The following is a 114,611-nucleotide window of genomic DNA, read 5'->3' as shown; positions in this document are numbered from 1 at the left end:
CCACCCTCCCCGAACAAGAAGCCATCGGCAGCTTCTTCTCCGACCTAGATCAGCTTATTACTCTTCATCAGCGTCAGTTGGATCATCTGAAACTGTTGAAAAAAGCCTTGTTACAGCAGATGTTTATATAGAAAGAGGTCAGTATGACATATTCGCAGGATTATTTAGATGACCTTCTGGTACGAATGGCCTATCATTCCAGCGGGATTGAGGGGAATACCATTTCTCTGCCTGAGACGGTTTCGATTATTTTGGAAAGTACGCTACCTGGCAAGCACAAGAGTATCCGTGAATTTTACGAGATTGAAAATCACAAACAAGCCTTCCAAGCTCTGCTATTTGCCTTAGATAATGGGGAAGAGCTGAGTTTGGGACTGGTTAAGGATATTCATGCCTTGTTGATGGACCGCCTACAGCATGATCGGGGGCAGTTTAAGTCGGTGCAAAACGCTATTATTGGTGCGACCTTCAAGACTGCATCGCCAGAGGAAACGCCTTTTCTCATGCAACAGTGGGTGGACAATGCCAACTATCGCTTGGGGTTGCCTTTGGAAAAAGCTGAGCTGTTAGAGGTGTTGGCAGATGTGCATATTCAGTTCGAGCGTATTCACCCATTTAGTGATGGGAACGGCCGGACAGGACGGCTGATTTTGATGTTTCAAAGTATGCTCAAATTGGGAGCACCCGTACTGATTAGTAAGGAAGATCGAGCTCTTTATATGGAGTTGCTAGCGGAACAAGATGTGACTGGATTATCCCAATTACTCAAACGCTCCTTGGAGTTTGAACAAGAACGAAAAGACCAGTTTTAAGTCGAGTTTTCAGAAAGCGACTTTCAATCGGAACTATTATTTTTGCCTGAAAATACAATGAAAGCTCTGCTTTCACAACTACTTGGAAACAGCGTAAGTTGGGGGAAGTGGCGGAAAAAATTAGTCAAAAAAATCTAGATAGACAGTATGTAGAAACTTTTACAAATTCTGCTGAATTCGGTATCATTTCTCAGAGGGATTTCTTTGAAAAAAATATCTCTAGTTTGGATAATATAAGTGGATACTATATTGTGAGTCCTGATGATTTTGTATATAATCCAAGGATTTCAAATTTAGCTCCAGTTGGTCCAATAAAGCGGAATAAATTGGGAAGAGTGGGGGTTATGTCGCCTCTTTATACTATATTTAGATTTTCAGATATACATTTGGATTTTGTAGAGAAGTATTTTGACACAACAATTTGGCATAGATATATGGAGCTGAATGGGAATAGTGGAGCTCGCTCAGATAGATTTGCCATTAAAGATTCAGTTTTCAAAGGTCTACCTATTCCCCTCCCCACCCACCCCGAACAAGAAGCCATCGGCAGCTTCTTCTCCGACCTAGATCAGCTTATTACTCTTCATCAGCGAAAATGAGATTTTGAGTAAAAAATGAAACAACATGAAAGGATTACAAAAACATGTCAAAAACTATTCAAGCCATTACCAATCAGATTTGGTCCATGGCCAATGAATTGCGAGGGAACATGGATGCTTCGGAATATAAGAACTATATCCTAGCCTTCATGTTCTATCGCTACCTATCTGAGCATCAAGAGCGTTTCTTGGTGGAAGATGAAATTATCAGTCCTGCTCCAGGAGAAACTGTTCAGGATGCCTATGCACGAGAAGCAGTTGGGAATGACTTGGTGGAGTATTTGGAAAATACAGCTTCTCACCTTGGATACGCGATTGCACCAGAAGATACCTGGGCAAGACTGGTAGCCAAAATTGATAACAGTGAGATTGTAGCGAGTGACTACCAGACGATTTTCGATCATTTTAACGCCAATGTAGAACTCAATCAGGATGCTATGGAAGATTTCAGAGGCGTCTTTAATGACATCAATCTAGGTGACTCTCGTTTGGGCAATTCAACGGTTGCGCGTGCAAAATCCTTGAACAGTATTGTGAAGCTGATTGACAGCATTGAGTATAAAAATGATGAAGGAAAGGATATTCTGGGGGAAATCTATGAGTATCTTATTGGACAGTTTGCCGCTTCGGCAGGTAAAAAAGGTGGAGAATTTTATACCCCGCATCAAGTAAGTAAGATTTTAGCCAAGATTGTTACTTTAGGTTTGGAAAAATCAGATACTAGCTTCTCTGTTTACGATCCAACCATGGGTTCAGGGTCTTTGCTACTAACAGTGCGTAATGAACTACCTCAGGGCCAACATATCAAATTCTATGGCCAAGAAATGAACACAACTACTTATAACTTGGCGCGGATGAACCTGATGATGCATCAGGTCGGCTACAGCAATATGATTTTGAATAATGCTGATACCTTAGAAAGTGACTGGCCGGACGGGGTGGATGAACTTGGAATCGATCAGCCACGTAGTTTTGATGCGGTCGTCGCAAACCCACCCTACTCTGCTAAATGGGACAATCGTGAGTCCAAACTGAAGGATCCACGGTTTATGGAATACGGTAAGTTAGCACCAGCTTCTAAAGCGGACTTTGCCTTTATCTTACACAGTCTTTATCATCTGAATAATACAGGAACCATGGCCATTGTTTTACCACACGGAGTGCTCTTTAGGGGAGCAGCAGAAGGTCATATTCGCAAACTGATTATTGAGAAAAATTACCTGGATGCAGTTATTGGCTTGCCAGCTAACCTGTTTTATGGCACAGGCATTCCAACCACTATTCTAGTCTTCAAAAAAAATCGTCAGACCAAGGATGTCTTCTTTATCGATGCGAGCAAGGAGTTTGAAAAAGGGAAGAACCAGAATCACCTTTCCAATGACATGGTAGAAAAAATTGTAGAGACCTATCACAATCGTCAGTCTGTTGACAAATATGCTCATTTGGCATCAATAGAAGAAATTGTAGAAAACGACTACAATCTAAATATTCCTCGTTATGTCGATACTTTTGAGGAAGAGGAAGAGATCGATCTCGGGCAAGTAACGCAGCAACTAGAACAAGATAGACTAGAGATTCGGGCTCTAGAAGATAAGATTCGTCAACAATTAAAGACTTTGGGAGTAGATTTTTAGATAAATGAAAAGAGCGAGTAGAATTTTCCTCGCTCTTTCTTTGTATATCTTAAGGCTTAATCACATCAACCCCACCCATGTATGGACGGAGAACTTCTGGAATGGTGACAGAACCGTCTTCATTTTGATAGTTTTCAAGGATTGCCGCAACCGTACGGCCAACTGCCAGGCCAGATCCGTTGAGGGTGTGGAGCAATTTGACCTTGCCGTCAGCAGCATCGCGGTAACGGATTTGGGAACGGCGGGCTTGGAAATCTTCTGTGTTGGAACAGCTGGAGATTTCACGGTAGGCATTTTGGGCAGGGATCCAGACTTCCAAGTCATAGGTCTTAGCAGCTGAGAAGCCCATATCGCCTGTACAGAGGGCTAACACGCGGTATGGCAAGCCTAATTTTTGAAGGATATTTTCTGCGTTTGCGGTCATTTTTTCCAATTCATCGTAAGACTGTTCTGGTGTGGCAAATTTGACCATTTCAACCTTGTGGAATTGGTGGAGGCGGATCAGACCACGGGTATCACGACCAGCAGAACCAGCTTCAGAACGGAAAGATGGACTCATGGCTGTGAAGTAGATTGGTAGGTCTTTTTCTTCCAAAATCTCGTTGCGGTAGTAGTTGGTCAATGGCACTTCCGCAGTTGGGATGAGGACGAAGTTGGTATCCGCCAACTCAAAGGTATCTTCCTTGAATTTTGGATATTGTCCAGTACCAAACATAGAGTCATGGTTGACCATGTAAGGTGTGATGATTTCCTGGTAGCCTTCTGCGATATGCTCGTCCAACATGAAGTTGTAGAGGGCACGCTCCAAGCGGGCACCCAAGTTTTTGTAGAAGAGGAAGCGGGCACCGGTTACTTTTGCCCCACGTTCCCAGTCCAGAATATCCAGGTCTTCGCCCAAGTCCCAGTGTGCTTTTGGCTCGAAGCTAAATTCACGAGGAGTGCCCCAACGGCGAATTTCCACGTTTTCTTCTTCATCCGCACCAACAGGAACAGAATCATGTGGCGTATTTGGAAGAACAGTGAGAATAGCGTTCAATTTTTCATCGATTTCCAAAAGCTGAGCGTCTAAGTTTTTCACTTCCGCAGACAATTTCTGCATGGCAGCAATCTTGTCATCCGCATTTTCCTTGTTGCGTTTTGCTTGGGCAATCTCTGCTGAAACTGTGTTGCGCTCTGCTTTTAATTCTTCTACAGTGACCAAGATTTCACGGCGTTTTGCATCCAATTCCTTGATGTCTGCCAAGGTTTCGGCAGCCACACCACGAGTAGCTAATTTGGCAGCCACTCCGTCAAAATCTGTACGAATACGTTTGATATCTAGCATAGATGTCTCCTTTAGAATAAAAAACACAGAATGAGAGATGCTGGAGCGATAGTTACCGCGGTTCCATCCAGCTTCACATTCTGTGCACTTTAAGTATGTCATTTTTAGCCAACGGTAGAATTTCATATCCCTTGTTTATCTGCTCACAGCGACCGCAGACTTTCTGAAAAACGCCTGATATTACTTATCCGTTTGTTTTATTATACTTGATTTTTTATTTTTTTGCAAATAGATTTGAGATTTTCTGTCCTAGAATTTGCAGGAGAGTTGGCAGTTTGACAACTTTCTCATTGCCAATATGTTCACGAGCAATTTTTAGAATTTTACCAGAATCTTTAGAAGCAAAAAGGAATTTGCCGCTATCAGTATAGACTTCGAAGTGGCGACTGATTTTTCGGGAGTTTGACAGTTTGAAACCACCAAAAGTGTCACAAACGTTGATGTGACGCTATTTTTTTGTCAAATTCTCGCACATTTTTATTGCGTACTTTCTCGTACTGTGGTATAATAGAGTGAGGTGCGAATCTATGAGAGTTAAAAAATCAGTATCTAAAAATACAATCAATTATGCCATTATCAAAGATATTAAGGTTGGAAATAAAAGAACTTCTACCATTGTCGAAAATCTCGGCAATCATGAAACTCTTCAACAGCTACATCCCGAAATGGAACCTATGGAATGGGCAAAATTGCGGGCTAAAGAGTTAACCGAACTTGATAAAGAAGATAAACAAGAAATCTTAATCAAACTTCATGAGAATAGGCAGTTGAAACAGGACCAACGAAATGAGTATCATGGGGGATATTTGTTTCTACAGAATATCTATTATCAGTTGGGCTTGGATAAAATCTGTCGCGATATTCAGAAAAGGTATCACTTTAGTTTTCAATTAGATACCATTCTTTCTCGTCTCCTCTACGGCAGAATCCTATTCCCATCCTCTAAACGATCTACCGCTCATTTTTCACAAACTCTCCTAGAACCTAAAACTCTGGAACTCCAGCACCTCTACCGAGGATTAGAAATTATTGCCAAAGAGACGGATTTCATTCAGGAACAACTCTATAAAAACTCAGCTGCTCTTTCCTCTCGTAAGACAGATGTTCTCTATTACGACTGTACAAATTTCTATTTCGAAATTGAGGAAGAAGATGAGGAGGGGCAACTGAGACAATATGGCTATTCTAAGGAACATCGACCGAATCCAATCGTTCAAATGGGGCTGTTTATGGATTCTCAAGGAATTCCATTAGCTTTCTCCGTCACACCTGGTAATACGAATGAACAAACGACTATGAAACCTTTGGAGAAGAAGATTATCAAGGATTTTGAAAAAGCTCAATTTGTGGTCTGTACAGATGCTGGACTATCTTCTATTGGAAACAAACGCTACAATAATATCAGCGGGAGAGCCTTTGTCACAACTCAATCTATCAAAAAGTTAAAGAAAGAAGACAAAGACTGGGCTACAGCTTCTACAGGTTGGCGGTTGATGGGAGATAAGTCCGAGACATTCTATGATATTTCTGCACTAGATGAAAGTAATCAAGACTTTCTCTATAGACAAGTCTTTTACAAAGAATGCCCCTTACCACAAGATGGGCTAGAAGACCAACGATTGATTGTAACCTTCTCAGCTAAATACAGAGATTACCAAAGAAAGATACGCGAACGCCAGATTCAACGTGCCTCAAAATGGATTGGAAAACCAGCTGACTACAAGAAGAAACAATCTACAGATCCTAAGCGTTTCCTAAAAGTAACAGAGACAACAAGGGATGGAGAAATAGCTGAGAAAACGTTTATTGAGTTGGATGAAGAACGAATTGTTTCTGAAGCTAGATTTGATGGAATTTATGCGGTAACAACAAACTTAGACGATACGATTGAGACCATTGTTTCCATTAATCAGAGAAGATGGGAAATTGAAGAATGTTTCCGTATTATGAAGCATGAATTGAAAGCTAGACCAGTTTATTTAAGTCGAGAAGATCGCATTTCTGCTCACTTTACAACTTGCTTTCTTGCTCTTATACTCTATCGTTACTTAGAGCTGGCGGTTCAGAAGCAATTCACATGTACTGAACTCATTGAAACCTTACGTTCATACACCTTTAAGTATCTGCCTGGTTTTGGTTATCTACCTAACTACACTCGGACGGCTATTACTGACCAGCTGCATCAGACATTTGGATTCAGAAGTGATTATCAAATTCTAAGCGAAAAAAAGATGAAAAAAATTTTACAATCGTCAAAATCGAGAAAAAGTACGCATTTTTGATATAAAAAGAAAACCTCGCTAAACCCTTGATATGCATAGGGTTAGGGAGGTTTTTGTCTTGTAAAACTGTCAAAGACGGGATTATACTTGATTTTTTATTTTTTTGCAAATAGATTTGAGATTTTCTGTCCTAGAATTTGCAGGAGAGTTGGCAGTTTGACAACTTTCTCATTGCCAATATGTTCACGAGCAATTTTTAGAATTTTACCAGAATCTTTAGAAGCAAAAAGGAATTTGCCGCTATCAGTATAGACTTCGAAGTGGCGACTGATTTTTCTATTGGAAACATTGGCACCAATCTGAATGATAGATGTCCAAGGGATTTGAACATAATTTTCAACGTTGTTATCAGCGTAAAATTCTAAAGCGTGATCTCCTAGCAGGAACTTACCAACCGTTCCACCTGCAAGACTGAGATAGGAAACGCCTGTTGTGGATAGTTCGACGTGTTTATTTAATGATTGTGCCATAGTTACCTCATTTCTTGTTTTATTATACCATAAAACCCCGCATGAGCGGGGTTTCTTAATGGATTACATAATTCCAAATAGGCGAGCTACGATACCGAATGCGAACAAACCAACGATGATAGTGATTGGAGAAACTTTTTTCTTCAACAACCACATGCATAGGAAGGTAAGAAGCAAGTGCATGAATCCTGGGATAAGACCGTTCAAGTTTTGTTGGAAAGTAGTAACTTTAGTTGGAGTTTGTGACAAACCTTGACCAACCAATTCAAAGGCTTTTTGGATACCTTCGTAGCCTTCTGGCAATTTATCCCACTCGATGTAAGCACCTTCTGAGAGTGGAACTTCAGAAACCGTGAAGTTGAAGCCGATAGATACCCAACGTTGAGCAAGTACGGCAAGGATGAACATACCGAGGATAGAAGCACCTTTAGTGATGTCTTGGAGGATACCACCTGACATATCTTTAGTGATTTCTTTACCTGATTTGTAACCAAACTCTTGAGTGTACCATAGGAAGCCCATACGGATAGCGTTCCAAAGACCGAAGAAGAGGATTGGGCCAAGGATGTTACCTGACACAGCAAGTGAAGCACCTAGGGCACCGAGGATAGGACGTACTGTAAACCAGAATACTGGGTCACCGATACCAGCGAGAGGTCCCATCATACCGATTTTCACACCTTGGATAGCAGCGTCATCGATGTCAGCACCGTTTGCACGCTCTTCTTCAAGGGCAAGTGTTACACCGACGATAGGTGCAGCAACGTATGGGTGGGTGTTAAAGAATTCCATGTGGCGTTTAAGAGCCGCAATTTGATCTTCTTTCTTAGTGTAAAGTTTTTTGATGGCTGGAACCATTGTGTAAGCCCAACCCAAGTTTTGCATACGCTCAAAGTTCCATGATGCTTGAAGGAAGGTTGAACGCCAGCAAATCGCTTTACGATCTTTTACTGAAAGTTGAATTTTTTCTGTCATGATTGTGTTCTTCCTTTCTTCTTAGTAGTCTTCTAGGATGTCGCCGATTGGGTCGTTAGAACCAGCTCCGCCACCGTTTCCACCTTTTTTAGAAAGGTTAAGGTAGATGAAGGCAAGAGATACACCGATAGCACCAAGAGCGATAAGTGTCAATTGGCTAACAGCAGCAAGAGCGAAACCGATAGCGAAGAAAGGCCATACTTCACGAGTAGCCATCATGTTGATAACCATAGCGAAACCTACGGCAACAACCATACCACCACCGACGTTCATACCACCTGACAACCAAGCTGGCATAGATTCAAGAGCAGCTTGAACAGCCTCAGTTGGGATAGCAAGAAGAAGGGCAGCAGGAACAGCAATACGAAGACCTTGAAGTGAAAGAGCGATCAAGTGGTAGCGCTCAAGTGCACCGAAATCACCACGTTCTGCAGCAGCGTCAGCACCGTGTACAAGGGCAACAGATGCAGTACGCACAAGCATTGTAAGGAAAAGACCTGCAACAGCAAGAGGGATAGCAAGACCTTGAGCAACTGAGATAGCAGTTGGTGAGAAGTCACCACCCTTGATCAAGATGATAGCGGCAGCAACAGAAGCAAGGGCAGCGTCTGGTGCAATCGCAGCACCGATGTTTGACCAGCCAAGGGCAACAAGTTGGAGAGTTCCTCCAAGCATAACACCTGCTGTGAGGTTACCGGTAACAAGACCGATTAGGGTACATGCAACGATTGGTTGATGGAATTGGAATTGGTCAAGGACACCTTCCATACCTGCAAGAAAGGCCACGACAACGACCAAAATTGCAGAAATAATTGAAATATCTGACATAGTTATAATCCTTTCATATTTCTGATAATCACACAGTGTTAATCAGTTATTATTTAACATCTGCCTTGTTAATCAAGTCAAACAAATCTTTTGGTGAATCGTTTGGAACTTTACGAACATCGAATTTGACACCGAGTTCACGCAAGCGTTCAAAGGTTGCAACATCGTCCTTATCCATAGAAAGAACAGTGTTCACCATTGTTTTACCTGTTGAGTGAGCCATCGAACCAACGTTCAATTCCTTGATTTCTACACCACCTTCGATTGCTTCAAGAGCTTCTTGAGGTGTTTCAAAGAGAATCAAAGCGTGTGTGTTACCGAAGCGAGGATCTTTAGAAACCTCAATCAGTTTCTTGATAGGAACGACGTTTGCTTTAACGTTTCCTGGAGCCGCTTGCTTGATCAATTGTTTACGAAGGTCATCTTGTGCCACTGTATCTGAAGCGACGATGATACGGTCAGCTTTAGAAGCAGGAGTCCAAGCAGTAGCGACCTGACCATGCAAGAGACGAGTATCGATACGAGCTAAGTTGATTTTCAACTTACCATCACCGATAACAGTTCCTGGAGGGATTGCACCTTGTGGAGTAGTTGTTGCTACATCTGCTACAGGAGCGGCTTCAGTTGGTTGTAGTTCTTCTGGAAGAACCTTCACACCATCCTTGGCTTCCTTAATAATGTTTGCCGCAACTTCCTCCACGCCAGCAGCAGCGTTAATCATACGCTCTGTGTAAGCTTGGATAAGCATTGGCAAGTTTAGACCGGTGATGATAGCAAACTTACGATCTGGATTTTCACCAGCAACACGGCTTGCTTGGTTGAATGGAGAACCACTCCAAAGGTCAGCCAAAACCAAGATTTCATCATCGGCATCGAATGCGTCCACGGCAGCATTGAGCTTAGCATATAAATCATCTGGTCCTTCACTTGGCATGAAAGTAACAACCTGTACTTTATCCTGTTCGCCAAAGATCATTGAACCTGACTGATGAATACCAGCAGCAAATTCGCCATGACTTGCAATAATGATTCCAATACTCATTATTGATCCTCCTAAATTTTTCTTGTTCATGTAAAAACCATTGAATGGGCTTTCATGTTCGAACTATAACAGTATAAAACGTTTTCAGTGCATTTGTCAAGAGAAATTATGTTAAAAGTGCAAAATGTTTCCAAAACTTTTCATAATCATGTTTCAGAAAAGTGATAAAAATATGCAATGAATATGATAAAAACCTGACAGTTTATCAGGTTTTTTGATGTCTATAAAAATAGGTTTTCTAGTTCACGTGCGACACCATCTTCAAAATTAGCAAATGCTGTCAATCTGTCGGCATGTGGACGAAGTGTATCGCTACAATTTTTCATGGCATAGGCTGTGCCTGCTAGGTCTAGCATCTCAACATCGTTGTGCTCATCGCCGAAGGCAATTAAGTCGCTAGGAGTGGCTTGGTAGAGGTTAAGAACATAGCTCAGAGCGGTTGCCTTATTGACACCTTTTGCACAAGTTTCGAGGATATTTAATGGTCCGCCCCACGTATTGATTTCTAACTCATCCTTGAAATAGGCATTCATTTCTTTTGCAAGTTCATACTTATCAGTTGCACGAGTCTGCATAAGGATGGAATGAGGATCACTAGTGATTAATTCAGGTTTGATGAGTGTATCTGGAGTAATCTGTTCAACCCCCATCAGAGCAGGATCGATCTTGTCTAAGTTCTTTTGAGTGATGTAGAATTTATTCTTGTATTCACCAGCAATAAAATCTGCCTCGAATGTTTCTTCTTCTTTTAGAAATTCGAGTAGGTATTTTTTGTCGATTAAAATATTTTGTTCCCATTGCCATTTCTTTCCAGGGATGTGAACTAAAGAACCGTTGAAATTAATCATGGGAGTATCCAGTTCTAGTTGTTGGTAAAATTTTTCAGCCATTCGATAGGGGCGACCTGTGGCGATAAGAACGGTGTGTCCTGCTTGGCGGACCTTCTTTATAGTTGAGATGGTATAATCAGATAATTGGCTATCATTATTGAGCAATGTGCCGTCCAAATCGATAGCTATGATTTTTTTCTTCATATTTAGTAGCATTCCTTTCTAGAGTTGTTATACTAGTTTTTAATAGTGAATAATGTTTAGGTAGTAGCTAGATTGCTGAGAAATTATTTTATGTTTCAAAGAATACGACTCGTAGGTAGCCACATCTTGAACTAATAATTTCCAGTATAACAAAAGGAGATAATAAAAGCAAAGAAGCGATAAATTTTGTATAGATTTTTGCAAGTCCGTAACGTTCGGTATTTACGAATATTTCAAGTCAAAAATCAATAAAATAACGTTTTCGAGATTAAAAAACTTGAAATTAGAATGTTTTTTGATTATAATGTTTTTATCGTTCGTAAATTAAAAGGAGAAATGAAAAATGGATCAATTTTTTAAATTGAAAGAACAAGGAACGACTGTTTCTACGGAAATTATGGCAGGACTTACGACTTTCTTTGCCATGTCATATATCTTGTTTGTTAACCCGAGCGTATTGAGTGTGGCAGGTATGCCAACTCAAGCAGTCTTTTTAGCGACTATTATTGCGAGTGCTGTATCAACGCTTGTTATGGGATTATTTGCTAACGTACCTTACGCCTTGGCACCAGGTATGGGGTTGAATGCCTTCTTTACCTATACAGTGGTTATTGGTCTTGGTTTTACTTGGCAAGAAGCTTTGGCAATGGTTTTCCTCTGCGGTTTGTTTAACGTTTTTATCACCGTTACAAAGGTTCGTAAGAGCATTATCAAGGCGATTCCGATTAGCTTGCAACATGCCATCGGTGGAGGTATCGGGGTTTTCGTTGCCTATCTTGGTTTTAAAAATTCAAACCTGATTACTTTCCTGACTTCTGGCTCAGACATTATCACTGTCAATGGTGTTGCACCTGCTGAAGCGACAGCAGAAACTTTTTCAAATGGTGTCTTCTCTGTTTTGGCGGGAGGTGGTGTAGTCCCATCTATCTCAACATTTACAGATCCAAGTGTTCTCTTGACAGTGTTCGGTCTTCTTTTGACAGCTGTTCTGGTTATTAAGAACGTGCGTGGTGCAATTTTGATTGGTATTATTGCAACGACTTTAGCTGGTATTCCAGCAGGTGTTGTAGACCTTTCTACCATCGACTTTGCAAACAATAACATCGGTACAGCCTTTGCGGAGCTTGGTACAACTTTCCTAGCGGCTTTTGATGGTCTATCTTCGCTCTTTGCTGACTCAAGCCGTCTACCACTTGTTTTGATGACTATCTTTGCATTCAGCTTGTCAGATACCTTTGATACACTTGGTACCTTTATCGGTACAGGTCGTAAGACTGGTATTTTCTCAGAAGAAGATGAGAAAGCTCTTGAAAATGGTACAGGCTTTAACTCTAAGATGGACAAGGCGCTCTTTGCAGATGCGATTGGTACCTCTATCGGTGCACTATTTGGTACTTCAAATACAACAACGTATGTTGAATCGGCTGCAGGTATCTCTGCAGGTGGTCGTACTGGTCTGACAGCTGTTACAACTGCCATTCTCTTCTTACTATCAATTTTGATTTTACCATTCATTGGAATTGTGCCAAATGCTGCAACAGCTCCAGCCTTGATTATCGTCGGTGTTATGATGGTTTCATCCTTCCTTGATGTTGATTGGAGCCAGTTTGAAGACGCTCTTCCAGCCTTCTTTGCAGCCTTCTTCATGGCGCTTTGCTTCTCTATCTCTTACGGTATTGCAGCAGCCTTTATCTTCTATTGCTTGGTAAAAGTTTCGACAGGTAAGGCTAAAGAAATTCATCCAATCCTTTGGGGTGCCACAGCTCTATTTATTCTGAATTTCATCATTCTAGCCATCTTGTAATCTGTTTATTATCCTTGAACTGATCTTCATTTGAAGGTCAGTTTTTTTATTTACGATTAAAATATATGGGAATCAATGTGATTTATTCAGCAGAATGCTGTATTGAATATTGTAAATTGTAAACGGATGGAGTTTATAGTCGAATGAATTAGCTTTCAGACAAGGAACTGAGGTGCAGGTTGCTAGAACAGCCTAGAGGCTGTTCTAGGTTGGAAATAAGACTTGCGATGTAAGTCACTTTCGTTGAGTACGGCAAGCCGAAAGTGACGATGTATCAAAGTTAATTCAAATGACTGATATGTAAAGCCCTTTGTCAAGTAAAAACAATCGAACTGATTAAAAAATGAAAAGTATCTAGAAAGAGCCTAGTTCTTAGCTTCGGGCATTGGCCACTCTGATATTCGTGGATTGGTTACCTACAGGTCAATGGTTCTGCCGCGAGTCCTACTCTCTATAAGCGTGGATCACAATTGTGCCACTTAGTCGTTTCGTAGATGACTCAAACCTTGAAGTCCTAAACTCCTTCAAGATACTTTCCATTCAAACATGATTTCAATCCTTATTTCTGTCCAAATTCACCCAGTGATTTTGGATAGAAATAGGGATTCCTCATCGCTCTGCGATGATAAAACTTAATGGTCAAAAGTGTACATGAAAACAAGCGCTAACTTCAAGCTATTCTTCCTGTCATCATCCCCCAAATAAAACCAGACAATTCTCGTGCAATAGCTGTTTTAGCAACATTTTGTTTCTTATTTTTTCCTAGAACAAGTGTGCGATAACGTCTTCTTAAGCGTTCATTAGCCTTATCCGCATAAGCAATCACCTCCACTCGGTTTCCACTTTGTCTCCTTTTCAATTCTTTGGATTTATACCCAATCGTCCCCTTAGCCAATGATTGTGCAGCTTCTATCAGAAGTCGTCTCACATGGCTATTCCCAGCTTTGGTGATAGCACCTCTTCTCTCCTTGTCGCCGCTAGAATTTTCGCTAGGAGTTAGCCCAAGATAAGAAGCAAAATGTTGAGCTGTCGCAAAGCGATTAAAATCACCGATTTCTGTCACAATGGAAAGAGCAGTTAGTGTTTTAATGCCAATAAAGCAAGAAAGCCGTGAGACCTTCTCTTGATAACTGTCGCTTTGACCCAGTTGCTCAATTCGTGCATCATACCGTTCTATTTGATCTACTAATTTCTCATAGGTCAATAGATATTCTGTCAAAATCTCTGCGTAAAGTCCATCAGGATTTAGGGAACGGAGCCAGCGAACATGTTTCTGTGTCCAATTACTGCTTCCCTCGGTATAGCGAAAATCATGTCGGAGACAGAAGGCAAGAATTTGTTGTTTGATTTTCTTCAGAGCCACTTTGTGGTCTGTTCTCATGCGGATATATTCTTTGACTTGTTCATCCTCAACAGTAGGAATATGAACAGGCCGATAGCTACGAAAGGCCAGAGCTTTTGCGAGCTGAGCTGCATCTTTTTTATCAGTCTTAACACGCTTAGATCCTTCCTTCATCACCGTTGTAGGCGCCATCACGATACAGGGAATCCCGTGAGCTTGTAGCTGGTGATATAGGGTAAATCCAAGACATCCGGCTTCGTAGCCACATAACACTTCTGCATCTTGACCATATAAACGACGAAGCTCATTCACATAGTTCACAATATAGCTAACATTTGGACCAACTTTAGTGCTATGTTTGAATTGATTCGCCATCATATCATAATAGCAGAGTGAAAAACTTTCTTTGTGAACATCCATTCCGATGAAAAGTGTGGTAAAATGAAACATATAAGACCTCCAATTGAGTGTGGTAATTCCTGTTAGAAGTTGATTGTTTTTTTATTCTAGTGTACAGGTAAATCCACGAATTCTCAACTGGGGGTCTTTACATATTGTCTATATTTTTCCATTTCATCGCTTCTCTGTCTCCTCTTAGTGCCATTTTTACTCCTTGTGACTGTATTTTAAATGGCTGTTCGTTATTGTAAGCAAGATGTCACATACCTAGACATCTGCTGGATTAATGTCATGATGGGGTGAAAAAATTATCATGTAGTCTTTGGGAGTCACAGGGCATAGAATAACCCCTGAGCTTGGGCTCAGGGGAGTTTTCTAACTATAATGTTTGAATAGCGAATGAGTTGCTTGATGGATGGTGCGGGCCGTTTCGGCATTGTTCATGGTATAAAGATGAACACCTGCGACATCATTGGTCACTAAGTCAACAATCTGATCTACAGCATAGGCCAGACCTGCTGCGCGTAGGGATTCAGGATTGTGCTCGTATTTTTCCAAGATGGCCTTGAATTTACGAGGGAGGCGGATATTCTCACAGGTTTTCAAGAGTCGAAGTGCCTGATTCCTGTTGATGATAGGCATAATACCTGCGATAATAGGCACTTCGATGTCTGCTAGAGAACATTTCTCCTGAAAGTTATAAAATGCTTCGTTATCGAAGAAGAGTTGAGTTACCAAGGTTGAGCAACCGGCATCAACTTTCTTTTTCAAATTTTTGATGTCTGAAACAGAATTTGGTGATTCTGGATGTACTTCTGGATAACAGGCTCCAATAATGTCAAAATGTGGGGCTTCTTCCTTGATAAAGGAAATCAAGTCAGTTGCATACTGGAAGTCCTCTTTAGGGGGAAGACCTTCAATAATATCGCCACGAAGTGCTAAAATCTGATGCACACTAATTTCATCGAGAGAATGAAGAACGGATCGGACCTTTTCTTTTGTCAAGTAAGCAGCTGGCAAATGTGCGATAGTTGGAATATGCAATTCATTGCGAACATGGTTAGCCAACTTGACAGTCGTCTCTTCTACGTTCAAATTGTTATTGCTGCATGTAACACTGATAAAATGAGGGGCCAAACCTTGCATCTCATCGAGAGTTTGGATAATCTTTTCATTGCCTACTGCTGGTTTTGGAGGAAAAATTTCAAATGAGAGACTTGGGGTTTGACCAATCATAAATTAGAGTTCCTTTCTTGCTGCCTTAGCTGCTTGGGTCAAGTGGATAAGACTAGCTTTTGTTTCTGATTCGCCACGAGTCTTGAGTCCGCAGTCTGGGTTAATCCAAACTTTTTCTTTCGGTACTTTTGCAAGGATGGCTTGGATGGTGTGTGCAATTTCATCAACGGCAGGGACACGTGGAGAGTGGATGTCATAGACACCAGGACCTACCTGAGTTTGGAAATTTTTAGCCTTGAGTTCATCTAGAATAACAAGATTTGAACGGCTGGCTTCAAAGGAGATAACATCCGCATCCATATTGTCGATGGCAGGAATGATGTCAGTAAATTCGCTATAGCACATGTGAGTGTGAATTTGTGTATCTGGTGCAACAGTTGAGTGTACTAAACGGAAGGCAGGGATTGCCCAATCAAGATACTCGCTGTACCAGTCGCTACGACGGAGTGGTAGTTTTTCACGAAGGGCTGCTTCGTCGATTTGGATGATCTTGATACCCGCTGCTTCAAGGTCGAGAACTTCTTCCTTGATAGCAAGGGCAATTTGAAGAGTTGATTCTTTGATAGAAATATCTTCACGTGGGAATGACCAGTTGAGGATGGTTACTGGCCCTGTCAACATACCTTTAACTGGTTTGTTGGTACGGCTTTGTGCATAGCTTGACCATTTGACAGTAATTGGGTTCAAGCGTGTTACATCACCCCAGATGATTGGTGGTTTGACCCCACGCATACCGTAGGATTGTACCCAACCGTTTTTACTGAAGAGGTAGCCAGACAGGTTTTCACCGAAGTATTCTACCATGTCGTTGCGTTCAAATTCACCGTGAACCAGTACATCGAAGTCAACTTCTTCCTGCCATGCAATCCACTCATCTGTTTGAGTTTTGACAAATGCATCGTATTCTTCTTCTGAGATATTTCCTTTACGGAAAGCCAAGCGTGTGCTGCGAATTTCTTTGGTTTGAGGGAAAGAGCCAATCGTTGTTGTTGGAAGAAGTGGTAAGTTTAGCTTCTCGCGTTGAATAGCTTCGCGTTCTGCAAAGACAGGCAAGCGAGTGTAGTCTGCATCTGTCAAACCTGCTAAGCGGTCTGCAAGCGCTGTGTCACGCCCCACACGTTCAAGGGCAAAGAGTTCCTTGTTGGCAGCAAGCACAGTATCTCCTTGACCATTTCGGATAGCATCTAAGTCGCGCAATTCGCTCAGTTTTTCAACTGCAAAGGCAAAGTGGTTGAGAATTGCGGGTTCAAACTCTTCATTGGCTGTTGTAAATGGTACATGAAGTAGTGAGCAAGAAGTTGTCAAGACAAGATTTTCAGCAGGGATAGCCTCCAAAACAGCCAGGCTCTTCTCGTAGTTGTTGCGCCAGATATTTTTACCGTTGACGATACCAGCGTAGAGGGTCTTGTCAGCTGGGAAACCTGTCGCAACAAGTGCAGCAGTTTCCTTACCCTCTACAAAGTCAAGACCGATGGCATCAACTGGTAGGCTGGTCAATTCTGTGTAAATATCACGAACATCACCGAAGTAGGTTTGGATAAGGACTTGCAAGTCTTTCTTGTCTGCCAAGAGTGTTTGGTAGATGTTTAGGAAGAGGGCTTTTTCTTCTGCAGTCAAGTCCTTGACCAAGCTAGGCTCGTCTAACTGGATTTTTTCAGCACCGAGCTCTGCCAATTTTTCAAAAACTTGTCCATAGGCTGCAACTAAGCTGTCAGCGAAATCAGTAGCTGTCGCACCTTCTTCAAAATCAGTTAATTGTAAGAGTGTGAATGGACCAATCAAAACTGGACGAGTTGTGATACCCAAGTTCTTTGCTTCTTGGAATTCATCGAAAATCTTATGACCGGCTAGTTTGATTTCTGTATCTTTTTCAATAGCTGGAACGATATAGTGGTAGTTGGTGTTGAACCATTTTTTCATCGGTCTAGCACGAACGTCCCCTTTTTCTCCTTGATAGCCACGTGCAAGGGCGAAGTATTTTTCAAGGTCGGTCAAGTCAAGATTCTGTACTGCTTTAGGTACGATGTTGAAGAGAACAGCTGCATCCAAAACATTGTCATAGTGTGAGAAATCGTTGCTTGGGATTTCAGTAATGCCTGCTTCTTTAACAATATTCCAGTGCTTAGCGCGTAGGTCCTTAGCTGCTTCCAAAAGCTCTTCTTGTGGAATTTCATTTCTAAAGTATTTTTCAGTGATAAATTTTAATTCACGGTGTTCTCCGATACGTGGGAAGCCGATAATAGTTGTTGTCATGTTTGATCCTCCAAAATTATTTCTATGCTCTTATCCTAACAGAAAAGCAAACACTTGTATAATTGTAAAAAATTAGAGAACGTTATAAGTTTTGACTATAACAGATGGAATGTGGGTTACATTTTATGATATTTCTTCTATATAAAAGCTTGAAAAACGCCTGTTTATCTAGCCTGACTTTCTCAGGCTAGAACCAATATCGTTTTGTTTTAAGCTAGGTATAGATTTTATCTATGAAACCGCAACAGGCAAACTCTTGCGTCTAGAAAATTGTTTTTATGTAGTTTTGATAGGTATTTTTTATCAGGTCATAAAACTTCTATATTAGACAGGCTTGGCTGGTCGTGTTACAATGTAAAAAATCACAGAAAGGAGTTTCTCATGGGAAAAGTCATTATTGGAATTTCAGGAAATGAACAAGAATTTCCAACAAAATCTGGTCGAGTTTACGTGACAGTTGCGCGTGAATTGGCAGACAGTGTTCGTCAGGCAGGTGGTGTCCCAATGGTTATCCCGATGGGAACTCCTGACTTAGCCAAGGATTATATCGATATGATTGACAAGTTGATTTTATCCGGTGGTCAGCATGTGGATCCAAGTTTGTATGGTCAAAAACGTTTGATAGATAGTGAGGATTACCTCTTGGAGCGGGATGAGTTTGAATTGGCCTTGATTAAGGAAGCAATTCGGCAAGGAAAACCAATTTTTGCAGTCTGCCGAGGGATGCAGTTGCTCAATGTTGCTTTAGGTGGAAGTTTGGAACAGGAAGTGGCTGACCATTGGCAAGAGGATATAGAAGGAACTTCGCATCGTTTGCAGGTTAAACCTAAAAGTCGTGTTAGTCAATTATTTGCTCAGGGAAGTTCGATTAATTCCTTCCATCATCAGCGGATCAAAGATTTGGCACCTGGTTTGGTGGCAACTGGTCTGGATCCGAGAGACGGTACGATTGAGGCCTATGAAAGCAAGGGCAAGCAGGCCCTGTTTGGTCTTCAATGGCACCCAGAATTTCTATACAATGACTGCAAACAGCATAGGGACTTGTTTCAGTATTTGGTGGATGTGTTTTAGTCATATTCTTTGCACTCAAGTAATTGAGTGTTTTTTGTAATAATTTGCAAGTAAATACTTTATAAATCAGATAAAATTGTATATAATAACACTAATTAAAGGAGGATTATATGTTAAAGAAATGTCAAGAATCCAAAGGTTATGGAAGTATTAGAAAAGGTATTCATGGGGCAGTCGGAGTGCTGGCTCTAGGTTTGCTGTTTTCTACTACGGCTGTTGTCTATGCTGATGAAGTGAGTGAGAATACTCCCACAACAGCAAGTTCTGAACAAGTAATAAATGCTTCAGAAACTGTTGAATTAACTGCAGATAATGATGTCGCAACATCAACTTCAACTGGAACTGTAGGAAACGAGGGGACTTCGGAGGTTGAAACCACGACAGCTACAAATTCTTTGGTAGCAGAAGCGGTTTCTTCAACTGCTGTAGAAGCAAGTAATGCAAATGGGGAGTCAATTTCAACTACACCAGAATCAAATACGAATTTAGAGGCCAACATTTCATCGACCAGCTCTCCAGCAACAGATAGAGCAGCAGAGGTGATGGAAGACCGTACAGCACCAAAATTGATTTCTTATACATTAGATAAAACAGAGTATCAGGCCGGTGAGACCGTAACTCTTACAGTTGAATCAGAGGATGATAGCAATCTTTCCTATGTATCGGCAGATTTTGACTCCTCGGATGGAAGACAGAGTCTTTATTTTTCTTCCAGCGAAGTCGAAAAATTAGCTAATGGCTTATATCGTTCAGTTTTAACTAGCTCCATTCCAGAAAATCGCCCGAGTGATATTTATAATTTAACACATCTATCTCTAAGAGACGAGATTGGTAATATTATTTATTATTATGATTCTTCCAAATATTCATTGGAAGAGCATACATTTGCACCACTTTCGATGACGGTTACTGGTACAGTGACCGACCGCACTGCACCAAAACTTGTCTCCTATACATTAGATAAAACAGAGTACCAGGCCGGTGAGACCGTAACCCTTACAGTTGAATCAGAGGATGATAGCAATCTTTCCTATGTATCGGCAGATTTTGACTCCTCGGATGGAAGACAGAGTCTTTATTTTTCTTCCAGCGAAGTCGAAAAATTAGCTAATGGCTTATATCGTTCAGTTTTAACTAGCTCCATTCCAGAAAATCGCCCGAGTGATATTTATAATTTAACACATCTATCTCTAAGAGACGAGATTGGTAATATTATTTATTATTATGATTCTTCCAAATATTCATTGGAAGAGCATACATTTGCACCACTTTCGATGACGGTTACTGGTACAGTGACCGACCGCACTGCACCAAAACTTGTCTCCTATACATTAGATAAAACAGAGTACCAGGCCGGTGAGACCGTAACCCTTATAGTTGAATCAGAGGATGATAGCAATCTTTCCTATGTATCGGCAGATTTTGACTCCTCGGATGGAAGACAGAGTCTTTATTTTTCTTCCAGCGAAGTCGAAAAATTAGCTAATGGCTTATATCGTTCAGTTTTAACTAGCTCCATTCCAGAAAATCGTCCGAGTGATATTTATAATTTAACACATCTATCTCTAAGAGACGAGATTGGTAATATTATTTATTATTATGATTCTTCCAAATATTCATTGGAAGAGCATACATTTGCACCACTTTCGATGACGGTTAATAGTGTTACTTCAGGTTCAGTCTTGATTCATTATCAACTTGAAGATGGGACTACCATAGCTGAAGACAAGAGAATTTCAGGAGTGGTGTCAGAATTAGCATTCGGTTCGGAGGAACCAGCTGCGACAGGGATTACATACGATACTAGTGGCGAAGCTCCATTACTTCTGAACGGCTTGGATGGTAGGCAATATTATAAGGTTAAAGTAGATGGTGTTGAGCAGGGGCTTTTGAAAGCTGGTTTGACGGAAGTGACCTATACTTATACACCTTATTTGGTAACTACAGAGCAGGTTGAAAAGAAAACAGGTAAAGTGATTGTTCAGTATCAAACAAGGACAGGGCAAACGCTTAAAGAATCAGTTGAAGCTGTTCCAGAGACATTGATTAGTTATCGTGAAAAGACAATTTATGCAGATGGATCAGAGATCTTATCAGAACCGATTCAAAGCTATCCAACTTTCTATGTCTATGATTATCAAGTACAGAAAATTGAGCAAGATGGAAAAATTTATAGATTATCATATGAGAACCAGCCTTCTCTTTACGGTGAACTTGTAGAAGGTGATACGGTCTTGACTCTACAGTATATTCCTGTTCCTACATTGGAATCCTTGACGTTTGATAAGGAGTCTTACCAGCCTGGCGAAAAACTAACAGCTAGTTTTGTAGTTTCGTCAGAAGAGGAAATGGAGCGTATTTTCTTTGGTCTATCTGATAAAAAATTAACTAGTCAGTATGTGCTTAGAGGAGAGAGTAATAACCCAATTAAGCTAGTTGATGGACTATATCGCTTTGATGTAACTGTACCAATAGCAAGTGATTATCCTAGGTCAGACTTATCTTTAGATTTTGTTTCTTTGAATGCTAAAAACGGAAGTTCCTCAAATAGCCTTTCAGAACCTGAAATTATTCAAAATATTGCTAGCCAGGCTATCATTAACTCACCTAATATCGTTACTGATTTTTCAGCACCTAAGTTTATTGAGTTAGACACTAGTCGAAATGAAGCTAAACAAGGTGAAACAGTTGAAGTGGTACTTTTAGTGGAAGATGATTCAAATATCGCATCTGTTAATCTCGGATTTGAAAGTGAGTCAGGAACACTTCGATTTGGCGAAAATATTACCAATATTGAGCAATTGGAGGGTAATAAAAAAAGGATAACCTTATCGGAAACAATTCACTATTCTTATTCGCCAGGTCAGTATGAGCTGAAGTATTTATATCTGACAGATATTAATGGCAATACGAGTTATTTATCTACTATTGATAGTTTGCCTGCGAAATCCATAGTTGTCAATCAGTCTACTGATGTAGAGAATTTAAATCCTGTTGTAGAAACGACAGTGGTAACCAATATTGAGGTTGTTGAAAAATCGAGTGGGCAAGTACTCATTCGTACGAATTTCCAAGGTGAAGACCATGAAGCAATGAAACAATTGATTCGTGAGCTAATTTCAGCATATGAAAAAGAACATGGTGTAACATTTGACTTAGCCGGTGCGGGGGGGACTCAAATCTCTTCAAGGTCAGTTACTGTTGGAAATCGAACTCAAACTGAGGTAATTCGTTCATACCAACAACTAGTTGTAAACACATCGGATACTCCTCTGCCTGCAATTGAGAAAAGACTTCTACCAGTAGGTGTGATTTATGATAATTCAACTATCAGACAAGCCTTATATACTATTCAATTTAAAGATGGGGAATCAACTGTTAAAGAGAGTCGCCGAGTTGCAAACTCCACAATTGATAGCATTATTCGTGATGAAAGCAATGGTATTGATGAGAAGGCATATTATTTTGAATCTGTTGAGGTAAGTCAAGGTTTCACTTCAATTTTTAGTAGCGACTTGAATTATAATGGTCCCTTTTATGAAATTATTGTCAATTTGAAATCAAACTCGAAAGTAGAAAATATAGAAGTAGACTCACCAGTCGAAGCAACGCCGCCAACTTCAACAGAAGTCGAACCGCCAGTCGAAGCAACGCCGCCAACTTCAACAGAAGTGGAACCGCCAGTCGAAGCAACGCCGCCAACTTCAACAGAAGTCGATCCCTCAGTCGAAGCAACGCCGCCATCTCCAACAGAAGTCGAACCGCCAGTCGAAGCAACGCCGCCAACTTCAACAGAAGTCGAACCGCCAGTCGAAGCAACGCCGCCATCTCCAACAGAAGTCGAACCGCCAGTCGAAGCAATGCCGCCAACTTCAACAGAAGTCGAACCGCCAGTTGAAGAGACGCCGCCATCTCCAACAGAAGTTGATCCGCCAGTCATAGAAACACCTGTTGCACTAATCAAGGGAGTACCAGCAGTTACTGAATCTTCAAGTATCCTAACTAATCTAGTGTATCCAGTTATCGAAGTATCGACCCAATTGACAATGGGAAATACCAAGAAAGAGGCTTTATATTCAGCAACTACTAATTCGAGACAGAAAGTAGAATCTGAAAAATCATCGGCCTCAATCTTACCTAGAACAAATGGACATCAGTCCAAGCTACCAATTTTGGCGGGACTCGCACTTCTTAGCTTAACTGTAGCTAAAAGGAAAAAAGATTTCTTAGGCTAGCAAGCTGGGAAATTATTACGAAAGAGGGAAATAATTTCCCTCTTTTTATTATCAATTCTTATAATTGCAAGGGTATTTGTTATAATTAAAACTTATAACACTCTATAAAAAAAGCCAATTAGTCAGATTGACTTTTCTGTGTTAAGATAGTCTCAGTTCAATAAATTAAGGAGATATTTTTATGAAATTAAAAAAATTATTTAGTTTAGCAGCAGCTGCCTTGTCAGTAGGTGTGCTGGCTGCATGTGGTAGCTCGTCTTCTAGCTCTTCATCTGATTCATCAGCAACAACTGTTCGTGTTGGTGTGATGAGCTTGAGCGACTCTGAGCAAGCTCGTTGGGACAAAATCCAAGAAATTCTTGGTGATGATGTGACTTTGGAGTTCACTCAATTTACAGACTACTCACAACCAAACAAGGCTGTTGCAGAAAACGAAGTTGACATCAACGCTTTCCAACACCATAACTTCTTGAACAACTGGAATGAAGAAAATGGTGAAGACTTGGTTGCTATTGCGGATACCTATATCTCACCAATCCGTCTTTACTCAGGTACAGCTGACGGAAAAAACAAATACGCTAAAGTAGAAGAAATTCCAGATGGTGCAGAAATTGCTGTTCCAAACGACCCAACAAACGAAAGTCGTGCTCTTTACCTTCTTCAAGCAGCTGGTTTTATCAAGGTTGGAGTATCTGGTACAGAATTAGCAACGATTGCCGATATTACTGAAAACAAGAAAAACTTGAAAATTACTGAGTTGGATGCAAGCCAAACAGCAAGCTCTCTTAGCTCTGTTGATGCAGCAGTCGTAAACAATACCTTCGTATTGGAAGCTGGCTTGGATTACAAAAATGCCCTTTACAAAGAGCAAAAAGATGAAAATTCATCGCAATGGTACAACTTGATTGCAGCTCGTAGCGACTGGGAAAAATCAGACCAAGCAGCAGCGATTAAGAAAATTATTGAAGCATACCACACGGATGAAGTGAAAAAAGTTATTGAAGAGACTTCAGACGGTATGGATGAGCCAGTTTGGTAAAATGTAAATAGGTTGAGGACTGGGCAGAATTGTTCAGCCCTCTATCTGTTTTTATAGAGATAAGAAAAAATCTCTTAACCAAAGTCAGAAATGCGGGAGAATATTTGATTTTGGTTAGTAGATTTAATTGATTTTCATTGAGTATGAGGAGAAAGTATGGCAGATAGTAAAGTTCAATTATTTGAAAATGATGCGATTATTCAAACCTATTTTGAAAAGTTGAAGGTCTTGATTTCAAAGAAATCTATTTTTGCTCAGCAGATTGGTTTGTTGGATGTGGCGACTTATTTGAAAGAAATGTTTGAAGAAGCTGGTGCAGAGGTTGTTTTGGATGATAGTTATGCAGCACCCTTTGTCATGGCTACGTTTAAGGCTTCGGTGCCAGATGCGAAAACATTGATTTTCTACAATCACTATGACACGGTTCCTGCTGATGCCGATCAGGTCTGGGAGAAGGGCAATCCCTTCGAATTGACCATTTCCGATGGCTATATCTATGGTCGCGGGGTGGACGATGACAAGGGCCATATCACAGCTCGTCTGTCGGCCTTGAAAAAATATCAGGCTAGACAGAATGGCCATTTACCAGTCAATGTGATTTTTATTATGGAAGGGGCAGAAGAGTCAGCTTCTGTCGACTTGGACAAATACCTTTCAAAATATAAAGAACATTTGATTGGTGCTGATTTGCTTGTCTGGGAGCAGGGGCATCGCAATAGCCTACATCAGCTAGAAATTGCTGGGGGGAATAAGGGAATTGTGACCTTCGATCTTCAGGTCAAATCAGCGGACTTGGATATTCATTCTTCCTATGGTGGTGTCATTGATTCGGCAAGCTGGTATTTGTTGTCAGCTCTTCAATCCATGAGAGCGGCTGATGGGCAAATTTTGGTTGATGGTATTTACGAACAAGTGCAAGAACCAAATGAACGTGAATTAGCCTTAGTTGAGGAATTTGCACTTGCGACCAGTCAGTCTGTGACGGATATTTATGGATTAACCTTTCCAACCTTGGTAGAAGATCGTCGTGAGTTTCTGAAGCGTTTGTATTTTGAGCCATCGATTACCATTGAAGGCTTGTCAACTGGCTATCTTGGTCAAGGTGTCAAGACCATCATACCAGCTCAGGCTTCTGCTAAGATGGAAGTCCGTCTGGTACCTGGGTTGGAGCCGCATGATGTTTTGGACAAAATTCGCCAGCATTTGGACAAGCATGGTTTTGATAAAGTTGAGGTTGTCTTCACTCTAGGAGAGATGAGCTACCGAAGTGATATGTCCCACCCTGCCATTGTCAATGTGATTGAATTGGCCAAAAAATTGACACCAGAAGGAGTTGCTGTCTTGCCGACGTCACCGGGGACGGGCCCCATGCACACCGTCTTTCATGCTTTAGGAGTGCCGATTGCAGGATTTGGTCTAGGAAATGCCAACAGTCGTGACCATGCCGGTGATGAAAATGTCAGCATCGCTGACTACTATAGCCATGTTGAATTAGTAGAGGAGTTAATTGCAAGTTATGAGTAAGGAAATGATTAAGCTAGATAATATTGATGTAACCTTCCAGCAGAAAAAACGGACCATTGAAGCGGTAAAGGATGTGACCATCCATATCAATCAAGGGGATATTTACGGTATCGTAGGTTATTCTGGAGCCGGGAAATCTACCCTTGTCCGTGTCATCAATTTGTTGCAGGTTCCTACAGCAGGTAAGATTACCATTGATGAGGATGTGATTTATGAGGGAGAAAAGGTCACACTTACCCCTGCTCAACTGCGAAGCAAACGTCGTGAGATTGGAATGATTTTCCAGCATTTCAATCTGATGGCTCAGATGACGGCAGAAGAAAACGTAGCCTTTGCCCTTAAGCATTCGGGTTTGAGCAAGGAAGAGAAGAAAGAAAAAGTTGCTAAGTTGTTGGACTTGGTTGGGCTTTCTGACCGTGCTGAAAACTATCCAGCTCAGTTGTCTGGTGGTCAAAAACAACGTGTTGCCATTGCCCGTGCCTTAGCAAATGACCCTAAAATCTTGATTTCTGATGAGTCTACTTCAGCCTTGGATCCGAAAACAACTAAGCAGATTTTGGCACTTTTGCAGGAATTGAATGAAAAATTGGGCTTGACTATTGTTATGATTACCCACGAGATGCAGATTGTAAAAGACATTTGTAACCGTGTGGCTGTTATGCAGGATGGTCGCTTGATCGAAGAAGGTTCAGTGTTAGAAATCTTCTCTCATCCAAAAGAAGAATTGACACAGGATTTCATCAAAACAGCAACAGGAATTGATGAGGCCTTGGTGAAAATTTACCAGCAGGATATTGTTAAGAATTTGCCTGAGAACAGTATTTTGGTGCAACTCAAGTACGCTGGTTCAAATACGGATACGGCAATTGTCAATGATTTGTATAAATTCTATCAAGTATCTGCCAATATTCTTTATGGCAATATTGAAATTTTGGACCATACGCCAGTCGGTGAGATGGTAGTGATCTTATCAGGAGAACCTGGTCAATTGCACCGTGCGATTGAGGCAGTGACGGAGGCGCGTGTGGAAGTGACGATTTTGAAAGGAGCGAACTAGATGTTAGAATGGATTCAAACGAATTTTCCAGATATTTATAAATTGGGCTGGGATGGTCAGACAGGTTGGTTAACACATTTTAATTTGACCCTCTATATGACCTTTGTTTCCTTTGCTTTTGGTGGATTTATGGGCTTGGTGTCTGGTTTGTTCTTGGTCTTGACAGGTCCACGTGGGGTTATTGCCAATAAGACTGTATATTGGATTTTGGACAAGGTGGCTTCTATCTTCCGTGCCATTCCTTTTATTATCTTGTTGGCAGCTATTGCTCCTTTGACGAAAATTATTGTTGGAAAAACCATTGGTACAGAGGCGGCTTTGGTGTCCCTTGCTCTTTCAGTATTTCCATTCTTTGCACGTCAGGTTGAAGTGGTCTTGTCAGAATTGGACCGTGGTGTCATTGAGGCCGCTCAGGCTTCAGGAGCGACCTTCTGGGATATTGTCCTTGTCTATCTGCGTGAGGGACTGCCTGACTTGATTCGTGTGACAACTTTTGCTTTGGTTTCCTTGGTCGGCTATACAGCCATGGCAGGAGCTATCGGAGCAGGTGGTTTGGGACAGGTTGCGCTATCATACGGCTACCTACGGTATAATAATGATGTGACCTTTTTAGCAACTCTTTTGATTTTAGTTATCATCTTCGTAATCCAGTTTATTGGAGATTTCTTGACGAGGAAGATTAGTCATAGATAGAAATATTGCCGTGTTTTTTCAAATTTTGGATAGTCCTTGACTTATTTAAAGCATTTTTATACAATAATGTTAATTAAATAAACACTGCCACCGGGTAGTCATGCAACAGCATTTTATGAACGTCGTTAGGTCTTAGAAGATGTTCATAGGGTGCTGATTTTTCTATAAAAGGAGTGAGAATATGTCACAATTTGTTGTTGATTCATCTTTTTGGAGTCTATTTCCAGATGCAAAAATTGGAGTTCTATTATTGAAAGATTATAAAACGCCGGCGCAATCGCCTGATGAATTAGTGAAATTACTGGAGGAAAGCAACGGAATTGCCCAGAAATTTCTTACGGAAGATACCTTTAGTGAGAACGAGGTCATTCGTACATATCGTCAAGCCTATCAAAAATTTAAAACAAAAAAAGGCGCGCGTTCTAGTATCGAAGCCCTTTTGAAACGTTCAACTAGTGACCGTCCAGTCACAACAATTTCTCCATTAGTGGACATTTATAATGCGGCAAGCTTGCGTTTCGGTCTTCCATGTGGTGCTGAAGATTTAGATACATTTGTAGGCAATCTTCAACTAACGGTCACTGAGGGTGGGGATGAATTCTATCTCATTGGTGATGAAACCAATAATCCAACTCTACCAGGTGAAGTTTGCTATAAGGATGATAAAGGCGCCGTTTGTCGCTGTTTCAATTGGCGCGATGGTGAGCGAACCATGATTACGGATGAGACAAAGAATGCTTTCTTGGTCATGGAGTTGGTCAATTCTGATAGAGTAGAAGATTTGGAAAATGCCCTAGATTTTATCAGTCAACACGCAGAAAAATTCTTGGGAGTAGTACCAGAAAAATATCTACTAGATTGCGATAGGCCTGCAATAGCCTTGTAGGATTTGTCAGTGGGATTGTGTTCGGATAAATAGTGGTCTTTCTAGACAAATGCTGATTTTTCTGCTACAATACTAAGCATGAAAGAAGGTTGTTTCAAAAGCCTGTCTAGCGAGCTTGGGAGAGTGAAAGCCAAGCCAGTCTTGAAATAATTGGCGCTTTCCCAGTCGTGACCATGTCCGACTCAATTAGAATCATACAAATGAAGTAATAAATTAGGGTGGAACCGCGTTCTCAACGCCCCTATGTCTGTTGACAGGGGAAGAGAATGTGGTTCTTTTTGTATAGAAAGGAGATAGATGTTTACCTTAGAAGCTATCAATCAAGGTCATGTACAGTTTACTGGGCCTGATTTTCCCAAACTGATTGCCTATTTTAAGGACTTGAGTATGGTAGAAAATACGGTGGATATTCAGTCTGGGCAGGTTACCTATCGCTCACAGACAGGGCAGACTCTGGAAAAACAGGGCTATCAAGCGACGGTACCTGTTTCGGACCAAGCCAATCTGGACCAGTTTGTGACTATCTTACGCAATCACCAGGCTGGACAAACAGATTTTCTCACCTTCTGTCAAGAAACAGCAGAAGCAGGTATTTACAAGTGGGTCACTGACCTAGAAGCTATGACCTGCTCCTATGTGGACAAGGTAGAGCAGCCTGTCTTTGTGGAAGCTGTACCGAGTGTGAAGAACTAGCAATTTTACAATATAAATAGAAAGAAGGAAGAATATGTCAAAGAAGTTGACTTTTCAAGAAATCATTTTAACCTTACAACAATTTTGGAATGAGCAGGGGTGCTTGCTCATGCAGGCTTATGATACGGAAAAAGGTGCGGGGACTATGAGTCCCTACACTTTCTTGCGTGCTATCGGTCCTGAGCCTTGGAATGCGGCTTATGTGGAGCCTTCTCGTCGTCCTGCGGACGGTCGTTACGGGGAAAATCCAAACCGCCTTTATCAGCACCACCAATTCCAAGTGGTGATGAAACCATCTCCATCTAATATCCAAGAACTCTACTTGGAATCTTTGGAGCGTTTGGGCATCAATCCTTTGGAGCATGATATTCGTTTTGTTGAGGACAACTGGGAAAACCCGTCAACAGGATCAGCTGGTCTAGGCTGGGAAGTTTGGTTGGACGGTATGGAAATCACGCAGTTTACCTATTTCCAACAGGTTGGTGGTTTGGCAACAGGCCCTGTCACAGCCGAAGTAACCTACGGTTTGGAGCGTTTGGCATCCTATATCCAAGAAGTTGACTCCGTTTACGACATCGAGTGGGCAGACGGTGTCAAATACGGCGAAATCTTCATCCAGCCAGAGTATGAGCATTCAAAATATTCCTTTGAAGTATCCGACCAAGACATGCTCCTTGAAAACTTTACCAAGTTTGAGAAAGAAGCAGAGCGGGCTTTGGAAGAGGGCTTGGTTCACCCAGCCTTTGACTATGTGCTCAAATGCTCTCACACCTTTAACCTGTTGGATGCCCGTGGAGCTGTGTCTGTAACCGAGCGTGCAGGCTACATTGCCCGTATCCGTAACCTTGCCCGTGTCGTTGCCAAGACCTTTGTAGCAGAGCGGAAGAAACTCGGTTTCCCACTTTTGGATGAAGCAACACGAGCAGAATTGTTGGCCGAAGAGGTTGAATAATGCCTTTGAGATATGAAGAACCAGATATTTTAATTTCTTTAAGTTTAAAGGTAGATGAAGAAATTAAAATTGATTATCCTGTTAAACCTGAAGAATATCATAATAAGAGGATGAAACGTGCAATTCTGAGTCATTTGCTCAGCGGCTTGTTACCGGAAGATAAATTCAATAATATTATACTATCGGTGGTGACTTCGTCCGATGACATGAAATTAGTAATCCTATCAATTTCATTTAACTCTTCACTAGTTGAGTTCCTTGATTCATCAGAGCAACTTTTAAACTCTTTTAGAGATTCTGAAGGGAAGATTATCCCATTGTGGAGTGCTGAAAAACATATTACATCTAAGTGTGTAGGAGTAAAAATTACAGAAAGTTAGAATAAGAAGGTATGAAAAAACTATTAATTGAACTTGGTTTGGAAGAAATTCCTGCCTATATCGTAACCCCAGCCATGCACCAGTTGCGTGATCGCATGGCAACCTTTTTGACAGACAACCGTTTGGCTTTTGACAGCATCGACGTCTTTTCAACACCACGCCGCTTGGCTGTTCGTGTGCGTGGTTTGGCAGACCAGCAGACTGATCTTACAGAAGATTTCAAGGGTCCTGCTAAGAAGATTGCCTTGGACGCAGACGGGAACTTCACCAAGGCGGCTGAAGGTTTTGTCCGTGGTAAAGGCTTGACGACTGCTGACATCGAATTCCGCGAGATCAAGGGCGAAGAGTATGTCTACGTGACCAAGCACGAAGCTGGTCAGCCAGCTAAGGCAGTCTTGGCAGGCATTCCAGAGGTCTTGAAGGCTATGACCTTCCCAGTCAGCATGAACTGGGCGTCCAACAAATTCGCCTACATCCGTCCTGTCCACACCTTGACCGTTCTCTTGGACGACGAGGCATTGGATATGGATTTCTTGGACATTACATCTGGTCGCATCAGCCGTGGTCATCGTTTCCTTGGAAATGAAACTGAGATTGCAAGTGCAGATTCTTACGAGGCAGACTTGCGTGCACAGTTTGTCATTACAGATCCCGCAGAGCGTCAAAATATGATTGTCGAGCAAATCAAGGCTATCGAGGACAAACACAGTGTGATAGTCGAAATTGATGAAGATTTGCTCAATGAAGTTCTCAACCTGGTCGAGTACCCAACTGCTTTCATGGGTTCTTTTGACACTAAATATTTGGAAGTACCAGAGGAAGTTTTAGTTACTTCTATGAAAAATCACCAACGTTACTTCGTGGTGCGGGATAAGTCTGGCAAACTCTTGCCAAACTTCATCTCCGTCCGTAACGGGAATGACCAGTACCTTGACAATGTCATCAAAGGAAATGAAAAAGTCTTGGTTGCACGTTTGGAAGACGGCGAGTTCTTCTGGCGTGAAGACCAAAAACTCAAGATTGCTGACTTGGTGGAACGCCTCAAAGTCGTGACCTTCCATGAAAAAATTGGCTCACTTTACGAGCACATGGAACGTACAAAGGTTATCGCAGAAAAACTGGCAGACTTGGCAGGCTTGTCTGCGGATGAGAAAGCAGATGTGGCACGTGCGGCGGACATCTACAAGTTTGACCTCTTGACAGGCATGGTCGGCGAGTTTGATGAACTGCAAGGGATTATGGGTGAGAAGTATGCCCTTCTTGCAGGGGAAAAACCTGCGGTGGCAGCAGCAATCCGTGAGCACTACTTGCCAAACTCAGCAGAAGGCGAATTGCCTGAGAGCAAGGTCGGTGCGGTCTTGGCACTGGCTGATAAATTCGACACCCTCCTATCCTTCTTCTCAGTTGGCTTGATTCCGTCTGGTTCAAACGATCCTTACGCTCTTCGTCGTGCGACACAGGGTATCGTTCGAATCTTGGAAGCGTTTGGTTGGGAAATTCCATTGGATCAGTTGATTGCGGAGTTGTACAACTTGAATTTTGCTAGCTTGACCTATGACAACCAGCCAGCTGTGATGGACTTTATTCGTGCCCGTGTAGAGAAGATGATGGATAAGGCCATTCCGAAAGACATCCGCGAGGCTGTACTGGCTAGCTCAACCTTTGTGGTCAGACTGCAACTGGCAGCCAGCTCTGCTATTTTCCAAAAATCAAAAGAGGCTGACTACAAGGAAGCCGTGGAAAACTTGTCACGGGTCTTCAACTTGGCTGAAAAGGCGGAGGCGATTGCGATTGACGAGGCCCTCTTCGAAAACGACCAGGAAAAAGCCCTTGCTGCTGCAGTGGCAGGCTTGGAGTTGACAGAAGACATGGCGGGCAACTTGGACAAGCTCTTTGCTCTCAGCCCAGTCATCGCGGCCTTTTTCGACAATACCATGGTCATGGCAGATGACGCAGCAGTCAAAGCCAACCGCTTGACCCTCTTGAAAGCCTTGGCGGATAAGGCTTCAGCAGTAGCTGTCTTCAATCTCTTGAATAGTAAGTAGGAGGCAAATATGGAACAAGCAAAAATTGATCGCATCAATGAATTGGCTAAAAAGAAAAAAGCTGGTACCTTGACACCAGAGGAAAAAGTTGAACAGGCTCAGCTCAGGGAAGAATACATCGAGGGGTATCGTCGAGCAATCCGTCATCATATTGAGGGGATTAAGCTGGTTGATGAGGACGGCAATGATGTGACGCCAGAGAAACTCCGTCAAGTCCAACGTGAAAAAGGCTTGCATGGCCGTAGTTTGGATGATCCAAATTCCTAAGAGTAAAAATAAGCAAAGACTAGGTTTCCTAGTCTCAAAACGTAGACAAAATCCTAAAATATAAAAAAATGAAGAAGTTTGCGAAAAATAGCAAGTCATTAAACTCTTAGAAACATTGATATTTCGGCGTTTCTGAGAGTTTTTTTATTTTCAACCTAAAGAAAAAAGATTGAAGAAAATTGTCCAAAATGAACTTTTTCTTCAATCTGAGACTAGGTTTCCTAGTCTTTTTTTGTGCTTTTGAGAACATATATTTACTTGTTCATTCGATTCATAAATGATAAAATGTATATAGATAAATAGGCTCAGGAGGGCTTTGTCATGAAAAAACTACTCTATTTTCTCTTGTTTCTTACCTACATCGCATGTGCATACAGCACGATTTTCTTTCTGCCTTTTATGTACTTTTCTGGAATTGTTGGGGCAACAGGAGTTGGTCTGGGCCTAAGCTATTCCCTACATCAAGAAGTCAAAAAGTATCCTGAAAAACAATTGTCAGAGTATTTACCGTGGGGATCTAAGAGGGACAAGATTATGGTAGTAACCATTCTACTTTTCTCCATTTTGGTCAGTTTCATTTCAGATGTGAATTGGCATAGAGGCCTGGCAATCCTCTTAGGTATCAGCTATGTACTCCTTTGGCAAGCTATGCTTATTCAATTCCTACGAAAATATTATTTTAAAAACGCATGAGAGTTTCATGCGTTTTCTTTTCTAAATACTTTGTCCAGCTTTTAATTTTTTCATAAAGATGATGGAACTTGGAATCAGGACGATGATGCTTCCGATCCAGGCGGCGGGGTTAGCGGCGGCGGTCCCATAAAAACCGAAATACTGCATGCCGATGATGGCGACTGCTGCTCGGAAAATCAATTCTCCAAAGCCTGCTAGTGTTGGGATAAAGCCCTTGCCAAGTCCCTGAATAAAGCTACGAAGAATAAAGAGGGAAGCAACAATCCAGTAACAAGAGCCGTTAATGATGTAGTAAACAAGAGCCAAGTCCAGCACTGTTTGACTGGCATTTGGCAGAAAGAGACCAGAGAAGAAGCGATTGCTCAAGATGAGAATGACCGCAAATACAATGGCCCAAGCAATGCTGAGGAGTAAAGAGTGGCGCACTCCTTCTCGAATACGGTCATAGAGCTTGGCACCGTAGTTCTGAGCAGTAAAGGTTGCGATAGCCAAGCCCAGATTGACCATGGGCAGCATAGCCAACTGGTCAGTACGAAGGGCAATGGCCTGGGCGGCGATGGCGTCTGTTCCTAGTTGGTTAACCATAAACTGCAAGGTCATAGCTCCGATGGCGATAATACTGGCTTGAAATCCCATTGGAAAAGCAAGCTGGGCATGTTTCTTGAGATTACCTCTATCCAATTTTAAATCAGCTAGTCCGATATGATAGTGAGGTACCTTGTGGATAATGTAAAAAATAAGAAAGAGGACCGAACAGGCTTGAGCAAGGATAGTTGCAAAGCCAGCTCCGAAAACGCCCCAGTTCATAACTAAGATAAAGAAAAAATCCAGACCGATATTGATTAAACAAGCGATAACTAGAGCAAGTAGAGGTGTTTTAGAGTTTCCGAGACTGCGTAGGGCTGAGGACAGGAAATTATAAAAAATAGTAAAGGTCAATCCTCCAAACATGGCCGTTAGAAAGGCATGGGAGTGGTCGATGATACTCACAGGCGTTTGCATTAAGACCAAGATAGGTTTCAAAAATGCTAAGGCTGAGACTGTTAGTAAAAGGCTGATGAGGGAAGCGTAGAAGAGTCCGTGGACAAAAGATTTTTTAAGCCCCTCTAAGTCGCCAGCTCCAAAGCGTTGGGCAGAAATAATGGTTAATCCATTGGTAACACCTTGGGCAAAACCGATGATTAAAAAAATCAGGCTGGCAGTTGAGCCGACACTGGCAAAGGCATCCTTTCCCAAAGTATGCCCCACAATCATGGAATCAGCAAAATTATAGGCCAGTTGAAAAAAAGATCCAATCAATAAGGGAATAGCGAATTGTAAGATGACCGCAATCGGCTTTCCTTTGGTTAAATCATTCATAATCTCTCCTTTTGACAGATGATAAGCCCACTAGATAAATGATAGTCTAGTAGGCTTTCTAGGGATAAAATATTTCTCCTGAAAACGGAGTATAGGGCGTAAATTTGTTATTTATACTTCTTCGAAAATCAAAATCAGACGTTGTTGACTTGATTTGATGAGTGAAAGGCTCCAGTGGAGCCTTTCAGCCTGTTACCTTGAAACAAAATAGTAACAGGGTTCTATCTGCGTAAGTAGTAACGAACTACGTTCGCCCTATCTCCAACCTCCAAAGGTTCCCCAAACCTTTGGAGCTAGTCTGTTTTTGATTTTCATTGAGTATTAATTTGTCAGTTCTTCAAAATGATCGACAGTGTTATGGTCTGTTACTGCTAAGATGAGTTCGTCAGATTTGAAGACATAGTCAGGAGTTAGTTGGATGTTTAATTCCTGATTTTTGCCACTTCGGTAACCGATAATATTGAGTTTATAGTGTTGGCGGAGTTTTAATTCACCGAGTGTTTTGCCAATCCATTTTACTGGCGGGTGAAACTCAACAATGGAAACATTACCGTCAAGCTCAAAAAGGCTGGTTGTATCGCGGTGGAGTAATTGTTTTGCTAGGGAAATACCTGTTTCGCGTTCGGGAGAAATAACCTTGTCAGCACCAACACGGAGAAGGACTTCTTTCGCAGTTGTTCCTTTGACTTTAGCAATGACCATAGGAACGCCTAGGACCTTGCTATGCATAACAGCAAGGACACTGGATTCCAAGTTTTCGCCAGTAGCTACAACAACAGCATCGCAGTTACCGATTCCTGCTGCACGTAGGAGCGAGCGATCGGTGATGTCTCCGACAATACCGCGCGTGAGAATAGGCTCTAGATGATTGATACGTTGCTCATGATTATCAATAGCAATGATATTGCAATCGTAATTGTGTAATGTTTTTGCAATGGTAGTACCAAAAACTCCCAGACCGAGAATTCCGATAGTATAGTTTGGCATGATTTCTCCTTTTAAACAAGCATAGATGATTTTGCGTATTGAAGACTTTCGGTTTTAGATAATTTTCGAACAGAAAGGCTTGCGAGAATAGAAAGTGGACCGATACGGCCGAAGAACATGAGCGCCATAATGACTGCTTGACCGGCCATGGTTAGACTTGGTGTCTGATTGGCAGTAACACCTACAGTGGCTAGTGCTGACATGACCTCGAACATTAAAAATAGAAGTGGTTGTCGGTCATCTGTTAAGGCAAGTGCGAAGAGTCCTATGATAAACATAAGCAGGAAGACTGAGAATGTCGCAAAAGCTTTGCGGATGCTGAGGTTATCAATGGTTCGTCCCATAAAGTTGGTATGAGGGAGACCGAGAATCTCGCTACGAGCATAGAGCACTAAGGTTAGGAAGGCGGTTATTTTAATACCGCCGGCTGTTCCACCTGGGGCTCCGCCAAGCATCATCTGAAAGATATAGAGCAAGAGGGTGATTGGTTCAGCCTTCGTGTAGTCGATACTGGCAAAACCAGCGGTTCGCATGGTGACCGTCTGGAAAAAGCTGGCTAATAATTTATGACCAAATGATAGTTGCCCGATAGTAGAAGGGTTATTCCATTCAGTGAGTAAGGTTGTCAGAGTTCCGAGGGTTAGTATAGTAGCTGTTAGACCTAGAACAATCTTTGTATGGAACCCTAGTTTTCGTAGGCTACGTTTTTGCCCGATTTGTGTCTGAAGGTCAAACCAAACCGAGAATCCAAGACCTCCCATAATAATGAGACTGGCTAATGTTATGTTGATTAGAGGATTATCCACATAGCGCATGATGCTAGTTGCGCCAAAATTATCAAAACCAGCATTACAAAAGGCTGATATAGCTACGAAAATCGAGGTAAATAAACCTCTCGCCCATCCAAATTCAGGTACAAAATGAAAGGACAGTAAGAGGGCTCCAAAGGCTTCGACCGCCAAAGTAAAACCAAAAGCTGATTTGAGGAAGTTACGAAAATATTTTGTGTCAGATCGGTTTAGAGCCTCTTGTAAGGTCGCCATATTGATGAAATTCATTTTACGACCACCGCGTAAAGCGAAGAGACCGATGAATCCTATCAAGCTCAAACCACCAATTTGGATTAGCATCATACAGATAATCTGTCCAAAAGTAGAATAGGTTTCAGCAACGGCTTTGGTAAATAGCCCTGTCACACAAACCATGGAGACAGATGTGAAGAGATGATCCCAATAACTTGCTGTAGAGGTGCTAATTTGTGAGATGGGAAGACTTAGTAAAATTGATCCAGTCAGAATCACGAATAAGAAACTGATAATGATTCGCTGACTGGGAGAAAGTTTGATCCTAAATGGTGACATAATTCTACCTTTTCTCAAAAAAAATAAAAGATGAAGATATTGTAGCACAAAAGAAAGAAAATGTACGACTAAAACACGCAAAGAACCTGATTTTTTCTCTTCTTGAAAGCTTCATTGTTTTTTATTACCATGGATTTTATAAGTGGTGTTTACATGGGGTGGCTCATTTTATTTGTGACACCAGGATTATGGGGAAATTATTATGGGCAATGAAAAAGTAGTGCGGACTATAAAAAGAATCTCCTTAGTTGACCTAGGGAGATTTATTTCCATTCTGCTAAGACTTGTTGATGATAGTGACGTAAAGGTCCGACCTTTTGGAGGAGGTAGGTAGCAGCCAGTCCGACCAATAAGCCTGATAAAATTCCTGTAAAAGCGAGGATTGGTAGGTAGTTCAGTACATAGAAAGAACGGGCAATGGTAGCAAAAACAAGAAGCTGACCAAGATTGTGCAACATCCCACCCAGAATAGAAATTCCAATAGGACTGACACGGTTTGGACCGAGCTGCTTGGCAGAGAGCATTCCTACATAACTCAAAGTAGTTCCGGCAAAGCCATAGAGGAATGTGGAAAAGGTGCCTCCCAGAAAGGTTGAGATGAGCAAGCGTAGTGTGACAACCTTTAGGCTATCCTTTGTAGGGAGGGTAAAAATAGCAATTAAGCTAATCAAATTTCCCAGCCCTAGCTTGGCACCTGGAGCAAAAGCAAATGGGGGGGTGATGAGTCGTTCAATCAAAGAAATGACAACTGCCTGAGCTGCCAGCATTGTAATAAAGTTAAGTGTTTGACGTTTAGAATTCATGTGTGTAGAGAAAAACTCTTTCTAGTCGATTATCTATTTTACTATCATACTTGTTTTTGTTCTCTATGGCAAGTTTTGTTTGTTGTATATTACTAATTATTGAAATTTGCTTGTCAACTATCTTGGAATACGGTATAATGGAAACATGTCATTTGTTGTGAATTTCACAAGGAGGTAAAATTGTGACGAAAAATATTGTGATTGTCGGCGCAGGCTATGCAGGGATTGCTGCGGCACGACTATTAGGAAAAACTTTTAAGAAAAACGAAGATGTAACTGTTACCTTAATTGATAAAAATTCCTTCCACACCTATATGACAGAGTTACACGAAGTAGCAGCGGGACGTGTGGAAGCAAATGCGATTAAGTATGACCTTCAACGCATCTTTAAAAAATATCCTAAGGTCCAATTGGTAACGGATAAGGTCGTAGAGATTGATTATGATAAGAAACAAGTCGTAGCAGAGCACCAAACCCTGGATTTTGATTACCTGCTCCTTGCAATGGGAGGTGAAGCCAACGACTTTGGTGTCAAAGGTGTGAAGGAACATGGTTTTACCCTTTGGTCTATCGAGGCAGCCGAACGTTTGCATGATCACATGATTGATGCATGCTATCGTGCCATGCGTGAGCATGATGAAGCCAAACGTCGTGCCCTTCTGACCTTTACTGTTATCGGTGCTGGTTTCACAGGTATTGAAATGATCGGTGAGTTGATTGATTGGGTACCAATTTTGGCACGTGAGTTCAAGTTGGATCCAAAAGAATTCTCCCTCAAGGTCGTGGAAGCAACTCCAAACATCTTGGCGATGGTTACTGAAAAAGAGCAAGTCAAGGCGCGCAAATACCTTGAGAAAAAAGGCGTTGAATTAGTACTTGGCGATGGAGTTGCGAGTGTTCAAGAAGATAGCTTGACACTTTCATCAGGCCGTCAAATTCCAACCTACACGTCAATTTGGACGGTAGGTGTTCAAGCAAATTCTGATGCAAGTGAATTTGGTATTGAAAAAGCGCGTGCTGGACGTCTGGTAGCCAATGAGTTCATGGAAGCGAGAGGCAAGGAAAATGTCTATGTAGCAGGTGACTTGGTCTACTTTGAAGAATCAGAAGGAAAACCAACTCCACAAATTGTTCAAGCAGCTGAGCAAACAGGCCATACGGCAGCAAGCAATATTATTGCAGCCATCAAGGGTGGCGAAAAACACCGCTACAAAGGGAAATACGATGGCTTCATGGTCTCTATCGGTTCGCGTTATGGTGTTGCCTTCTTGATGGATAAATACCATATGTCAGGTTTCTTGGCCATGGCTGTCAAACACATGGTCAACTTACTTTATTTCTTTACCATTCGCAGTTTCTTCTATATGGGCTCCTATGTTCGCCATGAATTCTTCGATATTCAGAATAAGCGAAACATTTTTGGCGGTCATACTTCAGGAAAAGGAAATCTTCTCTGGTCTGTGCCAATGCGTGTTCTCTATGGTTCCGTATGGCTTTACGAAGGGATTAAGAAAGCCTTTGGTTTATTTGGAACAACATCATGGTTTGGGGATCAAGTTGTCTTCCCATTCCCTTGGTTAGCTGATCCAGTATCTGGTGCATCTGCTGCTGAGGCGGTTTCAAGTGCCTCACAAGCGGCAACTGCTACGGCAGAAGCAGCCGAACCAATCTTTGGTTTGAGTTATGCTTATGGTGAAGCTCCGATGGCAGTCCTTGATCAAATGCCTGACTGGTTCGCATCAATCATGGAATTTATGATGCCAAACCAAGAAGTGGCTCTCTTTATGCAGAAATTCATGACTCTTGCTGAAATTGGTATTGGTCTTGCCTTGATTGCTGGCGCATTTGTGTGGATTGTATCTGCAGCAACTGTTGCATTGGTCGTTATGTTTAGCTTGTCAGGTATGTTCTATTGGGTCAATATTTGGTTTATCCCAGCGGCAATTTCATTGATGAATGGTGCGGGTAGAGCCTTCGGTCTAGACTACTGGATCATGCCTTGGTTGGGTCGATTCCTGGATCAAAAGATTTATGGGAAGCCCAAGCATATTTACAGTTTAAAGGATAAAAAATAAAGGAAATTTAAAACATTAGTGGTACATCAAATTTGGAATGCTCATCCTGAAGTGAAACAGGGGCTTGAGGAGGTTAAGTCCATTATTCTATCTGAAATGATGGTCTTACATCCTGCCATTAAGTCCAAGGTTGTTGAATATGTAGAGGCGCCAGGGAAATACCTGCGTGCTGGCCTCTGTCTACTCTTTGCACAACTTACGGAAGGAGAGATAAGCCGTTCAAAGCTCTACTTTGCCGCTCATCTGGAGGTTTTGCATCTTGCTACTCTGATTCATGACGATGTGATTGATGGAGCAGATAAAAGACGAGGAGTTGTGGCGGCTCATCAACAATTTTCTAATCGAATTGCTATCTATACAGGGGACTATCTCCTGGCCTACTCTGGTCGCTTACTTGGAAAAGGTCTTCGTTTTCTAGATATTTCTCAAGATGATTTGAATTTGGGCAATGATAAGCTCATGGAAACCATTCTTCGAGGGGAATTATCACAGCTAATCAACCAATTTGATACCAATATGACGATGAAGTCTTATCTCAAGCAAATTCAGGGTAAAACAGCCTTTCTATTTGGACTTGCCTGCCAACTTGGGAGTTTTGTACCAGGCCAATCTAGGAAAGACAGTAGCATGGCTTTTCGGTCTGGGCAAGCACTTGGCATGGCCTTTCAGCTACGAGATGACTTAATTGACTATCAGCTGGATGTGGCAGAATCAGGAAAACCTAGATTGCAAGATATTCAAAACGGTATCTATACTGCACCGCTGCTTTTTGCCATGCGAGAAGACAAGTCTATCCAGCAGCAATTGCGGGCTTATATTCAATCTCCTACGGCAGAAGGGTTGGAAATCCTTACAGATAGGATTTTTGCAACGCATGCTATTGCCAAAACAGAGAAACTGATTGTTAGCTATTTGGAAAAAATGATGAATTTTGTAGATAGAATACCACAGTTATCGACTGCGTCTATGCAAAATTTGGTGGCAATAGTTTTTAGTCATTATTTTTAAAAAATAACTAGACATTTTCTCTAATTAGGTATATCATTATAAATATAAAACTATTTACTTTACAAAAGGAGTATTGTTATGAAAACAACTAAAGTTGTGTTGAAAAGTTTGGTAGTTCTTGGTGCGGTATTTGCACTTGCTGCTTGCGGTTCTAAACAAGAATCTACTTCAACTTCATCTTCAACTACAGAAACAGTAGTATTGAAAGATGGTACTTACAAAGCTGAGTCAGGCAAAGACGATTATGGCTACAAAATTGTTCACACATTGACTGTTAAAGACGGAAAAATCAGTGAGTCAAAATTTGATTACGAAGCTGAAGATGGAAGTCTTAAATCAGCAAATGAAGAGTACAACAAAAACATGAAAGATAAAGCTGGAGTTTCTGCTGGTGAAGCAATCGAACAACTTAATGCAGCTTTAGTGAAAGAACAAGACCTTTCAGCTGTTGAAGTTGTCTCAGGTGCAACACAGACTTCAGAAGACTTCAAGAAGAGTACAGAAGCCCTTCTTGCAGCAGCTGCTGAAGGAAAAACAGAAACTGTAAAACTTGACTAATTTAGTCGGTTCAGAAAGACACAGTCGCACTTGTTTGGCTACTGTGTCTTCTTATTTTTGGGGAAGGTAAAATCAGTGAAAAAAATTGCAAGTCTATTGTTCGTGGGCCTACTGATGGTTTTGCTTGTTGCCTGTGGTGCTAAACAAAACGAAAGTTTATCTGTTGTGAAAACTCCGTTGACTCGTAGTGAAAGCTTACTTCACACAGTAGTGCAATTGAGCATTTATCATGAAAATCAGGAAGAAGTGATGGATGAAGCTGTCTCCTATATCAAGGAGATGGAAAGTCTGTTGTCCACAAACTTGGAAGGGGCAGATGTCTACCGTATCAATCAGGCAGCAGGAAAAGAAGCTGTCAAGGTTGATGAACGTACCTTTGAAGTGATTAAAACAGCTATTGACATGAGTAAAGAAAGTCAGGGGCTATTTGACATTTCCATTGGAGCTGTGAGCAATCTGTGGAAAATTGGTGATGAGGATGCACGTAAGCCGAGTGATGAAGAAATCAAAGCTGCTCTGCCATTTATCAATTATAAAGACATTACTTTAGATAAGGAGAAGAAGACTGTCTTTATCAAAGAAGGAATGACGCTAGAATTAGGAGCCATTTCCAAAGGTTACATTGCAGATAAGGTTAGAGAATTGTTTGCCAGCAAAGGGATTACGACAGCCATCATCAATCTAGGTGGGAATGTAGTGGTTATGGGGGATTCGCCAACGACACAAAATGGTTGGAATGTTGGAGTTCAAGACCCAGACCAAGTGCGTGGATCAACGGTCGGTTCTGTGCCAGGGACACATGATTCGGTTGTTACCTCAGGTATTTATGAGCGCTACTTAGAGGTGGATGGTGTCAAATACCACCACATACTTGATCCCAAAACTGGCTATCCTGTGGAAAACGATATCTCAGGTGTGACAGTCTTTTCCAAAACATCTATCCAAGGAGATGCCTTCTCCACAACTCTCTTCTTACTAGGTGTGGAAAAAGGTCTTGACTTTATCAATCAGATTGACGGTGTAGAAGCTGTTTTCATCGATAAGGAGCAGGGCGTTCATCTGAGTGATGGTTTGAAAGAAAGCTTTGAATTAACGAATGAGGAGTATCATCTTGTCAATGAATACATCAACTAAAGGGCTCAGTCTGCCGGTATTTCTAGAATTTGTTGAACTAAAAACTAAAGTTGCCAGTGTATTTCCCATGACCCTGGGGATTTTATGGAGTCTGTATCGCTATCAAGCTTTCAATTGGCTCAATACTCTCCTCTTCATTATTGCCGTCCTTAGCTTTGATATGTGTACAACTGCCATCAACAATAGCATGGACTACCACAAGGCCAAGGATGAAACCTATCGTCAGGAAAGCAATGTGATTGGAAAATTCTCTCTAGATTTTCGGCAGATGCTTCGAATCGTCTTTGCTTTACTTATTTTTTCTCTACTGGTTTCATTACTCCTTGTATGGCGGACCAGTTGGCTCCTCCTACCGATGGGAGCTCTCTGTTTCCTCATTGGTATCTTCTATACCTTTGGACCTATTCCGCTTTCGAGAATGCCATTGGGTGAAGTTTTCTCTGGAGTAACCATGGGATTTGGCATCTTCTTTCTTGCTGTATTTATTCAGCAACCAGATTTGCTACTGACCAGCCAAGTGAGCGGTCAGTGGATGACTTTGCAATTCTCTTGGACAAGGATATTGGAAATCATTTTAATGTCTATTCCGTTAGTTACTTTGATTGCTAATATCATGTTGGCCAACAATACCTGTGATTTAGAGGAAGATATTCGCAACCATCGTTATACTCTGGTTTACTATATTGGCAAGAAAAATGCTCTTAAATTGTATTTTGTCTTGGCAAGTTTACCATGGTTGCTGTGGATAATCTACTGTCTGACTGGATTCTTACCAATCTGGGCACTGGCCGGTTTAATCGGTGTTTGGCCTGCTTATAAGAGTCTAGAAACATTTTTGAAAAAGCAAGTCAAACGGGAAACCTTTATCGAGGCAGTAAAGAGTTTTGTACTCTTTGCGCTGCTATATGTGGTGATACTTGCTTTAGCCCTTATTTTCTAAAAAGGAAAGACACAGTCGTTCATCAGGCTGTGTCTTCTTTCTTATAGTGGTAAAATGAGTTCTTCTTCATCAGTGCTTTCGCCACCGACGGATTTGATTTCAATCAAGAGATTATGGGGCAGGCAGACGGAGAGTTGACCCGGCTGGCTAATCCAGCTGGTCATAACGGCAATTTGGTCTGGGCTATTGTCTTCCTTGACACGAATGCGTTCGCCATCAACTTCAATGATATTGTATTGCCCTTTATTGGGATAGTAGGTCTTTTCTTGATGGGGTGTGTCCTTTGATAATTCAAATTGGTCGACCACCTCACCATTGATGCGGACATAGGCAATTGTTTTTGCCTCATTTGTATTTGTTGTCAGATGTGTATAGGTAAAAATTGCTGGAAGAAAGGATAAAACTAGGGTGAATCCGATTAAGATATAATCAAATAGTTTGAGTTGTTTGAGAATGGATTTGAATGTCATATACAATCTATTTTATAGAAAAAATCCTACTTTGTAAAATGTTGGATGCAGACTACTTTTTCAATTGTCTAAAGAAGAGTAGGATGGCTAATATTCCCCAAAATCCAGCATGGAGTGGCTGAATTTTCCCAGCGAAAAATACAATGGAGAAAGTTAGGGCAAAACCTGCAAAGAGAAACCAGAGCAGTGGTTTATGATAAAGATAGATAGCTTTTTGGAAAGCATTTGCTTCTGGGCTGCTAGTCTGCCAGTCACTATTCAAGATTGGAAGCATAGTGAACAGTAAGATAAAGATTGGTGGATTGTCCCCAGTAAGGTAGCTATGTATATACAGGCTACAAATTGCTGTATAGGAGAGAACAATCAAAGTGAATATAAGTTTCGGTTTGTTAACGTTCATCTGTTTTCTCCTTTTTGAAATACAATCGATAAAGAATAGCCAGAGCAAATCCAGCAGGAAGGATGAGGATATGTGGTTTGACATGTCCTAACCAAATGCCTATGCCGTAGGTCAGGGTTAAGGTAAACAGGGCAAAGACGGCTTGGATGATAAAGTAGTGTTTTTCTTCGGCTGTTTTATAGGATTTGATGATTTGAATGGTCGGTAGCATGAGCAAGAAGGAATCGCTAATCGGCTCATTGACCATGTAAGAGTAGATGAAGAAGGCAGAAAATAATCCATAAAATAGAACAAAAAATCGACAGGTTTGTTTGGGTGTAAAAGGTTTATTCATGATGGTAGCTCCTTATTTTTTCTTAGTAGTTTCTGCTTCCAGTTTATGCAGATAGGCAAAGGCAGACAGGGCAATGCTAGCAAAGAGGCCCATCAGACCACCGAAGAGGAGGGATTTTGTATGCAAGATTGAGGCCAGTAGGGGCAAGTTTAGGTTGAAGAGGTCAGCCAGTCCAGCAAAAACTGTCGAAAGCAAGGTGACTCCTAGTCCCCAAATTAGTGGATTGAGGGTCCGCCCCTGTCTTTCCTCAGGGCTAAGTTCATCCAAGTCATATTGGGGCAAGTCAGCATGGAGGGTCTGCATATTGACGATACCTAGCAAGATAAAGCTAAAGAGAGCAATGATCATTGGAAAATAGGTGGCAACCTCCACAGGATAGCGGATAGCTAGGAAGTAGGCGACAGCATTTCCAAGAGCAAGGAAGTAGAAGTGATAGATGAAAGCATGACCACCAATAGCGTCTGCCCTGGTCCGTCGGTACTCGTCTAAAGGACCACGGATACCATAGAAGTGCCGTATCATATTTTGGATCCACTTGGGTTCTTCTTTGGAAATAGCAGAGCTGACAGGTAGTTTTTCTGCCTTTTTCATGCGCTTGCGAAGCGTGATTTCGATAGCAATGCCCGTGAAAATACCTCCTAGACAGGCTGCAAGGAATTTTCGGAGGTCAAATAGGTGGTCGAAAGGATTGAGTCCCTCCATCCAGGCACCGAAAACAACCACCCAAATGTACATAACGGTTGTGAAATAGAGGGCGAATTTGAAACTTGCTCCCTTGAGTTGTTTCTGTTCCTTGGTAGTCAGTTCCTCTACATCTAAACTGTCCAGTTGACTGTGACGGAGTTTGAAAATCATGTAGCTACTGGTTGCTAGGTAGGATAGGAGCAGAGCAACGGGGTAGCCATAGGCAACGACTTCTGGGTAGCGTTTGGATAGAGCGAGTGCCAGTAGGGGAAGAGCCATGGTGCCCCAAAAGAGTAGGATAAAGCAAGTATTGCCCAGTCGGAAGGCTTCTTGTTTGCGATATTCATCCAAGGGACCTGCGATACCGTAAAATCGTTTGATTAATTTATCTTGAAAGGTTTCTTTTTTCATACGATACTCCTTTTACTTGCGACGAAAAATGAGTGGTAGGTAGGCTAGTCCTAAGAAGTAGATGGTCCCAGCAATCAGCAATTGTAGCCAAAATTTTGCTTGGCTGATGGTGTGCAAGATTTCTGCTCCGCTATTGCCCCAAAGCTGAAAGAGGACAAAGAGCGGGATAAAAATAAGGGTAGAGATAAGAGCTTGACGTATATTCTTTTTCATGGTTTTTCTTCCTTTTATTTGTTTGCGAGAATTTTCTTTTGTAACTGCTTCTTACAATAGTAGTAATGGATGAAGGTGATAGCTCCTGCAACAATTAACCGACCTAGTAGGAGGGTCGGGTCTGTTAGTTCTTCAAGAAATACAGACCATTCTTTATAGAAAGCAGGGGCAGTCGTGGAAGCCAGGAAGGCCCCGAAAAATATAGCACGACTATTCTTTAAAAGGGATTTATTGAGTTTGGCGACATCAATCTCATCCTCATAGCTTTGACTAATGCCATTTTTCAAGGCAAGGTGGGAAGCTAAGGCTTGCGTGAAACCAATGATCAGTATATTGGTTAGGGGGAGCAGAAAGCCAACTTTTTCAGGTTGTCGTAAGGCGATAAGAAGTGCAATTGTATTTCCTATTACCAGGATAGGAAAAACAATCATGACAATGGTGTTACTGAGGCGATAGCTTTCTTGCTGCCGCATTTCATCCATGGGTCCGCTGATAGAATAAAAATCCTTGGTTGCTTGATTGAGAATTTTTGTAAATATATCTTTCATGATAAACTCCTTATTCATTCCAAAAGAGACTATTAAGATCGGTCTGTAAAGCTTTGGCTAGGTTGATACAGAGGTCTAGTGAGGGGTTGTACTTGTTATTTTCAATCATATTGATGGTCTGCCTGGATACGCCGATGGCCTTGGCCAGATCCAGCTGGGAAATCCCTAGCAGTAGGCGGTAATCTTTGACACGGTTCATGGGTTCTCCTTTCGTGTAAAATATATGCGACACTCTATTGTAAAGAGAGAGGATAGACTAGCTATCCTTAGGCACGATGTCAATTATATGCGACAGTTGGTTGTAAAAAAATGTGGGAGACCTCCCTGTTGATGTCAACTATACTTGACATTTATCTATAATGTTATTATAGACCTATCCAAAGATGTTGTCAACTATATTTGACATATTTTTTGTAAAAAGTTTGCAACAACTTTTTGTATTGTTTTGTGGTACAATAGAAAAGATATGAGCAAGGAATTTAATCACACAACTGTTCTCTTGCATGAGACAGTCGATATGTTAGGCATCAAACCAAATGGAATTTATGTAGATGCAACGCTGGGGGGAGCAGGGCATAGTGAGTATCTGCTCAGTCAGTTGACGGATGGTGGGCATCTTTATGCCTTTGACCAGGATCAGACGGCCATTGACCATGCCCAAATCCGCTTGGCAGACTACATTGAAAAAGGACAAGTGACCTTTATCAAGGACAATTTTCGCAATCTCAAGACTCGCTTGGCGGAGCTAGGTGTAACAGAGATTGATGGGATTTGTTATGATTTAGGAGTATCTAGTCCACAGTTAGACGAACGAGAGCGAGGTTTTTCCTATAAGCAGGACGCACCATTGGACATGCGGATGAATCGAGATGGTCAGTTGACGGCATATGATGTGGTCAATAACTATGACTATCACGACTTGGTACGGATTTTCTTTAAATACGGTGAGGATAAATTTTCCAAGCAGATTGCTCGTAAGATTGAACAGGCGCGTGCGGTCAAGCCGATTGAAACAACGACTGAGTTGGCAGAGCTGATCAAATCTGCCAAGCCAGCCAAGGAACTTAAGAAGAAGGGGCATCCTGCTAAGCAGATTTTCCAAGCGATTCGGATTGAGGTCAACGATGAGTTGGGAGCAGCAGACGAATCTATCCAGCAGGCCATTGACTTATTGGCTTTGGATGGACGAATTTCTGTTATTACTTTCCATTCCTTAGAAGATCGTCTGACCAAACAACTCTTTAAGGAAGCAAGTACGATTGATGTTCCAAAAGGTTTGCCATTTATTCCAGACGACTTGAAGGCGCCACTTGAATTGGTCAATCGTAAGCCGATTTTGCCAAGTCAAGAGGAGCTAGAAGATAATAATCGTGCGCATTCAGCCAAACTGCGTGTAGCTAAGAAAGTACATAAATAGGAGAGAGTCTATGTTGCAAGAAAAACGTAGAGAAGCCACTATGCGGGTTATCGGTGATAAAATTAGAACCTTCACACGTGTAGAAAAAGCCTTCTATTCAAGCATCGTATTATCTGGATTAGCCCTTGCGATAGGAATTATCTTTATGCAAACGCGGCTTTTGCAACTTCAATCTGGCATGGCCAAAGTCAATCAAGATATTAGTCAAAAACAGATTGAAATTAACGATGCAAAGCAAGCTGTCAATGAATTGACACGTTCAGCTCGCTTGATGGAAATTGCTGAAAAAGCTGGATTAACTTTTAATAATGACAATATTGGAGTAGCCGAATAATGCCCAGAAGAAATAATAAACTCTTGCGGTATGTCTTGAAAAAACGATATGTTCCGTCAAAAAATCGTCGGAGAGTAGGTCAGCATTTACTTCTCTTGACGGTTTTCGTCTTTTTTATCTTTTTAATCAATTTTGCTTACATTATTGGAACGGATAGTCGTTCAGGTGTGTCTTTGTCAGAGCGAGCTGCTGCAGTACATCAGCAAGAAGTTACCATTCAGGCAAAACGCGGAACAATCTATGATCGCACTGGCGTACCAATCGCAGAAGATTCAACCACCTACACTATTTATGCGATTATTGATAAGGAATACGTGTCTGAATTTCAGGAAGTACTATATGTTGAATCGTCTCAGTTTCAAAAGGTTGCCGATATTTTTAATAAGTACCTTGGGATGGAGACGGATTATGTTAACAAGCAATTAAATCAGCCTGATTTAAAACAGGTCTATTTTGGTACGCTTGGTAAAAATATTTCCTATAGTACAATGTCGTCAATTCAAGAAGAGATGAAAGCAGCTGGTATTAAAGGGATTGCCTTTAATGCCAGTCCAGGACGAATGTATCCAAATGGAAATTTTGCTTCAATTTTCGTGGGGTTGGCTAACCCGGTTGAAAACAAGGATGGTAGTCATAGTTTACAGGGTGTGAGCGGTATGGAATACTACCTTAATGATATTTTGGCAGGTCAAGATGGTAAAGTACTTTATGAGAAAGATAGCCAGGGGCGGATTTTACCAGGTACTGAAAATGTAGAACAAGAAACTGTAAATGGTCAAGATGTTTATACGACTCTATCTGCTGATTTGCAACGTTCGCTAGAAACCAACATGGATATTTTCTTTGATAAGACAAAGGGGAAATACGCCAGTGCGACCTTGGTATCAGCCAAAACTGGGGAAATTTTAGCAACAACTCAACGACCAAGCTATGATGCGGATACAAAAGAAGGGTTAGCTGATAAAGATTTGCTCCAGTACTCCCTTCTGTATCAGGCCACTATGGAGCCAGGTTCGACCATTAAGGTCATGACCTTGGCATCAGCAATCGATAGCAATGTCTTTGATCCTAATCAGATGCTTGTCAATAATGGCTATACCATTGCGGATGCAACGGTTAACGACTGGACGGTCAATGGGGGAGAGTCTGCTGTTTCCCTCAATATGGCCCAGGCATTTGCCCTATCCAGTAACGTCGGGACGATCATGTTGGAACAAAAAATGGGCAATGAGAAATGGTTGGATTACCTAGCCAAGTTCCGTTTTGGCTATCCGACACGTTTTGGAATGGGGTCTGAAAGTGCAGGCCTCCTGCCGGGCGACAACATCGTAACCATTACCATGTCTTCATTCGGTCAGGGTATTTCAGCGACTCAGGTCCAGATGTTGCGGGCCTTCTCGGCTATTGGTAATGACGGAACCATGTTGCAACCCAAGTTCATCTCAGGCTTGTATGATCCAAATTCCGATTCGGTGCGTATTGCCAAACCTGAAGTGGTTGGCCATCCTGTATCTGAAAAAGCAGCTTCAGATACACGGGATTACATGATCACAGTTGGGACTGATCCAGTTTTTGGTACGCTCTATAACAAGTGGACTATGTCTCCTGTTATTCAGGTTAATGGTTATGATGTGGCAGTAAAATCAGGTACTGCCCAGATTGCCAAGGAAGATGGAACGGGTTACATTGATGGTCAATACTTTCAGTCAGTCGTAGCCATGGTTCCAGCTGAGGATCCAGAATTTATTATGTATGCAACCGTGAGAGAGCCAGAATCCTATACTGGAATGGAGTGGGAGGATATATTTAATCCAATACTGAAAGAGGCTATGTTATTGAAAGATAATTTAAACTTGGATAATGTTGCTCCTTCATTGCAGTTTGTGGAAAATGAAACAGAATTTAAGTTACCAGATGTTATTGGTCAAGGCCCAGGCACAACTGCTGAGGAATTGCGTCGTTATTTAATTCAGCCAGTTATTGTAGGGAATGGTTCCGAAATAAAGAAAGTATCTGTAGATGTCGGAACAAATCTTTCTTCAAACCAGCAAATTCTCTTGCTGACAGATTCAGTAGAAGATATGCCTGATTTATATGGTTTGACAAAAGAAAATATGGATATTCTTGCAGAATGGCTAGGTCTTGAAGTCACTTATGAAGGAGCAGGTTCGATGGTTGTTGAACAGAGTATTGAGTTTGGTACAAAAATCAGTAAACACAAAAAAATAACGATTACACTAGGAGAGTAAAATTAAAATGCAATTTTCACTATTATCGGGATTGGTTGCTTTTTTAGCAACGGTGATTCTGATACCACGCTTTATTACTTTTTATCAAGCCAAACGCATCGAAGGGCAACAGATGCACGAAGATGTAAAACAACATCAATTTAAGGCAGGTACCCCAACCATGGGAGGGACGGTTTTTCTAGTTGTTGCTATCTTGGTTACATTTATTTTTGCTGCTAGCCTTAACATGTTAACTGGTGGTGTTTTAGCTATTCTCTTCATCCTTGCACTCTATGGATTGGTCGGTTTTTTGGATGATTTCTTGAAAATATTCAAAAAAATCAATGAAGGTCTTAACCCTAAACAAAAATTAGCATTACAGATTTTAGGTGGACTTGTTTTCTACTTTGTCCATGTAAGAGCTGCTGGTGGTGGTGAACTCAATGTATTTGGTCAAATCATCAATCTCGGTATGCTTTATTTACCCTTTGTTCTTTTCTGGTTGGTTGGTTTCTCAAATGCAGTCAACTTGACGGATGGTATTGATGGCTTGGCTTCTATCTCAGTTGTTATCAGCCTTCTAGCTTACTCTGTCATCGCCTTCAATGAGCAAAAATTTGATATTCTTCTAGTTTGTGTGACCATGATTGGTGGATTGCTCGGTTTCTTTGTTTATAACCGTAAACCAGCGAAGATTTTCATGGGGGATGTGGGAAGCTTGGCTCTCGGTGGTATGTTGGCAACTATTTCAATTGCCCTCCGTCAGGAATGGACCCTCCTCCTTATCGGCCTGGTCTATGTCATTGAAACGTCCTCTGTTATGTTGCAAGTTTCATATTTTAAATACACCAAAAAACGCTTTGGAGAAGGTCGTCGTATCTTCCGTATGACTCCTTTTCATCACCATTTGGAGCTTGGAGGTTTGACCGGAAAAGCTGAAAAATGGAGCGAGTGGAAAGTTGACTTTTTCCTCTGGTCAGTCGGTCTCATCATGAGCTTGATTACCCTAGCTATTCTTTATCTATAAAATGTCAGAAACAGCAGAAATGCTGTTTTTTTACCTTGACAAATATGGTCGGGGGGGGGGTAAAATAGAGAGAGTATTAGTGGAGGATAAAAATGGAACAATTCAATCAAGAACAGTTATATGGAGTGGTTATTCAAACCATGACAGCTGCTAGTCAACTTCCTATGGTTAAAGTCAATCGGGAAGAATTTTTGAAGACTCGTTTTAAAGATAGTCCCTATCTAGATAAAATTATTGCGGATGGACCAACAGCGGTCTTCACTACAAAAGCTTTGCGTAAGGAAGCTGAAAAAATCATTAATGATATGACTACGAAAACATCTTTGATTTCTTTCGCAGCTGGTTTACCGGGGAATCCATTTACAGCGGTGGCGGCAGGTACTGCTGATATAGCTCAGTATTTTGGTTTTGCCTTGAATTTGTCGCAACAAATCGCTTATCTTTTTGGTGAAGATGAATTATTTGTTGGTGAAGCGAAGGAAATTTCAGAAGAGGTTCAAATCCGCATTATTGCCTACATTGGTGTCATGTTTGGAGCAGGTGGTTCAGCAGTTCTTCTCAATAAAGTATCCAAGACAGTCGGAGCTAATATCGGTAAAAAAGTAGCTATGCAGGCTTTGTAGGCTGGGCAAAAAGACCAATCTCGCTTCGCAGGGTTCGTGTCAACATCTCAGCGCAGTGGTTGATTGGCAGATTTGTTCGTGTTTTACACTCCAAATCTGTTCTAATCAACTGTGCGGGGGCGGGAAGACGAACTCTTTTTTTGACCAGTCGAGTTCTTTCCCGCTCCCATCCCTTGGTGAAAAAGGTAGCCGCAGTGATTGGTGTGAAAATTACCAAAAAGACTGTTGAAAAGACCATTGCCAATGCAGTTCCTATTTTGGGTGGTCTGATTTCAGGAGGTTTGACCTATTTTACCTTCCAGCCCATGGGAGGGATGTTGGCAGACACATTTGTGAAAAAAATAAATGGTGATTTTGATGGCGAATTAGAACTCACTGAGGCCTTTAAAGCAAGTTTGGAAGAAGAGAAGGAACTTGGAATTATTGAGGCAGAATTTACTGAAGCAAGCGAGAGTTGATTGAGGCTGGGCAAAAAGCCCAGGACCACTACTCAGAGTTCGTGTCAACATCTCAGCGCAGTGGTTGATTGGCAGATTTGTTCGTGTTTTGCACTCCAAATCTGGCCTAATCAACTGTGCGGGGGTGGGAAGACGAACTCTTTTTATCTTGGTCGAGTTCTTTCCCACTCCCTTTTGCTTGTCCACCTAAATCGTGCTATAATAGAGGGCAGTACAACTAAAGAGGGAACTATGAAATTTACAGATATGAAACTCAAGCCTTATATTCAGGAGGCTTTGAAAGAAATTAACTTTGTCCAGCCGACAGAAGTTCAGGAGAAATTGATTCCAGTTGTTTTGTCAGGGCGAGACTTGATAGGGGAATCAAAAACAGGCTCAGGGAAGACCCATACCTTCTTGATCCCTATTTTCCAAAAATTAAGTGAGGAATTGGACCAAGTTCAGGCTGTTATTACAGCCCCATCTCGTGAACTGGCTACTCAGATTTATCAAGCGGCACGCCAGTTGGCAAGTCATTCGGACATCGAAGTTCGTGTGACCAATTATGTTGGCGGTACGGATAAGAACCGTCAAATTGACAAGCTTCAAGCTAGTCAGCCTCACATTGTTGTTGGGACACCAGGGCGTATCTATGATTTGGTCAAATCAGGTGACCTTGCTATCCATAAAGCCAAAACCTTTGTGGTTGATGAGGCAGATATGACCTTGGACATGGGCTTTTTGGAAACAGTTGATAAGATTGCTGGCAGCCTGCCAAAAGACTTACAATTTATGGTCTTTTCAGCGACCATTCCGCAGAAACTCCAACCGTTTTTGAAAAAATACTTGTCCAATCCAGTCATGGAACAAATCAAGACCCATACGGTCATTTCAGATACCATTGAAAACTGGCTGATTTCAACCAAGGGGCGTGACCGTAATGCTCAAATCTTGGAAGTAACCAAGCTCATGCAACCTTACTTGGCCATGATTTTTGTCAATACAAAGACACGTGCAGATGAATTGCATAGCTATTTGACTGCGAATGGTCTTCGTGTCGCAAAGATTCATGGGGATATTCCTCCACGTGAGCGCAAGCGGATGATGAACCAAGTGAAGAACTTGGACTATCAGTACATTGTTGCAACGGATTTAGCAGCACGTGGGATTGATATTGAGGGCGTCAGTCATGTCATCAATGATGCAATTCCTCAAGACCTTTCCTTCTTTGTTCACCGTGTAGGGCGTACAGGTCGTAATGGTTTGTCGGGTATTGCCATTACCCTCTATCAGCCAAGTGATGATGCAGATATTCGAGAGTTAGAAAAGCTCAATATCAAATTCTTGCCAAAAGAAATGAAAAACGGGGAGTTTGTTGATACCTACGACCGTGATCGCCGTGCCAACCGTGAAAAATCGCGCGAAAAACTGGATTTGGAAATGATTGGCTTGGTCAAGAAGAAAAAGAAAAAAGTCAAACCAGGCTACAAGAAGAAAATTCAATGGGCTGTTGATGAAAAACGTCGCAAGACCAAGCGAGTTGAAGCGCGTGCAAAAGGTCGTGCAGAACGTAAAGCCAAGCGTCAAACCTTTTAAAGTAATCGAGGAAAAAGATGTTACAAAACATTCTAAGTTTTTATTTACAAGGATTGCTAATAGCTTCCTTGTTGATTATCACTTCTAGTCTGGTCTGGTTTATCTGGCGTGCGACAAAGGGTGTGGATAAAACCTTGCAAGAACGACAAGATTTCTTGTTTGATTTGTTGATGATTAATGTGATGACAATTCCCATTGCAGCCTTTGGAGTAGTGGGAATCTTATTAATGTTTAAAGCGTAGAAGGAAAAAGTATATGTACGATACAGTTGTAATTGGTGCGGGTCCTGCGGGGATGACTGCAGCTCTTTATGCAGGGCGTAGCAATTTAAAGGTAGCTCTTTTGGAACGTGGTATTTATGGTGGTCAGATGAACAATACCGCGGAAATTGAAAACTATCCAGGCTATGACCATATTTCAGGTCCAGCCTTGGCTGAAAAAATGTTTGAACCCTTGGAAAAATTCGGTGTGGACCATATTTTTGGCACCCTAGTCCGTATTGAAGAAGAAGGACAAATTAAGAAAGTGATTACTGAGGATGGTGTTTTGGAGACAAAGACAGTCGTTCTAGCCATGGGGGCAAAACATCGCTTGTTAGGTATTCCAGGTGAGGATACTTACAATAGTCGCGGCGTTTCCTATTGTGCGGTCTGTGACGGTGCCTTCTTCCGTGGTCAAAAACTCTTGGTAGTTGGCGGAGGTGATTCTGCGGTCGAAGAAGCCCTCTTCTTGACACAATTTGCGGAATCTGTGACCATTGTTCACCGCCGTGACCAACTTCGTGCTCAAAAAGTCATTCAAGACCGCGCTTTTGCCAATGAAAAAATCAACTTTATCTGGGATAGCGTAGTGGAAGAAATCAAGGGCGACGACTTACGTGTACAAAGCGTGGTTATCAAAAATGTGAAAACTGAAGAAGTCAGTGAACTTGATTTCGGTGGTGTCTTTATCTATGTTGGTTTGGATCCGATGACGGATTCGGTTGCCGATTTGGGTATTACGGATGAGTCTGGCTGGATTATTACAGATGAAAAGATGGCAACCAGCAAATCAGGTATTTACGCTATCGGTGATATTCGCCAAAATCAACTGCGCCAGATTGCGACTGCTGTGGGAAATGGTGCAGTTGCTGGTCAGGAAGTCTATAACTACATCACAGAACTAGCTGAATAGGGGAATACAATGTTTCATATTTACGACATTCAGAAAAATCCAGATGGAATTTCCTTTGAGAAAACCTTGGACTTGCAGGAAGAATTGCAGGCTCGAAATGGTGAAGTTCTAGGCTTGTCGCCTGTACAAGTAAGTGGAAATGTTCGCTTTGAGTCAGGTTTCTTTTTCTTGGATTATCAGATGACTTACGATATTACCTTGGCATCCAGTCGTTCTCTGCAACCTGTCCTGTTACATGAAGTTCAAGAGGTCAATGAACTCTTTGTTGCCAATGAAGCAGCTCTTAAAGAACAAGATTTGATTGATGAGGATATGGTACTGGTAGTAGAAGATGACCACATTGTCCTTGATGAGAGTGTAGCAGATAATATTTTACTGGCTATACCAATCAAAGTCTTGACACCTGAAGAAGAAGCTGGACAGGAACTGCCATCTGGTCAAGCTTGGGCTTTAATGACTGAGGAAGATTTTCAACAAAAAGCTCAAGAGAAAAAAGAGGCCAATAGTCCTTTTGCTCAATTGCAGGGCTTGTTTGATAGTGAAGAATAGTTTGGATAGTTAAATTATCTGAAAATTCTTGTCAACTTTCCCCATTCGGTGTATAATGAAAGGGATACAAATTAGAGGAGTAAACAAATGACTAAAGCAAATTTTGGTGTTGTAGGGATGGCCGTTATGGGCCGCAACCTTGCACTTAACGTTGAATCACGTGGCTACTCAGTAGCTATTTACAACCGCTCTGCTGATAAAACAGAAGATGTTGTTGCAAGCAATCCAGGCAAAAACTTGGTACCAAGTTACGATGTGGAAAGCTTTGTGGCATCTATCGAAAAACCACGTCGCATCATGCTTATGGTTCAAGCTGGTCCTGGTACAGATGCAACCATTCAAGCGCTCTTGCCACACTTGGATGAAGGTGACATCTTGATCGATGGTGGTAATACTTTCTACGAAGACACTATCCGTCGTTCAAAAGAATTGGCAAACTCAGGTATTAACTTCATCGGTACAGGTGTATCTGGTGGTGAAAAAGGAGCCCTTGAAGGTCCATCTATCATGCCTGGTGGTCAAAAAGAAGCTTACGAATTGGTGGCAGATGTCTTGGAAGAAATTTCAGCAAAAGCACCAGAAGATGGAGCACCATGTGTGACTTATATCGGTCCAGATGGAGCTGGTCACTACGTAAAAATGGTACACAACGGTATCGAGTATGGCGACATGCAATTGATTGCGGAGTCTTATGACCTCATGCAACACTTGCTCGGTTTGTCTGTTGATGAAATGGCTGACATCTTTACTGAGTGGAACAAAGGCGAATTGGATAGCTACTTGATTGAAATCACAGCAGATATTTTGAAACGTAAAGACGATCAAGGTCAAGATGGACCAATCGTTGATTACATTTTGGATGCGGCTGGTAACAAGGGAACTGGTAAGTGGACAAGTCAATCATCACTTGACTTGGGTGTGCCACTGTCATTGATTACAGAATCTGTATTTGCTCGTTATATCTCAACCTACAAAGATGAGCGTGTGGCAGCAAGCAAGGTCCTTCCAAAACCAGCTCCGTTTGCATACGAAGGCGACAAGGCTGAATTGGTAGAAAAAATCCGTCAAGCATTGTACTTCTCAAAAATCATGTCTTATGCACAAGGTTTTGCACAGTTGCGCGTAGCATCAAAAGAAAACAACTGGAACTTGCCATTTGGTGAAATCGCAAAAATCTGGCGTGCAGGTTGTATCATCCGTGCTCGCTTCTTGCAAAAAATCACAGATGCCTACGGACGTGATGAAGACTTGGCAAACTTGCTCTTGGATGAGTATTTCCTTGATGTAACAGCTAAGTATCAACAGGCAGTTCGTGATGTTGTTGCCTTGGCAGTTCAAGCAGGAGTTCCTGTACCAACTTTCTCAGCAGCTATTACCTACTTCGATAGCTACCGTGCTGAAAACTTGCCAGCGAACTTGATTCAAGCACAACGTGACTACTTTGGTGCTCACACTTATAACCGTAAAGATAAAGAAGGAATCTTCCATTACGACTGGTATAGCGAATCAAAATAGAAAAGATGGGCGTGGAAGCGCCCTTCTTTCTAGTCATAATACGATTCCTACACCATTTGAAAGAATAGAAAAGGATGGATAATGGCTAAGAAAATTTTGATTGCTGGTAAAGAACGCAATCTCTCGCATTTTGTTTCCATGGAATTGCAGAAAAAAGACTATCTTGTTGATTATGCATCGACAGGGAAAGAGGCTATGTCCTTGGCACATGAAACGGATTTTGACTTGATTCTGATGAGTTTTCAGCTTTCAGACATGTCCAGCAAGGAATTGGCTACAGAACTATTAGCGATAAAACCAGCCACGGTCATGATTGTGGTAGTTGAGCCGACAGAAGTTAGTCAATATGGGGAAGAAGTCCTCTCTTATGCTGTTTCCTACGTAGTGAAGCCCTTTGTCATCAGTGATTTAGTGGAGCAAATCTCTGCGATTTTTCGTGGTCGTGACTTTATTGATAATAATTGTAAACAGGTTCACATGCATGCGGCCTATCGTGATTTGAAGGTTGATTTTCAAAATCGAACAGTGACTCGAGGTGATGAATTGATTAATTTGACCCGCCGAGAGTATGATCTGTTGGCGACCTTAATGAATAGCCCAGAGCCTGTTAGTCGAGAACAACTTCTTGAGCGTGTTTGGAAATATGAAGCGGCTTCTGAGACCAATGTCGTCGATGTATATATTCGCTATCTACGTGGTAAACTGGATTTGCCACATCAAGATTCATATATAAAAACAGTTCGTGGTGTCGGATATGCCATGCGCGATTGATTTAGAGTAGAGAGGAGGGAGTGAGAAAGAACTCTATTTTTCAAAAATGAGTTCGTCAACAAGTCTTTATTTCTAGTTGTCGAGCTGAAACAGTCTATTCCCAGACTGTTTCACTCCCACCCCCGCACAGCTCAAACTGTCTGGGGGACAGTTGGAAGTTGGAAATAGAGCGAACAAAGTTCGCTACAAAACTGTCTGGGAGATAGTTTGAGGTTGGAGATGAAGCGAACTCTGTTCGCATCAGTCGTAGAGGTCAGATTTTGAGTGTGAAACGCGAATTTCTGAGATTTGCTTCGCAAATCTTATCTCCAACCTTTAACAGTCCACTGGACTGTTAAACCCAATCAACCACTGCGCTGAGATGTTGACACGAACTTTGAAAAGAGAGGTTGGTCTTTTTGTCCAGCCCCTCTTTCTTTTTCTATAAGCGTGTGATAAAATAGTAGCCAATAAGTAAGAATGGAAAAGTTATGAATACATCATTTAAAGAAAAAGTCATATTAATACTCTTATCTGGAGCGACATTGTTAGCTGTTCTCAACTGGTCTAGTATTTATGGGGCTATTCAACAATTATTAGGCAGTATGAATTCGCTTTTTATTGGAGCTATTTTTGCCTTTATTCTCAATGTTCCCATGAAAAAATTAGAAGATCAGTTTGAAAAAATTTCTTTTTTAAAGAAATCCAAGCGGTCTTTGGCAATTGTTGGAGTATTAATTGGATTTGCTTTAATTGTGACGGGACTGGTGGTGATTGTTCTTCCTACATTGGTGACGACTGTTTCAGAACTGGTTTCGGTTAGTAGCACAGCCATTCCAAAATCGGTAAATGCCCTAACTAATTTTCTTGAATCAAATGGTCTTTTGTCGGGACAAATCGGAGACCAGATTGCCAGCTTTTTGGATCAGTTGAAGAATTTAACACTTATTTCAAGTTTGGTTACACCGATTTTATCTGGCTTGGTGTCCAATGTGACGGGGATTTTTTCGAACACTATGACGTTGATAATGGCTTTCTTCTTCACTCTAGCGATTTTAGGGAGCAAGGAACACTTGCAGGCGATGACGAGAAAGTTCTTGCAGGCTACCTTGCCAGAGAAGGCTGTCAGAGTAGTGAACTATATTGGAGAAGTTATTGTTGATACCTATGACCGATTCTTGATGAGTCAGATTGTTGAGGCGTGTATCATTGGGACACTTGTCTTTGTTAGTTATTCGCTCTCAGGAATTCCTTATGCCAGCATGGCTGGTATTTTGGCTGGGGTCCTATCATTTGTACCTTATATCGGTCCCTTTTCAGCGTGTTTGATTAGTGCTCTCTTTGTGGCGGTACAAAATCCGCTCTTGGCACTCTGGTCTATCGTACTCTTCCAGATTCTTCAGTTGATTGAAGGGAATGTGATTTACCCGCGCGTGGTTGGTCAATCAGTTGGTCTTCCGACTCTCTTTACCCTGGCTGCAGCCTTGATTGGTGGTAATTTGTTTGGCTTGCTTGGAATGGTCTTCTTTACCCCAATTTTTGCGGTTGTCTACCGCTTGGTTCGTGAATGGGTTGCCAGTCGATTGAAGAAGCAAGATGAATTATTGGTAGAAAGTGAGTAATTCTCGCTTTCTTTTATTTTTGTCATTTTTATGCTATACTGAAGTGATAAAGTTTATGTAGGAGAAAGAGTATGCGTTGTCCAAAATGTCAGAGTTTGAAATCAAGTGTCATTGATAGTCGTCAGGCTGAAGATGGCAATACCATCCGTCGTCGTCGTTCCTGCGACCAATGTGGTCAACGTTTTACCACCTATGAACGGATTGAAGAGAAAACTCTAGTCGTTGTAAAAAAAGACGGAACTAGAGAGCAGTTTTCACGTGAAAAGATTTTCAATGGGATTATTCGTTCTGCTCAAAAGCGCCCTGTGTCAACCGATGATATTGATGAAGTGGTGAATCGGATTGAACAGAAGGTTCGAGCACAAGGTGATAGTGAAATAGAATCCGATGTCATTGGGAATTTGGTAATGGAAGAATTGGTCGAATTGGATGAAATCACCTATGTGCGTTTTGCATCGGTTTATCGTTCTTTCAAAGATGTTGGAGAGCTAGAAAATTTGCTTAAGCAGATGATTTCCAAAGGAAGTAAGGTAAAACCGGGAAAAAAAGATGAAACCAAATGATTTATTTGCCTATATAAAAATCAGCCCGTTTACACCTGATATTGTCAGTCTTAGCCAATGCTACCAGCCGATTATCGGTTTTGATGCATTAGCGCTTTATTATTACTTTTATAGTTTTGCCGATCAAGGGCAAGGACGTTACAAATGGACTGTCATTCTCAATCACATGGATTTTGGGATGAATCGTTTGGAGAAGGCTCTGGATGTTCTGACTGCCATGGGGCTCCTAGAACTCTATCGTGCAGATGAATTAACAGGTTTGGCGCTACAAGCCCCTCTGACCGTAAAAAGTTTTCTAGCGAAACCCTTGTATAAGAACTTGTTAGCAAGGAAGATTGGGGAGTCAAGCATGGAGAATCTACTTGTTCATCAACCCAATCAAGAACAAAATATCTCAAAAACATTTTCTCAGGTCTTTACTATGGATGGGCAGGCTCCAGTTGTTTTTGAACCGAAACATGATTTTGACTGGTCTGCCTTCAAGGCATTAATGGCTAAAGATAAGCTTCTTTTTCAGGATGAAGCTGAGGATGTTATTGCGCTTAGTTACATAGCAGAGCAGGCAGGGTGGACCTGGTTGGAAACCTATCGGCAGGCTAAAGCAACAGCTATTGGACAGACCATCTCGACCAAACGCTTGCAGCAGTCACGTCAGTCATTGCCAACAGAAAGCGCCAACCTCACTGCCCAAGAACAAGCAATTGTTCGTGAAGCGAAATCAAAATCCAGCCTAACCTTCCTGTCCTTTATCAAGGAGCAACGCAAGGCAGCGGTGACCGCAACAGAACGAAAATGCTTGACGGATTTGGCCAATTTGGGTATGCTTGACGAAGTCATCAATGTCTTGGTCCTCTATACCTTTAACAAGGTGGACTCAGCCAATCTCAATGAAAAATATGCCATGAAATTGGGCAATGATTTTTCCTACAAGGGAATTGGCAGTGCAGAGGCAGCTGTTCTTTACCTAAGAGAGTTGAAGACAGGTCAGCCACAAAGTAAACCCAAGCAAGAAACCAAAACCAATGTGCCTGAGTGGAGTAAGGAAGAGGTTCAGCAAGGACAAACGCAGGAAGGTCAAGCCAAGCTGGCGGCTCTTTATCGTGAATTAGAAGAAATGGAAAACAAAGGAGGTAGCTGATGAAATCAGTTCAAGACAGGTTGTCGCAAACAACCAATCCAAGTCCAAAATCTTATCAGCAACTCTATCAGGAGATAGTGAGTGATCCTGAAGTCGCTGCTTTTATCAAAAAAGAAGGTTTGACCCAGCAGGAAATCACCCTCTCCATTTCTAAGTTTTTGGAATATATCAGTCAGCGTGACCTCTTTGTCAAACAGGATGAATCCTATATTGCCAAGGGGTATCAACCTGTTTTGGTTATGAATGAGGGCTATGCGGATGTGTCCTATCTTGAGACAGAGGAATTGGTCGAATACCGTCGTTTGGAAGCTATCAAGAACCGTATCCAGCTTATCAATATGCCGGCAAGTTTGAAAAATGTAACCGTGGCGGATATTGATAAGAGCGATGAAAATCGTGTGGAAGTCATGTTAGCCATTGCGGATTTTGTCAAACGTTTTGAAGAAAAGCCAAAAGGTCTTTACATCTATGGCAATTTCGGTATTGGTAAAAGTTATTTGATGGCTTATTTAGCCAATTTGTTATCCAAAACTCATCTTCAATCAACTACCATGCTCCACTATCCGACCTTTGTTGTCGATATAAAAAATGCTATCAAAGATGGTTCTGTCAAGGAGCGGATTGATGAAATTAAGATGGCTCAAGTCTTGGTGCTAGATGACATCGGAGCGGAGCAACATAGTCCGTGGGTACGTGACGATGTTCTACAGGTCATTCTGCAATACCGTATGCAGGAAAATCTGCCGACCTTCTTTACGTCCAATTTCTCCTTTGATGATTTGGAGCGTCATTTCGCCTCTGGCAAGTCTGGTGATGAGACCTGGCAGGCCAAACGGGTTATGGAGCGGATTCGCTATCTGGCTCGCGATTTGCATTTGAAAGGAAAGAATCGCCGATGAATGAAACCATTGATTTGATGCTGAACCATACTTCCGTCCGTCGTTTTACGGAAGAGCCCATTGAGGCGGAACATTTACAAGCTATTATCACAGCGGGGCGGGCAGCGTCTAGCTGGAAGAATTTCCAGTCTTATTCCATCATTGTGGTGCAGTCGGAGGAGAAAAAACAGGCTCTCTATGATTTGGTGCCCCAGCCAGCTATCTTGCAGGCTCAGGCTATTTTACTCTTTGTGGGCGACCATAATCGTGCCAGCAAGGCGGCTCAACTCCATGGTTCAGACTTTGATGCCAAAGGAACAGAGAATCTCCTGATTTCTTCTGTTGATGCGAGCCTAGCAGGGCAAAACGCCCTCTTGGCAGAGGAAAGCTTAGGTTACGGTGGCGTATTTATCGGTATGATTCGCCATAAGGCCTTGGCAATAGCAGAGCTGTTCAACTTACCAGACTATACCTATCCAATTTTCTGCATTGCCCTGGGTCGACCAGCCCAAAACCATCCTGTTAAACCACGTTTGGAAAGCGAAGCCATTGTCTTTCAGGAAGAATATGTGGAGCAAGGCGTGGAAGTAATCCAAGCCTACGACCAAGTTCAGACAGACTATGCAGGTGCCCGTCAGACAGAAACCTGGTCTGAGCGTATGGTTGCCCAGTTTGGTCAGCCAGAGCAGCCTGAAACGAGGGCTGTATTAGAAAAAAATAAACTATTGTAAGTTATAGTCTTTTTATTTGCTTTTAGTACTCGCTCAAACTGTCTGGGAGACAGTTTGAGATTGGAGATAAAGTGAACCAAGTTCACATCAAAAGCTGCAGATAGTACTGGAGTACGGCAAAGCGAGTTCAAATAATGATGACATTATTTGAAGTTGGAAATAGGGAAACGAAGTTTCCTCATGCGTCGACGTAATAAAAGATAAACGAAAACGACTATATTAGAAGAGGAGGAGCTATGGCTCTACCAACTATCGCCATCGTTGGCCGTCCCAACGTTGGTAAATCAACACTATTTAACCGTATTGCGGGGGAACGCATTTCTATCGTAGAAGATGTGGAAGGTGTGACCCGCGACCGTATTTATGCTACTGGTGAGTGGCTCAATCGCAAGTTTTCCCTAATTGATACAGGTGGTATCGATGATGTGGATGCTCCTTTCATGGAGCAAATCAAGCATCAGGCTGAGATTGCCATGGATGAAGCGGATGTTATCGTCTTTGTCGTATCAGGCAAGGAAGGTGTGACCGATGCGGATGAGTACGTATCGCGTATCTTATACAAGACCAACAAACCAGTTATTTTGGTTGTCAATAAAGTCGATAACCCAGAAATGCGTAATGACATCTACGATTTCTATTCACTCGGTCTTGGTGATCCTTATCCAGTATCTTCTGTACATGGTATCGGAACAGGGGATGTCCTGGATGCTATCATTGAAAATCTTCCGGTCCAAGAAGCAGAAGAAAATCCAGACATTATCAAGTTCAGCTTGATTGGTCGTCCCAACGTTGGGAAATCCAGTCTTATCAATGCTATTTTGGGTGAAGAGCGCGTGATTGCGTCGCCTGTTGCTGGAACGACTCGTGATGCGATTGATACACACTTTACAGACCCAGAAGGTCAAGAATTTACCATGATTGATACTGCAGGGATGCGCAAGTCTGGTAAGGTCTATGAAAATACCGAGAAATACTCTGTTATGCGTGCCATGCGTGCCATTGAACGTTCGGACGTCATATTGATGGTTATCAATGCAGAAGAAGGCATTCGTGAGTATGACAAACGCATCGCAGGTTTTGCCCATGAAGCTGGTAAGGGAATGATTATCGTGGTCAACAAGTGGGATACGCTTGAAAAAGACAACCATACCATGAAGCAGTGGGAAGACGATATTCGTGACCAGTTCCAATACTTGTCTTACGCACCGATTATCTTTGTGTCAGCCTTGACCAAACAACGCTTGCATAAGTTGCCTGAGATGATTAAGGCCATCAGTGAAAGTCAGAATACCCGTATTCCATCGGCTGTTCTCAACGATGTTATCATGGACGCCATTGCCATTAACCCGACACCGACTGACAAGGGGAAACGTCTCAAGATTTTCTACGCGACACAAGTTGCGACCAAGCCACCGACCTTTGTGGTCTTTGTCAACGAAGAAGAGCTCATGCACTTCTCCTATATGCGTTTCTTGGAAAATCAAATCCGCAAGGCCTTTGTATTTGAAGGGACACCGATTCATCTGATTGCACGGAAACGGAAATAAAGAGGGTAACCTCTTTTTTCTTTGCAATTATTCGTAAATATGCTAGAATGGACTTGGAGGTGTTGGTATGGTAGCGGTTCCGATTTGGCGTTCTTTTTTGATATTGCTGTCTTTTTCATCATTTTTTCTTGTATTTTATGAAGACAGTCAGTATAAACCTTTCGGCTTTCGTTATTGGCTGGGACTAGTAGCTTGCATCTGGCTCAATTTTGTGACTTTGGCATCCTATTTTATCGCCTTTACTGGTGGTTCAATTATGGTCTATCATCAGTATAAACAGCCATTGGTTGTGATATTCCTTTTTTGTCTATTCGTGGCTAGTATGCTAACCTTACTTTCCTTTAAGGCTATCAAGATGATGATTCGACGAACCAAGTATTATCGACGGGTAAGAAAGGTAGGCTAGTATGGAATTTTTTGGTGAGTTACTAGTTGAGTTTTTGACTGGTCTAGCAGACTTCGATGAAAAGAAACACCCTCCCTTTGGAATTCGCTATTGGCTGGGCTGGTTGGGAGTTCTGATTCATGTCTTACTCCTTGCCTTGCTTACCTGTGTGACTGTCTTCTTTTTCAAGTTTTTCTTGGATGGAAAAGGCTTGATTAACGTAGTAGTGGCAGTTGTTTTCCTGCCATTTGCCCTATTTTGGCTTTGGAAAAGCGGAAAAACAATCTTGAAAATGTGGCAAGCAACGATATATTATTTAGTTATTCATTAGAGACACCAGTTTACCAGCTGGTGTTTTTTGATACCTATTTAAACAATTCAAATTGAAAATATGCTATAATGAAAAGATAATATTTTAGATATATTTTACAGAAGAGCTGATGATTGGTTGAAGGATAAAGGAGTTAGAATGGGTCGCATGATGCCAGGGCGGATTCGCCAAGAAGGAATTGATTTGTACGAGGCTGGAAAACTAACTGTTCTTCATAGTGAGAATGGAAAGATGGTGCTGGATATTGCTGGTGAGCGCTTTACTTACGGCGATGCAGATAGCGATTTACAGTGTAGTTGCCAGTTATTTCAAAGTAAGGGCTACTGTCAACACCTAGCTGCCACGGAGTATTTTTTAAAAAATGATGCCTCAGGCAAGGATATGAAGCAGTCTTTGAAAGAAGATGGTGAACAACATAAGGAAACCGTCCGTCGGACATATTTTGGCGGTCTCTTTTTAGATGAAATTTTGCGGCCAGAACCTGAATTGGGGATTAAGTATCAGTTATCAGTTGAAGGGAGCTTATTGCCCTATGATCGTCAGATAGATTGGACCTTGAAAATGACCCGCTTGCCAGATACACGTTCGTATATTGTGCGGGACATCGGAGCTTTTTTGCGCATTGTGAAAGCCAACGGTCACTATCAGATAGGTAAAAATTATTATGAGCAAGTTACTTATGAAAATTTTGATGAACCAAGTCAGGCTCTCCTGGATTTTCTCTGGGCCTTGGTACCAGAGAAAGTTGGTATAGATTCGGATATTCTTACTCATTTTGGACGATATTTTCGTCTGCCACAAGCCTATTTTGAGGAGGGGTTAGAGCTGTTAAATCAGCTAGAACATTTTAACTTTTCCTATCAACAGCAGTCCTATTCCTCCTTGATGGTTCTTCCATTGACAGGGGAGGAAGGGCTCTATCATTTTGAGGTGACCGTTCACACGCAGATGATTGAAATGGTTATTCACGAAAAAACAGTCCGACCTCTTTTTCATGGGCGCTATCTCTTAGTAAATGGCACGGTTTATAGTGTCAATCGCCATCAAGAACATCTGATTTACCAAATTTCCGAACTTGTTCCAACCGAATCAGGTTTGAGAAAAGTGCAGGTGGATTTCCCTGACCAAAATCGTCTGGCTTTAAGCTTGCTAGATTTGCAGACAATTGGGACTGTTAAGGCACCTAAACGCTTCATCATTCATGATTTCAAGCCAGAATTTCATGTTCAGATGGAGGCAAATGACAGTTTATCACTCCAATTGGTTTTGGATTTTGATGGACGTCAGGTAAGGAGTGAAGAGGATTTGGCTCTCCTGCCTTTTGCCAGCCATTTCCAACATTTGGAGAGGGTCTATCAGGCTATTCGTTTAGCTGGCTTTAGGGGGACATATCATGCCCAGAGAGCGGCTCTTAGTCAGCAGGAGCTCTATCCATTTTTCCAACAACAATTGCCTATATTACAAAAAATGGGGCAGGTTCATCTAGCAGAAAGGCTCCAGGCTTTATATATTGAAGCCAAACCTCAATTAGAAATTGTGCGTAACGGCTCACTTTTGGATATTTCGTTTGACTTATCAGGTATTGAACAATCTGAAATCGATCAGGCGATTACAGCCTTGCTGAATCAAGAGGATCACTATACTAGCCCGAGCGGTAAGGTATTTGTTTTTGATGAGGAAACTAAGAAAATCAGTCAAACCCTAATCTATCTGCGGGCTCGTCATGGTAAGGAGGGGCAGGTACAAGTCCATGCTCTTGCCGGTTACCAATTGGCTCAATCCTTGTCACAATTCAACCAAGTCAGTTTCTCCAAGGAATTTGAGGAAATGGCAAGCTATCTAGCTCAGCCAGATTTGTTCCCGCTTCCTGATGCGGAAGTAACAACGTCGCTTAGGGATTATCAGCAGACAGGGCTTAAGTGGTTGACTATGCTGGATACGTATGGTTTTGGTGGAATTTTAGCTGACGACATGGGGCTTGGAAAGACCTTGCAAACTATCGCCTTTCTGTCCAGTCGGATGACAAAAGATTCCAAAGTTTTAATATTGGCACCGTCTAGCTTGATTTATAACTGGTTAGATGAGTGCAAGCGGTTTGCTCCAAGTTTAGATGTGGCGGTTGTCCATGGAAACAAGGACCAGCGTGAAGAGATCATTGCCAATGGTTACCAAGTCTTAGTTACCTCCTATCCATCCTTCAGACAGGATGTTGCACTCTATAGACAGGAACGCTTTGACTACCTCATTTTAGATGAGGCGCAGGTCATGAAGAATGCCCAATCTAAGATTGCACAGCTACTGCGTGAGTTTGAGGTTGGTAATTGCTTTGCCCTCTCAGGTACGCCGATTGAAAACCATTTGACGGAACTCTGGTCCATTTTCCAAATTGTCTTACCAGGTTTATTGCCAGGCAAACAAGACTTCGGTAAATTAGCAGCCAAGGACATTGCGCGGACCATTCAACCCTTCGTTCTCAGACGTCATAAGGAAGACGTTCTTCAGGAATTGCCTGATTTGATAGAAGTCAATGTACTTAATGAACTAACAGATGAACAAAAAGCCATCTACCTAGCCCAGCTTCAACAAATGCGGACTCAAATAGCTGGCGCAGATGATGCTCAAATCAATCGTAGTAAGATAGAAATCCTATCAGGAATTACTCGCTTACGTCAAATCTGTGATACCCCCAGCCTTTTCATGGAAGAGTTTAGTGGTGAGAGTGGCAAACTTAATAGTTTGAAAGAATTACTCTTGCAGCTAAAAGAAGGTGAACACAGGGTCTTGATATTCTCCCAATTCAGAAATATGCTGGAAAAAATAGAAGAACAGCTGGTAGAAATTGGGATGACATCCTATACTTTGACTGGTTCAACCCCTGCTAACCAACGCCAAGAAATGACACAGGCCTTCAATGCAGGAAGTCGAGATGCCTTTCTCATTTCCTTGAAAGCAGGTGGCGTTGGCTTGAATTTGACAGGTGCAGACACAGTCATCCTAGTCGACCTTTGGTGGAATCCTGCCGTGGAAGCACAGGCTATCAGCCGGGCTCATCGCATGGGGCAGACTGAGAAGGTTGAATGCTATCGCCTGATTACTAGAGGGACAATCGAAGAGAAGATTCAAGAATTACAAGAAAATAAAAAGAACCTTGTCAAAACAGTCCTTGATGGCAATGAAAGCCGAGCGAATTTGACGGTTGAGGATATTCGTGAGATTTTAGGGATTGAGTGATATGGAATCAGTTGACTCAGCGTAGAATTAGGAAATAAGGCCTAAGTATGGTATAATAAGGGTTCGAAAGGATGACTTATGATTAGACATGAAAAAAGATTTCCACTAGTCGCAGATGATGAGGTACTAGTTGGAGAAAATCCAATTATGAGTTTATATGATGAGAGCGACCTGATTAGCAATATCAGGGGACCTTATCAAGAAAAGGAATTTAGCGGGTCTACCGATTCACAGCGAGTTGCGTCGGCAAAACCAGTAGTACAAACGGAAGATGAGCTCCTGCCTCCTCTGTTTGAAGCTAAGCCAAGCCATTATTCTCGCAAGGAACGCCTTCAGCAACTGACTAAAACGAAGCCTTCTCCAGTGAAAACACAGGGGCAGTTGGCTCGTGAACAGGCTAGAGAAGACTTGAAGAAAAAACGATCAGCAACCTACTTAAGAGATGAAAAACCAGCACCAGCTAAAGTTGTGGTGAAACCTCCTGTCGTTTCAACAACTGAATCTAAGGCAGGTCGGTTGACACGTTTGGCGGACAACCTACGTCAGACAGACTATATTCTCGCTGATATGCCAGCTGTCTATTCTTTGAAGAAAGAAGATAGAGAACAGGAGCAGGTTATAAAGAAAAATTCGTATGACTTTTTAAGAAAGAGTCAGGTTTACAATTATCCTGAGCGCAGACAACAACGAGATCGCCAAGTGGCACAAGAATTGAATTTGACACATATAGAAGAGGGATAACATGACAAAAACCTATCATTTTATCGGAATTAAGGGATCAGGTATGAGCGCACTTGCTCTTATGTTGCATCAAATGGGGCACAAGGTTCAAGGTAGTGATGTAGAGAAATACTACTTTACACAACGTGGGCTTGAACAAGCTGGGATTCAGATTTTACCGTTTGATGAGAAAAATATTACAGCAGATGTTGAATTGATTGCTGGTAATGCTTTTCGTCCAGATAACAATGTGGAAATCGCTTATGCTGATGCCCAGGGCTATACCTACAAACGTTACCATGAATTTCTAGGTGAATTTATGAAAGGTTTTACGAGCCTCGGTGTTGCTGGTGCCCATGGTAAGACCTCTACAACGGGATTATTGGCACATGTTATGCGCAATATCACAGATACTTCCTTCTTGATTGGTGATGGTACTGGTCGCGGTTCGGCAAATGCTCAGTATTTTGTGTTCGAATCCGATGAATACGAACGTCACTTTGCCCCATACCATCCTGAATACAGCATCATTACCAATATTGATTTTGACCATCCAGATTATTTCACTAGTCTAGAGGATGTTTTCAATGCTTTCAATGACTATGCGAAGCAAGTAAAAAAAGCTCTCTTCGTTTTTGGTGAAGATGAGCAACTTCGTCGTATCACGGCAAATGCTCCAATCTACTATTATGGCTTGGAAGACAATAATGATTTTGTTGCCTATGACTTGAAGCCTTCTACAAGTGGTTCACAATTCAAAGTTCGCCATGGTGAAGAAGAGTTGGGAGAATTCCAAATTCCAACCTTTGGCAAGCATAATGTGATGAATGCAACAGCTGTTATTGCCAATCTCTATATTGCTGGATTTGATTTGCAACTGGTTGCAGAACACCTGAAGACATTTGGAGGTGTCAAACGTCGCTTTACGGAGAAAATTGTCAATGATACTGTTATCATTGATGACTTTGCTCACCATCCAACGGAAATCATTGCAACCATTGATGCGGCACGTCAGAAGTATCCTAGCAAGGAGTTGGTAGCCATCTTCCAACCACATACATTCACTCGTACCATTGCACTTCTCGATGAGTTTGCAGATGCTTTGAATGGAGCAGATGCAGTTTACCTTGCTCAAATTTATGGCTCAGCGCGTGAAACAGACAATGGTCAGGTTAAGGTAGAAGATTTGGCGGCTAAAATCAACAAAAAAGGTGGACTTGTTACAGTTGAAAATACTTCACCACTTTTAGACCATGACAATGCAGTATATGTATTTATGGGAGCTGGTGATATTCAGTCCTATGAATATTCCTTCGAAAGACTCTTGTCAAATCTCACAAATAACGTCCAATAAAAAGAAAGACGGAGGCCTATGGCCCCTGTTTTTCCGCTATATAAGGGAGAAAATTATGGAAATTCGTTTTGCTACTCCTTCGGATTTAGAACAAGTTGTTTTGATTGAAAATGCCAATTTTTCTAAAGAGGAACGGATAGCTGAGTCTGTTCTTGCCATTTATCTGAATGCTTTGAGTAAAACCTGTTTAATAATGGAACACGATGGGGAAATAGCAGGATATTTATTATCCTGTCCCTCTGTTTCGCAGACTGTGACAGACGATATTTTTTACTTGACAGAGAGTGACATGCCGACAGGCAGTCACCTAGCTATTGCCAGTCTATCCGTAGCGGATACCTATAAGGGACAGGGAGTGGGAACTCTTTTGTTGGCAGCCATAAAAGAAGTGGCTTTAGCGGGAGGATTTGAAGGAGTTTCCCTGACCTGTAAGGAGTATCTGATTGGCTACTATGAAATGAACCAGTTTGAAGACTTTGGCCCCTCCTTGTCGCAATTTGGAGGACAAATATGGAGTGATATGTACTGGAAAGCCTTGTAGAAAGGGAAGTTCTTGCAATTCATAAGCCTTTAAGATATAATGTATAGTAACTGTGTGAAAGGAGTAACAGCGTGACAAAGGATACGAATGAAAAAAACACGCAGTCTTCAAGCTTCCGCGATCAAATTTTACGAGATTTGGAAGAATTGAAGGTGAAACGTTTGGCGGAACAATCAGCGGATGTTCTTGTTGATAAGCGTAACGAAATTATCAACGAGCTCCAGCCTAGTCTTGCCGAAGAAAAAGCCCTCCATAGAGAGCCTGAAATTGTAAAAGTAGAAGGTATTGCTTTCCCTGATTCATACTTGCCAGAAGAACAGCAAGAATCAGAAGTGATGACGGAAAGTATTGAAGAGCCAACATCAGAAACTTTGGCTACTCCAGAGACTTTTGTGATTGAAAAAGAAGTCATTTCAAGTCCGGTTCCTCAAGATACGGTGGAGAGGAACTTGGAAGAGCTACGAAACCTTGTGGCGGCTAATACTGTAGAATTTGACGAGGCTCCATCAAGCTCGTTGGTTTCCGAACCAGTTGAGCCTGTCCTTTCAGAGAAGTCTTCTTTGGAAGATACATTTTTGGAATTTCCAACGGAAGATGTATCAGCTGTAACGGGTGATACAGAGGTTATCTCACTAGAGGAAACGATTATAGCTCCAAAGACAACGGCTATTGTTTCAGAAGTAGACAAGCAGATGCAGGAAACACAACCCCGAAGAAGAACAACCCACAGAACAAGCAAGCAACGTCGTAAAAAACAAGATAACGCTGCGAAACGCATTGTCTCTGTTATCATGTCGATTATTGTAGTGGCGGTTCTAGTGACAGGTGTTACTGGTTATATGTGGGTAAAATCTAGTCTGGAACCAGTTAATGCAAAAGCTACAGAAGCTATTCAGGTAGAGATTCCAGAAGGGTCTTCAACTTTAGAAATTGGTAAAATTTTAGTTGATAACAAGTTGATTAAGAATGCTACTATTTTTAATTACTACTCTAAAATTAAGAGTTATAATAATTTCCAAAGTGGTTTTTATAATTTAAAACAAAATATGTCTGTGGATGACATCGCCAAAGCACTTCAAGAAAGTGGCACTCCGACAGCTCAAAAAGAAGCCGCAGGTAAGATTTTGATTGTTGAAGGGTATACACTGACACAAATTGCTCAGGCTATTACAGATAATACCAAGACAGAAGATAAAAATGATAAAACACCATTTACCACAGAACAATTTATGGCTACTGTGACCAACCAAGATTTTATTAATCGAATGGTTGCTACTTATCCAAAATTGTTTGCCAGCTTACCAGCTGCTGATAGTGGAGTTATTTATCAGTTGGAAGGTTACCTCTTCCCAGCGGTTTATGAATACAGCGACGAAACAACTATCGAAGAGCTCGTTGAGCAAATGATTGTCGCGATGGATAATCGTTTACAACCATATTATGAAACGATTGCTGCTAAGAATTTGACTGTAAATGAAGTTCTTACCTTGGCATCTTTGGTTGAAAAAGAAGGTTCTACTGATGAAGATCGTCGAAACATTGCAAGTGTCTTCTTTAACCGCTTGAATGCAGCAATGCCTCTACAATCCAATATTGCAATCTTGTATGCTCAGGGTAAACTTGGTCAAGAAACAACTCTAGCAGAAGATGCAGCGATTGATACATCAATTGAGTCACCATACAATATTTATTGGACACCAGGATTGATGCCTGGACCAGTGGATAGTCCAAGCCTTTCGGCTATCGAGGCAGTGATTAATGCCAACACGACAGACTATCTTTACTTTGTAGCAGATGTTACAACTGGAAGTGTTTACTTTACAAATAATATTGATGAACATAACCAAAACGTTGCTAAGTATGTAAATGCACATCTTAATAATGAGTAAATTCTTACAACAAAATTATGTGGTTTTCCACATAATTTTGTTTTCATGAAAAATAAAAGAAAAGGAAAGACAAATGGCAGAAAAAACATATCCAATGACCTTGGAAGAAAAGGAAAAATTAGAAAAAGAATTAGAGGAACTAAAGCTAGTTCGTCGACCAGAAATTGTTGAACGTATTAAAATTGCTCGTTCTTACGGAGACCTTTCAGAAAACTCTGAGTACGAAGCAGCTAAAGATGAACAGGCTTTTGTTGAAGGTCAAATCTCAACAATCGAAACAAAAATTCGTTATGCTGAAATCGTAAACAGTGATGCAGTTGCTGCAGATGAAGTGGCAATTGGTAAGACTGTGATTGTTCAAGAAGTTGGTGAGACCGAGGAAGAAGTCTATCATATCGTTGGTGCTGCAGGTGCAGATGCCTTTGCAAACAAGATTTCAAATGAAAGCCCAATTGGTCATGCTTTGATTGGTAAAAAAACAGGAGATGTTGCAACAATTGAAACACCTGCTGGTAGTTATGATGTAAAAATCTTGAAGGTTGAAAAAACGAAATAAGGTGTGGAGAGGGTCGAAAGATTCTCTCTTTTTTGCATAAGAAAACAACCATCTGATCGGATGGTTGTTATGTTTTATCTAGACCGTTGTTTACCGGCGTTACGGTTTGATTTCTTAGACGTTTTTTCTTCGATGATAGCAGATGCTTTAGGAGTTACATCCTTGATAGTTGATTTATATGGTTTTGGAGGATTATTTTTAAATTCTTCTTCAACCTTAGCACGGATACGTGGTTTCAAGATGAAGTTTGTAAGAGCTTGTTGAACAAGACCGATAAATCCACCGACTACCCAATATAGTGTAACTCCGGCAGGAGATGACCAGGAGAACATAACGATAAACAGTGGGTTTATAATAGCAACAGTCCGCATTTGTTTTTTCTGTTCTTCATCCATACCAACTTGCATCAATAGAGATTGGATGTAATAAAGGACACCAGCAACGGCAGTAAGAATGATGCTTGGTGAACCAAGGTCAATGCCAAGGAAGGTCGCTTCTGAGATTCCTTCCGTGTAACGAGCTGCGTAGAAGAGTGCCGTAAAGAATGGCATTTGAATCAAGATAGGAAGGCAGCCCATTCCACCAAATACGCTGACACCATATTGTTTTTGAGCAGCAAAGTATTCCTGTTGGGCAGCTAATTGCTCTTCTTGGGAACTTGCATTTTTCATGCGTTCTTGGATTGGACCTAAAATTGGTTTGAGGTAATTCATTTTCTCGGACTGATAGGTTGATTTCCAAGATTGGTAAATACCTAGTGGCATGATGAAGAGACGAACAATCAATGTCACGATGATAATAGCAACGCCGAAACCGAGTCCTTGGTTTTCCGCGAAGAATTTAATCAGGTTTCCCATTGGGGCAACAAGGAAGTTGTAGACCCAACCTTCACCAGTAGGAACACCGTTCTTTGTCTGCACACATCCTGATAGAAATACTAGCGTAGACAGGGCTAGACCTGTTAATAAAATTCGTTTATTCTTTTTCAAAATGATACATTCCTTTTTTACAAGATACATTCTATTTTACTTTTTTTGTTCAAAATATACAAGTTTTATCTATACGCCACCTGAAAATCCTTATAGTCTTCGAAGTTGGCTAGGGTGATATCTAGATAGGTAACTTTGGCCATACGAGAAGGCCCTTTCCGAATTTCATGGATAAAATGGCTGAGCTTCTCAGCATTATCTGACTGAGCTAAAATGGTGACAGTCCCATCATCATTATTCCAAACTCTGCCGTAGATGTCGCCTATTTCCACAGCTAAAAATTGAACAGACCAACGAAAGCCGACTCCTTGCACACGACCAGATGCAATCATTTTTACCTTTCGCATAAGTTTCTCCTTTTGACAAGACATTTACTTTATTATATCATGGTTGGGTAAGACTGTTCAAAAATCAAGATAATTGATTTAGCCGTTGGAAAATTGAAGTTGCTGAGCAGTAAAAGAAAAAGGGGCATTCATGGAGATCATTCGCTCAAAGGCCAATCATTTGGTCAAGCAGGTTAAGAAATTACAACAGAAAAAATACCGTACTTCTTCTTATTTGATTGAAGGTTGGCATTTGTTGGAGGAGGCTTTGGCAGCCAAAGTACCTATTGAACATATCTTGGTATCAGAAGAACATGTTCATCGGGTTGCTGGCTTATCCAATGTAACAGTTGTCAGTTCAGATATTATGCAGGACTTGGCAGACTCACGGACACCGCAAGGGGTAGTAGCTCAACTTGCTTTGCCGAGCCAACTTCTACCTGAGACTTTAGATGGAAAATTTTTGGTTCTGGAAGATGTGCAGGACCCTGGAAATGTTGGTACCATGATTCGTACAGCTGATGCAGCTGGTTTTGATGGAGTATTTCTATCGGATAAGTCGGCAGATATTTACAATATGAAAGTTCTGCGTTCCATGCAAGGGAGTCATTTCCACTTGCCAGTTTATCGGATGCCGATGACTGCTATTTTTTCTGCTTTAAAAAGCAATCAGCTACAAATCTTGGCAACAACCCTCTCTAGTCAGTCGGTTGACTATAAGGAAGTTACGCCAAATCCGAGTTTTGCCTTGGTCATGGGAAATGAAGGTCAAGGAATTTCAACTTTTGTAGCCGATGAGGCGGATCAACTTGTCCATATTACCATGCCAGGGCAGGCGGAAAGCCTCAATGTAGCAATTGCGGCGGGTATTCTATTGTTTAGCTTTATTTAAGCCAATTGTACTATAGTGTGGTATAATATTCCAACGAGGTTAACGAATGGTTGCATATAAACAAGATAAAGAATACATGCATTACGTGGGGCACTTGATTGCCACACCCAAGGTGCAAAAATTGGGGAAGATTCCTCATCATTATCACTCCACGCGCTTGGAACATTCCATCAATGTCTCTTATACAAGCTATAAGATTGCGAAAAAATTTGGTTGGGATGCCAAGTCAACAGCTCGTGGTGGTCTATTGCATGATTTATTCTTCTATGATTGGAGAGATACCAAATTCAACAAGAGCCATGCTTGGGTTCATCCACGAATTGCTAAACGCAATGCTCAGAAACTCATTCAACTCAATAAACTAGAAGAAGACATCATTGTGAAGCATATGTTTGGTGCGACAATCGCTCCTCCTCGCTACAAGGAATCCTGGATTGTGACATGTGTAGATAAGTATTGGGCTGTGAGAGAGTGGAGTCTGCCCTTACAACACAAGTGGAAAAATCGTAAGGTCTTCCGTTTTCAATAAGATGATTTAAGGAGAATAGTATGAATAACGATTCATTTATTATTAATCAGGTGGATAATACCGCCCTCAACCGTTTCTTCGGTAAAATTTATGGTGTGGTTGCCATGGGAATTGGTCTATCAGCTTTAGTTTCTTTCTTGGCTGTGACCGTCTTTCAATCTTTATTGCTTAGTCTGCTGAGTGCAGGTTCCATCATCATGATGCTGATTATGATTGGTCAGATTGCCTTGGTTGTTTCTGCTTCAGCAATGGCAGCTAAAAATAGCCCGATGGCTCTACCAATGTTTCTTGCCTACTCAGTAACAAATGGGATTACCATCAGCATGATCTTGATGTTCTATACTAGCGAAACAGTTGTACTCGCCTTCGTGTCAGCGGCTCTTATGTTTGCTATCATGGCTGTGATTGGGATGACAACGAAGAAGGATCTTTCTGGTATGGCCCAGGCATTGCGTGCAGCTCTATGGGGAATTATTATTGCAAGTGTTGTTAATATCTTCCTTCGTAGCTCTGGTCTAAGCTTTATGATGTCTATCATTTCTGTTTTGGTATTCTCAGGTTTGATTGCTTATGATAACCAACGTATCCGCAATGTTTTCGAACAAACTGGTGGTAATGTTGGCCAAGGTTGGGTCGTATCCATGGCGCTTCAGCTCTATCTTGACTTCATCAACCTCTTCCTCAACCTACTCCGTATCTTTGGTGGTTTGAGTAGAGACTAATTATGACATATAAAAAAGAGGGTTGCCCTCTTTTTTTATATGTCGTTTGTTATGCTAGAGCTCCCATTGGATCCCATGGGGCAAGGACTTGTGGTTGAGCTTGATAAGCTGCTAATTCTTCTTGTGTGAGGAATTCTTTTCGGACAACAATCTGATAAGTGTACTCGTCCATCCAGCTATCTGATGCGACGAAGTATCCCTTGTCACCAACCTTGTCACCCCAAGAGTTTTCTACTTTCCATTTGAGAGGTAGCTCATTGTCATCTAAATCAACACCAGTTAAGACCATAGCGTGGGTCATCAAGCTTTCGGAGTAGTCTAATCTTCCAGCCTTGTCTTGATGGAAATGGATACCCAGACCTGAAGAGAAGTCGTAGGTGTTGGTTGCCATAATACCAGTTTGACGGTTGCTGCTTTGACCGACATCGGAACCAAACCAAACGGACTCACCAGCTTTGAGTTGGGCAATAGCTAGTTTTTTAAAACGGTTCATTTCTACATTGAGGTAGCGGACAGCAGGGGCGCCAACGACGTTCCCCAACAATTCGACTGTATAAGATTTATTGTAGGGTTTGTCAGTTGTAGGAGCATTGATAATGGAGACATAGTCAGATAGTTTCAAACCAACGTATTTCTCGTAGAATGCCTGAGGTGTCACATTTGTATCGCGGTGATAAACATTGTCTTTATCTCTATATGCAAAATCAAAGCTGCGTGGAGGGAGTCCAAGGTTGACGGCTAGGAAGTTAAAAATTTCTTGAAGCAAGTTTTCTTTTTGTGTTTGAACCTCTTCCGGAGAAGCTCCTTTTGCAAGGAGGTCCCGCAAGATTTGTGCATCTTGACGGAGCAATTTGTTAAGGTACTGATTGAGCTCACGGCTGGCACTGGATGAGATAGATTCTGGATAGACGGATTTCGGTACCACACCATATTTTTCAAATAGGGCAACAACCATATCCCATTGACCGCCATCTTGTTGCGGGGTATCCAATAAGAATTTTACCTTACGGCTACCAATTTCTTGGTCAGCTGTGGCAATGATTTGTTCGAGGAACCAGTTGGACTTTTCATATTTATCCCAAAAGAAGGTATGGGCCTGTGATAGCTCAAAATTCTCCAGTTTGAAGTCAGAGATGAGTTTGTGGCGGAAGGTGTTTAATGCAGCAAACATCCAGCAACGTCCAGAAGCCTTTTGGTTTGAAACAGCGTCCTTTGTCAAGTCAATTGAAAAGACATAGTCATTGTCGATGGCGCTTTGGCGTGTTTCTAAGGATTTCAAAAGTCCGTTGTGGCTAACGGCATTTTCGGTTGCCTGTAGGCTTGGATTAGCTAGATAGTTGGCATACAAGCGTTCTGTAAAATCAAAATCTAATGTTGACATATATTACTCCTTTTTTAATGATAATCACATTATAGCGCTCATAATTTATTTTGCAAGTATTTGGTGGAGTTGAAGGCTACAGTTCCTCACATATTTGTGATATAATAAGAAAAATATTTGATGAGGTAGAGATATGACCAAGACACCATTTGTCAGTAAAGAAGTTTTAGAAACCATTACGGAGCAATTTCCGACTCCCTTTCATTTGTATGATGAAAAAGGTATTCGTGAGAAGGCACGTGCTTTAAATGCAGCTTTTGCATGGAACAAAGGCTTTAAGGAATATTTTGCGGTCAAGGCAACACCAACTCCAGCCATTTTGAAAATCTTGCAAGAAGAGGGCTGTGGAGTGGACTGTGCAACGGATGTAGAGGTGCTCATGAGTGAAAAATTGGGCTTTAAGGACATCATGTTCACATCAAATGATACGCAAGCCCAAGAATTTGTCTATGCTCGAAAAGTTGGGGCAACTATCAACTTGGATGCCTATGAGCATATTGAGTTTTTGAAAAATGTTGCTGGTATCCCAGAAACGGTCTGCCTTCGTTACAATCCTGGGGGAGTTTTCTCGCTAGGAACGGATATCATGGACCATCCAGAAGAGTCTAAGTTTGGGATGACCAAAGACCAGCTCATGAAGGGCTACAAGGAGTTAAAAGAACTTGGTGTCAAGGAATTCGGTATTCATGCCTTTCTAGCTTCGAATACAGTAACAAATGACTACTATCCTGTCTTAGCTCGTCAACTCTTTGAATTGGCCTTGGAAATTCGTGAGGAAACAGGTGTGACCTTGGACTTCATCAACCTATCAGGTGGGATTGGAGTTAACTATCGTCCTGAGCAAGAACCGAACGACATTGCTGTCATTGGTGAGGGTGTTCGTAAGGTTTACGAGGAAATTCTCACGCCAGCTGGTATGGGACATATTAAAATCTTTACAGAATTGGGGCGCTTTATGTTGGCGCCACACGGTCACTTGATTACAAAGGTGCTCCATCGTAAGGAAACCTATCGGACTTATATTGGTGTCGATGCATCAGCAGCCAACCTCATGCGTCCTGCCTTCTATGGCGCCTACCACCATATCACAAATATCACGCGCCCAGATGCCCCAATCGAAGTGGTGGATGTGGCAGGTTCCCTCTGTGAAAACAACGACAAGTTTGCGGTTAATCGTGAATTACCACGCGCAGAAGTAGGTGATACCTTGGTTATCCATGACAGTGGTGCCCACGGCTTCTCCATGGGCTACAACTACAACGGTCGTCTGCGTTCCTCTGAAATACTTTTACAGGAAGATGGCACAGCGCGTATGATTCGTCGTGCTGAAACTCCTGAGGATTATTTCGCGACCATTTACGGTTTTGATTTTGAAAGGTAAGTCTTGGAAAAGCCTGCCAAATTTGGTATAATAGAAGCAGTTATGTAGAAATAAAGATTTGAGGAGATTGATATGCAATTAGGTATCGGTTTAGTAATTGTTTTGGTGCTTGTGGCATTTGCAGGTGGTGTAGCCTTGGGTATTTACTTGTCACGCAAACAAGTGGAAAACTACATTGCTGACAAGCCAGTTTTGGATGAGAATGCTTTGCGTTTGATGATGAGCCAAATGGGGCAGAAACCAAGCGAAGCAAAAGTACAACAAGTACTTCGCCAAATCAAGAGCCAACAAAAAGTGGCAAGCAAGAAAAAATAATCAAACTGGGACTGGGATATTCATTCCCAGATCCCATTTTTTGAGTAGAAAAGAAAGGCTAGTCAGATTTTCTGGCTAATCTCAGTATTATGGATAATCGACCAATAGGTTTTTTAGATTCAGGTGTTGGGGGATTAACGGTTGCGCGTGAGTTAATGCGCCAGCTTCCCCATGAAGAAATCGTTTATATAGGGGACTCGGCACGGGCACCTTATGGCCCCCGTCCAGCGGAACAAATCAGAGAATATACTTGGCAGTTGGTCAATTTCCTTTTGACAAAAAATGTAAAAATGATTGTCTTTGCCTGCAATACGGCAACAGCGGTAGCCTGGGAAGAAGTCAAGGAAAAGTTAGATATTCCTGTTTTGGGTGTTATTTTACCAGGTGCATCGGCAGCTATTAAGGCAACGCAAACTGGTAAGGTTGGTGTCTTAGGAACGGCTATGACCATTCAATCAGATATTTATCGACAAAAGATTCAGGCCCTTTCTCCAGAAACGCAGGTAGACAGTCTGGCCTGTCCCAAATTTGCACCACTGGTTGAGTCCAATAGCCACCAATCCAGTCTTGCCAAAAAGGTTGTTTACGAGACACTTCGACCACTTGTTGGGAAAGTAGATACCTTGGTTTTGGGCTGCACCCATTATCCTCTGCTTCGCCCTATCATCCAGAATGCCATGGGCAAGGATGTCAAGTTGATTGACAGTGGGGCAGAGTGCGCGCGAGATATTTCTGTTTTATTAAATTATTTTCAAATCAACCGCAGCCGTACCGAAAAGGATATTCAGCACAGATTTTACACAACAGCTAGTCCGACAGCTTTTAAAGAAATAGCTGAAAGCTGGATGGGCATTGATATTCATGTGGAGCATGTAGAACTATGACAGACAAGATATACGAATACAGAGATGAGCACAATTGGTTTATCGGAAAAGCCAGCTTTGCCAATCTATTTGGTTCATTTGGTGAAAATGGAAGAGAGCAGGAAATTTACCAGATTGGTCAATTGTTTGACAAACTAATTGCTGGCAATTATGAAGATGAGAACTTCAATCAGTGTGTCAAAATTGAAGTGATCAAACTTCAGTCGGACTTTGCCCTCTTCCAATTTGCCTGTGGTATTTTGAATGAGTTAAACAATCGTCAGTTCAAGGTTCTCCAACACCAAGGGGCTATCTTAGTGACCGAGGGAGATAAGCTAATCCTGGTTCATTTGCCAAAGGATGGTGTGGCTATGTCCGATTTTTTCGGTCAAGACAAGGGATTGGCAAGCGTGGGAGATACCATCTTGATTGCCACTAAAAATGAAGGCAAGACCAAGGAATTCCGTAAGTTTTTTGAGCGTTTTGGCTACCAGGTCGAGAACCTCAACAACTATCCTGACCTGCCAGATGTGGCTGAAACTGGGATGACTTTTGAGGAAAATGCACGGCTTAAGGCTGAAACCATTGCAGAGCTGACAGGCAAGATGGTCTTGGCAGATGATTCGGGTTTGAAGGTTGATGCACTTGGCGGTCTGCCAGGTGTCTGGTCTGCTCGTTTTTCAGGTCCAGATGCCACAGATGAGCTCAATAATGCAAAACTTTTGCACGAGTTGGCTATGGTCTTCGACTTGAAAAATCGTTCGGCACAATTCCATTGTACTCTAGTCATGGCTGCTCCAAATCGTGATAGTTTGGTTGTCGAAGCGGACTGGGAAGGCTTTATCGGTATGGATCTCCGTGGGGAAAATGGGTTTGGATATGATCCACTTTTCCTCGTAGGTGAAACAGGTAAGACCTCGGCAGAATTAACCCTAGAAGAAAAGAATAAGATTTCCCATCGTGCACAAGCACTAGAAAAATTAGTGGAGGCATTTCCAGTATGGCAGGAGCAAGCAAAACAATCCTAGTCATGAGCGACTCTCATGGGGATAGACAGATTGTAGAGGATATTAAACGTCATTATCTTGGCAAGGTCGATGCTATCTTTCACAATGGTGATTCGGAGCTGGACAGTCAAGATAGTTTGTGGGACGGCATTCAAGTGGTCAATGGGAACTGCGACTATTTTGGTGGTTACCCTGACCAGCTCATTACTCAATTGGATGGTGTGACTATCGCTCAGACTCATGGTCATCTTTATGGCATTAATTACGGCTGGCAACGGTTGGATTATTGGGCACAGGAAGTTGATGCGGATATTTGCTTGTATGGGCATCTGCATGTGCCTGATGCCGAAGTGCGTGGCAAGACCCTCTTCCTCAATCCTGGCTCCGTTAGTCAACCTCGTGGTTTGGTCAGAGAATGTCTCTATGCTCTTGTGACCATCTATGATGATCACTTCCATGTGGATTACTATAATCGACAGCACCAACTTTACCCAGCATTGACAAAGGATATTTCAAGATGATTGCAAGAGAATTTGAAGCCTTTTTATTGGACCAGGAAGAAACTTTCTTGACACCAGCGGATAAATTGGCAGTAATTATTGATACGCATAATATTGACCATGCAAAACTGTTACTCAGTCACATGACCTATTCACGCGTACCCGTGGTAACAGAAGATGGCCGCTTTTTTGGAACCATCGGCTTGACGGAAATCATTAAATATCAAGCTGAAAATGAACTATCGGATGATGAGTTAAACAGAGATATTTCCTTGATTGCTAAGACAGATGAAGAGACGGTTGGTCTGGATTATGATTTGACAGAAGTGATGCGCAAGCTAGTAGATCAATCTTTCCTACCTGTTCTAGGGGAAAACAGAGAATTTCTAGGCATTATTACCCGCAAATCCATTCTCAAAGCCATTAATGCCCTCTTGCATAATTTTCCCCTAGCATCAAAAGAAGGCAAGAAATGAAGCAGGCGATTGAATCTTTTATCCAGAGCAAAAAGGTCAGTGTCAACAGCCAAAAGTCCTATACCTATGACCTGCAGCAGTTTGTGACAGTAACAAAGGGGGAGATTAGCCAACAGTCTCTTTGGGTCTATCAGCAGTCTCTTCTAGACTTGAAGCCTGCTGCTCAGAAAAGAAAAATGTCAGCGGTCAATCAATTTCTCTACTTTCTTTATGAAAATAATCTCCTGGATCGTTTTTATAAATTACAAACGATGTCAGGTCCAGCCAGCGTCAAAAAGAAACTGGAGCGTGAGGATTTAACTCTCCTCTTTCAAGAAAGTCCTTGGCTTGATGGGCAACTGATTGCTCTTTTGATTGCCTTACTAGGGCTGACTCCTAGTGAAATAGCAGAGCTGACTAGTCAGCAGGTCAATCTGGATTTTCAAGTCCTGACAGTTGAGAAGGGAGCAACCAAGCGCGTGCTCACTCTACCCAAGGAATTGATACCCTATATGGAGTCTCATCTGTCTGGACGCTATGTCTTCGATAAGAAGGGACAGACCTATTCTCGTCAATGGTTTTTTAATCGTCTGACAGAATTTGTCCAGTCCATCGGCAAGCCTGATTGGACAGCCCAAAAATTGCGGGAGCAGTATATTCTAAAACAGATAGACGAAGGAAAATCCTTGGACCAGATCGCCAAGCAGTTGGGACTAAAAACAAGCATGAGTTTGGAAAAATTTAGATAATGGATATAAAATTAAAAGATTTTGAAGGGCCACTTGATCTCCTGCTACACCTGGTGTCCAAGTATCAAGTAGACATTTACGAGGTTCCGATTACAGAGGTTATTGAGCAATATTTGGTCTACATTGCTACCTTACAAGCCATGCGTTTAGAGGTGGCGGGAGAATATATGCTCATGGCTAGTCAATTGATGGTCATCAAAAGTCGTCGGTTATTGCCGAAGGTTGTTGAGCAAATTGATCCCGAAGATGATCCTGAAATGGACCTCTTGGACCAGTTGGAAGAATACCGCAAGTTCAAGCTTCTCAGTGAGAAATTAGGGGAGCAACATGATGAACGGGCCAACTATTTTTCAAAACCCAAATTAGATTTGATTTATGATGATGTACAGTTAGCCAAGGATAAGACCGTCATTGACATTTTCCTAGCTTTTTCTAAAGTAATGGCTGAAAAACAGGCAAGCCTCCGTCAGTCTCATGCGACCATTGCCCGTGATGAATATAAAATCGAAGACATGATGGACTTTGTTCGCAGTCGTTTCGAGATTGGTCCACGCCTTGAACTCCGTCAGCTTTTTCAAGAAAGTCAAGATGTTAATGAAATGATTACGATCTTCCTTGCGACTTTGGAATTGGTCAAGGTTCATGAAATCGTCTTGGAGCAGACAGAGACTTTTGGAGATATTTATCTAGTAAGGAGTGAAGATGAATCGCTTAGCTGAAATCGAAGTCCTGCTCTTTGTGGCAGGTGAGGATGGCTTGACGTTACGAAATTTGGCAGAGATGTTGGAATTGCAGCCGACAGCTGTCAGCCAGCAGTTAGAGAAACTTAGTGAGAAATATATGGCAGACAAAGCGTCAGGCTTAGCCATCTTAGAGTCTTCCAATCGCTACAAGTTGGTCACTAAAAAAGAGTATGCAAACCTTCTGCGTATCTATGCCAAAACACCAATCAATCAGACCATGTCACGAGCCCTTTTAGAAACCTTATCAATCGTAGCCTATAAGCAACCCATTACTCGGATTGAAGTTGATGATATTCGCGGAGTCAATTCCAGTGGTGCCATCAGTAAATTACAGGCCTTTGACCTCATTCGTGAGAACGGTAAGAAAGAGGTTCTTGGCAGACCAAATCTCTATGTGACAACGGATTATTTCCTGGATTACATGGGAATTAATAGTCTAGAAGAATTGCCTGATGTGTCTGAAATAGATTTGATTCAAGAAGAAACAGAGCTATTCGTAGAAAGAAATGAGTTAGAAAATGAGAATTAATAAATACATTGCCCATGCTGGAGTTGCCAGTCGTCGTAAGGCGGAAGAATTGATAAAACAAGGCCTAGTAACTGTAAATGGTCAAGTTGTCCGTGAGTTGGCAACGACTATTAAGTCTGGAGATATTGTAGAAGTAGAAGGGCAACCAATCTACAATGAAGAGAAGGTTTACTACCTCCTCAATAAACCACATGGTGTCATTTCTAGTGTGTCAGATGATAAGGGCAGAAAGACGGTTGTGGACTTGTTACCGACGGTAAAAGAACGGATTTATCCTGTTGGTCGATTGGACTGGGATACGTCAGGGGTCTTGATTTTGACTAATGACGGTGATTTTACGGATGAGATGATTCACCCTCGAAATGAGATTGATAAGGTTTACTTGGCGCGTGTCAAGGGTATTGCCAACAAGGAAGTACTCCGTCCCTTGACCCGAGGTGTCGTCATTGATGGTAAAAAGACCAAGCCTGCGGTGTACGAGATTATTAAGGTGGATCCTGTTAAGAACCGCTCAGTTGTAGAATTAACAATCCATGAAGGACGTAATCACCAGGTTAAGAAGATGTTTGAAGCGGTTGGTCTGCAAGTGGACAAGCTTTCACGTACCCGCTTTGGAAATTTGGACCTGACTGGTTTGCGTCCAGGTGAATACCGCAAGCTCAACAAGAAAGACATCAGTAAACTACATACCCTGGCTGTTACTAAGCCGGTAAAAAAATAATGACTAGACTTTTGATCGGCTTGGTCCGATTCTATCAGAAATTTATTTCCCCCCTTTTTCCGCCCTCTTGTCGCTACCGTCCAACTTGTTCCACTTATATGATCGAGGCCTTGCAAAAACATGGACTCAAGGGCTTTTTGATGGGGTTGGCTCGAATTGGTCGCTGTCATCCCTTTGTGGAAGGTGGGGAAGATCCTGTGCCGGACAGGTTTAGTTTGAAAAGAAATAAGCAGAAGTAGGGCAACCTACTTTTTATTTTGTATAAATATAGGTTTTTAGGTTGCCTTTAGTACTCTCTCAAAAGGTTTGGGGAACCTTTTAAGGCTGGAGATAGGGCGAAGTAAGTTTGCCTAGATATTAAAGTTGTTTAAATTAGGAAAATGACAACTTTAAGTTATAGTGTCAATACCCCACTCCTAAAATAACTTTAGAGTTCTCAGATTGATAAACTTAGATGTGTCCTGTTTTTGCTTCACCCAGCTATAACAGTCCACTGGACTGTTATAGCCAATCAATCACTGCGCTCACATGTTGACACGAACTCTGAGAAGTGATGCTCGTCGAAGGAATCAAAGATAAACCAAATGACTCTCCTTTTTGTTACAGACAAGACTATACTTATCCGAGTTCATTGAGTATTCGGCTTAGTGGACTATCATAAAAAACTAAGAAGCAGTAGTGGCTGAAGAGGTACTCTTTTTTACCTCTATTCGCTGCTATTTTTAGTTAAAATGGAAAAAAGTGAGAATGCTCAAAGGCGAATATTGTTGGTAAGATAGTTGCATATTTATGCTAAATCGTGCTATACTATTCAAAATATATAAATGGGGTAGGGATATGAAAAGAATGAAAAACATCGCTTTAACTGGTATCGGTCTGCTTTCTATTGCAACGTTAACAGCTTGCCAAACTAAAGAAAAGACGAGCGATGTTGCTCTGACATTTAACTCAGAAGTGACACACGAAGGACAAACTATTGAAGGCGGAAGTCTCAAATATGCCTTGGTAGCTTCGGCGCCTTCGACCGGTATCTTAATTGATGAATTATCGCAGACGGCGGTAGACTCAACCTTTGCAGGCATGGTTGATATTTCTATGTTTGGATATGATTCAGCTCGTACGTTAGACGATTCAGGCCTTGCTAAGGCAGAGTTTGATGTAGATGCAAAGACAGTTACCGTTAGTTTGACAGGCAAGGACTATAAGTGGTCCGATGGGCAAGCCTTCACCATCGATGATTATATTTTCACAATCGAACAACTAGCTAGTCCAGACTATACAGGGGTTCGTGCAGATACTACCTATACAAATATCATTGGCTTTGAAGAATTTCAGGCTGGAACAGCAAGTGAAATTTCAGGTGTTAGGAAGGTTGATGATTATACGGTAGTCCTCTCAGTGAAAGACATGTCTCCATCCATGATGTATGCTGGTGGTGGAGTACCTTATTTAGTCATGCCGAAACACATTTTTAAAGACATTGCAGTCAAAGATTGGGAATCAAGTGAGTATTCTCGTACGGCAAAAGTTGTCGGTATGGGCCCTTATAAGGTCAAGGAAATTGTCAATGGCGAGTCGGTGACCTATGTACCAAATGAGTACTACTTTAAAGGGAAAGTTAAGCTAGATAGTTACAGGATTGATATTGTTTCACCAGATACGATTGTTGCAGAAATGAGAGCAGGCAATTATGATATTGCTGATATGCCAACAGACCAGTACGAATCTTATAAGGACTTATCTAATATTACTTTACTAGGTAGTCTGGATGGTATTTACAATTATATTGGCTTCAATCTTGGTAAGTACGATGATGCTAGTGGTAAGAATGTGACCGATCCTAATGCTAAGATGAATAATGTTAAATTGCGTCAAGCAATGGGATATGCGTTGGACAATGCGGTGATTGGAGAGAAATTATATAACGGCTTGTATCACCCGACAAACTCACTAATTATCTCTTTCTTTGGAGATGTTCACGATTCAGAACTAGCTGGCTATAGTTATAACCCTGAAAAGGCTAAAAAACTTCTCGATGAGGCAGGATATAAAGACGTAGATGGAGACGGTATGCGTGAAGATGCTGATGGAAAACCGCTTACCATCAGTGTTGCAGCACAGAAATCAACCGAAACGCAAGAAACCATGGTACAGCAATACCTTACATGGTGGAAAGAAATTGGTTTGAATGTGGAACTCTATACAGGAAGAACTATTGAGTACAATACTTTCTATGAATCAATTGCTGCCAATGATGAGGGGATTGATGTCTATCTTGCTGCTTGGATTGCCGGCCTAGATCCAGACCCGACATCATTGTGGGGACCTGAAGCGATGTACAACTATACTCGCTTCGTTTCAGATGAAAACACAGCACTTTTAAATAAAATTACCTCTGCTGAGTCATTTGACGAACAGAAAAATATTGAAAACTACAAAGCTTGGCAAGAATATGCCTTCGAGCAAGCCTTTGCAATTCCAACCTTTGAACGTGAAAGTATTACTGCCGTTAACAAACGCGTTAAATATTACGACGTTTATATCGGTTCGGACAGTAAATCAGGCCATGAAAATCTTGAGTTGACTGCAGAAAAAGGGATTGCAGCAGAATAAATGTAAGAAAGGGGAGTTTATTTGCTCTCCTTTTTCATTTTCTATGAAAATTTGAAAAAAATGGGGCAAAACTCTTGATTTTCAGCCTTCTTTAAGCTACAATAGTATCACGATTTCATTGATTTAACTCAAACCTGTTGTGAGTTAAGTGAATGAATCATCATTCACCATGCTGTTTGCTGAGCTTGACTCCGGGCAGTGTGGCTATTTTTTTGTCTTTCTTGCCATAGGAGACAGTCGAGTCTTTTTACTCAATGAAAATCAAAAAAGAAACTAGAAAACAAGCATGGTATACGGCAAAATGCAGCTGACATGGTTTGGATTTGATTTTCGAGGGTATTCGTGTTTAGTGAAATGTCACCAGAGAGGTCCTTATGAATATTGAAACATTAGAGTATATAGAAGAAACAGCCAAAAACCACATTGTCTTATTTGAACCACAGATTCCACAGAATACAGGCAATATTGCTCGAACTTGTGCTGCAACCAATAGCCCTCTCCATATCATTAAGCCGATGGGATTTCCAATTGATGACCGTAAGATGAAACGTGCAGGACTAGATTATTGGGATAAGTTAGATGTTCGCTTCTATGACAATTTAGCAGAATTTATGGATTATGCTAGCAAACAAGGACGTGTTCACTTAGTATCTAAATTTGCTGATAAAACCTATTCGGATGAAGACTATAATGATGGGAACATTCATTATTTCTTATTTGGCCGAGAAGATAAGGGCTTGCCAGAAGATTTTATGCGTGAACATCCAGAGAAGGCTATCCGTATTCCAATGAATGATGAACATGTGCGTAGTCTTAATGTCTCTAATACAGCGTGTATGATTGTATATGAGGCTCTTCGGCAGCAACAGTTCGTTGGTCTAGATTTGGTTCACACCTATGATGGGGACAAGTTAAAATAGTGAAAACTTACCAAGCTCTTGCAAATGCAAGGCTTTTTTGGTATGATGAAATAGTCTTCAGGGCAGGGTGAAATTCCCGACCGGCAGTGATTTTTTTGATTCTTGCTTTTCTTTTTCTCTCATTCGTCGTTGACCAGGCTTGCCTAACTCCAGTTATGCCTTCGCCTTGTCGCCTAGACTGATAGAAAAATCTTAAGCAACACTCAAAAAAAGTGTTTTTGTTTCATTTTAGGGCTAGGCAAGGAGGTGCAGACTATACTAAGGGTATGTCAAGCCGACTTAACGAAGCCATAAAATAGAAAGAAAGACACGTACAGTCTGCGAGCGAAAGCTGATGTGGTGCAATTCCACAACCGACAGTAAAGTCTGGATGGGAGAAGACGAAGTGGCGGCTTTTTGCCTGCCCTTCCACGCTTCTTCAATTTTCAAAAATTGGAGGAACCTTATGACAAACACACGCAAAATGACGATTATAGCCATTCTCTCAGCAGTATCCTTTCTGCTCATGTATTTGAAATTTCCGCTAATTCCAACAGCCAGTTTCCTGGAAGTGGATTTTTCTCTCGTACCGATTTTATTTGGTCTGCTTGTTTTAGATATGAAGTCTAGTTTTGCTATCCTTTTGGTACGAACTTTTCTCAAACTGATTTTAAATAATCAGGGACCATCGACAATTATTGGCTTACCGATGAATATTGCAGCTATGTCAGTTTTCATTTTAGCAGTAGCTCATTTCTGGAAAAATGAACAAACGTTAAAAAATTATTTAAAAGCAGCCGCTGTTGCGACGCTTGGTTCGACAGCAGTGATGCTGGTATTAAATTACGTTTATGCGGTGCCTGTCTATGCAGCCTTTGCAAATTTTGATATTAAAGAAATCTTGGGTCTGACTAACTATCTTTTGATGATGGTACTTCCTTTTAATCTTTTACAAGGGATTGTGCTTTCAGCAATATTTTATATCTGTTACAAAGCAGCCCAACCTATTTTAAAGAAAGTTTAACCTTTATAAGGTAAACTATACTGTATGAAGAATAAACAAATCCATTTACGAAACGCATCTTTTTTTGCTCTAGCCTTTGTGATATTGGGCTATGTAGTAAAATTTTATCCTAGTACCCTAGCAGGTTTTGACTCGACTGTCCAGTCTGCCATTCGTGGAAATTTGCCAAGTGGAGCCAGTCAATTTTGGACCTCTATTACTGTTTTAGGAAATACGGTTATTATTTTAGCTATTACCATGATTCTAGCTGCTATCTTTTACTACTATAAAAAATGGAAGATAGAAGCTTATTTCCTACTTGCTAGTTTTGCGGCGATGGGTGTGGCATCCACAGCCCTGAAATATGTCTACCAACGTCCGCGTCCAAGTATTGAATGGTTGATTGATACCATCGGTTACTCATTTCCTAGCTGGCATACTGCATCAACTATGATGATTGCAGGAGCAGTTGTTATTATTGTTCACCAGAGGATGAAGAAAGGCATAGCTAGACTTGTGCTACAAGCCGTGTTGATTCTACTTGCTGTCCTGGTAGCTGTATCCCGTATCTATATTGGGGTTCACTACCCGACAGATATTATCGGAGGTTGGCTACTTGCCGTCACTCTTTTACAAATGATGTATCCATTTTATGACCAAAAACGCTTTGAATGGCGTTTCCAAAGTAAGCAAAAATAGTCAATTTGACATCAACTCCTACTGTAAAAGGTAGGAGTTTTAACTTGTCATCTTCCTATTATAGTCATTTGAATTAACTTTGATACATCGTCACTTTCGTCTTGCCGTACCCTGCAGAAGTGACTTGCTTTGCAAGTTATATCTCCAACCTAGCACAGCCACTAGGCTGTGCTAGCAACCTGCACCTCAGTTCCTTGTCTGAAAGCTAATTCATTCGACTATATCGTTACTTCGCTTTGCAGTCCTTTGTATAAGTGGCTTATTTCACGAGATTTATTGAGACTGAGTTCAGGCACAGCGCCATTTCTTAGAGTTCGCGCTGGACTTATCGGAAAATCGTGCAAAAATCCTCCGAGAAATTCTCAGAGGATGATGATGTATAAATCTAGTTTTTGATTGGACCATCAGCAACGGCTTCAACAGCATTTTTTATCGTTTGGGCGAAGACTTCGCCTCCATTACTTTCAAGATTGAAATGAACAAGGTCGGTATTGTACCAAATTGGTGGATTATCTTTTGCAACTTGATACCAGTCTGCAATGGAAATGTAATCATATTTTTCAGCCAATTCTTTCTCGTATTGACCAGTTTGATAAGAAATGGATTCGCTCGGAGTGAAGTTTCCATCGTAAGGAGTGACAAAAATAAGGCGACGTCCTTTAGGAAAATCTTTGACTAGCTGGTCTAGTAGTTCCTGATAATTATCCGTAGTATTTGTACCTAGGGCTACAACTACAGTCTCTTTCAAGCTATTATTTTGCTTATAAAGATTTATCAATTTAGCAATTTCAGAGAGATTTCGACTGACAGTTCCATCGATCTGTGCATCTGGTAGCGCGGTCTGTATGGCAGAACTAGCGCGAACAGTAACAGAATCGCCAAAGATGATAACTCCTTTTTGAATTTCAAAACTAGTAGCTTTAGCGTTTTCAGCAGCAGATCGTGTTGTATTTAGTTGGGTCTGAGCTTGATAAAGATTGCTAACCATGCTCTCTTGTTCAAAACTTCCTAATTTTGGTGCAAACAGACAGATACCTAAGCCAACTATGGTCAAGCAAGCAAAGCTACCAAGAAGCCATTTTTTATATGGTTCCAAATCTATGGCTAATCCAAACAAGCTTCCTACTTTTCCAGCAATATATGGTTCTAGAATATAGAAGGAAATAGTTGATAGGATAGTAGAAAAAACAAAGGATAATCCCGCAGCGATAGTGGCATTTGTCAGTTGTGTAAAGATAATGAGCAAGGGCCAATGGAAGAGGTAGATACCATAAGAAATACTTGAAAAGAAGAGGATAATTGCAGGTTCTTTGACATCTTCGGTTTTCTCGTGAAGTACCCGAGCAGCAAAAATCATAGTTGCTGTAGCTAAACTGGATAGAAGAAAACCAATTAGATAGGTCCAGATGGAACTGAATTGAAGAGTAAAGAGAAGAAGAAGTTCTATTCCTAGTCCTCCAAGAAACAGACCTATAGCTTGTTTGATAGTCAATGTATTCACTTGTTGCTGGAAGGCAGTTGTTGTATTTCCGATACCAGCGATGGTTGCGAGAATGCTTCCGAGGAAGAATGGGAAGGTATGTGTGAAGCTCGAGTAGTAAATGGTTGAGAAATTATCCACAAAGAAACTTGAGATAGACATTGCTAAAAAACTTAGCGAGAAGAGGCTTATAGATGTTAGAAAAATTGATCCACGTAGTTGCCCCACACTTTTTGAGATGCGAGTCAGATACCAAACTAAACCAGCCCAGACAAGGTAATACTGAACTTCTATGGCTAGTGTCCAAGTATGCATAAATAGATGAGGTGAAAATTGATTCTCGTAACTACCACCTGATAGAATTTCAAAGAAGTTTGTCATGAATCCGAGCGCAGCGGCTATCTGATTGCCGATATTGGCAATGAAATCATTACGGACAAGCAGAGCAAGTGGAAGGACCAAAAGAATCGTTAAAACCAGAGGGGGGAGAATCCGATAGAACCTTCTTCTGAAAAAGCTGACAATATCTATTTTTTTATGTTTTGCAAACTCATCAATCAAAAGGGCGGTTGTCAAATATCCAGACAGGGTAAAGAAGAGGTCAACCCCCACAAAGCCACCTGGGAAATATTTGATAAAGAAATGATAGAGTAGGACAAAGACTAATCCAATCACACGTATAACAGATAACCATTTAATTTTCATATTGATAAATCCCCTGTTTAAAAGTTCCTTCGTAGATAGCCTGTCCTTCGGTGGTCAATTTTCCTTTTCCATCGGCATAGCCGTTTTTAAATTGCCCGGTATAAACCCACCCACTTGCAGATGTGTAGGTTCCTTGACCGTGGAAAATTCCATTTTTAAATTGTCCTTCGTATACATCTCCATTATCAAAGGTCAATTTTCCTTGACCATTCATTTTATTTGCGACCACATAACCGTTGTACTGCAGGGCGCCATTATTGAAAGTTATGGCTTGCTTGCTGGCAATTCGCCCTGTAAATACAGAGAGGGCACAGATGAGGATGATAATAAGGGAGAGGATTTCAAGTTTTGGACGGGTGAAATGACTTGTTATATCATGCCATTTTATACTAGGTAATTTGAACTCTTTCATCGTTTTACTCTTTCATAAGATTTGACCGACGCTAATCAGTTCTTTCTAGGATACAGTAAGAAATTATCAGTTCAGTCAGAAATAGTTTACCATTTTTTTACAAATATTACAAAAATATTACATAGAAAATCTTATTCTTGGTCAAATGACTGTAACCTGTCCAACCAGTCTTGGCAACCTTTCTTTACCATTTCGTAGGTTTCGTCAAAATCTCCAGTATACCAAGGGTCTGGTACGGATTTTTCTGCGAATTGAAAAATCTTCTTTTGGGCATGTGCTGGTGCCATTTTCTGTAAATCTCGGACATTATTGCTGTCCATACCGATGATAACATCAAATGCTTCGAAATCTGTCTGGCTCATTTGCTGTGATGATTTATCTTGGTCATAGGAAATCTTGTGCTTTTGGAAAATTTTCTGGGTTCCAGGATGGATAGGATTGCCATGTTCCCAGCTAGATGTTGCCCGACTTTCAATGTGGAAGGAATCGGTTAAATCTTTCATGACAAATTCAGCCATAGGGCTACGACAAATATTTCCAAGACAGACAAAAACGATTTTTTTCATAGATTCTCCTTTCGTGGCATAAGAAAAGAGAAGGCAGACTCGACAGGTAAATGTCTGAGTTCCCCTCTCTTGCATATTTTTGTTCGGGCTATAGGTAAAAGACCAAATTAAGTGTAATGTTCATTATCAAACAGTGCACGACCAATCCTATCTATATTGAACTCTTTGTTTATTTCTCTTCTTTGTCGAAAGCATTTTTGATGCCGTTAATGGCACCTTCAAGCCCGTCTTTTGCATCTTCGACTAGCTCTTTTGCTTTGCCAATTCCTTTCTCAACAAGTCCTTCAACTTCAATTTCCTTGTCGCCGGTCAGCTTACCAATTACCTCTTTTGCAGAGCCAGATAGTTGTTCTAGTTTTGCGTCAAATTTTTCTTCTGACATAAAATTCCTCCTTGATATACACATATGGGGGCGATGAGGCTGGGCAACAAGCCCAGGACCACTTCTCAGAGCTCGTGTCAACATCTCAGCGCAGTGGTTGATTGGCAGATTTGTTCGTGTTTTACACTCCAAATCTAACCTAATCAACTGTGCGGGGGTGGGAGTGAAACAGTCTGGGAATAGACTGTTTCAGCTCAATAACTAGAAATAAAGACTTGTTGACGAACTCTTTTTGAACTAGTCGAGTTCTTTCCCACTCCCACATACTATTCTTACTTACTAGTCTATCGTATATAAGTTAATATAGCAAGGGATTTGTCTGCCAATAAGTCAGAGGATGAGGGATAATTCTTGCATTTTTTTCTTCTTTTATTTATAATAATTATAAATAAAAGAAAGGATGATATATGATGAAACAAAAATATTATCAATCTCCAGCAGAAATTGCGTCTTTCAGCCCGCGTCCATCATTGGCTGATTCTAAGGCTGTTTTGAATCAAGCGGTGGCTGATTTATCAGTAGCCCATTCAATCCTCCATCAAGTTCATTGGTATATGCGTGGTCGTGGCTTTATGATTTGGCATCCAAAGATGGATGAATATATGGAAGAAATTGATGGCTATTTGGATGAGATGAGTGAACGTTTAATCACCTTAGGTGGGGCACCATTTTCTACCCTTAAAGAGTTTAGTGAAAATAGTCAGCTCAAGGAAGTTCCTGGTGATTACAATAAAACGATGGAAGAGCAATTGGAGCGTGTGGTAGAGGTGTTCCGCTATCTAGCTGCTCTTTTCCAAAAGGGATTTGATGTCAGTGATGAAGAAGGTGACAGTGTAACCAACGACATTTTCAATGTAGCCAAGGCTAATATTGAAAAACATATTTGGATGCTGCAGGCAGAACTTGGTCAAGCTCCTAAGTTGTAAACAGATGAAGGGTCCAGTAGGACTCTTTTTTTGCTGCATTATTTAATCCTCTTTGAAAATTAAGATTATCCGTTGTCAACCTGCCTTAATGAACTCCAGAACTATCTTCGACTTCGTTTTCTAAGCTACTTTTGATTTTCATTGAGTTTAATATGACATTTGTCACATGAGTCAATGACAAAGTCTTCTAGTGCGGGCTTCATTTTCGAGATATACTATGTATGTAAGATGTTTAGGAAATAGGAGGTAGAAAAATGATAGAAGTACGGGCACTAGACAAGGTTATCAAAGGACGGACCATTTTGTCTGATATTTCCTTTGAGATAAAGAGCGGAGAATGTGTGGCTTTGATTGGTCCAAATGGGGCTGGGAAAACAACGCTCATGTCCTGTTTGTTGGGAGATAGGAAGGCGACGAAAGGCCAGGTTTTGTTGGACGGTCTGGCTCCACAGGCTCAGTCTAATAAGGAAAAGGTGGCAGTCTTACCACAAGAAAATGCCATTCCGACAGACCTGAAGGTCAAGGAATTGCTCCGCTTTTTCCAAGCCATCTACAAGGATAGTCTGACAGATGTGGAAATCGACAGTCTGCTCTGCTTTTCCCCAGAGCAAAAAAATCAACTGGCAGGTAAGCTATCGGGTGGTCAGAAACGGCTCTTGGCTTTCGTCATCTGCCTGATTGGCAAGCCCAAGTTGCTTTTCTTGGATGAGCCAACGGCGGGCATGGATACGTCGACCCGCCAGCGTTTTTGGGAGATTGTCCATGAACTTAAGGCTCAGGGTGTGACTATTTTTTATACCAGCCACTATATCGAGGAAGTGGAGCATACGGCGGAGCGGATTTTGGTTTTGCACCAGGGGCGGCTACTAAGAGATACCACGCCATTTGCTATGCGGAGTGAGGAGCAAGAAAAAGAAGTGACATTGCCGATTGCTTTTGCGGCGGTGGTGGAGAGCTTGGCTGAAATCAATGAAATCAGCTACAAACAAGACACGGTCAGCTTCAAGACCAGAGCTATTGAGCAGGTTTGGGCTAGCTTGCAGGAGGTAGGTTGTCGGATTTCGGATCTAGAGGTACAGAACAAAACCCTGCTCAATAGCCTATTTGACAAGACAAGGGAGGAAGAATCATGAAAGCATTAGTTCAAGTAGAGGCGGTAAAATTATCCAGAAGTTTGGGAGTATTTCTCCTGTCTATCGGCATGCCCGTCATCTTTTTCCTGATTTTCTCATCGACGGTCCAGTTTGACGATGTGGCCATGCAAAAGGCCTTTATCCAGTCCTATATGCTGACCATGACAGGTTTTTCCATGTCGGGCTTTGCCCTTTTCACCTTTCCAACGATGCTGGCAGAGGACAGAAAAAATAGCTGGTTGACCTTTATCCAGCATTCGCCCTTGCCAATCTGGCAATACTATCTTTCCAAACTCGTGCGGGTCTTGCTCTGCTTTGTGTCTTCTATTGCCATTGTTTTTGCGGTCGGTGGTTTAGTTAAGGGTGTAGAGATGACAGCTCAAGAATGGGTAATTTCGGCTCTCTTACTTTTAGTAACCTCTATCGTATTTCTAGCCATTGGCTTGCTCTTGGTGCAAATTCAGTCGGAACAAACCATGTCGGTGGTGGCCAATCTACTCTATTTTGTCCTTGCTATCATGGGTGGCTCTTGGATGCCTGTTTCCCTCTTTCCAGACTGGGTGCAGCGGATTTGCAAACTTATGCCTAGCTACCATGTCAATCAGCTGGTGACCACCTATGCTCAAGAGGGAGATTTTCTCTGGAAATCCTTGCTAATTGTCCTAGGCTATGCGATAATTTTCTTAGGAATTGCTCTAGTTCTGAATAGAAAATCCGAGAAGCAGTGAGGTGACAGATGATATTTGAAAAAAGAAAGGTACCACTCATGTTCTTCGTGGGCATGGTCTTTCTCTATTTTCCCTTTTACTATGCCCAGTATAGTCCTAATCCGACGGCAGTTGTCCTAGCGACTATTCTCTTTGCCTTGGTCTATTGTTCACTTTTTTACACTGATCATAAGCTCTATTCCATGCTGGCTTGGTTTTACCTGATTGGCTATATCGCCGTCATGAGCTTTTGGGGCAATCTGCAATTTTCACTCTTTATCTACAACCTGTCCAATATGCTGGGCTGGTATTATAAAGAGAATCGACCAACCTATCGTACGGTGTCTTACGGGATTTTGTTGCTGGCTATTATCCTGTGGTCTCTCTTTGGCCCTATTCCCTTTGAGATGAGAGCTTTTGCACTTGTTATCCACTTTTTCGGCTTGGCCTTGCTGATTTTCAGCTGGATTGAGACCAAACGGGCAGCCCTTCAGCAACGCCTACAGGAGCAGAATGCGTCCATTAACCTCTTGCTAGCTGAAAACGAACGAAACCGTATTGGTCAGGACTTGCACGACACGCTGGGTCATGTCTTTGCCATGCTGTCTGTCAAGGCTGAGCTGGTCCAGACACTTTTAGACCACGACCAGATTGACCAGGCCAAGAAGGAGGTGGCAGACCTTCAGACCTTAGCCAAGGACTCCATGCAGGAGGTCCGCCAGATTGTCCAGTCCCTCAAGCAGCACACCGTGGCAGAGGAACTTCAGATTTTGCAGCAGATGTTGGACTTGGCAGGAGTGGACTTAGTTGTCTTGGGCGGGGAAATAGCAGAGCAGCTCAACTTGCCCGTCCAGAACAAGCTAGCTATGGTGCTGAGAGAGTTGGCCAATAACCTGCTCAAGCACAGCCAGGCTAGCAAATGTCGTTTGATATTTGAAAAAGACCAGCAAGAATTGGTTTTGCACTACGAAGACAACGGTGTGGGCTTTGCCCAGTTGACTGGTCAGGAATTACATACTATAAAGGACAGGTTGGTAACGGTGAAAGGGAACTTGGAATTTATCTCTCTGGCCAAGCCCACCCGCCTGTCCATCCGAATTCCGTTTGAGGAGGTGGTAGAATGAGAATCTTAGTCGCAGAAGACCAAGCAATGCTGCGGGACGCCCTCTGTCAGCTCTTGGGCTTTCAAGAAGGGGTTGAGGCTGTTTTACAGGCAGAAAACGGCAGTCAGGCCATTGCTCTTTTGGAAAAAGAGCCAGTAGATGTGGTGCTCTTAGATATAGAAATGCCTGAAAAGACGGGCCTAGATGTCTTGGAATGGGTGCGGGGGCAAGCCTTGTCTGTCAAGGTTGTCATCATGACCACCTTCAAGCGACCGGGCTATTTCGAGAGGGCGGTCAAGGCTGATGTGGATGCCTATGTGCTCAAGGAACGCTCCATCGCAGACCTCATGCGGACCATTGAAACGGTCTTGGCGGGGCGGAAGGAATATTCACCAGAGTTGATGGACATTCTCCTGACCCAACGCAGTCCCTTGACAGCCCAAGAAAGTCAGCTACTTAAGCTGGTGGCAGATGGCTTGTCCAATAAGGAAATTGCCAGCCATCTCTACCTGTCTGACGGAACGGTCCGCAACTACATGACCTCTATCCTGTCCAAGCTGGGTGCTGAAAACCGTACCGCTGCGGTTAAGGTAGCACAGGAAAAGGGTTGGTTAGTATAAACGAATGAGATTGGGGAGAACCCAATCTTTTTTTGATGAATGCAGGGAAACAGCACTTGAGTTTTTATATTGAAAATCTTCGGATATTCTGCTAAAATTTACTATATGAAACGACTATACGATGTGCAACAGTTGCTAAAACGCTTTGGTATTATCATCTATATGGGCAATCGTCTCTATGACATCGAGATGATGCAGATAGAGCTCAATCGCGTTTATCAGGCTGGTCTTCTGGATAGGATGGACTACATGGAGGCCGAATTGGTCTTGCGACGGGAACATCGTTTGGAATTAGAGTATCAGAAATCAAGGGAGAATGAGTGATGGAAACATTTTGGGTATTTTTAGTATTTTTGGCAGTATTGGGAGCCTGGATGGGCTTTAATTACTGGAGATTGCGTCGTGCAGCGACTGTGATTGATAATGCAGAATTTGCAGAAAAGATACACGGAGGTCAGTTGATTGACCTGCGAGACCCGAGTGAGTTTAATCGTAAGCATATCTTAGGTGCGAGAAATATTCCTTACCAGCAATTGCGCCAGTCTACAGCTGCTTTGCGTAAGGACAGACCTGTCTTAATCTATGAGAATGATCGTGGTCAGTTGGTAACGCCTGCAGCCCTTCATCTGAAGAAACAGGGCTTTAACGAAATCTATATTTTAAGTTATGGTCTAAACGGATGGAATGGTAAGGTAAAAACGACTAAGTAGCATTGTCAGTAGGCTAGAGTATTTTCTTATGCAATAAGACGGAAAAGGGCAAAAAATATGGAAAAGAAATTTGAAAAGTTGTCATTGGCAGAAATTGGCATTATTTCTTTTATGGGACTTATTTTATTGATTAGCTTAGGCGCTAGTTGGTATAAAAATGCTCAAAGCGAAACAAGTGATACAAAGACAGTACAGCAAGTGCCCAATCAGAAAAAAATGGTTGATACATTATTTCAGGATGCTGAGAATGCTGTCATTGTATTAGAAGGAACACATACTGAAGAGAAACTTGCAGAGGCACAATCTGCAGTAAACAAGGTTACGGATGCGACTAAAAAAGCAGCATTACAGAAACGGATTGACCAAGTAAAAGAGCTAGTGGGACAGCAGACAGATGCTCAAACACAGGCTAAGCTAAAAGCGGAGTTGGTCAGGGCGGAAGCAACCCAAAAAGTAGCTGATGAGAAAAAAGTATCAGAAACAGGGACTAGTCAATCAACGGACCTTGCTGAAGCTAGTGAGACCTCACAAAAATCCTATGTAGTGCCTAATCAAAATATATATGGAAATCAAGGTGTGAGTTCAACAAGCCAGTATACAAGCAGCGTGGCGTCAACTAGTACAAGTACTTCAGTGCCTCCGACTAGTGAAGGAGCACCTGTGGTAGAAACTCCAACAGTTTCTGAAACACCGGCGGAAACGACGGATTCAACAACTAGCCTGGTTGAGTCAGTAGAAACAGTTCCAACAGCTGACGAGAGTTCGCCAGATAATCCGTAGGCTTTTTAGCTACGGGGTGTATTAGCATACTGGAAAAAATAGCTATTTGTATTTCAACATCAATTTTTTCTTGTAACGATCTAGTTTAATACATACGATAAGAGTGAGGAATTTCGCGTAAAACAGAATTTCCTTGCTTTTTATTTTTATCATTTTATTGAATAATGTGAGAATGATTTCTTGCTATAGCGGTTGAGAGCATATTTGATAGGAGGATGAAAAAGTTGGTGCAAAAAGGAAAGCAGAACAAAGTGCACTTGGTTTCAGCAACGAGCTTCATTTTTTGCTATAATATACCTTATGAGAATTGTATCGGGAAGCTATGGTGGAAGGCCACTGAAAACGTTAGATGGAAAAACAACCAGACCGACATCGGATAAGGTCCGTGGAGCCATGTTTAATATGATTGGTCCCTATTTTGAGGGGGGGAGAGTTCTTGACTTGTACGCCGGCAGTGGTGGTTTATCTATCGAGGCTATATCTCGTGGCATGGAGTCAGCAGTTCTGGTTGAGCGAGATCGACGAGCACAAGCCATTATCCGTGAAAATATTGCAATGACTAAGGAAGCAGATAAATTTCAGCTTCTAGCAATGGAAGCTAGACAGGCTTTGAACAGTGTGGAAGGGCCTTTCGACCTGGTATTCTTGGACCCTCCTTATGCAGAGCAGGAAATTGAAGATGTGATAACAGAACTTTGTCACCGTGACTTACTAGCAGATGATGTTATGGTAGTCTGCGAAACGGATAAGGCGGTCTCTCTTCCGGAGGAAATAGCAGAGCTGGGGATATGGAAAGAAAAACTCTACGGAATTAGTAAGGTAACAGTATATGTCAGATAAGATTGGATTATTTACGGGCTCATTTGACCCCATTACCAATGGACACTTGGACTTAATTGAACGAGCGAGTGGACTATTTGATAAATTATATGTGGGAGTTTTTACCAATCCTAAAAAGGCAGGACTCTTGACGGGCTTGGAGAGAAAAGCCATTTTGGAGAAGCTTTTTGTAGGAATGGAGAATATCGAGGTCGTTCTGTCTGAAAATGAATTGGTAGTCGATGTAGCTAAGCGCTATGGAGTAACACATTTGGTCCGAGGATTGCGTAATGCGACCGATTTGGAATATGAGTCAAGTTTTGATTTTTACAATCGTCAGTTGGCGCCAGATTTGGAAACTATTTATTTAATCGCCAAGCCAGAGCTTAAGTTCGTATCATCCAGCCAGGTTCGAGAATTGCTGTATTTCAAACAGGATATAGGCCCTTATGTTCCAGAAATTGTTAGTGAGGAGATTAGAAAGAATGAAGAAAAATAGGAAGTTAACCTTAATTGCATCTATTGTTTTAGGAACTCTTTTGATTTGGTTTGCCGTTTTTGTTCGTCTGCCTTATTATTTGGAAAGTCCAGGTGGAGCTGCCGATATTCGTCAGGTACTAACGGTGAACAATCAAATAGACCAAGAGGATGGCTCTTACAACTTCACCTATGTATCAGTCCAACAAGCTACAGCTTTACAACTATTCGCTGCTCAGTTTGATCCCTATACGACAGTTCGTTCCTCTGAAGAGATGACAGGAGGGGCTGACAATGAAGAGTATTTTCGTATAGCACAGTTTTACATGGAGACATCGCAAAATATGGCGAAGTACCAAGGTTTGACCTTGGCAGGAAAAGAAGTCAATCTTGATTTCTTTGGTGTCTATGTACTTGCCTTGGCGGATGATTCGACCTTTAAAAAAGTTCTTAATATTGCCGACACTGTTGTGAGTATCAATGGAAAAACATTTGAGTCTTCTCCTGATTTGATAAAATATGTGAGTGGCTTGGAACTTGGAAGTGATGTAACAGTTGGTTATATTAGCGCTGGTCAGGAAAAATCTGCGGACGGTAAGATTATCAAACTGTCTAATGGCAAAAACGGGATAGGCATCACTCTCGTAGATCATACAGAGGTTCAAAGTTCGGTTCCGATTGATTTCCAAACGGGAGATATTGGTGGTCCAAGTGCTGGTCTGATGTTTACACTTGCCATCTATACTCAACTCGCAGAGCCTGACTTACGTGATGGTCGAATTATTGCTGGTACGGGGACTATCGAGCAGGATGGAAAAGTAGGTGACATTGGTGGGGCTGATAAGAAGGTTATTTCAGCAGCTAAGTCAGGTGCAAGTATCTTTTTCGTACCAAATAATCCAGTTGATGTGGAAGTTTTGAAGGAAGATCCAAAGGCTAAAACCAACTATGAGGAAGCTAAAGAAGCTGCGGAGAAAGCAGGATTGGATATTGAGGTAGTTCCTGTGAAAACTGTTCAAGAGGCTATTGATTATTTGAAGAAAACGAAGGGCGAGTAAATCGTCCTTTTTTGCTAGAGAATAATATTATAATTGTCAGAAATTTCTCCTAAATGGTAAAGTAGGAGAATTTCCAGATAAATCGTGTTATAATGATAAGGTTAAGTGTGAGAATTTAGATTCTGACCAGATAGATTATTAATCAAATGATTTTTACGTATGAAGATTTTATAAGATAGGAGGACAAATGAAAAAAGAAATTTCACCTGAAATGTATAACTATAATAAATACCCTGGCCCGAGTTTTGCTCGTGTCGGAGATAAGGTTGTATCTGAAAATATTGAATTGGACCTTTTGGAAGATTACAAGAATGCTTTTGACCAGACGATTTTTGGTCAACGTTTTTCACAACTCATGCTCAAGTTTGATTATATTGTGGGAGATTGGGGCAATGAGCAGCTGAGATTAAGGGGATTCTATACAGACGATAAAAATGTTAAATCAGACTTAAAAATCAGCCGCTTGGACGACTATTTGACGGAGTATTGTAATTTTGGTTGTGCTTATTTCGTCTTAGCCAATCCGAATCCACAAGACTTGCCTGCTGAGGAGGAGGATAGACCGCGTCGGAAGCGGAGTCGTTCTCGCAATCGGAACAGAAATCAGCAGCGGACGGAGCCTATTGCGCCAAAAGAAAACAAAAGTAATCGCAATGACCGTCAGAAAAAAGGGAAGCAGCAAAATAAACAGTCGGAACAGCGTCATTTTACTATGAAGAATGCTGGTGTTAAGGCGAGTCAAACGGAGCGTTCTCAAAAACGTGAGCGTAAGCAGAGCAAGCGTGAGATGAATGAAGTGAAGCGTAACTTTGTTATCCGCCAGAAATAGGGAGAAATATGAAACCATCAATTTATGCATTTAGTCAAGCCAATCTGGTTGATTGGATTTTAGAAAACGGAGAGAAGAAGTTCCGTGCCACTCAAATTTGGGAATGGCTTTACCGTTCTCGTGTTCAATCCTTTGCGGAAATGACCAACTTGCCAAAATCTTTGATTGAAAAGTTGGAAGAGAATTTTGTAGTTAACCCGCTCAAACAACGGATTGTACAGGAGTCTAAGGACGGCACTATCAAATACCTCTTTGAACTGCCAGATGGCATGTTGATTGAGACAGTTCTTATGCACCAGCACTATGGTCTTTCTGTCTGTGTAACGACACAAGTTGGCTGTAATATCGGCTGTACATTCTGTGCATCTGGATTGATTCCTAAGCAACGTGACTTGACTAGCGGTGAGATTGTGGCTCAGATTATGTTGGTACAAAAGTACTTGGATGAGCGCAATCAGAATGAGCGTGTTAGCCATATCGTTGTGATGGGGATTGGTGAGCCGCTTGATAACTACGATAATGTTATGACCTTCTTGCGAGTGGTTAATGACGACAAGGGCTTGGCAATTGGTGCCCGTCACATCACTGTTTCGACGTCAGGTTTAGCACCAAAAATCCGTGACTTTGCACGTGAAGGTGTCCAAGTTAACTTGGCTGTCTCACTCCATGCGCCAAATAACGACCTTCGTTCGAGCATTATGCGGATCAACCGCCGTTATCCAATCGAGGTCTTGTTCGAGGCAATCGAAGACTATATCAAGGTGACCAACCGCCGTGTGACCTTTGAGTACATCATGCTTAATGAGGTCAACGATGGAGTGGAACAGGCACAGGAATTAGCTGATTTGACCAAGAACATCCGTAAATTGTCTTATATCAACTTGATTCCTTATAACCCAGTTAGTGAACATGACCAGTACAGTCGTTCAACCAAGGAACGTACTCTTGCTTTCTTTGATGTTTTGAAGAAAAATGGTGTTAACTGTGTCGTTCGTCAGGAACATGGTACAGATATTGATGCTGCCTGTGGTCAATTGCGTTCCAATACGCTCAAGAAAGATCGTGAAAAAGCTCGTGCTCGTATTGCAGCCGCAAAAGCAAAGGCAGGTATTCGAGCATGAGAAAATTCTTCCAAGCAGATGGAAACTTGACCAAGCTAGGAAGACAGATTTGTAAGACCTTAGCTGGAGCCTATGCTCTGGCTATTGTTTTACTTTGTTTCCTACCACAGACTTGGTACCCACAGTATAAGGATTTCTCGACCCCAGGAATTATTCAAATCGGCCGTCTCTATCTTTTACCAACTCCTTTCAACAGCATCGTCAACGGGGACAAGGTAGATAGTTTGGCGGACCTAGGGTGGATTTTCTTGCAAAACATCACTAATATTTTTCTACTTTTCCCTCTGATTTTTCTTCTTTTGTTTCTTAGGGAAGAATGGCGGAGCCTTCGAGCGGTGATTTGTTATAGTTTTTGCATGAGCCTGTTTATTGAGTCTACCCAGTTATTACTAGACCTACTGATTGATGCGGGGCGGGTATTTGAAGTGGATGACCTCTGGACCAATACACTTGGTGGTGTTTTGGCTTATCTACTATTTGTACATCTTCAAAAATGGATCATCAAGTTTATAGTTTAGACTGTGAAGAGAATCAGATAATCAGGTTTGCGATTATTGAGTGAATTTTCAAATTTTTTAGAAAATTTCAAAAAAACACTTGACCTTTTCTAAATTATGACGTATAATTCTATGTAATCAGAAGAAGTAGTAAATGGTTTAGCTTTAGAGAGTCTATGGGTGGTGTGAATAGATGCTAGAAGTTTATGAAATGGACTGATACCAAATGTAGGAAATATTTTCAATATCATTTTCTGGTTTACGTTTGGGTAAGTGAATTCGAAACAATGAGAATTCGGTCCGCACCCCTTATCGTGCGCCTCCTTGTTAGAGGAGAAAAAGTTATGGACTTTTCTAGTCGAGTCCATAAGTGAGGTGGCACCGTGTCATTGACGCCCTCGCATACTGTTTTTCAGTATGCGGGGGCTTTTCCATTGTCTTTTAAGACATTACGAGGTAAGCAATATGAAACGATGGCGAAGCAATTAGGTAAAACAAGAACGAAACAATGTATCATAATATTTTAGTTATTAAAAAATAGAAAGAGGAAAGAATATGGCAGAAAAAGGTTATTTTGGACAATTTGGTGGTAGTTTTGTACCAGAGCAAATTCAGGTTTTGTTGGACCAATTGGAAGAAATGTTTGAAATCTACCGTAATGATCCAGAGTTTATTGCAGAATACCAAGGCTATTTAAAGGATTATGCAGGTCGTGAAACACCCCTCTATTTTGCAGAATCCTTGACGAAAGAGCTAGGTGGTGCCAAAATTTATCTCAAACGGGAAGATTTGAATCACTTGGGTTCCCATAAATTGAATAATGTATTGGGGCAGATTCTTCTGGCGAAACGCATGGGTAAAACGCGTGTTATTGCGGAAACTGGTGCTGGTCAGCACGGCGTCGCAACGGCTGCTGTTGCGGCACGATTTGGCTTGGGGTGTGATGTTTATATGGGGGCTGAAGATGTCAAACGCCAACGCCTCAATGTTTTCCGTATGGAGATGATGGGTGCGCGTGTTCATGCTGTTACAGATGGAACGCAAACCTTGAAAGAGGCAGTAGATGCTGCATTCGGTGCTTGGATGGCAGATTTAGATGCTTTCTATGTATTGGGCTCTGCAGTTGGACCTCACCCTTATCCAACCATGGTCCATGAATTCCAGAAGATTATTAGTGTAGAATCTCGTCGTCAGATTTTGGAAAAAGAAGGCCGCTTGCCAGACTATGTCATTGCCTGTGTGGGTGGTGGTTCCAACGCCATTGGTGCATTTTCTCAATATTTACCAAATGAATCTGTTCAGTTGATTGGTGTAGAAGCTGCTGGTAAAGGTGTTGATACAGAACTACATGCAGCTACCATGACTAAGGGAACGGTTGGTGTGGTTGATGGGATGAAGACTATCTCCCTCTTTGATGAAAATGGTGGAGTTGCACCTGTTTATTCCATTTCAGCAGGCTTGGACTATCCAGGCGTTGGACCAGAACATGCCCACTATAAGGAAACTGGTCGTGTTCATTATGTCGCAGCAACAGATGATGAGGCTGTTAATGCCCTTTTGACCTTAAGTCGTACAGAAGGAATTCTTCCAGCCATTGAATCTTCTCATGCGATTGCAGAAGCTATTCGATTAGCACCACAACTAGATAAAGATAAAATCATTATTATCAATGTTTCCGGTCGAGGAGACAAGGATGTGGCGGCTATTGCGGATTATTTGGAGAATAGATAAAAGAAATCCCCTGACGGTTGCATATCGTCAGGGGTTATTTGTTATTTCCAAAAATCATCAAAAATCGTGATTGGCAGGTGGCGTTTGTGAGCAGTTTTGTTCCACCATCCTTCGATAATGGTTTGGGATTGAGGGTCGATGGTTTTGCCTTCGAGATAGTCGTCGATTTGGTTATAGGTAACACCGAGAGCGACTTCATCAGCCAGACCTGGCTTGTCTTCTTCCAAGTCCGCAGTAGGGACTTTTAGGTAGAGTTTTTCATCTGCCCCCAGTTCGGCTAGAAGCTGTTTTCCTTGGCGTTTATTGAGGCGGAAGAGGGGGAGAATATCTGCACCACCATCACCGTGCTTGGTAAAGAAGCCGGTAATATTTTCAGCTGCATGATCGGTTCCAATCACAGCTCCTTTGCGTTCACCGGCAACTGCATACTGGGCAATCATGCGCATGCGGGCTTTAGCATTTCCCTTATTAAAATCAGACATAGCAAGTCCATTTGCATTGACTGCAGCCACCATGGCATCTGTTGATTCCTTGATGTTGATGGTTAAGCTGACATCTGGTTGAATAAAGGCTAGGGCTGCTTGGGCGTCGGACTCGTCAGCTTGCACGCCGTAAGGTAGGCGGATAGCGATAAATTGATAAGAATCGTCACCCGTTTCCGTCCGCATTTCTTCCATAGTCAGCTGGGCCAAACGACCAGCCAAGGTCGAGTCTTGTCCACCCGAAATTCCCAAAACGTAGGTTTTCAAAAATGGGTGTTTTTTCAGATAGTCTTTGAGAAAGTCGATGGAGCGACGGATTTCTTCTTTGGGGTCAATGCTTGGCTTGACACCTAGTTCCTTGATAATGGTTTCTTGTAGGGTCATAACATACCTTTCTTAGATGGATTTGGTCTGAGTTTGTTTGCGAATACGATTGATGAGGTTCATCTTATTATCCCAAACATCTTGTGCCAAGTCGACTGGATAGAGCTGAGGGTTGAGCACACGTTTGTATTCATCCCAGAGTTTATCAAATTCTTGATTGGCATAGGTTTGAATTTCCGCTAGGCTTGGAAGTTCATAGACCTGTTTTCCTTTTTCGAAAATAGGAACTAGGAGAGGACGTGCATCAAAGTTCTCGATGGTTTTATTGATGTAGGTGTAAGTTGGATGGAACATATAGATATTATCCATCTGTGTGACGTCAGTGTCCGCAAAGGTGATGTAGTCCCCTTCTGATTTTCCTTTTTCTTTGGAGGTGATGCGCCAAACCTGTTTCTTACCAGGAGTGGAGACTTTTTCCGCATTAGAAGACAGCTTGATGGTGTCACGCATATGTCCATCTTCATCTTCGATGGATACAATCTTGTAGACAGCGCCCAAGGCAGGCTGGTCGTAGGCGGTGATGAGTTTGGTACCAACTCCCCAGACATCAATTTTTGCCTTTTGCATTTTGAGGTTGAGGATGGTATTTTCATCCAGGTCATTAGATGCGTAAATCTTCGCATCTGTAAAACCTGCATCATCTAATTGCTGACGAACTTTCTTGGAAATATAGGCCATATCGCCTGAATCAATCCGAACCCCTTTGAAGTTAATCTTATCTCCCATTTCTTTGGCAACCTTGATGGCTGCTGGAACACCAATACGAAGCGTATCATAGGTATCAACGAGGAAGACACAGTCATGATGGGTTTCAGCGTAGGCTTTGAAAGCCTTGTAATCATCTCCGTATGTTTGAACCAAGGCGTGGGCATGGGTACCAGCTACAGGGATGCCGAAGATTTTGCCAGCTCGAACATTGGAAGTCGCAGATGCTCCACCAATAAAGGCTGCTCGAGTACCCCAGATAGCAGCATCCATTTCTTGGGCACGGCGAGTGCCAAATTCCATCAAGGGCTCATCTTCAATGACAGCCTTGATACGGCGAGCCTTTGTAGCAATTAGGGTTTGGTAGTTGACGATGTTTAAGAGGGCAGTTTCGATTAGTTGGCATTGTGCCAATGGTCCTTCGATTTGAAGAATGGGTTCGTTAGCGTAGACTAGGTCGCCTTCCTTAGCCGAACGGACAGTGAGAGTCATTTCCAATTGGGACAAGTAATCAAGGAAATCCTGCGGATAACCTAGTTCTGTCAGATAGTCAATGTCTGTCTGGCTAAAGCTGAGATTGTTGAGGTAGTTTACAACGCGTTCCAAACCGGCAAATACAGCGTAGCCATTTTTAAAAGGTTGTGAACGGAAATAGACTTCGAATACAGCGTGTTTATTGTGGATGTTTTGGTCAAAATAGACCTGCATCATGTTGATTTGATAAAGGTCGGTATGCAGGGTTAAATTGTCATCCTTAAATAGTGTCATAACGTTTCTCCTTTTGCCTTCCGCTCAAGAAGGCACTCCAATTATTTTGATGGAGTAGAACTCTAATATGCCTTCTATTATAACAAAAAAATCGAGAAAAACTCGATTTAGAGAGTGATATTGATGACTAGACTGGCTAAAAATAGAAAAGGAACATAAGGGAGGGATTTTGGTTTAAAGATAAAAAAGATTGCCAGTCCAAAGATGGAACTAAGCTGAATAATCCAAAGAATTTCTGTAAAGCCAAACAAAAGAGACAGACTTGCTAGATAGAGAAAGTCGCCAGAACCAATATTGATTTGCCATTTTTCAGTCAGATAGGCCAAGAGTAAAAAGCCACAGAAAAGCCAGTTGAGCTGGGAGAGCACCAGAGCTATAAAAGTAAAAATGAGCCAGACAGCAAAAGGATATTCCTGATGTTTGATGTCGTAAATGGTCAAAACTAGTCCTGCCAAGATGAGAATGGTTTCGGTTAGGTTTAGGACTTGAAAATGGCAGAGCAGGACCAATAGACCAGCTAAGAACTCCAGTCCCAGATACCAATAAGGAATTTTCGCCTTGCAGTAACGGCATTTAGATTTTGTGGAAAGTTGGGACAGGATTGGTATGAGATCCCAAGCTTTTAGCCGTCGTTTGCAGGCATTGCAGTGACTAGAGGGGGCGATAATGGACTGTTCAGGGAAACGGTCGATGACCAATCCCAAGAAGGAGCCGATAGAAGCTCCAAGGAAAAATAGGATAATTGTCTTCATACCTATTTATTCGTATTTGGGCAGGGAAAATGTGAAGCTTTTTAAAATTTTTTACAAAATTTCGATGGTGCTTTGGATAATACCGAAGGTGATAAGAGAATTCCGTATTTTTGCTTTGGTCTTGTCTGCTACAGCAGGATTTGTCAGTTTGACCGTCACAGTCGCACAATGTTCATATCCATCCATGGTCCAGACATTCAGTTGAGTGATTTCGTGGACATTTTCAAGAGCCAGGAGGACTCCTTTCACTTCTTCAAGGTTTACTCCTTGCGGACTTGTTTCAAGTAGAATCTTGACATTGTTCCAGGCTTTTGGCAGGGCTTTGGAGAGGATGAAGATAGCAATACAGAGCGAGAGAAGTGGGTCTAGAAAGTACCAATCAGTAAATTGAAGAATGATGGAAACAAGGATGACCGCCAGCCATCCCAAAATATCCTCTAAAAAGTGCAAGCTGAGAATGGATTCATTATGGCTATGGCCATTTTTTACAATACGGGAAGCAAGGAAATTGATGATGACAGCGATAATCCCAAGTGCCAGCATCCCAGCTTGATTGACAGGCTGGGGATGGAAAAGATTGGGAATGTTTTCCACAAGGATTAAGCTGGAGCCGATAATCAGAATGCTAGAAGTCAAGAGAGCGGCCAAAATATTCCATCTCTTGTAGCCAAAGGGATAAACCCTATCAGCAGGTTTGTTGGCATAGGTTTGCATGATGGCAGAGCTTCCGATGGCGAGAGCGTCACCCAAATCATGAACAGCATCTGCTAAGATGGCACTGGAACCAAAGATCCAACCAAAGATAAACTCGATGATAGAAAAGCTGAGATTGAGGAGAAAAGCGATAAATGTATTTTTAGAAGATGACATGAGATTCCCTTTCTGTGTTATACTGTTTATAGGTTTATTATGTACTGTAATGAGCCGAAAAACTAGAAACAAGAGAAACGGTTTGTCTTTTTCTGAACAAATTGTTTGAAATGTACGAAAAATGGATAGACGAATTGCAAAAACAAAAAGAGCTATTTTTCAGGCTTTTTTGACCTTATTAAATGATAAAGGTTATGATGACATGCGCGTGCAGGATGTTATTGACCTGGCAGATGTGGGGCGTTCCACTTTCTATGCCCACTATGCCAGTAAGGAAGCACTGTTAGAAGAACTTTGTCACGACCTCTTTCATCATTTATTTACAGGTCGTGAAGATGCGGATGTGAAGACTTTGTTGGCCCATATTTTCAAACACTTTCGAACCAATCAAGATCGTGTTGCCAGCCTTTTATTGTCCCGCAATGCCTATTTTCTAAGAGAACTGGAAGCGGAGCTGAAACACGACATTTTTCCAAAAGTGGTTGAAGACTACATGCAGGACAAGGGGAATCTTCCAGAGGATTTGCTGGTGCATTTTGTTGTGACCACTTTTGTGGAGACGGTCAGCTGGTGGTTGCAGCAACGCAAAAAGGTGGACGAAGCCACCTTGACCGAATATTATGTAAGATTATTAGCTTAAGGAGTGAAAATGCTTAGACCTTTACACATGGCCCATGCCTTTTTAGATGAAATATTAACAGACCAGGACCTAGCGGTCGATGCGACTATGGGAAATGGCCATGACACGCTATTTTTAGCCCAGAGAGCAGGAAAAGTCGTGGCCTTTGATATTCAGGAACAAGCCCTGACCACAACGGCTGAAAAACTAGAAAAAGCTGGCTTGACCAATACCCAATTGGTTTTGACAGGGCACGAAAACCTAGACCAGTATGTGGAGGAGTGTAAGGCAGCGATTTTTAATCTAGGCTACCTACCTTCTGCGGATAAGTCTGTCATTACCCTGCCTGCAACCACCCTTCAAGCCATTGAAAAAATTCTTGACCGACTTGTTGTTGGAGGTCGCTTGGCAATCATGATTTATTATGGTCACGAGGGTGGAGCTCTTGAGAAGGATGCGGTTTTAGACTTTATCAGCCAGCTAGACCAAACCGTCTTTACTGCCATGCTCTACAAACCGCTCAACCAAGTTAATACCCCACCGTTTTTGGTCATGGTAGAACGATTAAAATCCAGCTCAATCTAGGGCTGGATTTGTTTTTTATAATATGGGCTTAATGAACAATCTTCCCTCACCCAAGTCAATCAATTCCACCTGATTGCCATAAAAATCGCTGAGGAGTTCAGGTGTCAGGATATCTTGTTTTGCTCCCTGTGCCAAGACTTTCCCATCTTTGAGCAGGAGGACATGGGTGAAATTGTCAGTGATTTCTTCAGCGTGATGGGTGACGTAGATAATGGCAGGAGCTGTTGGGAGCTGGCAGATGTGGTCGATGTGGTGGAGTAAGCGTTCGCGTGCCAAAAGGTCCAAGCCTACAGTAGCTTCGTCTAAAATCAAAATAGCCGGCTCTTCCATCAAACTTCGGGCGATCAGCAGGAGTTGGCGTTCTCCTTGTGACAAACTAGCATAGGTACGACCAATCAAGTGATCAGCCTTGATGGTTTTGAGCATGTCTATGGCTTCATCCAATTCAGCTTGACCGTATTCACGATAGAGGATGGAGGATTTGTACTTTCCGGTCAGGACAATCTGCTCAGCTGTTAAATCAATGGGAAAGCGTTCGGCAAGGAAAGAACCAACGACCCCAATCTTAGTGCGTAGGCTAGGAATATCTCCCTTACCAAACTCCACTCCAAGAACAGTCAGATCACCAGAGGTCTTCCAAAACTCAGCCATTAAAATACGAAGGAGGGTTGACTTTCCAGCTCCATTTAGCCCTAAAATAGCCCAACGCTCTCCTTTTCTAAATTCCCAGTTGATGTCTTCTAAAATAGTTTTACCTTGTCGTTTATAGTGGACATTCTTCATCGAAATAATCATAGTTGCTCTCCTATTCCTTTTGATTATTGTAACATAAACAGACATGAGGGACTAATTATAACAAGAAATATGTTAAATTTTAGAATTTGTGGTATAATAGGAATGTTATAAATTTTATTATAGGAGAACATCATGGAAGACCCTGGTAGTCAGACCATCTATTTACAACTGTTAATTTTATTCTTATTGACTCTGTTCAATGCCTTCTTTTCAGCCTCAGAAATGGCCCTTGTATCCCTCAATCGTTCTCGAGTGGAACAAAAGGCCGCAGACGGTGAGAAGAAGTATATTCGCTTGCTTCAAGTTTTAGAAAATCCTAACAATTTTCTATCAACCATTCAGGTCGGTATTACCTTCATCTCCATCCTTTCAGGTGCCAGCTTGGCTAATGATTTGGGAGCTGTATTTGCCAAATGGATGGGGAATTCAACAACAGCGCAAACCGCAGGATACTGGCTTGCACTGGCTATGTTGACCTTCGTTTCAATCGTTCTTGGCGAATTGTACCCTAAGCGGATTGCCATGAATATGAAGGAAAATCTGGCGGTAGTCACTGCACCAGTGATTATTTTCCTTGGAAAAATTGTTAGTCCGTTCGTGTGGTTATTATCAGCTGCAACGAATCTTATCAGCCGTATTACTCCTATGAATTTTGATGATGCGGATGAGCAAATGACACGGGATGAAATTGAATATATTTTGACAAAGAGTGAGAAAACCTTAGATGCCGAAGAAATCGAAATGCTTCAAGGTGTGTTCTCTTTAGATGAGCTGATGGCACGTGAAGTAATGGTTCCCCGTACGGATGCTTTCATGGTGGATATTGAGGATGATACAGCAACCATCATGGCAGCTATCCTCAAGCAGAATTTTTCACGTATCCCTGTTTATGATGGCGATAAGGACAATATCATTGGTCTGATTCATACCAAGAAAATCTTGTCAGAAGCTTTCAGTAATGGCTTTGACAATCTCAACATCCGCCGCATTATGCAGGAGCCTCTCTTCGTTCCTGAAACGATTTTCGTGGATGATTTGTTGACATCATTGCGAAATACCCAAAATCAAATGGCCATCTTGTTAGATGAGTATGGTGGAGTTGCAGGTCTGGTCACTTTAGAAGATCTGCTAGAAGAAATTGTTGGGGAAATCGATGATGAAACGGATAAAACAGAAATTTTTGTCCGTGAAATTGCTGAGAATACCTATATTGTTCAAGGAAACATGACCCTTAATGACTTCAATGAGTATTTTGATACGGAGCTAGAAAGCGATGATGTTGATACCATT

The 114,611-nt window shown here is 41.7% G+C and carries 117 protein-coding genes and 2 pseudogenes (2 of these 119 only partly in view); 86 read left to right on the top strand and 33 right to left on the bottom strand.

All coding sequences use genetic code 11. From position 1 onward, the window contains the following. The 4 genes from PHA78_RS09780 to PHA78_RS09765 all read left to right on the top strand — a co-directional run. A protein-coding gene (locus PHA78_RS09780) for a restriction endonuclease subunit S (RefSeq protein WP_272158102.1) crosses the window boundary here: on the top strand, positions 1-131 show its end. It extends 1,090 nt beyond the left edge of the window; only the last 131 of its 1,221 coding nucleotides appear in the window; its start codon lies beyond the left edge, outside the window; the stop codon is at positions 129-131. A 12-nt stretch (positions 132-143) separates the two neighbouring features. Then, positions 144-812: a Fic family protein gene (locus PHA78_RS09775; protein ID WP_024376498.1), complete on the top strand. Its 669-nt coding sequence runs from the start codon at positions 144-146 to the stop codon at positions 810-812. A 107-nt stretch (positions 813-919) separates the two neighbouring features. Further along, positions 920-1,411, top strand: a complete 492-nt coding sequence (locus PHA78_RS09770; protein WP_238601436.1) for a restriction endonuclease subunit S — start codon at positions 920-922, stop codon at positions 1,409-1,411. A gap of 44 nt (positions 1,412-1,455) precedes the next feature. Next, positions 1,456-3,045, top strand: a complete 1,590-nt coding sequence (locus PHA78_RS09765; protein WP_029185336.1) for a type I restriction-modification system subunit M — start codon at positions 1,456-1,458, stop codon at positions 3,043-3,045. Between the two features lie 49 nt (positions 3,046-3,094). Here the strand turns inward: PHA78_RS09765 and serS are convergent, their stop codons facing one another. Next, complete coding sequence (gene serS / locus PHA78_RS09760; RefSeq protein WP_024376871.1) at positions 3,095-4,369, bottom strand: serine--tRNA ligase; 1,275 nt, start codon at positions 4,367-4,369, stop codon at positions 3,095-3,097. A 214-nt stretch (positions 4,370-4,583) separates the two neighbouring features. Further along, positions 4,584-4,772: pseudogene (locus PHA78_RS09755) on the bottom strand (DUF956 family protein); the annotation flags it as partial. A 124-nt stretch (positions 4,773-4,896) separates the two neighbouring features. Between PHA78_RS09755 and PHA78_RS09750 the strand changes: the two are divergent. Beyond that, complete coding sequence (locus PHA78_RS09750; protein ID WP_272158099.1) at positions 4,897-6,651, top strand: IS1634 family transposase; 1,755 nt, start codon at positions 4,897-4,899, stop codon at positions 6,649-6,651. Positions 6,652-6,746: 95 nt separating this feature from the next. Here the strand turns inward: PHA78_RS09750 and PHA78_RS09745 are convergent, their stop codons facing one another. From PHA78_RS09745 to PHA78_RS09725, 5 genes are all read right to left on the bottom strand, one after another. Beyond that, entirely contained in the window at positions 6,747-7,121 is a 375-nt protein-coding gene (locus PHA78_RS09745; RefSeq protein WP_024378170.1) for a DUF956 family protein, read from the bottom strand. A 63-nt stretch (positions 7,122-7,184) separates the two neighbouring features. Beyond that, positions 7,185-8,096 (bottom strand): PTS system mannose/fructose/sorbose family transporter subunit IID, encoded by a 912-nt coding sequence (locus PHA78_RS09740; RefSeq protein ID WP_024375652.1) that lies wholly within the window; start codon positions 8,094-8,096, stop codon positions 7,185-7,187. A 21-nt stretch (positions 8,097-8,117) separates the two neighbouring features. Then, on the bottom strand, positions 8,118-8,924 hold the full coding sequence (locus tag PHA78_RS09735) for a PTS mannose/fructose/sorbose transporter subunit IIC (protein WP_024375651.1): 807 nt from the start codon (positions 8,922-8,924) through the stop codon (positions 8,118-8,120). 49 nt (positions 8,925-8,973) lie between these two features. After that, entirely contained in the window at positions 8,974-9,966 is a 993-nt protein-coding gene (locus PHA78_RS09730; RefSeq protein WP_024375650.1) for a PTS sugar transporter subunit IIB, read from the bottom strand. A gap of 221 nt (positions 9,967-10,187) precedes the next feature. Then, positions 10,188-11,000, bottom strand: coding sequence for a Cof-type HAD-IIB family hydrolase (locus PHA78_RS09725; RefSeq protein WP_002942579.1), 813 nt, complete (start codon positions 10,998-11,000; stop codon positions 10,188-10,190). 343 nt (positions 11,001-11,343) lie between these two features. On the opposite strand from PHA78_RS09725, the gene PHA78_RS09720 reads away from it, so the two are divergent. Then, positions 11,344-12,804 (top strand): NCS2 family permease, encoded by a 1,461-nt coding sequence (locus PHA78_RS09720; RefSeq protein WP_024378171.1) that lies wholly within the window; start codon positions 11,344-11,346, stop codon positions 12,802-12,804. Positions 12,805-13,474: 670 nt separating this feature from the next. Here PHA78_RS09720 and PHA78_RS09715 read toward each other — a convergent pair. From PHA78_RS09715 to metE, 3 genes are all read right to left on the bottom strand, one after another. Beyond that, complete coding sequence (locus tag PHA78_RS09715; RefSeq protein WP_015445098.1) at positions 13,475-14,596, bottom strand: IS110 family transposase; 1,122 nt, start codon at positions 14,594-14,596, stop codon at positions 13,475-13,477. A 324-nt stretch (positions 14,597-14,920) separates the two neighbouring features. After that, positions 14,921-15,781 carry a methylenetetrahydrofolate reductase [NAD(P)H] gene (gene metF / locus PHA78_RS09710; RefSeq protein ID WP_024377906.1) on the bottom strand — a complete coding sequence of 287 codons (861 nt, stop codon included), beginning with the start codon at positions 15,779-15,781 and terminating at the stop codon, positions 14,921-14,923. Positions 15,782-15,784: 3 nt separating this feature from the next. Then, positions 15,785-18,034 (bottom strand): 5-methyltetrahydropteroyltriglutamate--homocysteine S-methyltransferase, encoded by a 2,250-nt coding sequence (metE, locus tag PHA78_RS09705; protein WP_272158097.1) that lies wholly within the window; start codon positions 18,032-18,034, stop codon positions 15,785-15,787. A 381-nt stretch (positions 18,035-18,415) separates the two neighbouring features. Between metE and PHA78_RS09700 the strand changes: the two genes are divergently transcribed. From PHA78_RS09700 to PHA78_RS09640, 13 genes are all read left to right on the top strand, one after another. After that, entirely contained in the window at positions 18,416-19,105 is a 690-nt protein-coding gene (locus tag PHA78_RS09700; RefSeq protein WP_272158096.1) for a gamma-glutamyl-gamma-aminobutyrate hydrolase family protein, read from the top strand. Between the two features lie 110 nt (positions 19,106-19,215). After that, entirely contained in the window at positions 19,216-23,340 is a 4,125-nt protein-coding gene (locus PHA78_RS09695; RefSeq protein ID WP_272158095.1) for a hypothetical protein, read from the top strand. A 181-nt stretch (positions 23,341-23,521) separates the two neighbouring features. After that, positions 23,522-24,379 (top strand): MetQ/NlpA family ABC transporter substrate-binding protein, encoded by an 858-nt coding sequence (locus PHA78_RS09690; protein ID WP_272158094.1) that lies wholly within the window; start codon positions 23,522-23,524, stop codon positions 24,377-24,379. 156 nt (positions 24,380-24,535) lie between these two features. Next, complete coding sequence (locus PHA78_RS09685; RefSeq protein ID WP_099806964.1) at positions 24,536-25,903, top strand: M20/M25/M40 family metallo-hydrolase; 1,368 nt, start codon at positions 24,536-24,538, stop codon at positions 25,901-25,903. Then, the gene (locus PHA78_RS09680) at positions 25,896-26,960 is read left to right on the top strand and encodes a methionine ABC transporter ATP-binding protein (RefSeq protein WP_012775313.1); all 1,065 of its coding nucleotides are present in this window, start codon (positions 25,896-25,898) and stop codon (positions 26,958-26,960) included. Before PHA78_RS09685 ends, PHA78_RS09680 begins: the two co-directional genes overlap by 8 nt. Further along, the gene (locus tag PHA78_RS09675; protein ID WP_170237937.1) at positions 26,961-27,653 is read left to right on the top strand and encodes a methionine ABC transporter permease; all 693 of its coding nucleotides are present in this window, start codon (positions 26,961-26,963) and stop codon (positions 27,651-27,653) included. It begins immediately after the preceding gene. A gap of 181 nt (positions 27,654-27,834) precedes the next feature. Then, complete coding sequence (locus PHA78_RS09670) at positions 27,835-28,539, top strand: B3/B4 domain-containing protein (RefSeq protein WP_012027675.1); 705 nt, start codon at positions 27,835-27,837, stop codon at positions 28,537-28,539. Positions 28,540-28,836: 297 nt separating this feature from the next. Then, positions 28,837-29,232, top strand: a complete 396-nt coding sequence (locus tag PHA78_RS09665) for a DUF1398 family protein (RefSeq protein WP_272158093.1) — start codon at positions 28,837-28,839, stop codon at positions 29,230-29,232. A gap of 34 nt (positions 29,233-29,266) precedes the next feature. Beyond that, complete coding sequence (gene glyQ / locus PHA78_RS09660) at positions 29,267-30,184, top strand: glycine--tRNA ligase subunit alpha (RefSeq protein WP_024376683.1); 918 nt, start codon at positions 29,267-29,269, stop codon at positions 30,182-30,184. Beyond that, complete coding sequence (locus PHA78_RS09655; protein WP_024376684.1) at positions 30,184-30,564, top strand: hypothetical protein; 381 nt, start codon at positions 30,184-30,186, stop codon at positions 30,562-30,564. The genes glyQ and PHA78_RS09655 overlap by 1 nt, the downstream gene beginning before the upstream one ends. Positions 30,565-30,575: 11 nt before the next feature. Beyond that, on the top strand, positions 30,576-32,609 hold the full coding sequence (gene glyS / locus PHA78_RS09650; protein WP_272158092.1) for a glycine--tRNA ligase subunit beta: 2,034 nt from the start codon (positions 30,576-30,578) through the stop codon (positions 32,607-32,609). Positions 32,610-32,618: 9 nt separating this feature from the next. After that, positions 32,619-32,876 carry a DUF896 family protein gene (locus PHA78_RS09645; protein ID WP_002942632.1) on the top strand — a complete coding sequence of 86 codons (258 nt, stop codon included), beginning with the start codon at positions 32,619-32,621 and terminating at the stop codon, positions 32,874-32,876. Positions 32,877-33,197: 321 nt separating this feature from the next. Further along, a complete protein-coding gene (locus tag PHA78_RS09640) occupies positions 33,198-33,569 on the top strand; it encodes a hypothetical protein (RefSeq protein ID WP_248049361.1) in 372 nt (123 codons plus the stop codon). A gap of 21 nt (positions 33,570-33,590) precedes the next feature. Here the strand turns inward: PHA78_RS09640 and PHA78_RS09635 are convergent, their stop codons facing one another. The 4 genes from PHA78_RS09635 to PHA78_RS09620 all read right to left on the bottom strand — a co-directional run bounded on the left by PHA78_RS09635 (position 33,591) and on the right by PHA78_RS09620 (position 38,079). Next, positions 33,591-34,928, bottom strand: a complete 1,338-nt coding sequence (locus tag PHA78_RS09635) for an MATE family efflux transporter (RefSeq protein ID WP_272158091.1) — start codon at positions 34,926-34,928, stop codon at positions 33,591-33,593. Positions 34,929-35,249: 321 nt separating this feature from the next. Next, positions 35,250-35,915 carry a potassium channel family protein gene (locus PHA78_RS09630; protein WP_002942648.1) on the bottom strand — a complete coding sequence of 222 codons (666 nt, stop codon included), beginning with the start codon at positions 35,913-35,915 and terminating at the stop codon, positions 35,250-35,252. An 11-nt stretch (positions 35,916-35,926) separates the two neighbouring features. Next, entirely contained in the window at positions 35,927-37,276 is a 1,350-nt protein-coding gene (locus PHA78_RS09625) for a TrkH family potassium uptake protein (RefSeq protein ID WP_029174444.1), read from the bottom strand. Between the two features lie 263 nt (positions 37,277-37,539). Continuing rightward, on the bottom strand, positions 37,540-38,079 hold the full coding sequence (locus PHA78_RS09620) for a Gx transporter family protein (RefSeq protein WP_002942655.1): 540 nt from the start codon (positions 38,077-38,079) through the stop codon (positions 37,540-37,542). Positions 38,080-38,261: 182 nt separating this feature from the next. Between PHA78_RS09620 and PHA78_RS09615 the strand changes: the two genes are divergently transcribed. The 5 genes from PHA78_RS09615 to menA all read left to right on the top strand — a co-directional run bounded on the left by PHA78_RS09615 (position 38,262) and on the right by menA (position 43,794). Then, positions 38,262-40,154 (top strand): NAD(P)/FAD-dependent oxidoreductase, encoded by a 1,893-nt coding sequence (locus PHA78_RS09615; RefSeq protein WP_272158090.1) that lies wholly within the window; start codon positions 38,262-38,264, stop codon positions 40,152-40,154. 18 nt (positions 40,155-40,172) lie between these two features. Continuing rightward, positions 40,173-41,162 (top strand): polyprenyl synthetase family protein, encoded by a 990-nt coding sequence (locus PHA78_RS09610; RefSeq protein WP_272158089.1) that lies wholly within the window; start codon positions 40,173-40,175, stop codon positions 41,160-41,162. Positions 41,163-41,240: 78 nt separating this feature from the next. Further along, the gene (locus PHA78_RS09605) at positions 41,241-41,720 is read left to right on the top strand and encodes an FMN-binding protein (protein ID WP_002942658.1); all 480 of its coding nucleotides are present in this window, start codon (positions 41,241-41,243) and stop codon (positions 41,718-41,720) included. Between the two features lie 75 nt (positions 41,721-41,795). Further along, the gene (locus PHA78_RS09600; protein WP_272158088.1) at positions 41,796-42,854 is read left to right on the top strand and encodes an FAD:protein FMN transferase; all 1,059 of its coding nucleotides are present in this window, start codon (positions 41,796-41,798) and stop codon (positions 42,852-42,854) included. Continuing rightward, entirely contained in the window at positions 42,838-43,794 is a 957-nt protein-coding gene (gene menA, locus PHA78_RS09595) for a 1,4-dihydroxy-2-naphthoate polyprenyltransferase (protein ID WP_272158087.1), read from the top strand. Before PHA78_RS09600 ends, menA begins: the two co-directional genes overlap by 17 nt. 41 nt (positions 43,795-43,835) lie before the next feature. On the opposite strand, the gene PHA78_RS09590 is transcribed toward menA, so the two are convergent. From PHA78_RS09590 to PHA78_RS09560, 7 genes are read right to left on the bottom strand one after another with little or no spacing between them, the layout of a single operon-like run. Then, positions 43,836-44,264 carry a NusG domain II-containing protein gene (locus tag PHA78_RS09590; RefSeq protein WP_105097130.1) on the bottom strand — a complete coding sequence of 143 codons (429 nt, stop codon included), beginning with the start codon at positions 44,262-44,264 and terminating at the stop codon, positions 43,836-43,838. Between the two features lie 52 nt (positions 44,265-44,316). Then, on the bottom strand, positions 44,317-44,664 hold the full coding sequence (locus tag PHA78_RS09585) for a hypothetical protein (protein ID WP_105097129.1): 348 nt from the start codon (positions 44,662-44,664) through the stop codon (positions 44,317-44,319). Beyond that, positions 44,654-44,998, bottom strand: a complete 345-nt coding sequence (locus PHA78_RS09580; protein WP_105097128.1) for an MFS transporter — start codon at positions 44,996-44,998, stop codon at positions 44,654-44,656. The genes PHA78_RS09585 and PHA78_RS09580 overlap by 11 nt, the downstream gene beginning before the upstream one ends. A gap of 12 nt (positions 44,999-45,010) precedes the next feature. Next, positions 45,011-46,093, bottom strand: coding sequence for a DUF3278 domain-containing protein (locus PHA78_RS09575; RefSeq protein WP_105097127.1), 1,083 nt, complete (start codon positions 46,091-46,093; stop codon positions 45,011-45,013). Between the two features lie 12 nt (positions 46,094-46,105). Continuing rightward, positions 46,106-46,306, bottom strand: coding sequence for a hypothetical protein (locus tag PHA78_RS09570; protein WP_105097126.1), 201 nt, complete (start codon positions 46,304-46,306; stop codon positions 46,106-46,108). Positions 46,307-46,320: 14 nt separating this feature from the next. Next, entirely contained in the window at positions 46,321-46,854 is a 534-nt protein-coding gene (locus PHA78_RS09565) for a DUF3278 domain-containing protein (protein WP_002942679.1), read from the bottom strand. 10 nt (positions 46,855-46,864) lie between these two features. Continuing rightward, a complete protein-coding gene (locus PHA78_RS09560; protein WP_002942681.1) occupies positions 46,865-47,053 on the bottom strand; it encodes a helix-turn-helix transcriptional regulator in 189 nt (62 codons plus the stop codon). 267 nt (positions 47,054-47,320) lie between these two features. Between PHA78_RS09560 and rsmH the strand changes: the two genes are divergently transcribed. The 26 genes and pseudogenes from rsmH to greA all read left to right on the top strand — a co-directional run bounded on the left by rsmH (position 47,321) and on the right by greA (position 73,989). Beyond that, positions 47,321-48,271, top strand: a complete 951-nt coding sequence (rsmH, locus tag PHA78_RS09555; RefSeq protein WP_024378523.1) for a 16S rRNA (cytosine(1402)-N(4))-methyltransferase RsmH — start codon at positions 47,321-47,323, stop codon at positions 48,269-48,271. A gap of 10 nt (positions 48,272-48,281) precedes the next feature. Next, on the top strand, positions 48,282-48,605 hold the full coding sequence (gene ftsL / locus PHA78_RS09550) for a cell division protein FtsL (RefSeq protein WP_002937992.1): 324 nt from the start codon (positions 48,282-48,284) through the stop codon (positions 48,603-48,605). Continuing rightward, the gene (gene pbp2x, locus PHA78_RS09545) at positions 48,605-50,854 is read left to right on the top strand and encodes a penicillin-binding protein PBP2X (protein WP_099778181.1); all 2,250 of its coding nucleotides are present in this window, start codon (positions 48,605-48,607) and stop codon (positions 50,852-50,854) included. The genes ftsL and pbp2x overlap by 1 nt, the downstream gene beginning before the upstream one ends. A gap of 7 nt (positions 50,855-50,861) precedes the next feature. Next, positions 50,862-51,860 carry a phospho-N-acetylmuramoyl-pentapeptide-transferase gene (gene mraY / locus PHA78_RS09540; RefSeq protein ID WP_272158084.1) on the top strand — a complete coding sequence of 333 codons (999 nt, stop codon included), beginning with the start codon at positions 50,862-50,864 and terminating at the stop codon, positions 51,858-51,860. A gap of 92 nt (positions 51,861-51,952) precedes the next feature. Next, a pseudogene (locus PHA78_RS09535) lies at positions 51,953-52,542 on the top strand (hypothetical protein); the annotation flags it as partial. 144 nt (positions 52,543-52,686) lie between these two features. Further along, on the top strand, positions 52,687-52,941 hold the full coding sequence (locus PHA78_RS09530; protein ID WP_226313349.1) for a PTS lactose transporter subunit IIB: 255 nt from the start codon (positions 52,687-52,689) through the stop codon (positions 52,939-52,941). Positions 52,942-53,172: 231 nt separating this feature from the next. Continuing rightward, complete coding sequence (locus tag PHA78_RS09525; RefSeq protein ID WP_002936685.1) at positions 53,173-54,516, top strand: DEAD/DEAH box helicase; 1,344 nt, start codon at positions 53,173-53,175, stop codon at positions 54,514-54,516. A 17-nt stretch (positions 54,517-54,533) separates the two neighbouring features. Continuing rightward, complete coding sequence (locus PHA78_RS09520) at positions 54,534-54,758, top strand: DUF4059 family protein (RefSeq protein ID WP_002936682.1); 225 nt, start codon at positions 54,534-54,536, stop codon at positions 54,756-54,758. A gap of 13 nt (positions 54,759-54,771) precedes the next feature. Beyond that, positions 54,772-55,689 (top strand): thioredoxin-disulfide reductase, encoded by a 918-nt coding sequence (gene trxB / locus PHA78_RS09515; RefSeq protein WP_029176114.1) that lies wholly within the window; start codon positions 54,772-54,774, stop codon positions 55,687-55,689. Positions 55,690-55,698: 9 nt separating this feature from the next. After that, positions 55,699-56,238 carry a YceD family protein gene (locus PHA78_RS09510; RefSeq protein ID WP_029176115.1) on the top strand — a complete coding sequence of 180 codons (540 nt, stop codon included), beginning with the start codon at positions 55,699-55,701 and terminating at the stop codon, positions 56,236-56,238. An 87-nt stretch (positions 56,239-56,325) separates the two neighbouring features. Continuing rightward, entirely contained in the window at positions 56,326-57,753 is a 1,428-nt protein-coding gene (gene gndA, locus PHA78_RS09505) for an NADP-dependent phosphogluconate dehydrogenase (RefSeq protein WP_002942698.1), read from the top strand. A gap of 81 nt (positions 57,754-57,834) precedes the next feature. After that, positions 57,835-58,524: a response regulator transcription factor gene (locus PHA78_RS09500; RefSeq protein WP_012027645.1), complete on the top strand. Its 690-nt coding sequence runs from the start codon at positions 57,835-57,837 to the stop codon at positions 58,522-58,524. 470 nt (positions 58,525-58,994) lie between these two features. Beyond that, positions 58,995-60,125 (top strand): AI-2E family transporter, encoded by a 1,131-nt coding sequence (locus PHA78_RS09495; RefSeq protein ID WP_002942701.1) that lies wholly within the window; start codon positions 58,995-58,997, stop codon positions 60,123-60,125. A 71-nt stretch (positions 60,126-60,196) separates the two neighbouring features. Further along, positions 60,197-60,688, top strand: coding sequence for a transcriptional regulator NrdR (gene nrdR, locus PHA78_RS09490; RefSeq protein WP_002938341.1), 492 nt, complete (start codon positions 60,197-60,199; stop codon positions 60,686-60,688). Further along, complete coding sequence (locus PHA78_RS09485; protein ID WP_024378531.1) at positions 60,675-61,826, top strand: replication initiation/membrane attachment protein; 1,152 nt, start codon at positions 60,675-60,677, stop codon at positions 61,824-61,826. The genes nrdR and PHA78_RS09485 overlap by 14 nt, the downstream gene beginning before the upstream one ends. Beyond that, on the top strand, positions 61,826-62,725 hold the full coding sequence (dnaI, locus tag PHA78_RS09480; RefSeq protein ID WP_002942703.1) for a primosomal protein DnaI: 900 nt from the start codon (positions 61,826-61,828) through the stop codon (positions 62,723-62,725). The genes PHA78_RS09485 and dnaI overlap by 1 nt, the downstream gene beginning before the upstream one ends. Continuing rightward, positions 62,722-63,435, top strand: a complete 714-nt coding sequence (locus tag PHA78_RS09475) for a nitroreductase family protein (protein WP_099877837.1) — start codon at positions 62,722-62,724, stop codon at positions 63,433-63,435. The genes dnaI and PHA78_RS09475 overlap by 4 nt, the downstream gene beginning before the upstream one ends. A gap of 236 nt (positions 63,436-63,671) precedes the next feature. Next, positions 63,672-64,982: a ribosome biogenesis GTPase Der gene (gene der / locus PHA78_RS09470; protein ID WP_044684118.1), complete on the top strand. Its 1,311-nt coding sequence runs from the start codon at positions 63,672-63,674 to the stop codon at positions 64,980-64,982. Between the two features lie 67 nt (positions 64,983-65,049). Then, positions 65,050-65,388, top strand: coding sequence for a hypothetical protein (locus PHA78_RS12490; RefSeq protein ID WP_024376397.1), 339 nt, complete (start codon positions 65,050-65,052; stop codon positions 65,386-65,388). Position 65,389: 1 nt separating this feature from the next. Next, positions 65,390-65,698, top strand: coding sequence for a hypothetical protein (locus tag PHA78_RS09465; protein WP_024376398.1), 309 nt, complete (start codon positions 65,390-65,392; stop codon positions 65,696-65,698). A 138-nt stretch (positions 65,699-65,836) separates the two neighbouring features. Next, positions 65,837-68,929, top strand: coding sequence for a DEAD/DEAH box helicase (locus PHA78_RS09460; RefSeq protein WP_100881644.1), 3,093 nt, complete (start codon positions 65,837-65,839; stop codon positions 68,927-68,929). Between the two features lie 78 nt (positions 68,930-69,007). After that, positions 69,008-69,670 carry a hypothetical protein gene (locus PHA78_RS09455; protein ID WP_029185423.1) on the top strand — a complete coding sequence of 221 codons (663 nt, stop codon included), beginning with the start codon at positions 69,008-69,010 and terminating at the stop codon, positions 69,668-69,670. Between the two features lies 1 nt (position 69,671). Then, positions 69,672-71,003: a UDP-N-acetylmuramate--L-alanine ligase gene (gene murC / locus PHA78_RS09450; protein ID WP_024378795.1), complete on the top strand. Its 1,332-nt coding sequence runs from the start codon at positions 69,672-69,674 to the stop codon at positions 71,001-71,003. A 55-nt stretch (positions 71,004-71,058) separates the two neighbouring features. Next, positions 71,059-71,544 carry a GNAT family N-acetyltransferase gene (locus tag PHA78_RS09445; protein WP_024378315.1) on the top strand — a complete coding sequence of 162 codons (486 nt, stop codon included), beginning with the start codon at positions 71,059-71,061 and terminating at the stop codon, positions 71,542-71,544. A 71-nt stretch (positions 71,545-71,615) separates the two neighbouring features. Next, positions 71,616-73,433 carry an endolytic transglycosylase MltG gene (mltG, locus tag PHA78_RS09440; RefSeq protein ID WP_024378316.1) on the top strand — a complete coding sequence of 606 codons (1,818 nt, stop codon included), beginning with the start codon at positions 71,616-71,618 and terminating at the stop codon, positions 73,431-73,433. A 73-nt stretch (positions 73,434-73,506) separates the two neighbouring features. Beyond that, positions 73,507-73,989, top strand: a complete 483-nt coding sequence (gene greA, locus PHA78_RS09435) for a transcription elongation factor GreA (protein ID WP_024378317.1) — start codon at positions 73,507-73,509, stop codon at positions 73,987-73,989. A gap of 74 nt (positions 73,990-74,063) precedes the next feature. On the opposite strand, the gene yidC is transcribed toward greA, so the two are convergent. Further along, the gene (gene yidC / locus PHA78_RS09430; protein ID WP_024378318.1) at positions 74,064-74,978 is read right to left on the bottom strand and encodes a membrane protein insertase YidC; all 915 of its coding nucleotides are present in this window, start codon (positions 74,976-74,978) and stop codon (positions 74,064-74,066) included. 65 nt (positions 74,979-75,043) lie between these two features. Then, positions 75,044-75,325, bottom strand: coding sequence for an acylphosphatase (locus tag PHA78_RS09425; protein ID WP_024378319.1), 282 nt, complete (start codon positions 75,323-75,325; stop codon positions 75,044-75,046). A 130-nt stretch (positions 75,326-75,455) separates the two neighbouring features. On the opposite strand from PHA78_RS09425, the gene PHA78_RS09420 reads away from it, so the two are divergent. From PHA78_RS09420 to PHA78_RS09410, 3 genes are read left to right on the top strand one after another with little or no spacing between them, the layout of a single operon-like run. Further along, a complete protein-coding gene (locus PHA78_RS09420) occupies positions 75,456-76,196 on the top strand; it encodes a TrmH family RNA methyltransferase (RefSeq protein WP_029174988.1) in 741 nt (246 codons plus the stop codon). 46 nt (positions 76,197-76,242) lie between these two features. Continuing rightward, positions 76,243-76,725 (top strand): HD domain-containing protein, encoded by a 483-nt coding sequence (locus PHA78_RS09415; protein ID WP_014638505.1) that lies wholly within the window; start codon positions 76,243-76,245, stop codon positions 76,723-76,725. Between the two features lie 20 nt (positions 76,726-76,745). Next, on the top strand, positions 76,746-77,447 hold the full coding sequence (locus tag PHA78_RS09410; protein WP_024375827.1) for a Bax inhibitor-1/YccA family protein: 702 nt from the start codon (positions 76,746-76,748) through the stop codon (positions 77,445-77,447). Positions 77,448-77,496: 49 nt separating this feature from the next. Here the strand turns inward: PHA78_RS09410 and pepC are convergent, their stop codons facing one another. Further along, the gene (pepC, locus tag PHA78_RS09405; RefSeq protein WP_024375828.1) at positions 77,497-78,828 is read right to left on the bottom strand and encodes an aminopeptidase C; all 1,332 of its coding nucleotides are present in this window, start codon (positions 78,826-78,828) and stop codon (positions 77,497-77,499) included. A gap of 133 nt (positions 78,829-78,961) precedes the next feature. Between pepC and PHA78_RS09400 the strand changes: the two genes are divergently transcribed. The 15 genes from PHA78_RS09400 to PHA78_RS09330 all read left to right on the top strand — a co-directional run bounded on the left by PHA78_RS09400 (position 78,962) and on the right by PHA78_RS09330 (position 91,305). Further along, a complete protein-coding gene (locus PHA78_RS09400; RefSeq protein ID WP_272158078.1) occupies positions 78,962-80,209 on the top strand; it encodes a diaminopimelate decarboxylase in 1,248 nt (415 codons plus the stop codon). A 72-nt stretch (positions 80,210-80,281) separates the two neighbouring features. Continuing rightward, the gene (locus PHA78_RS09395) at positions 80,282-80,524 is read left to right on the top strand and encodes a YneF family protein (RefSeq protein ID WP_024375830.1); all 243 of its coding nucleotides are present in this window, start codon (positions 80,282-80,284) and stop codon (positions 80,522-80,524) included. 89 nt (positions 80,525-80,613) lie between these two features. Then, a complete protein-coding gene (gene racE / locus PHA78_RS09390) occupies positions 80,614-81,408 on the top strand; it encodes a glutamate racemase (protein WP_105129734.1) in 795 nt (264 codons plus the stop codon). Then, positions 81,405-82,415: a nucleoside-triphosphate diphosphatase gene (locus PHA78_RS09385; RefSeq protein WP_105129733.1), complete on the top strand. Its 1,011-nt coding sequence runs from the start codon at positions 81,405-81,407 to the stop codon at positions 82,413-82,415. Before racE ends, PHA78_RS09385 begins: the two co-directional genes overlap by 4 nt. Continuing rightward, a complete protein-coding gene (locus tag PHA78_RS09380) occupies positions 82,388-82,915 on the top strand; it encodes a metallophosphoesterase (protein WP_024378616.1) in 528 nt (175 codons plus the stop codon). The genes PHA78_RS09385 and PHA78_RS09380 overlap by 28 nt, the downstream gene beginning before the upstream one ends. Beyond that, positions 82,912-83,370: a cyclic-di-AMP-binding protein CbpB gene (cbpB, locus tag PHA78_RS09375; protein WP_024378617.1), complete on the top strand. Its 459-nt coding sequence runs from the start codon at positions 82,912-82,914 to the stop codon at positions 83,368-83,370. Before PHA78_RS09380 ends, cbpB begins: the two co-directional genes overlap by 4 nt. Next, positions 83,367-84,098 (top strand): site-specific tyrosine recombinase XerD, encoded by a 732-nt coding sequence (xerD, locus tag PHA78_RS09370; RefSeq protein ID WP_024375834.1) that lies wholly within the window; start codon positions 83,367-83,369, stop codon positions 84,096-84,098. Before cbpB ends, xerD begins: the two co-directional genes overlap by 4 nt. Continuing rightward, complete coding sequence (locus PHA78_RS09365; protein WP_029173900.1) at positions 84,098-84,817, top strand: segregation/condensation protein A; 720 nt, start codon at positions 84,098-84,100, stop codon at positions 84,815-84,817. Before xerD ends, PHA78_RS09365 begins: the two co-directional genes overlap by 1 nt. Further along, positions 84,801-85,370, top strand: a complete 570-nt coding sequence (gene scpB, locus PHA78_RS09360; protein ID WP_024380308.1) for an SMC-Scp complex subunit ScpB — start codon at positions 84,801-84,803, stop codon at positions 85,368-85,370. The genes PHA78_RS09365 and scpB overlap by 17 nt, the downstream gene beginning before the upstream one ends. After that, positions 85,360-86,091, top strand: coding sequence for a pseudouridine synthase (locus PHA78_RS09355; RefSeq protein WP_029185420.1), 732 nt, complete (start codon positions 85,360-85,362; stop codon positions 86,089-86,091). The genes scpB and PHA78_RS09355 overlap by 11 nt, the downstream gene beginning before the upstream one ends. Next, positions 86,091-86,330, top strand: coding sequence for a membrane protein insertion efficiency factor YidD (gene yidD / locus PHA78_RS09350; protein ID WP_024375837.1), 240 nt, complete (start codon positions 86,091-86,093; stop codon positions 86,328-86,330). Before PHA78_RS09355 ends, yidD begins: the two co-directional genes overlap by 1 nt. A gap of 598 nt (positions 86,331-86,928) precedes the next feature. Beyond that, positions 86,929-88,704, top strand: coding sequence for an oligopeptide ABC transporter substrate-binding protein (locus PHA78_RS09345; protein WP_272158076.1), 1,776 nt, complete (start codon positions 86,929-86,931; stop codon positions 88,702-88,704). A gap of 374 nt (positions 88,705-89,078) precedes the next feature. Then, positions 89,079-89,624 (top strand): tRNA (cytidine(34)-2'-O)-methyltransferase, encoded by a 546-nt coding sequence (locus tag PHA78_RS09340; protein ID WP_024378130.1) that lies wholly within the window; start codon positions 89,079-89,081, stop codon positions 89,622-89,624. A 445-nt stretch (positions 89,625-90,069) separates the two neighbouring features. After that, a complete protein-coding gene (locus PHA78_RS09335; protein WP_024375839.1) occupies positions 90,070-90,627 on the top strand; it encodes an ECF transporter S component in 558 nt (185 codons plus the stop codon). A 24-nt stretch (positions 90,628-90,651) separates the two neighbouring features. Next, complete coding sequence (locus PHA78_RS09330) at positions 90,652-91,305, top strand: phosphatase PAP2 family protein (RefSeq protein ID WP_029177621.1); 654 nt, start codon at positions 90,652-90,654, stop codon at positions 91,303-91,305. A gap of 385 nt (positions 91,306-91,690) precedes the next feature. Here PHA78_RS09330 and PHA78_RS09325 read toward each other — a convergent pair whose 3' ends face one another. The 4 genes from PHA78_RS09325 to PHA78_RS09310 all read right to left on the bottom strand — a co-directional run bounded on the left by PHA78_RS09325 (position 91,691) and on the right by PHA78_RS09310 (position 94,850). After that, positions 91,691-93,490, bottom strand: coding sequence for an acyltransferase family protein (locus PHA78_RS09325; RefSeq protein WP_272158074.1), 1,800 nt, complete (start codon positions 93,488-93,490; stop codon positions 91,691-91,693). Beyond that, positions 93,480-93,902 (bottom strand): membrane protein, encoded by a 423-nt coding sequence (locus PHA78_RS09320; RefSeq protein ID WP_024378126.1) that lies wholly within the window; start codon positions 93,900-93,902, stop codon positions 93,480-93,482. The genes PHA78_RS09325 and PHA78_RS09320 overlap by 11 nt, the downstream gene beginning before the upstream one ends. A 131-nt stretch (positions 93,903-94,033) precedes the next feature. Then, positions 94,034-94,468, bottom strand: coding sequence for a low molecular weight protein-tyrosine-phosphatase (locus tag PHA78_RS09315; RefSeq protein ID WP_024378125.1), 435 nt, complete (start codon positions 94,466-94,468; stop codon positions 94,034-94,036). Between the two features lie 169 nt (positions 94,469-94,637). Next, entirely contained in the window at positions 94,638-94,850 is a 213-nt protein-coding gene (locus PHA78_RS09310; RefSeq protein ID WP_002942806.1) for a CsbD family protein, read from the bottom strand. A gap of 407 nt (positions 94,851-95,257) precedes the next feature. Between PHA78_RS09310 and PHA78_RS09305 the strand changes: the two genes are divergently transcribed. From PHA78_RS09305 to trpB, 15 genes are all read left to right on the top strand, one after another. Continuing rightward, positions 95,258-95,776: a Dps family protein gene (locus PHA78_RS09305; protein ID WP_024378124.1), complete on the top strand. Its 519-nt coding sequence runs from the start codon at positions 95,258-95,260 to the stop codon at positions 95,774-95,776. Positions 95,777-96,030: 254 nt separating this feature from the next. Further along, on the top strand, positions 96,031-96,909 hold the full coding sequence (locus PHA78_RS09300) for an ABC transporter ATP-binding protein (RefSeq protein ID WP_024378123.1): 879 nt from the start codon (positions 96,031-96,033) through the stop codon (positions 96,907-96,909). After that, positions 96,906-97,637 (top strand): ABC transporter permease, encoded by a 732-nt coding sequence (locus PHA78_RS09295; protein ID WP_024375846.1) that lies wholly within the window; start codon positions 96,906-96,908, stop codon positions 97,635-97,637. Before PHA78_RS09300 ends, PHA78_RS09295 begins: the two co-directional genes overlap by 4 nt. Before the next feature lie 8 nt (positions 97,638-97,645). Then, the gene (locus PHA78_RS09290) at positions 97,646-98,740 is read left to right on the top strand and encodes a sensor histidine kinase (protein ID WP_024375847.1); all 1,095 of its coding nucleotides are present in this window, start codon (positions 97,646-97,648) and stop codon (positions 98,738-98,740) included. After that, positions 98,737-99,339, top strand: coding sequence for a response regulator transcription factor (locus tag PHA78_RS09285; RefSeq protein ID WP_099831560.1), 603 nt, complete (start codon positions 98,737-98,739; stop codon positions 99,337-99,339). Before PHA78_RS09290 ends, PHA78_RS09285 begins: the two co-directional genes overlap by 4 nt. Positions 99,340-99,444: 105 nt before the next feature. Next, positions 99,445-99,663: a YqgQ family protein gene (locus PHA78_RS09280; protein WP_024375849.1), complete on the top strand. Its 219-nt coding sequence runs from the start codon at positions 99,445-99,447 to the stop codon at positions 99,661-99,663. Then, entirely contained in the window at positions 99,663-100,049 is a 387-nt protein-coding gene (locus tag PHA78_RS09275; RefSeq protein WP_004194735.1) for a rhodanese-like domain-containing protein, read from the top strand. Before PHA78_RS09280 ends, PHA78_RS09275 begins: the two co-directional genes overlap by 1 nt. A gap of 57 nt (positions 100,050-100,106) precedes the next feature. Next, the gene (locus PHA78_RS09270) at positions 100,107-100,829 is read left to right on the top strand and encodes a hypothetical protein (protein ID WP_044690649.1); all 723 of its coding nucleotides are present in this window, start codon (positions 100,107-100,109) and stop codon (positions 100,827-100,829) included. A 300-nt stretch (positions 100,830-101,129) separates the two neighbouring features. Continuing rightward, positions 101,130-101,669 carry a 16S rRNA (guanine(966)-N(2))-methyltransferase RsmD gene (gene rsmD / locus PHA78_RS09265; RefSeq protein ID WP_099778722.1) on the top strand — a complete coding sequence of 180 codons (540 nt, stop codon included), beginning with the start codon at positions 101,130-101,132 and terminating at the stop codon, positions 101,667-101,669. Continuing rightward, the gene (gene coaD, locus PHA78_RS09260; RefSeq protein WP_002939048.1) at positions 101,659-102,147 is read left to right on the top strand and encodes a pantetheine-phosphate adenylyltransferase; all 489 of its coding nucleotides are present in this window, start codon (positions 101,659-101,661) and stop codon (positions 102,145-102,147) included. The genes rsmD and coaD overlap by 11 nt, the downstream gene beginning before the upstream one ends. Beyond that, complete coding sequence (locus tag PHA78_RS09255; protein ID WP_024375851.1) at positions 102,134-103,183, top strand: SepM family pheromone-processing serine protease; 1,050 nt, start codon at positions 102,134-102,136, stop codon at positions 103,181-103,183. The genes coaD and PHA78_RS09255 overlap by 14 nt, the downstream gene beginning before the upstream one ends. A 187-nt stretch (positions 103,184-103,370) precedes the next feature. Then, positions 103,371-104,012, top strand: coding sequence for a YutD family protein (locus PHA78_RS09250; RefSeq protein WP_014638483.1), 642 nt, complete (start codon positions 103,371-103,373; stop codon positions 104,010-104,012). A gap of 8 nt (positions 104,013-104,020) precedes the next feature. Beyond that, positions 104,021-105,133, top strand: coding sequence for a 23S rRNA (adenine(2503)-C(2))-methyltransferase RlmN (gene rlmN, locus PHA78_RS09245; RefSeq protein ID WP_024418607.1), 1,113 nt, complete (start codon positions 104,021-104,023; stop codon positions 105,131-105,133). Next, positions 105,130-105,651, top strand: a complete 522-nt coding sequence (locus tag PHA78_RS09240) for a VanZ family protein (RefSeq protein WP_044767267.1) — start codon at positions 105,130-105,132, stop codon at positions 105,649-105,651. Before rlmN ends, PHA78_RS09240 begins: the two co-directional genes overlap by 4 nt. A 534-nt stretch (positions 105,652-106,185) precedes the next feature. After that, complete coding sequence (gene trpB, locus PHA78_RS09235; RefSeq protein WP_272158071.1) at positions 106,186-107,361, top strand: tryptophan synthase subunit beta; 1,176 nt, start codon at positions 106,186-106,188, stop codon at positions 107,359-107,361. Between the two features lie 41 nt (positions 107,362-107,402). Here trpB and nadE read toward each other — a convergent pair whose 3' ends face one another. The 4 genes from nadE to PHA78_RS09215 form a co-directional block, all read right to left on the bottom strand. Continuing rightward, positions 107,403-108,227, bottom strand: coding sequence for an ammonia-dependent NAD(+) synthetase (gene nadE / locus PHA78_RS09230; RefSeq protein ID WP_024378114.1), 825 nt, complete (start codon positions 108,225-108,227; stop codon positions 107,403-107,405). A gap of 12 nt (positions 108,228-108,239) precedes the next feature. Further along, a complete protein-coding gene (locus tag PHA78_RS09225; RefSeq protein WP_099806785.1) occupies positions 108,240-109,700 on the bottom strand; it encodes a nicotinate phosphoribosyltransferase in 1,461 nt (486 codons plus the stop codon). 107 nt (positions 109,701-109,807) lie between these two features. Continuing rightward, positions 109,808-110,452 (bottom strand): prepilin peptidase, encoded by a 645-nt coding sequence (locus tag PHA78_RS09220; protein ID WP_272158069.1) that lies wholly within the window; start codon positions 110,450-110,452, stop codon positions 109,808-109,810. Between the two features lie 51 nt (positions 110,453-110,503). Further along, a complete protein-coding gene (locus PHA78_RS09215; RefSeq protein ID WP_272158067.1) occupies positions 110,504-111,322 on the bottom strand; it encodes a cation diffusion facilitator family transporter in 819 nt (272 codons plus the stop codon). A 121-nt stretch (positions 111,323-111,443) separates the two neighbouring features. On the opposite strand from PHA78_RS09215, the gene PHA78_RS09210 reads away from it, so the two are divergent. Beyond that, positions 111,444-111,962 carry a TetR/AcrR family transcriptional regulator gene (locus PHA78_RS09210; protein ID WP_024378110.1) on the top strand — a complete coding sequence of 173 codons (519 nt, stop codon included), beginning with the start codon at positions 111,444-111,446 and terminating at the stop codon, positions 111,960-111,962. A gap of 9 nt (positions 111,963-111,971) precedes the next feature. Further along, positions 111,972-112,526, top strand: coding sequence for a tRNA (mnm(5)s(2)U34)-methyltransferase (locus PHA78_RS09205; RefSeq protein ID WP_024378109.1), 555 nt, complete (start codon positions 111,972-111,974; stop codon positions 112,524-112,526). 15 nt (positions 112,527-112,541) lie between these two features. Here the strand turns inward: PHA78_RS09205 and PHA78_RS09200 are convergent, their stop codons facing one another. Continuing rightward, positions 112,542-113,321, bottom strand: a complete 780-nt coding sequence (locus PHA78_RS09200; protein ID WP_272158064.1) for an ABC transporter ATP-binding protein — start codon at positions 113,319-113,321, stop codon at positions 112,542-112,544. A gap of 132 nt (positions 113,322-113,453) precedes the next feature. Between PHA78_RS09200 and PHA78_RS09195 the strand changes: the two genes are divergently transcribed. Continuing rightward, positions 113,454-114,611, top strand: partial view of a hemolysin family protein gene (locus PHA78_RS09195; RefSeq protein ID WP_024375864.1) — the 5' portion only. 180 nt of this gene lie beyond the right edge of the window; only the first 1,158 of its 1,338 coding nucleotides appear in the window; it begins with the start codon at positions 113,454-113,456; its stop codon lies off the right edge, out of view.

This window comes from Streptococcus sp. HN38 (assembly GCF_028335765.1).
Taxonomy (GTDB): Bacteria; Bacillota; Bacilli; order Lactobacillales; family Streptococcaceae; genus Streptococcus; species Streptococcus suis_P.
This window is presented reverse-complemented; position numbering and strand designations above follow the sequence as displayed.

Excerpts from the sequence above, each read along its gene's own strand:
- PHA78_RS09510 (WP_029176115.1), top strand. The coding sequence starts at position 55,699 with ATGTTTCATATTTACGACATTCAGAAAAATCCAGATGGAATTTCCTTT.
- PHA78_RS09280 (WP_024375849.1), top strand. The coding sequence starts at position 99,445 with ATGAAACGACTATACGATGTGCAACAGTTGCTAAAACGCTTTGGTATT.
- PHA78_RS09420 (WP_029174988.1), top strand. The coding sequence starts at position 75,456 with ATGGAGATCATTCGCTCAAAGGCCAATCATTTGGTCAAGCAGGTTAAG.
- ftsL (WP_002937992.1), top strand. The coding sequence starts at position 48,282 with ATGTTGCAAGAAAAACGTAGAGAAGCCACTATGCGGGTTATCGGTGAT.
- PHA78_RS09455 (WP_029185423.1), top strand. The coding sequence starts at position 69,008 with ATGATTAGACATGAAAAAAGATTTCCACTAGTCGCAGATGATGAGGTA.
- PHA78_RS09620 (WP_002942655.1), bottom strand. The coding sequence starts at position 38,079 with ATGAATTCTAAACGTCAAACACTTAACTTTATTACAATGCTGGCAGCT.
- PHA78_RS09425 (WP_024378319.1), bottom strand. The coding sequence starts at position 75,325 with ATGCGAAAGGTAAAAATGATTGCATCTGGTCGTGTGCAAGGAGTCGGC.
- nadE (WP_024378114.1), bottom strand. The coding sequence starts at position 108,227 with ATGACCCTACAAGAAACCATTATCAAGGAACTAGGTGTCAAGCCAAGC.
- PHA78_RS09605 (WP_002942658.1), top strand. The coding sequence starts at position 41,241 with ATGAAAACAACTAAAGTTGTGTTGAAAAGTTTGGTAGTTCTTGGTGCG.
- PHA78_RS12490 (WP_024376397.1), top strand. The coding sequence starts at position 65,050 with ATGGTAGCGGTTCCGATTTGGCGTTCTTTTTTGATATTGCTGTCTTTT.
- serS (WP_024376871.1), bottom strand. The coding sequence starts at position 4,369 with ATGCTAGATATCAAACGTATTCGTACAGATTTTGACGGAGTGGCTGCC.
- scpB (WP_024380308.1), top strand. The coding sequence starts at position 84,801 with ATGAATCGCTTAGCTGAAATCGAAGTCCTGCTCTTTGTGGCAGGTGAG.
- PHA78_RS09320 (WP_024378126.1), bottom strand. The coding sequence starts at position 93,902 with ATGAAAGAGTTCAAATTACCTAGTATAAAATGGCATGATATAACAAGT.
- PHA78_RS09700 (WP_272158096.1), top strand. The coding sequence starts at position 18,416 with ATGGGAAAAGTCATTATTGGAATTTCAGGAAATGAACAAGAATTTCCA.
- PHA78_RS09525 (WP_002936685.1), top strand. The coding sequence starts at position 53,173 with ATGAAATTTACAGATATGAAACTCAAGCCTTATATTCAGGAGGCTTTG.
- PHA78_RS09645 (WP_002942632.1), top strand. The coding sequence starts at position 32,619 with ATGGAACAAGCAAAAATTGATCGCATCAATGAATTGGCTAAAAAGAAA.
- PHA78_RS09275 (WP_004194735.1), top strand. The coding sequence starts at position 99,663 with ATGGAAACATTTTGGGTATTTTTAGTATTTTTGGCAGTATTGGGAGCC.
- der (WP_044684118.1), top strand. The coding sequence starts at position 63,672 with ATGGCTCTACCAACTATCGCCATCGTTGGCCGTCCCAACGTTGGTAAA.
- PHA78_RS09695 (WP_272158095.1), top strand. The coding sequence starts at position 19,216 with ATGTTAAAGAAATGTCAAGAATCCAAAGGTTATGGAAGTATTAGAAAA.
- gndA (WP_002942698.1), top strand. The coding sequence starts at position 56,326 with ATGACTAAAGCAAATTTTGGTGTTGTAGGGATGGCCGTTATGGGCCGC.
- pepC (WP_024375828.1), bottom strand. The coding sequence starts at position 78,828 with ATGTCAACATTAGATTTTGATTTTACAGAACGCTTGTATGCCAACTAT.
- PHA78_RS09290 (WP_024375847.1), top strand. The coding sequence starts at position 97,646 with ATGATATTTGAAAAAAGAAAGGTACCACTCATGTTCTTCGTGGGCATG.
- rsmH (WP_024378523.1), top strand. The coding sequence starts at position 47,321 with ATGAGCAAGGAATTTAATCACACAACTGTTCTCTTGCATGAGACAGTC.
- glyQ (WP_024376683.1), top strand. The coding sequence starts at position 29,267 with ATGTCAAAGAAGTTGACTTTTCAAGAAATCATTTTAACCTTACAACAA.
- PHA78_RS09715 (WP_015445098.1), bottom strand. The coding sequence starts at position 14,596 with ATGTTTCATTTTACCACACTTTTCATCGGAATGGATGTTCACAAAGAA.
- PHA78_RS09670 (WP_012027675.1), top strand. The coding sequence starts at position 27,835 with ATGTCACAATTTGTTGTTGATTCATCTTTTTGGAGTCTATTTCCAGAT.
- PHA78_RS09750 (WP_272158099.1), top strand. The coding sequence starts at position 4,897 with ATGAGAGTTAAAAAATCAGTATCTAAAAATACAATCAATTATGCCATT.
- PHA78_RS09565 (WP_002942679.1), bottom strand. The coding sequence starts at position 46,854 with ATGAAAGATATATTTACAAAAATTCTCAATCAAGCAACCAAGGATTTT.
- PHA78_RS09300 (WP_024378123.1), top strand. The coding sequence starts at position 96,031 with ATGATAGAAGTACGGGCACTAGACAAGGTTATCAAAGGACGGACCATT.
- PHA78_RS09315 (WP_024378125.1), bottom strand. The coding sequence starts at position 94,468 with ATGAAAAAAATCGTTTTTGTCTGTCTTGGAAATATTTGTCGTAGCCCT.
- coaD (WP_002939048.1), top strand. The coding sequence starts at position 101,659 with ATGTCAGATAAGATTGGATTATTTACGGGCTCATTTGACCCCATTACC.
- metF (WP_024377906.1), bottom strand. The coding sequence starts at position 15,781 with ATGATTGGTCAAACCCCAAGTCTCTCATTTGAAATTTTTCCTCCAAAA.
- yidD (WP_024375837.1), top strand. The coding sequence starts at position 86,091 with ATGACTAGACTTTTGATCGGCTTGGTCCGATTCTATCAGAAATTTATT.
- PHA78_RS09250 (WP_014638483.1), top strand. The coding sequence starts at position 103,371 with ATGAAAAAAGAAATTTCACCTGAAATGTATAACTATAATAAATACCCT.
- PHA78_RS09500 (WP_012027645.1), top strand. The coding sequence starts at position 57,835 with ATGGCTAAGAAAATTTTGATTGCTGGTAAAGAACGCAATCTCTCGCAT.
- PHA78_RS09665 (WP_272158093.1), top strand. The coding sequence starts at position 28,837 with ATGTTTACCTTAGAAGCTATCAATCAAGGTCATGTACAGTTTACTGGG.
- xerD (WP_024375834.1), top strand. The coding sequence starts at position 83,367 with ATGAAGCAGGCGATTGAATCTTTTATCCAGAGCAAAAAGGTCAGTGTC.
- PHA78_RS09630 (WP_002942648.1), bottom strand. The coding sequence starts at position 35,915 with ATGCCAAACTATACTATCGGAATTCTCGGTCTGGGAGTTTTTGGTACT.
- PHA78_RS09205 (WP_024378109.1), top strand. The coding sequence starts at position 111,972 with ATGCTTAGACCTTTACACATGGCCCATGCCTTTTTAGATGAAATATTA.
- PHA78_RS09575 (WP_105097127.1), bottom strand. The coding sequence starts at position 46,093 with ATGAAAAAAGAAACCTTTCAAGATAAATTAATCAAACGATTTTACGGT.
- murC (WP_024378795.1), top strand. The coding sequence starts at position 69,672 with ATGACAAAAACCTATCATTTTATCGGAATTAAGGGATCAGGTATGAGC.
- PHA78_RS09410 (WP_024375827.1), top strand. The coding sequence starts at position 76,746 with ATGAATAACGATTCATTTATTATTAATCAGGTGGATAATACCGCCCTC.
- PHA78_RS09395 (WP_024375830.1), top strand. The coding sequence starts at position 80,282 with ATGCAATTAGGTATCGGTTTAGTAATTGTTTTGGTGCTTGTGGCATTT.
- PHA78_RS09680 (WP_012775313.1), top strand. The coding sequence starts at position 25,896 with ATGAGTAAGGAAATGATTAAGCTAGATAATATTGATGTAACCTTCCAG.
- PHA78_RS09340 (WP_024378130.1), top strand. The coding sequence starts at position 89,079 with ATGAATATTGAAACATTAGAGTATATAGAAGAAACAGCCAAAAACCAC.
- PHA78_RS09475 (WP_099877837.1), top strand. The coding sequence starts at position 62,722 with ATGAATGAAACCATTGATTTGATGCTGAACCATACTTCCGTCCGTCGT.
- PHA78_RS09415 (WP_014638505.1), top strand. The coding sequence starts at position 76,243 with ATGGTTGCATATAAACAAGATAAAGAATACATGCATTACGTGGGGCAC.
- dnaI (WP_002942703.1), top strand. The coding sequence starts at position 61,826 with ATGAAATCAGTTCAAGACAGGTTGTCGCAAACAACCAATCCAAGTCCA.
- PHA78_RS09685 (WP_099806964.1), top strand. The coding sequence starts at position 24,536 with ATGGCAGATAGTAAAGTTCAATTATTTGAAAATGATGCGATTATTCAA.
- PHA78_RS09730 (WP_024375650.1), bottom strand. The coding sequence starts at position 9,966 with ATGAGTATTGGAATCATTATTGCAAGTCATGGCGAATTTGCTGCTGGT.
- PHA78_RS09345 (WP_272158076.1), top strand. The coding sequence starts at position 86,929 with ATGAAAAGAATGAAAAACATCGCTTTAACTGGTATCGGTCTGCTTTCT.
- PHA78_RS09580 (WP_105097128.1), bottom strand. The coding sequence starts at position 44,998 with ATGAATAAACCTTTTACACCCAAACAAACCTGTCGATTTTTTGTTCTA.
- PHA78_RS09355 (WP_029185420.1), top strand. The coding sequence starts at position 85,360 with ATGAGAATTAATAAATACATTGCCCATGCTGGAGTTGCCAGTCGTCGT.
- PHA78_RS09200 (WP_272158064.1), bottom strand. The coding sequence starts at position 113,321 with ATGATTATTTCGATGAAGAATGTCCACTATAAACGACAAGGTAAAACT.
- greA (WP_024378317.1), top strand. The coding sequence starts at position 73,507 with ATGGCAGAAAAAACATATCCAATGACCTTGGAAGAAAAGGAAAAATTA.
- pbp2x (WP_099778181.1), top strand. The coding sequence starts at position 48,605 with ATGCCCAGAAGAAATAATAAACTCTTGCGGTATGTCTTGAAAAAACGA.
- PHA78_RS09305 (WP_024378124.1), top strand. The coding sequence starts at position 95,258 with ATGATGAAACAAAAATATTATCAATCTCCAGCAGAAATTGCGTCTTTC.
- PHA78_RS09445 (WP_024378315.1), top strand. The coding sequence starts at position 71,059 with ATGGAAATTCGTTTTGCTACTCCTTCGGATTTAGAACAAGTTGTTTTG.
- PHA78_RS09640 (WP_248049361.1), top strand. The coding sequence starts at position 33,198 with ATGAAAAAACTACTCTATTTTCTCTTGTTTCTTACCTACATCGCATGT.
- PHA78_RS09325 (WP_272158074.1), bottom strand. The coding sequence starts at position 93,490 with ATGAAAATTAAATGGTTATCTGTTATACGTGTGATTGGATTAGTCTTT.
- PHA78_RS09655 (WP_024376684.1), top strand. The coding sequence starts at position 30,184 with ATGCCTTTGAGATATGAAGAACCAGATATTTTAATTTCTTTAAGTTTA.
- PHA78_RS09675 (WP_170237937.1), top strand. The coding sequence starts at position 26,961 with ATGTTAGAATGGATTCAAACGAATTTTCCAGATATTTATAAATTGGGC.
- PHA78_RS09210 (WP_024378110.1), top strand. The coding sequence starts at position 111,444 with ATGGATAGACGAATTGCAAAAACAAAAAGAGCTATTTTTCAGGCTTTT.
- PHA78_RS09310 (WP_002942806.1), bottom strand. The coding sequence starts at position 94,850 with ATGTCAGAAGAAAAATTTGACGCAAAACTAGAACAACTATCTGGCTCT.
- rlmN (WP_024418607.1), top strand. The coding sequence starts at position 104,021 with ATGAAACCATCAATTTATGCATTTAGTCAAGCCAATCTGGTTGATTGG.
- PHA78_RS09585 (WP_105097129.1), bottom strand. The coding sequence starts at position 44,664 with ATGAACGTTAACAAACCGAAACTTATATTCACTTTGATTGTTCTCTCC.
- rsmD (WP_099778722.1), top strand. The coding sequence starts at position 101,130 with ATGAGAATTGTATCGGGAAGCTATGGTGGAAGGCCACTGAAAACGTTA.
- PHA78_RS09560 (WP_002942681.1), bottom strand. The coding sequence starts at position 47,053 with ATGAACCGTGTCAAAGATTACCGCCTACTGCTAGGGATTTCCCAGCTG.
- PHA78_RS09220 (WP_272158069.1), bottom strand. The coding sequence starts at position 110,452 with ATGAAGACAATTATCCTATTTTTCCTTGGAGCTTCTATCGGCTCCTTC.
- glyS (WP_272158092.1), top strand. The coding sequence starts at position 30,576 with ATGAAAAAACTATTAATTGAACTTGGTTTGGAAGAAATTCCTGCCTAT.
- PHA78_RS09465 (WP_024376398.1), top strand. The coding sequence starts at position 65,390 with ATGGAATTTTTTGGTGAGTTACTAGTTGAGTTTTTGACTGGTCTAGCA.
- PHA78_RS09520 (WP_002936682.1), top strand. The coding sequence starts at position 54,534 with ATGTTACAAAACATTCTAAGTTTTTATTTACAAGGATTGCTAATAGCT.
- PHA78_RS09255 (WP_024375851.1), top strand. The coding sequence starts at position 102,134 with ATGAAGAAAAATAGGAAGTTAACCTTAATTGCATCTATTGTTTTAGGA.
- PHA78_RS09745 (WP_024378170.1), bottom strand. The coding sequence starts at position 7,121 with ATGGCACAATCATTAAATAAACACGTCGAACTATCCACAACAGGCGTT.
- PHA78_RS09725 (WP_002942579.1), bottom strand. The coding sequence starts at position 11,000 with ATGAAGAAAAAAATCATAGCTATCGATTTGGACGGCACATTGCTCAAT.
- menA (WP_272158087.1), top strand. The coding sequence starts at position 42,838 with ATGAATACATCAACTAAAGGGCTCAGTCTGCCGGTATTTCTAGAATTT.
- PHA78_RS09285 (WP_099831560.1), top strand. The coding sequence starts at position 98,737 with ATGAGAATCTTAGTCGCAGAAGACCAAGCAATGCTGCGGGACGCCCTC.
- PHA78_RS09570 (WP_105097126.1), bottom strand. The coding sequence starts at position 46,306 with ATGAAAAAGAATATACGTCAAGCTCTTATCTCTACCCTTATTTTTATC.
- cbpB (WP_024378617.1), top strand. The coding sequence starts at position 82,912 with ATGATTGCAAGAGAATTTGAAGCCTTTTTATTGGACCAGGAAGAAACT.
- PHA78_RS09380 (WP_024378616.1), top strand. The coding sequence starts at position 82,388 with ATGGCAGGAGCAAGCAAAACAATCCTAGTCATGAGCGACTCTCATGGG.
- PHA78_RS09485 (WP_024378531.1), top strand. The coding sequence starts at position 60,675 with ATGAAACCAAATGATTTATTTGCCTATATAAAAATCAGCCCGTTTACA.
- metE (WP_272158097.1), bottom strand. The coding sequence starts at position 18,034 with ATGACAACAACTATTATCGGCTTCCCACGTATCGGAGAACACCGTGAA.
- PHA78_RS09625 (WP_029174444.1), bottom strand. The coding sequence starts at position 37,276 with ATGTCACCATTTAGGATCAAACTTTCTCCCAGTCAGCGAATCATTATC.
- PHA78_RS09225 (WP_099806785.1), bottom strand. The coding sequence starts at position 109,700 with ATGACACTATTTAAGGATGACAATTTAACCCTGCATACCGACCTTTAT.
- PHA78_RS09295 (WP_024375846.1), top strand. The coding sequence starts at position 96,906 with ATGAAAGCATTAGTTCAAGTAGAGGCGGTAAAATTATCCAGAAGTTTG.
- PHA78_RS09385 (WP_105129733.1), top strand. The coding sequence starts at position 81,405 with ATGACAGACAAGATATACGAATACAGAGATGAGCACAATTGGTTTATC.
- PHA78_RS09495 (WP_002942701.1), top strand. The coding sequence starts at position 58,995 with ATGAATACATCATTTAAAGAAAAAGTCATATTAATACTCTTATCTGGA.
- PHA78_RS09735 (WP_024375651.1), bottom strand. The coding sequence starts at position 8,924 with ATGTCAGATATTTCAATTATTTCTGCAATTTTGGTCGTTGTCGTGGCC.
- PHA78_RS09775 (WP_024376498.1), top strand. The coding sequence starts at position 144 with ATGACATATTCGCAGGATTATTTAGATGACCTTCTGGTACGAATGGCC.
- PHA78_RS09460 (WP_100881644.1), top strand. The coding sequence starts at position 65,837 with ATGGGTCGCATGATGCCAGGGCGGATTCGCCAAGAAGGAATTGATTTG.
- racE (WP_105129734.1), top strand. The coding sequence starts at position 80,614 with ATGGATAATCGACCAATAGGTTTTTTAGATTCAGGTGTTGGGGGATTA.
- trxB (WP_029176114.1), top strand. The coding sequence starts at position 54,772 with ATGTACGATACAGTTGTAATTGGTGCGGGTCCTGCGGGGATGACTGCA.
- PHA78_RS09720 (WP_024378171.1), top strand. The coding sequence starts at position 11,344 with ATGGATCAATTTTTTAAATTGAAAGAACAAGGAACGACTGTTTCTACG.
- trpB (WP_272158071.1), top strand. The coding sequence starts at position 106,186 with ATGGCAGAAAAAGGTTATTTTGGACAATTTGGTGGTAGTTTTGTACCA.
- nrdR (WP_002938341.1), top strand. The coding sequence starts at position 60,197 with ATGCGTTGTCCAAAATGTCAGAGTTTGAAATCAAGTGTCATTGATAGT.
- PHA78_RS09240 (WP_044767267.1), top strand. The coding sequence starts at position 105,130 with ATGAGAAAATTCTTCCAAGCAGATGGAAACTTGACCAAGCTAGGAAGA.
- PHA78_RS09690 (WP_272158094.1), top strand. The coding sequence starts at position 23,522 with ATGAAATTAAAAAAATTATTTAGTTTAGCAGCAGCTGCCTTGTCAGTA.
- PHA78_RS09765 (WP_029185336.1), top strand. The coding sequence starts at position 1,456 with ATGTCAAAAACTATTCAAGCCATTACCAATCAGATTTGGTCCATGGCC.
- PHA78_RS09330 (WP_029177621.1), top strand. The coding sequence starts at position 90,652 with ATGAAGAATAAACAAATCCATTTACGAAACGCATCTTTTTTTGCTCTA.
- PHA78_RS09365 (WP_029173900.1), top strand. The coding sequence starts at position 84,098 with ATGGATATAAAATTAAAAGATTTTGAAGGGCCACTTGATCTCCTGCTA.
- PHA78_RS09270 (WP_044690649.1), top strand. The coding sequence starts at position 100,107 with ATGGAAAAGAAATTTGAAAAGTTGTCATTGGCAGAAATTGGCATTATT.
- PHA78_RS09590 (WP_105097130.1), bottom strand. The coding sequence starts at position 44,264 with ATGACATTCAAATCCATTCTCAAACAACTCAAACTATTTGATTATATC.
- PHA78_RS09400 (WP_272158078.1), top strand. The coding sequence starts at position 78,962 with ATGACCAAGACACCATTTGTCAGTAAAGAAGTTTTAGAAACCATTACG.
- PHA78_RS09740 (WP_024375652.1), bottom strand. The coding sequence starts at position 8,096 with ATGACAGAAAAAATTCAACTTTCAGTAAAAGATCGTAAAGCGATTTGC.
- mraY (WP_272158084.1), top strand. The coding sequence starts at position 50,862 with ATGCAATTTTCACTATTATCGGGATTGGTTGCTTTTTTAGCAACGGTG.
- PHA78_RS09635 (WP_272158091.1), bottom strand. The coding sequence starts at position 34,928 with ATGAATGATTTAACCAAAGGAAAGCCGATTGCGGTCATCTTACAATTC.
- PHA78_RS09215 (WP_272158067.1), bottom strand. The coding sequence starts at position 111,322 with ATGTCATCTTCTAAAAATACATTTATCGCTTTTCTCCTCAATCTCAGC.
- PHA78_RS09335 (WP_024375839.1), top strand. The coding sequence starts at position 90,070 with ATGACAAACACACGCAAAATGACGATTATAGCCATTCTCTCAGCAGTA.